The sequence below is a fragment of the Pirellulales bacterium genome (assembly GCA_035499655.1).
GTDB lineage: Bacteria > Planctomycetota > Planctomycetia > Pirellulales > JADZDJ01 > DATJYL01.
This window is the reverse complement of record DATJYL010000214.1, coordinates 1-94119: the sequence shown is the minus strand read 5'-3', so window position 1 is coordinate 94119 and position 94119 is coordinate 1. Positions and strand designations below refer to the sequence as shown.

Below are 94119 nucleotides of genomic sequence, written 5' to 3'. Positions count from 1 at the left end.
CCTCGAAAAGCGCATTGTCAGCGTGGAGGACGTGCGCGCCAAATTTGGGCTGACGCCGCAATGAAAGTTTTTTGGACCGAGGCCGCGCTGCGCCATCTTGCACAAATTCACGATTACATTGCGCAGGATTCTCTACGCTATGCCGTGGCCATGATTGACCGAATTACGCGCCGATCGCAACAGTGCGGAACGTTCCCCATGATGGCAGGCAAAGTGCCGGAGTACGACCGGGACGATGTTCGCGAAGTGCTCGAATATCCGTACCGGATTATTTATCGAGTCTTGCCGGAGCGAGTTGATATTTTAACCGTGATTCATGGTGCGCGGCGGCTGCCGGATATACCAACGGCTTAGAAGTGGAACTCCACTAACTGCGGACAGCTTCACGTGACGAACAAACTACCGTCGGCGTTAAAGTCGAAAGCGCCCCAGGCGACTTCCCACAGGTAACCGTCAGGATCGGAAAAGTATCCGCTGTAGCCGCCCCAAAAAGTGTCAGCCGCCGGTTTTTCGATTTTCGCGCCCGCCTGTTGGGCGAGCTGGAGCACTTTGTCCACTTCGTGCTTCTCACGCACGTTGTGGGCCAGTGTGATGCCGGGGAATTTTTTGGGGGTGGCAGCGAGAGAAGTTTTGTGCGCTGCGGCGACAAATTCCGGCGAGACATCCTCGGCCAATTTTTCGTATGGATATAGCGCCAAGCAAACGCCGCCGGTTTGGAAAAACACAATCCCTTCCTCGGCCTTTCGCGTGGTGGGAAAGCCCAACCCATCGCGATAAAACCGCAGCGACGCTTCCAAATTTTTCACACCCAGCGTGATGATGCTAATCCGCGGCTGCATGTGTGGTTCTGGAGCGACTAGTTTCTTGAACTGCCCGACGACAAGCTGAGATTCCTTACGAGCCGTTAGCTATTGCGCCTCGATGTTTACGCTCACTACTGAACAAGCCAGTAGTGAAAATCGGCCAAAGTCATTTGCGATTTTTGGGTCTGCCTCTTTTTTTCCTCTTCGGTCGGCCCCGCTTGTATTGCCGTTCATAGAAGTGTGTTCCTGCCTCAAAATCTTTTACATTGCCCGGCTGAATATCATCTCGTTTCTTTCGTTCGTTGAAATGGAGATGGGGGCCGCCAGCACGAATAAGGAGCGTCTCGATCTCTCGCTCATGTTTCTTATCTGCCACGATGTAAAACGAGAAATATTGCAATTCAAGATTATGTGCTGTCTTGCGAGATTTTAATCGTGTGAATACATCCCCGCGGCCTATATACCGTGCATATCCCATCGAGTCGTGTGCGACATAAACCCCATTATGTGATTTGTCGTTCTTTTTCAAGTCCTTCGAAACTGCATCGATTGCTTCGAACGGAATTTTTTCAGCCATGATTTCGAATAAATTATTTGTTGGTCGTCCACGACCTCGTCTCAATTCTCCTTCGCACACATTCCACGTATTGTTATTCCAAACGGTTTTATGCAATTTTTTAATAGAGTCTCGTTTTTTGCTTCGCTTTTTGCCCATTTTGTCTTTACCCATTTCTAGACTTGCGGTTCGCGTTTTTCCGACCGGGACGGTAACCAACACTGTGATTTTTCTGTTTTGCTTTCTTTGCGTCCTTCGCGCCCTCCGCGGTTAATTTCCGTTTTTTCCCCTCACCCCGGCCCTCTCCCACAAGGGGCGAGGGAGATTTAGCGGATGACCGCTTGCTGACGCGCGCGGCTCCAGGATGTGAGCCGCGAATGTGGTCGCCGGAGACATCGTTCAAACTTTCGTTTGCTTTGCGGCGGCGGCGGGAGAGCGCTTCTTTCGGCGGGCGGACGGGAATCAAGCAATCGCAGCCGGAGCCGATTAAATCTTGCCGGCCGGCCTGCTCCAGCGCTTTGCGGACTTCGAAATAATTCTCCGGCTTGAAAAATTGCAACAACGCCCGTTGCAGGCGGCGGTCACGCAGGTGCTTGGCAATGTACACCGGCTTCATCGTGAATGGGTCGTAGCCGGTGTGGTACATGCAAGCGGCGATGTCGAACGGGCTGGGGATAAAATCTTGCACCTGGTCGGGCCGGTAATGGTTCCGCTTGAGGAACAGGGCCAGTTCGATCATGGCGCTTAAGTCGCTGCCGGGGTGGCTGGAAATGTAATACGGAATGAGATACTGCTGCTTGCCGGCGGCTTTCGATTGGCGGCGGAACTGTTCTCCGAACTTTTCGAAATCATCGTTGCTGGGTTTTTTCATCAGATCGAGCACGCCGGGGTCGGTATGCTCGGGAGCGACTTTGAGATGCCCGCCCACGTGGTGCTGCGCCAGTTCGCGCATGTATTTGGGATCGCGGCGGGCTAAATCCATGCGGATGCCGGAAGCGACGAGCACTTTTTTCACGCCGGGAAGTTGGCGCGATTGTTGCATCAGGTCGATGAGCGGGCCGTGATCGGTGCCGAGCAGTTTGCAAATGGTGGGATGCACGCAGCTCAGCCGGCGGCAGACGGCTTCCACTTCGTGCCGGCTGCACTTCATTTGATACATGTTGGCCGTCGGGCCGCCGATGTCGCTGACGACGCCGGTGAAGTCGGGCTGCGTTTGCCGCATGCGCTGGATTTCGGCCAGGACCGATTCCTGGCTGCGGCTTTGAATGATGCGCCCTTCGTGGGCGGTGATGCTGCAAAACGTGCAGCCGCCGAAGCAGCCGCGCATGATTTGCACGGAATGCTTCACCACGTCGTAGGCGGGAATTTTTTCGCCGCCGTAACTGGGGTGCGGCAAGCGCGTGAACGGCAGGCCGTAAACGCGGTCCATTTCGGCCTGCGTGAGCGGCAGCGCGCCGGGATTGACGACAACGGCTTCCGGGCCGTGAAATTGCACCAACCGCTTGGCGTTGTGCGGATTGGTTTCCTGATGCGAAATTTTGGTGAGCGTGCAGAAGGCGCGCTTCGATTTTTCGTCGACGCCGGAAATCTGTTCGTACGGCGGCAGTGTGATGGTGGGAGCAGAGAATGGGGAATGGGGAGTGGGGAGTGGGGAATCAGGGAGCGGGGAATGGGGGACGAGGGGTGAGGGACGAGGGGCGAGGGTCGAAGATTCGGAAATAGACAATGCTTCTCTCGCGCCGAGGCGGTAGGCGACGCCGCGGAGGTGGCGGAGATCTTTCACGGTGGCGCCGGCGGCAAGCTGGTGGGCGATTTCGATAATCGGCCGCTCACCCATGCCGTACACGAGCAGATCGCACTTGGCGTCCAGCACGATTGAGCGGCGGACTTTGTCGCTCCAATAATCGTAATGCGCCAAACGCCGCAAACTGGCTTCGACGCCGCCGGCAATTATCGGCACGCCTTTGTACGCCTCGCGGGCGCGCTGGCAGTAGGCGAGTGTGGCGCGGTCGGGGCGACGGCCAATGCGACCGCCGGGGCTGTAGGCATCGTCGTTGCGGACTTTGCGGTTGGCGGTGTAGTGGTTGATCATCGAATCCATGTTGCCGGCGCTGATGGCGAAAAAGAGCCGCGGCCGGCCGAAGGTGCGCCAGGGTTCGCAGGAATGCCAATCGGGCTGGCTGAGCATGGCGACGCGAAAGCCTTCGTCTTCGAGCAAGCGGCCGAGTAGAGCCATGGCGAAACTGGGGTGATCGACGTAGGCATCGCCTGTGACGAAGACGATGTCGACGGAGGACCAGTTGCGGCGGTCCATTTCCTGCCGCGACATGGGAAGCGGCGTGAATGGGGAATGGGGAGTGGGGAATGGGGAACGAGCGGGTGAGGAGGTGAGGGGGTGAGGAGGTGATTGAGAGTGGGAGTCTTGCCGGCGCTGCGCCAGTGAGCCGACGTGGTCGATGTAGGGTCCGCGGGGCGGGATGTAGCCGGCGGGGGGCGAATCGAGAATCGGCAGCGCGGCCGAGAGATACGCGTTTTGCGGCGCGGCGGGCCGCTCGACAATGGGCAACAGGTTTGCGGAGTTCGAATTGGATGGGGGCGCAGGCATGGCGAAAGTTATTCTACCAGCCGCCGCCGGCTCCGCCGCCACCTGAACTTCCTCCACCGCCGGAAAATCCACCACCACCGGAAAAGCCGCCACCGGAAAATCCTCCGCCGGAGAAGCCACCGCCGGAAAACCCGCCGCCGGAACCATAAATCCAGTACGGCCCAATCCAATGATTGCGGTAGCGTCGGAAGCGAACGTGGGAAACCAACACGATGATGAAGAAGATCATCCAGAACAGCACAAAGCCGGGCTCAATATGCACGGCAGAGGGAGCTTGGCGCTGTGCATTGCTTCCCTTGTATTCCCCATGAATCACTTTGTCGATGGCCGTGACGCTGACCCAAAATCCATCGGCGTAATTACCGGTTTTGAATCTGGGTACGATTTCATTGCGATAAATTTGCGACGTGATGGCATCGGTCAAAACACCTTCGAGTCCGAAGCCAACTTCGATCCACATTTTCCGATCTTTGATGGCTGCCACCAGAAGAACGCCATTATCTTTGCCTTTTTGGCCGAGTTTCCAATCGCGGAAAACTTTGTTGGCGAAATCTTCGATGTCATCGCCATCCAGCGAGGGAATCGTAAGGATCACCATTTGATTGCTGGTTTGATGTTCCTCGTTTGCCAGGAATTCATCCAAGCGCTGGATGTCGGCGGGGGAAAGGACATGGGCATAATCATTGACGCGGCCTTCGAGCTTGGGAATTGCCGGCGCGGCGCGAGCGGCTGACGCCGTCAGCAGTGCGGCGCACAGGGCAAGGCAGCGAAGTGATTGTGCAGCGACAGGGTGTTTCAAAATTTGACTTCCGGCGCTTTTTGGGCTTCGGGCGCGGCCTCGAAATACTCGGCCGGCTTGAAGCCGTAGGAGTTGGCGATGAAACGGGCGAAAAAGCCGTTCACCTTGACGTTGTAATTTCGGGCATCTTCGTTGTAGCGCTCGCGGGCCACATTGATGCGGTTTTCGGTTCCTTCGAGCTGGCTTTGCAAATCGAGAAAGCTTTGGTCGGCTTTAAGGTTGGGATACTGCTCGGCCACGGCGATTAAATGCGAGAGCGCACCGGCCATTTGCGACTGAGCTTCCTGAAGCTGCTTCATGGCTGCGGGGTCGGTGTTGTCCGTATTGATAATGACCGAGCCAAGTTTGGCGCGGGCTTCGGTCACTTCGGTGAGTGTTTTTTCTTCGTGCGTGGCATAGCCCTTCACCGTGTTTACGAGATTGGGAATGAGATCGGCGCGGCGCTGGAGCGTGGATTGGACGTTGCTCCAGCTTTCTTTCACAGCCTGATTGCCGGTGTTAAGGGCGCCGTAGGTGGAAATCCAGCCGCCGATTCCCACCACCACCACCAGCGCCAGGATTCCCAGCACGACATACATGGGTTTCATGAAAATGCTCTCCGTTATGGTTTCCGCCTGATTTTTTGCCCTAACAGTGGTTCGGAGCCGGCCGACAATTCTTGAAATATATGTTTGCCAACCGCTGGGGCAGTTTTACCCGCTGGCCACTGTTTGCGGAACGGCGAAAGTGTTGCAGCGGCGGGATTTGAGGCAACCGTCGGCAATAAATCCAGCGGCCAGTCGGCGGCATGATCGGCACAATCGGACAAACACAAGCGGCGAACATGGAAACGCCCTGGGCATTCTATACGTGTGGGCGGTCCATGTAATTGACCGCGCGGCGTAAGCCGTTTACGCTAAAGGTGTTGTCACTTTTCCGTACTCGCGCAGTCCAATCGGGGACGAGTTTTCCGTGTCGAAAAAAGCTTGGTCGGGCGTCTTCAGTCAGGCGACGGACCGCCGGGTGGAGCAATTTACTGAAAGCATCAGCTTCGACCAGCGATTGTACGCGCACGATGTGGCCGCTTCGATTGCGCATGCTCAAATGTTAGCCACTGTTGGACTGATCACAATCGAAGAATGCCGACAGATTGAGCAAGGCTTGTCGGCAATTCGCCAACAGATTGAGCAAGGCAAGTTTCCATTTTTCACCGAGCTGGAAGATATTCATCTGCACATCGAACGGGCACTCATTGAGCAGATTGGCGACACCGGACGCAAGCTGCACATGGCCCGAAGCAGGAACGACCAAATCTCGACCGACCTGAGAATGTGGTGCAGGGAGACTATCGATCGGCTTGATGCCGCGCTTCATAGCTTGCAGTGCGCATTTGTTGAACGTTGCACGGCCGACGAAGGGATCATCGTTCCCGGGTATACGCACACGCAGCGCGCGCAGCCGGTGTTGGCGGCGCACTATTGGTTGGCGTATTGCGAAAAAATTGAGCGGGACCGGCAACGGCTGGCTGATTGCCTGGATCGGGTGAATGTGTTGCCACTGGGGGCGGCCGCCCTGGCGGGGACAAGCTTGCCGATCGATCGGCACGAGGCGGCCCGGCGATTGGGATTTATCGACGCGGCAGGGCAACCGCAAGTGATGGCAAACAGTTTGGACGCATCGAGCGATCGTGACTTTGTGATCGAGTTGGCGTTTGTATTGGCGATGATCGCCGAGCATTTGAGCGGCTGGGCCGAGGAATGGATTTTATGGAGCACGGCCGAGTTCAATTTTTTGAAATTGCCCGAGGCGTTTTGCACGGGCAGTTCCATCATGCCGCAAAAAATCAATCCTGACGTGCTGGAATTGATCCGCGGCAAAACAGCGCGGGTGATCGGCAATTTGCAGGCATTGTTGGTGCTGGTGAAGGGTTTGCCGCTGGCCTACAACCGCGACCTGCAGGAGGACAAAGAGCGACTATTTGACTCGGTCGATACGGTGTTGGCTTGCATAGGAGTGGCAATGCCGCTGGTGGCGGGGACGGAATTGAACCGGGGGGCGATTGCGGAGAAGCTGGACCGAGGTTATCTCGACGCCACGACGCTGATGGAAGAATTGATTCGCCGGGGCGTGCCGCAACGAAGCGCACATGAAACAGTGGGGAAGTTGGTGCGCACGGCGATGGATCGTGGCGTGCGGTTAGCGGATTTGAGTGCGGACGATTTCAAGCAAGTGGATCCCGCGCTGGACGACAGTGTGCGGCAAGCGCTGGGCGTGGAGAATTCCGTGGCGCGGTTTGTTAGTTACGGCTCTACCTCACCAGCGGAAGTGAAGAAACAAGTTCAAGTGTGGCAGAAAAAACAGAAGGCGGAAGGCACAGAGCAAAAGGCAGAACAACGATGATTCGGCAACTTCGATTTCCGATTGCGTGCGTAGTCATCAGCGCAGCGTTTCCGCTTGTCGGCTTATCGCAAAATGCTGGGCCTGCAGCGGGCTCTGCGCCAGCGGCAGGCGGCGGGCAGCCGGCGGCAGGCGGAGCGGCACCCAAGGATGAAGCGGCGGCGAAAGCCGATGCCGCCTTGCAGGCTGCCCAAACCATTAACACGGCCAAGCTCGACCCGGCGGTGGAGACGATAATCGATTCCAATCCGCACACGCCGGGGCAATTGTTGCAGGCAGCCGCAGTGTTGGCGGATTTGGATCGAGTCGATCTGGCGAAGAAATATTTGCAGCAGTTGGCCGATTCCAAGCCGGACGAAACGGCGCTGGCCGAAGCGGCCGGGCAAGTTGATCCCGCCATGCTGTTGCGGCTGTCCGATAACGCCGATTTGCAGCCGGCAGGCCGGCAATGGGCCGATGCGGCGTTGGCGGCGGCTGCACATTTAGCGCGCGATCCGCAGCGACTACAGGGCGAAATCGACAAGTTGGCCGATCCTTCTGCTGACGTGCAGCGCACAGCGCTGAAGAACATTTTGGCCGCGCATGAAGATGCCGTGCCGGCGCTGGTGTTGGCGTTGGCCGACGCCAATCGGCGGGCTGTGCATCCCTTGGCACGGATGGCGCTGACGAAGATCGGCGAGCAGGCGGCGCCGCCGCTGGTGGCCGCACTGCAATCGGACGATCCACAGTTGAAGTGTCAAATCATGACGGTGCTGTCGCAAATCGGCTCGCGGGAGGCGGTGATTTATTTAGTCGCGCCTGCCACGGCCGTGAGCAATCATCCCGAGGTAAGCGCTGCTGCACGGGAAACTTTGGAAGACATTCAAGGCATAAAAAACGCGACGCCCGAAGAGGCTGCCCAATTGCTGACGACGGAAATCGGACGGTATTTGAAGCATGACCGGCCGCTGAATTTGGACGGGGCTGGCAACGTGGACGTGTGGCGGTGGGATGCGGCCAGCGGCGTGCCGGTGCGCGAAAATTTGCCGCCTGAGTTGGCGACGGCAGTGATGGCTTCGCGGTTGGCAGACGATTTGATGGAACTGACTCCGCACGATCCACAGTCGCAACGGTTGTTTTTGATCAGCACGTTGCAAGCGGCGAAGTTACGGGCGGGGCTGGATCAACCCTTGGCGGATTCATCCGGCCCCCTCACCCCTGCCCTCTCCCCAAGGGAGAGGGAGCAAGTAGCGCAACTTGGAACGGCAGCGGTGGAAGATGCGCTAACTTTCGCCATGTCGACGGGAAAGTTGCCGGCGGCCACTGCGGCGGCGGAAATTTTGGGGACAATTAGCGATCGCTCGCTGCTGGACGCCCGGGATGGGAAATTGAGTCCGCTGGTACTGGCGGTGCAGCAGGGAGATCGGCGGCTGTGCTTTGCGGCCGTGGAGGCGATCATGAAATTCAAGCCAGCGGCGGCCTTTGCCGGATCGAGCCAGGTCATGGAGGCGCTGGCTTTTTTTGCCGATTCGCCGGGGACGAAGCGGGCGCTGGTGGCGTTTCCGAATGTGGAGGTCGCCGGGCAGTTGGCGGCGATGCTGGGCGGAATGGGTTACGACGTCGATATCGCCACGAACGGGCGGCAGGCGTATTTGCAGGCGATTTCGTCGGGCGATTATGAACTGCTGATGCTGAGCAGCCGGCTGGACCGGCCGCCGGTGTGGGTCACGCTGGATTTGTTGCGGGATGATCCGCGCACGGCCCATGTGCCGGTGGCGCTGTTAGCGGAAGATGCGGATGGGGACATTGAGCGGATGCAAATTCTGGCGAAGGAGCGTTCGTTGGCGGCAGCGTTTCAGCGGCCGGTGACGCCGGAGGGTATGAAGTATTTTGTCGGGCGGTTGGTCGAGCAGTTTGGCGGCGCGGTAACGCCGGAAGACGTGCGCTTAAAGCAAGCGCTGGCGGCGCTGGGTTGGCTGGAGCAGTTGCGCGAAGTTGCGCCGCGGGATTTTGATTTGCTGCCGTTCGAAGTGCCGCTGACACGGGCACTGCATCGGCCGGCCACGAGTGTGACAGCGGCAAAATTATTGGGGGACATGGGGAAGCAGACGGCGCAGGAATCGTTGGTATCGGTGGCCAATTCTGCGATTGAGCCGCTGGAGACGCGGCGGGCAGCGGCCGCGGCGTTCAGCCAGGCGGTGCGGGAGCATGGAATTCAACTGACGACGAGCGAAATTCAGCATCAATACGACCGCTACAACCAAAGCGCGACGGAAGGCAAGAATTCGCAACAGTTGTTGGGATTGATTCTGGATGCGATTGAACTGCCAACTAAGAAGTAAATGGGGAATGCTGAGTGGGGAATGGGGAATTACGGAAGAATCAAGCGGCTGATCTTTATTTGCGGAGAAGAAATCTAAATGAGAAATTCAGAACTCGAGCAAAGAACAAAACAATTTGCACTGCGTGTCATTCGCATGTTTACCAAACTCCCCAAGACTATAGAAGCGCAAATCATGGGGAAGCAACTCCTGCGCTCGGGGACGGGCGTGGCGGCGAATTATCGGGAAGCCAGTCGTGGCCGCTCCAACGCCGAAATGCGATCGAAATTGGGCATTGTCGAAGGAGAGTTGGATGAGTCGTTGCTGTGGTTCGAACTGCTAATTGAATCAGGAATTGTACCAGCGGCGCGGTTATCATCGTTGCGTCAGGAAACAGAGGAACTGCTGAAGATCATCGTTGCCTCCATACGAACTCTTAAAAGACGTGGCGGCTAAACTATCCGTATTCCCCCCTCCCCATTCCACATTCCCCATTTATGCGCCGACTGACTTTTTTAATTTTATTGATAGTAAGCACAACAGCCATTGCTCGGGCCGCGGATTTGGCGTGGCCGACGGCAACGGCGGAAACCAAGCCCTGGAGCCGGTGGTGGTGGCTGGGGAACATCACGACCGAAGACGGTTTGAAAACGGCGATGGAACAATACGCGGCGGCGGGGTTGGGCGGCCTGGAAATTACGCCCATTTACGGCGTCAAAGGCGAAGAAGACAAATTCATTCGCTACTTATCGCCCGAGTGGGTTAGCCGCTTCGAATACGTGCTGAAGGAAGGCAAACGGTTGGGCCTGGTGATCGACATGACCACAGGCACGGGCTGGCCATTCGGCGGACCCTGGGTCACGCCCGACGACACTTGCAAATATCTGGCTCACAAAACGTTCACGGTGAAAGCCGGCGAGAAGTTGAGCGAGCCGGTCACGATGATCGAAAAAGCAATGATCAGCCCGCGGAGCGTGAACATTTCGCAAATCAAGGAACCGTTCGGCGACACGCCCGATTTGCAAAAGTTGGCGATCGAAAACTTAAAAATGCCTGATCCGCTCAAGCTGAACCTGTTGATGGCGTTTTCCGACCAAGGGGGCGAGCCGTTGAATCTGACGGACAAAGTTGCCGCAGATGGGAAGTTGGATTGGACCGCCCCGGCCGATTCCGGCACGTGGACGTTGTACGCCGTGTTCAACGGCCTGCACAGCCGGATGGTCAAACGGGCGGCTCCCGGCGGCGAGGGCCACACCCCCGATCATTTTAGCACCGAAGCGATCAGCCATTATTTGGCAAAGCTCGACGAAGCGCTGAAAGACCAGAAGCTGGACAACTTCCGGGCTTTTTTTTGCGATTCGTTCGAAATCGATAACGGCACCTCGGGCGAGGCGAACTTCACGCCGCATTTTTTTGACGAATTTCAGCATCGCCGCGGTTACGATTTGCGGCCGCACTTGCCGACGCTGTTGGGCGCAAAAAGCGGCGACGAATACACGCGGCTGTTGTGCGATTATCGCGAAACCATTTCCGATTTATTGCTCGACAATTTCACCTCGACATGGCGGCAATGGGCCGCCGGACACGGCAAAATTATCCGCAACCAAGCGCATGGCTCGCCAGGCAACGTGCTTGATTTGTACGGCGCGGCCGATATTCCCGAGACCGAGGGCTTCGGCAATCCGGGAGGCGCGGAAGGCGAATTGAACATGCAAGTGGCGATGATGTACGCCTCGTCGGCGGCCCATGTGCTGGGCAAGCGGTTGGCGTCGAGCGAAACGTGCACCTGGCTGGACGACCATTTTCTGACGACGCTGGCCCACGCCCAAGAGCGGATCAACACGACGCTGCTGGCGGGCATCAACCACATTTTGTATCACGGCACGCCGTACTCGCCGCCGGATGAGGCCTGGCCTGGATTTTTGTTTTACGCGGCCGTGGAGTTTTGTCCGGCAAATTCGTGGTGGGATGATTTTGCGGCGCTGAACAAATACGTGGAGCGCTGCCAGTCTTTTTTGCAGGCCGGCCAGCCCGACAACGATGTGCTGGTGTACGCGCCGTTTTACGATCGCTGGATGCAGCCTGGCGATGGGACGCTGCCCCACTTTCCGATTGGCGGAAACTTTCCGGCCCAAGGCACTGGTCGCGTTTTGCTGAAAGCCGGTTACAGCTTCGATTTTGTTTCCGACCGACAGTTGAATAGCGTGACGTTTGCTGATGGCGCGCTGCGCACCGGCGGAGTGAGTTACCGAGCGATTGTGCTGCCGGAGACGAAATACCTGCCTTTGGCGACGCTGGAGAAGTTGTTTTACCTTGCGCAGCAAGGAGCGACGATCATTGTGGAGAAAGCTTTGCCGACCGACGTACCTGGCTGGAACGATTTGGACAAGCGGCGGGCGGCATTTCAAACACTGCTGAAATCGCTGCCGGCGGCGGAAGCCAAAGCCGGCGATGTCAACGATTTCCATTTTGGTTCAGGCCAGATTTTGATTGGACCGAAGCTGCCCGACTTGCTGGCGCAGGCGGCAATTCTTCCGGAAACGATGGTGAAACAGGGTTTGCAATACGTTCGCCGCCAAGGGGACGGCAGCCGGGTTTATTTCGTGGTGAATCAGGGAGACAAACCGATCGACGGTTGGGCGCCGCTGACGGCGGAAGCAAAATTTGCTGCGCTTTTCGATCCGATGACCGGCGCCATTGGCCTGGGCGCGGTGCGGCCAGGCCCAGCGCATGGATCGGAAGTTTATTTGCAGTTGGCGGCCGGGCAATCGTGCCTGATTAAAACTTTTCAATTGTCGCCGGGCGGTGCGCAGTGGCAGTACGTTCGCCCGCACGATGAAGCACAGCCGCTGACGGGGAAATGGGACATTACTTTTATCAAAGGCGGGCCGGAGCTGCCGGCGGCGGTGCAGATTGACACCGCGCAGAGCGACGCCGCGCAGAGCGACAAATTGCAATCGTGGACCCAGTGGAACGGAGACGCGGGAAAGGCGTTTTCGGGCACGGCGAAATACACGCTGAAGTTCGCCAAGCCAACCGCTTCGGATGCTGCCGTGACGAGTTGGCGGCTGGATTTGGGAAAAGTGGCCGATAGCGCGCGGGTGACGTTGAATGGAAAGGAGTTGGCCACGCTGATTGGCGCGCCGTTTTGCGTCGACATTCCCGCCGATCAATTGCAGGGTGACAACACGCTGGAGATTTCGGTCTCGAACTTAATGGCCAACCGGATTGCCGACATGGACCAGCACGACGTGCAGTGGAAACGGTTCTACAACGCCAATGTGGCGGCCCGAGATCCGGCGAATCGTGGATCGAACAACGTGTTTTCCGCCGCCAAATGGGAGCCACGCGCGTCGGGATTGATGGGACCGGTGACCATGACGCCGCTGGAGAAATTTGAACCGAGTGCGCGGTGATGAGCGCTCGCCTAACGGGTCGCGGCTAAACCGCAAGCGGATGGTGATAAGAAAAGCATTTTGAACTCGATCCTCGACGCCCGCTCTTGAACCCTGAACCCCGATTCCTGAACCCTTTCGCTCATGCCGCCACTCGATCCACAATCTGGCCCGCCGATTAAAGGCATCATCGGTTCCGGCAAAGCGATGCAGGACGTGTATCGTCTTACGCGCCAAGTGGCGCGCTCGCAGGCTTCGGTATTGCTATTGGGAGAAACCGGCACGGGAAAGGAATTGATCGCCAAGGCGGTGCATCAGAACAGCACGCGCGGAACGGGGCCGTTTGTGCGCGTGAATTGCGGCGGGTTGGTGGAAAGCCTGCTGGAAAGCGAACTGTTCGGCCACGTGCGGGGATCGTTTACCGGAGCGGTGGCCAATCGAACGGGGCGGTTTGAAGCGGCGCACACGGGGACGATTTTTTTGGACGAAATCAACTCCACCACGCCCAAGCTGCAAGTGAAGCTGCTGCGGGTGTTGCAGGAGCGCGAGTTCGAACGGGTGGGCGATACGCAAACCATCCGGGTCGACGTGCGGGTCATTGCGGCCAGCAACCGTGATTTGCAGGAATTGGTCGACAAAGACGAATTCCGTGAGGATTTGTATTACCGGCTGAACGTGGTGCCGATACATCTACCGCCCTTGCGGCAACGGCGTGAAGACATACCGGAATTGGTGGGCCATTTTCTCACGTACTACAACGAAGAGAACGACCGCTACGTGGCGCACGTGGAAAAGCGGGCCTTGGAGGCGCTGCAGGATTATCATTGGCCGGGCAACGTGCGCGAATTGCAAAACGTGATCGAGCGGGCCGTGGTGATGGCTACGGGGGACGAATTGGTTTGTGATTTACTGCCGGCCACGCTGTTGGGCGAAAAGCAACCGCGGACCAGCCGGGTTCGTGGGGCCGACGTGGAAACCTTGACCTACGAATTGGTGCAGCAGGGTTTGAACGGGGCCGGTCCGAACGAAGACAGCCTGTATACGAAAATTGTAAATCGCCTGGAGCGGGAACTGATTGCGCAAGTGATGACCTCGTGCGACAACATTCAAACCAAAGCGGCCAGCCGGCTGGGCATTAACCGCAACACATTGCACAAAAAACTTAAGGAATATGGTCTGGAAGAGGAAGGGGCGGAGGGATGAAGGGTGAATACCGAAAATGTCTAATGACGAATGATGAATGATGAATGAATCACCAATGACCAAATCCCAATGACCAATTATTCGTCGTGTCATTGGTCATTGGGGCTTCGTCGTTGGTCATTCTGCAATTGCCGGCTCCGTGTCTCGGTGTCTCCGTGGTAGAATTATTTCATGCGAAAAACATTGACTGCGTTACCGTCGCTGGAAAAAGTGCGGCAGCGGCTGCGCGCATCGGGGTTGCGCTGTACGGCCGCACGACTATGGGTGATGCAGCATTTGATCCATGCCACACGGCCGCTGACCCATGCCCAGGTGGCCGAGGTGCTGCGGCCCCAGGGCTTCGATCGGGCGACCATTTATCGGAATTTAATCGAACTGACTGAGGCCGGGCTGGTAACGCGGGTGGAATTGGGCGACCATGTGTGGCGGTTCGAGCTGCGGCGAGCCGGGGGCGGCCATGAGCGTGACCATCCGCATTTTGTGTGCGTCGATTGCGGCGACGTGACGTGCCTGTCGAGCGTGAGCGTGAACATCAAACCGGCGCCGGGGAGCAAGCAATCGCCCATCGGTAAAATTACCGAGGTGTTGCTAAAAGGGCGCTGCGAGCAGTGTTCCTAGTCCAGCAGAATGCTGCCTTTCCTTCCGAGAAAGGCTGGGGTGAAAGTGCCTTGGACAAGCCGCATTCGGTTTTAGCTGTTGGCGGCCACCGGTTGCGAGGGGGCTTCAACGGTCAGACCGTTGTGGCAGCGAATTTTGTTTCCGCCGCCGCGGCAGGCAGCGGTTTTGGCGGCTTCGGTCCGAGTGATGAATGACACCAAATCTTCGCCTGGTTGAGCCTCGGCGACGCCGGCGCTGACGGTAAAGCGAATGTTTTTATCGGCCAGCAACACCGGGCAACATTCGATGGCCACGCGGAGTCGATCGCCGGCGCCGGCGGCCTGCGCCAGCGTTGTGCCCGGCAAAATGATTCCAAACACATCGGTTTGGTAGCGGGCGACAAAATCCATTTCGCGCATGACGGAGCTTAGGAACTGAACGCACGTACGCAGGATTAAATCAGCGGCCGCAGCGCCGTGGCGTGACGCCAAGGCGTCGAAACTGTCGATGCGGACAAACATTAGCGATAGGCGGTTGCCATGCCTTTGCGCTTCGGACAAGCGGCGTCGAATGTCTTCGCAAAAGGCGGTTCGATTGGGCAGCCCGGTCTGGTTGTCGGTGCGTCCATCGTTCGTGATGAGTGCGGATAATGGAGTGTTTGCCGACGTTATAGCGGCTCCAGCTTCTACCGCAAACCGTAATGCCTGGGAATTGGGGGCAGGAGTAGCTGGAGGCGGTGATTTGCGATGGCGTTGCGCCTGATTCCGGCCAGCCTGCTTGGCGGCATATAGCGCTTCGTCGGCGCATTGCACGAACGTGGAAGGGTCTTGGCCGGCGGAAATTTCCGCCACGCCGATGCTAATCGTCACATTCAGCTGACAGCCTTCGTGATTGTAAACGGCCTGTTCGACTCCGGACCGCAGGCGCTGGGCCCCTTCGGCCGCCTCGGAAAGCGTCGTATGCGGCATGACGACGGCGAACTCCTCGCCACCGTAACGGGCCACGAAATCCGAGGCGCGAATGGTGGTTTTCAAGGTGTGCGCAATCAGACGGAGCACTTCGTCACCGGCCAAGTGTCCGTGGAGATCGTTGAGTTTTTTGAAGTGATCGACGTCGATCATCAGCAGGGAATAAGGGGTGCCGTGCCGCTGGAATTCGGCGGTGCGGCGGAGCAGCTCGGCATCGAGGGCGCGGCGGTTTCCCAAAGTCGTGAGAACATCGGTCAGGGCATGAGCGGCGTACAGTTGAATTTGCTCGGCTTGCTGCTCGAGCTTCAATTCGGCCGTAAGGAGCCGCTCCTTCAGGTGTTGATGAGCGGACAGGGTTCTCGTGGCCTCCAGTACGTCTGCTTCCTGTGATGAGCCGAGACTTTGCTGGGCATTGAGTTCGGGGGTGATGTCTTCGACTTTCGAGGAATGCGCGCCGACCTCGGCTTTGACGCACTGGGCCAATTCTTGCAAATTCGACGAAGCGTGTTCGGCCTCCTCGAAATCGGTCTGGGGAAGTTCGCCGTCGGTTTGGGGGATAGTTTTCGCGGGCATTGCGGCGCGCCGGGATCTGCCGCGAAGCCACCAGCCGAGGGCAAGGCCCATCAGCAAAGCGGACAGGGACATCAGCAACCCCATGGCCAAAAGGGTGCTGGAACCGGACAGAAACGAAGCAAGACCGAAAAGAGTATCCATGCTGGGTTGGGCAAAGCTCAGTGGAAATTAGGGGAGTTCGAACGTCGCGGCACCTTCAGGGAGAGTGCTTTTCCGCGGGGGTTCAAGTGGAACCGGTTTGAAGACGCTAAAAACTTATTCGTTTTTGTTTATATTTGAATGTACAATGATAGGGCGTGGAGTCAAAAACCGATGTCTTTTATGGCAAATAAATTAAAGCAGCATCGCCGTTAGATTGCACATAATCACCCCCTGCCATAAGTGGGGTACAGCGCCAAGATCCTAGTTCGAACGATTGGATGGACAACGGCCTGGAGATTCGTCGCCTGGAGCCAGGTCTTTCTCGCATTGATCCGCACCGCCATTGCCTGGGCCGGCAGGCTAAATTTTGGCCTCTCCCCAAACGAAATTCTACGGAAATTACGGAGTGATGGCAAAATAGTATTTGCATTGGCCGGGGCGAACTTGGTACATTACAAGGTAGACTCCCGCCGTGGCCGCATTCGTTGGCCGATTGGAGCGGCAGGAGAAGAGGAGTAAGTAAGCACGGCTGAGGGGCGTCAGCAGTGTGCAACGCGGTCGTTGCGAAGTGGGTGAAGTTTGGGAACGGAGAGTCTTGTTCGTGGCAGGGGCTGTAGCTTTCAACACGCGCCATCGCGCGAGGGTAATCAATATGTCTCGCTCTAGGATGTTTCGTCCTGGTTTCACGTTGGTCGAATTGTTGGTTGTCATTTCCATCATCGGCGTGTTGATGTCGCTGTTGCTGCCGGCCATTAACGCAGCGCGTGAACAAGGGCGCAATACGCAATGCAAAAGTAACTTGAAGAATTTGGGATACGCGAACATCGAGTGTGTATCTAAAACTAACCATTACGTAACGGGGGGATGGGGACAGTACTGGGTCGGCTTTGCAGATGCTGGTAACAGCGTTAAGCAACCCGGCGGCTGGGTTTATAACTTACTTCCCTATTTAGAAGGGGGCAACCTCCACGATTTAGGTCAAGGCTCGTCAGGCCTTACTGACCAACAAATCCAAACTGACATCGCGCGCCAGGTCTCGACCACCCAGTCGATTATGACTTGCCCTACCCGTCGCTCCGTACAAACCTGGCCTAACCAACTGGGTGCATATATCCGCGATCCGTTCCAAACTGGTACCGTTGATCTTACTAGTGCTGGCGGAGGGTTGGCCAACAACAAAGTGGCGCGTGGCGATTACGCGGCCAACGCCGGCGTGAGGTATGTATCGAGCACTCAATCGGCGTCAGCCAATACTGGCACCGTGACACAAGACAACGCCGCTCAATACGGCTGCTTTATGACGTCGGGAACTGACTATCCGACTGCTTACAAAGACAACAATGGAAATGTGAGCACCACGCCATTCAGTGCTGATACTTGGTCCGGCGTCGTGTTTCAGCGTAGCAACATTACGCCTGGTGTCGTGAAAGATGGCGAAAGCAAAACCTATTTGTTTGGGGAAAAATTCGTCGATCGCAAGCATATTGAGGACGGTAATTATTTATCGGACGATGGCAACATGTACGGCGGCATGGGGCCAGATAATTACCGTAACACCGTAGTGTTTCCGGCCAGCTACACGGTGAGCAGCAATGGCGTCGATCCAACCGACCCCAACCAAGCGACTCTCGCTGGCACTGCGCAAGTGCCTAATATTGCCATGCTCAACGACCAGGCAGACCCAGGCGCTCCCGCCAGCGGTTTGTACGGTTGTTTGTTTGGCAGCCCACATAGCGGGATTGTGAATTTCGTGTTCTGCGACGGGGCAGTTCGCAGCATTTCGGTATCGATTGACCCGCTGACTCACCGCTACTTGGGCGAGCGCAACGACAGCAAAATTTTGGACGACGCAGTGATCGGCTTTTAGTTGAACTTAGGTCGCGATTCATTTGGTGGTACCATTTTTCAGTCCTGTCCAAGCCGACGACTTTGTCGTCGGGACCGACGGCCGAGCCGTCGGCTTGGAAAATGGCTGCACGAACATGCGTTTCACTTCGTCCGGACGGCCTTGAGCACGCGGACGGTGGCCGGGGATTTGTTGAGCACGTAAAAGTGAATGCCCGGCACGCCGGCTGCCAGCAGTTCCTGCACTTGGGCCGTGGCATGTTCTACGCCGACTTCGAACTGAGCGGCTTCATCATCGCCGGCGGCGGTTAATCGCTCTAGCAGTTGGATAGGCAAGCGGGCTTTGCACAACGACGTAATCCGCTGCACTTGGGCCAAATTCGTGATCGGCAAAATGCCCGGCACAATCGGCGCGGTGATGTTCAGCGCCAGGCACTCGCGGCGGAAACGAAAGAAATCGGCATTATCATAGAATACTTGCGTGATGACCACTTCGCCGCCGGCGGCTACTTTGCGGTGCAGATTTTGCAAATCGGCCTGGGAGCTGGGCGCTTCTTGATGTGTTTCGGGGTAGCCGGCCACGGCGATGCCAAACTGCGGAAATTCGCGGCGGATGAGGGCCACCAGCTCGTTGGCGTAGCGTAATCCGCCGGCAATGGGTTGGAACGCGGTTTCTCCGTGCGGCGGATCGCCCCGCAGGGCCACGATGTTTTCGATTCCGCGCTCGGCGGCCGCTTTCAAATACGACCGCAATTGATCGACCGTGGCGCCCACGCAGGTTAAGTGCGCGGCGACTGAGCAACCGTGCCGGCGACGCACTTCCGCGACAATTTCCAGGGTTTTATCGCGCGTGCTGCCCCCGGCCCCGTAGGTGCACGTGACCAAATTGGGAGCGAACGCCATCAACTCGTCCAGATGCCGCCACAACGATTCCTCGCCGGCCAGAGTCTTCGGCGGAGACAACTCGAACGACAGGCCAAATTTTCCCGGGCCGTAGGCTTGGGCGAATTTCATGGCTTTAGTTTAACCACGGAGGCACAGAGACACGGAGCAGCAGTTTTGTAGTTTAATCGCAAAGGATGCAGAGTCTAGAAACCACAGTTGAACACGGATGAAAAGGATGAACACAGATGAAGGCAGGCAAGATGGTTAATGATTTGTCCACCTTCACTGATCCTTTCATAGCAATTGTAAATCAGCATGACTCCGTTTCTTTTCGTTTTGTAATCTGCGTTTATCTCGTTTATCTGTGTTCATCTGTGGCTTATAGATTCTCCATCTTTATCTCGACGACTCTGCGGTTTCATCGGGTCATTGCTGCTCTGTGCCTTTGTGTCTTTGCGGTGAATTTGCTTCGTCGATGTTCACAGCGCGGGCAGTTCGTGCGGCAGTGTGCGCTGCTGCTGGGCTTGGGTGTACAGGTCGCGGATCAATTGGACATCGCAGTCGCGCTGCGGGGTTTGGCGGCGGGAAAACATGCGGCGCTGGATGGAAATCATGACTTCGGCGGGTAAATCGGTTATGCCCGAATCTGCGGCGGCCCCAGGATGCGCCAACGAGCGGGCGTAATTGCAAAAGCTGGGCACGTTGGTGGTCACAAATCCATACACCAGGCTGCAGACACCGATGGTTTTGCCCGTGAAAATGCTGGTGTTGATGGCGGTTTTGGCATAATCGCCGATGAAGCAACCGACGAACTGCAGGCCGGTGGACATTTTTTGAATTTGCCCCGCGGTGTCCGGATATTCCATGTTCACGGTGCCGTAGGTGTTTTTCAAATCGCTGTTGCAAGTGCCGGCGCCGATGTTCACCCAACTGCCGACGTAACTGTGGCCTAAAAAGCCATGATGCTGCTTGTTGCTGAAAGGTTCGATGATGCAGCCTTCGACCTCGCCGCCGACTTTTGTGTGGTGCCCCAGAGAAACGCAATCTTTGAGGGCGGCATGTTCGTTCACCCGGGCGCAAGGCCCAATGTAAACCGGGCCGCGCAGAAAGCAGAACGGGCCGACGGCGGCTTCGTGATCGATGACGATGGGTCCGTTTTTGGTGTCGGTAACAAGATGCTCGCCCAGCGTAACTTTTTCGGCCACGAACACGCCGTCGCGGACTTCACGATAGCCGGGATGCGCGGTTGCCGGATGGCTGCCCGCGGGACCGCCGGCCGTGGGATAACTTTGCGGCGGGCCAGTGCGAACACGATGTTCCAAATCTTCACGGCAACAAGCCAGGTGATGGCGGAGCACATCGTGCGGGTATTCAAACAACGGCAAATCGACGGCCATCGACGGAAGGTTGAACGATTTAATGAGCGGAACAACTCGCTCTAAGCCCAGGGGTTGTATTCCCAGGGCTTTCGGGCGTGAATCGCAATTGACGAGTGCGGCAGCAACGGCATCTTTTTGCTCGCCGGCCAAAACCACGCCTTCGCGGCCGGTTTCGGCCAGAGCTTTTAGCCGCTGAAAGACAGCGATCGACGGGACCAGCCGTGCGTTGACAAATAACACGGGTCCAATCAGTGGATTTTGCAGTAGCACACGCTGGGGAAAAGTTTCCGCCTCGACGCGGGCTAAATGGTTGCGAACCAGGGTGAATTCTTGGCCCAGGCTGCTGATGAGCTGGATGAGTTTGTACCCGCCGCAGGTGATGGCGAAGGCCGGCTCGGCGCAGGCCAGCGGGGCAAGGCGAGCGGTTAGTTCGTCTTCAAACAACACGATTTGCATCGATGGCCTCCGATCCGGGAAATTATTTCCCGGCTCACGGTAGATCATCATAACTTACCGTCCGGAACCAACAGATGGTATTGGGCGCGTGAAACCTGATTTTATCGCGAAACCGACTGTTTGTCGGGTTTTGCGGCCTGGCTGGTGGCGGGCTTGGAGTCGGTGAATTCCACGCTTTCCAAAATGGGCAGATCCTGATCGTGGAATTGATCGGCCAGCGGGGTTTCCATGGTAAAGATGATGTTTAACGCCCGGCCGTGCTCATTATTCACCAGATAATAGCGCCATTGGATGGGCAAATCTTCGGCGGTTCCTTCAGCGCTAGATTGCAGAATGCGTAGGCCCGAGGAAGTGGAGCTTTCCTTGGCGCGAAGGAATTTGGTGAACATTTTGCCCAGGGCCTGTTGTACATCGGTTTGGAATTCGGCCAGTTCCAACGGCTTTTGCGTATCGATGGTGGTGGCCGCGATGTTGCATTGGGCGAGTAGGTCGCCGCGATCGATGAGCCGCATGACGGCCAGATCGGGGTCGTCACGGGTGAGATGCCAGCGGCGGTCGTACACGAAGCGAAAGCTTTTGTCGTCGGCAATGTATTCCAGCGGCGGTGCGACATCGGAATCGGGGAGCTTGGCCGCTTGCACGACGTCGGGGGTGAGCAATTTGGAATCGGGCTGTGGGGCGACGGTCAGCTTCATCTTCGCCACGACATCGAGCCCGGTGCCGACGTGGCCAATGCCGCGCTGTTCCTTAATCGCCAACAAGAGCGTCTTGGGCAGTTGATGCTCCATGTCGTACAGCAGCTTGCCTTTCAGTTCGATGTCGGTGGCCACGCCATCGATGGCGCCGCCCAAAGGACCCTCGAACGTGATTTCGGCCACGCCATCTTTTACGCCGGCGAGCACGCACTCCACTTCGGTGTGACCGACGGCATCGAGGCAGAGGAAGCGGGCCAGCACATCGTCGGACGGCTTCCAGCGGTGGCCCACTTCAACTTCGGCCTGCGGCAGCAGCTCGTCCAGGATGAGCGTGTTGGCAGGCACGTCGATGAGTTCCAGTTCGTCCCGTGTGAGCGGCCCGGCCGGCGCGGAAAGAAATGCCGTATGCTCGTTGGCGACAGCGGCGATGAGTTTGCGATTATCGCGTAATTGCGGCTTGGTGATTTTGCTGGCGATTTTGATGACCGCTTGGGCATCGTCGTAACGGCGAATGGCCAGGCGGTGGGTTTGGCTGCTGCCGTCGTCGAGGCGCTGTTCGTCGTAAGCGAACTGCGCCACCACGCTCATGGGGACGGATTGGATTTTGTTGTCGTCGCTCAATGACGTGGTACTGGCGCCGGCGGCGAGTTTCAGTTGGCCGCCCACTTCCAGCTTGGCTGCGACCTGAATGGGAACGCCATCGGGCTTGGGCGACTTCAGGGAACATGATTCGTCGGCCGCGATGGCTTGGCCGACAGTCAACCCGCTTGTGCCAAAACTAACCAGGACAAGGCCCATGATCAGGGATGAGCGAATGCTCGAAAGCACAAATTTATGACGGGGAACCACTTTCATGAGAACCTCCGGCCCATGGGCGGCATCTAAGGACGTACGGTCGATCGATCGAAAGGAAACCCCTAACGGGGCACATCGAACATGTAAAAGGAGCCAAGGGCATGACGTTTGCTCCTTTTGGCAAATCCGCCCACGATGTGCAGAGCTGGCAGCTAGACTGCCAACAAAGTTTGCCAAGGAGAGACAGTATTTCGGTTAAATCGACCGTTTTAGGCAGCGTGGTTCAGTGAGTTCACGGGTGGAATTCAAGGCAACAGAGCCTAAATCGGCTCGAAAGAGCTTGGACTTATGATTTCCAAACCTGATCTTTGAAAATGATGTAAACTTTTAATTGGACAAAGGATACATTCGAAAAACCCATTGAAAATGAACCGACTTTGATGGTTGGTGTCTTAGATATCACATCGCACGGCGAAGTTTCGGATAGACCATCGGACAGTTGGTTTCGTAAAACTAGGAGACGCAAGACAGGGTATTGCCGGTTAGTTCAATTGATTTGTAACAAAGGCCAATTAGAAGTCACTTTTCCGTTAGATTTCAGAACGTAAAAAGCTGCCTCAAATTGCGACAAATGCTGGATAGAGTGTCGCACAATGCGACAAAAATGGCAGTTGGCGGACGGAGGCGGCTTAAACGATTCCTTGATTTTCAGCGAACAGGAGAGATTTGACGATTTGCCAATGCAGATTGTCCCAATAGCCTTTGCAGTAAAGATTTACGGAAATAAATCCGCCGGGCTAACACAGCAGGGATTTCCGGCAGGGTCAAATTGAAAGGGGCCCAGCCATGAATGCAAATTACATCAATCCGATTCTTCGACAGTTGCGTGATCAGCAAGTGCGCTTTGCTCCGCGCGATCAGCAAATGGAACAGGCGAATCGTGCCGAGCGGTTGCTGGCGGAGATCGATGCCAGCAAAGTCTATCCGTACGACTATTTGTGCTTCCGCATTACCGACTTCCGGCCGACTTCGTTTGCCAATTCCAAATTGACCGGCGATCAGGCTAGTCACGATTTGCGTTTACTGGTGGAAGACCTGACCGAAGCCGCTTCGGTGAAGGCTGATGCGGCGGGCGAAGAAGTGCTCACGGTGGAAGAGTTGGCGCAGAAATTTAATGTTTCGACCAAAACCATTTCGCGCTGGCGACAACAGGGCTTGGTAAGCCGGCGATTTGTGTTCGACGGCCGGAAGCGCGTGGGCTTTTTGCGCAGCAGTGTCGAACGGTTTGTGGGAGAGAATACGGACCGCGTGCGGCGGGGCTCCAACTTCAGCCAGATGTCGGATACGGAGCGTGATGAAATTATCAGCCGTGCCCGTCGGTTGGCGGCCGCCGGGGGTTGCCCTTCGGACATTGCCCGCCGGATTGCGCTGAAGATGAACCGCAGCGCGGAGACCATTCGGTACACGCTGAAGCAGTTTGATCAGGAGCATCCGGAGTTGGCGATTTTTCCGACCAACGTGGGGCCGCTGACAGACGAAACCAAGCAAAAAATTTACGAGCAATATCGCCGCGACGTGCCGGTGGAAGAATTGGCCAAGCGCTATTGCCGCACGAAAACCAGCATTTACCGCATCGTAAACGAGATGCGGGCCCAGCGGATTTTGGAATTGCCGCTGGATTACATGCCCAATCCATACTTTGGCCGGGAAGGCGCCGAGAAAACCATTCTCGGCCCGATGCCGCAGCTTGATCAACCGGCTGCGAAAAAGGTGCGGTTACCTTCTGGCCTGCCGCCGTATTTGGCCAGCCTGTACGAAGTGCCGCTGTTGACCCGGGAACAGGAAGGTTACTTGTTCCGCAAGTTTAATTACTTGAAATACAAAGCCAGCAAGTTGCGCCAACGATTGGACCCCGCCCATGCGCGCAGCAGCGACATGGACGAAATTGAGCGGCTGTACGACCAAGCGGTGGGTGTGAAGAATCAAATTGTGCGGGCGAACCTGCGGTTGGTGGTTTCGATCGCTAAGCGCCATGTGGGCCCGACCGATAATTTCTTCGAGCTGGTCAGCGACGGAAATATGTCGCTGATTCGAGCGGCGGAGAAGTTCGATTACGCCCGGGGCAACAAATTCAGCACGTACGCCAGTTGGGCGATCATGAAGAATTTTGCCCGAACGATTCCGGACGAGCATCGTCGGCTGGACCGGTTCCGGACCAGCCAGAGCGAAATGTTCGGTGCGACGGCCGACGCGCGGAGCGACCAATACGGGCAGGAATCGGCGCAATCGACACGAGAGCACCAAATTGGCCGCATTTTGGAAAAGCTGGATGATCGAGAGCAGAAAATCATCATCAGCCGTTTCGGCTTAGATCACACTCTGGAACCGCTGACTTTGAAAGAAGTGGGCCAGGAAATGGGCGTCACGAAAGAGCGCGTGCGGCAGATCGAAGCCCGGGCCTTGGCAAAATTGCGTCAAGCGGCCACCGAGGAAAAGATTGAAGTGCCGGGCGAATAATTGCGGCATCCCGCAGCGCCCATTTTCGCTAACTTCTTCCAAAACTTTGGCGTGGCTGGCCAGTGGAGTTGTAGGGGGCAGCCGCTGAGGAATTGGGCGGCGACTTCAAACTTTACAGGCTGTTGGCACGATTGAGTTTAACGGTTTTTGACGTGCTGGCATAAAGGCGTGCAAAAATCGCGCCTAGCCGTATTGCAACCGACGGCCAGACTGTTATATTTAGTGGTTTTCGTAGCCCTCCTCGCAGGCTAGCGTAGCTCAACCGGCAGAGCAGCGGTTTTGTAAACCGCAGGTTGTGGGTTCGAGTCCCTCCGCTAGCTCGTCGTCAGTTGGCGGCTGGCCAGCGAGACGGAAGTCGTGACAAATCGAGGGGGGTTTCCCGAGCGGTCAAAGGGGCCAGACTGTAAATCTGGTGGCACTGCCTTCAAAGGTTCGAATCCTTTACCCCCCATTGTTTGAAATGACGAACGACGAAGCACGAATGACGAAGGAATGACGAATGACCAAATCTCAATGACCAAAACGGCAATCCTTGCTAAGCGTCATTAAACAGGACAATGCTGCTTGGTGACTCATGCATCACTGGTCATTTAGATTTCGTCATTCGTCATGAACTCACGCGGGTGTAGCTTAATGGTAAAGCCCCAGCCTTCCAAGCTGGCCACGTGGGTTCGATTCCCATCACCCGCTTGTGGATTGGAAAATTGGGTGAAGAGAATTTTGAATACGAACGGGGAACAAATTTTATTGCTAACCAACCATCGCCGAGACCACATTCAACTACAGCAGTTTAGTCCGTGACAAATCGGGAAATGAGCCGCACGTGCGCGGGAACGCCGCAGCGCAGTGTTGCCGTAACAGGGTGTTGCCGAAACATTGTCGCAAGGGAGTGTCACCCGCTGCTGTAGCTCAGTTGGTAGAGCGCGTCCTTGGTAAGGACGAGGTCAAGGGTTCAAGTCCCTTCAGCAGCTCTGACGCCGAATCGTTGGAATTGTGTATTAACCACGGAACTATTGCCCATCGATTCAGCACCAGATTTATTTTTGAATGGAGCCCACAAGGGGGCCAGATGTTTGCAAGACAGATTGTGATTTTGACAATTTTTTAATCGCTGGTTTTTCATCGTAGGGAGAAAGAATGGCCAAGGACACATTTCAACGGACCAAGCCGCACGTCAATGTTGGCACGATCGGCCACATTGACCACGGCAAAACGACCCTGACCGCCTCCATTTTGGCGGTGCAAGCGACCAAAGGCAAAGCGAGCATTAAGTCGTACTCCGACATTGCCAAAGGTGGTACGGTGCGCGATGAAACGAAAACCGTGACCATCGCCGTCAGCCACGTTGAGTACGAAACCGACAAGCGGCACTATGCCCATATTGATTGTCCGGGCCACGCCGACTTCATCAAAAATATGATCACCGGCGCCGCGCAAATGGACGGGGCGATTTTGGTGGTTTCGGCCGCCGACGGCCCCATGCCGCAAACCCGTGAACACATTTTGCTCGCGCGCCAAGTGGGTGTGCCGGCGTTGGTGGTGTTTTTGAACAAGGTCGACCTGGTGGACGATCCGGAATTGCTGGAGTTGGTGGAATTGGAAATTCGCGAACTGCTGACCAAGTACGGTTTCCCGGGCGACGAAATTCCGATTATTCGCGGCGCGGCCAAGCCGGCGCTGGATAATCCTAAGGACGAAAAGGCCAACAAATGCATTGGCGAACTGATGGACGCCATCGACAAATACATTCCCGAGCCGGTGCGCGAAATCGACAAGCCGTTTTTGATGGCCGTGGAAGACGTGTTCTCGATCGAAGGCCGCGGCACCGTGGCCACCGGTCGTGTGGAACGCGGCGTGGTGAAAGTCGGTGAGGAAGTGGAAATTGTCGGCCTTAGCCCCGACAAGCGCAAGGTCGTGGTGACCGGCGTGGAAATGTTCAACAAAACCCTGGACACGGGCCAGGCGGGCGACAACGTGGGTTGCCTGCTCCGCGGCATCAAGCGCGAGGAAATTGAGCGCGGCCAAGTGCTGGCCAAGCCCGGCTCCATTACGCCGCACACCAAGTTTGAGTGCGAAGTATACGTGCTGAGCAAAGAAGAAGGCGGGCGTCACACTCCGTTTTTCTCCGGTTACAAACCGCAGTTTTATTTCCGCACCACGGACGTGACCGGCAGTGCACAGTTGGTGGGCGGGGCGGAAATGTGCATGCCCGGCGATAACGCCCGGTTGAGCGTGGAATTAGGATATCCCATCGCCATGGACGATGGCGTGCGGTTTGCCATCCGCGAGGGTGGTCGCACGGTCGGGTCGGGCGTGGTGACCAAAATATTGGCATGAAGTCAATCGGATTTGGAGCTTCGGATTTAACCTAGGGGTGTAGCTCAATTGGCAGAGCACTGGTCTCCAAAACCAGCGGTTGGGGGTTCAAGTCCCTTCGCCCCTGCCAGTCGGTGTGTGGTGAATCGGTGAGTGGTGAGTTCGGGCGGTGGATGTACTCACCACTGGCGGAACTCACCACTTACCACGTTCGGTGGTGCAGGATGCACGAGGTAACCATTATGTCCAAACAACACGTCACGGCAGACCACGAAGAACATACGGAAGAAGATAAACAAAACGGAGCCGAGAGTTCGGCCCGGTCGGTCAGCAATCGGAGCGAAGTCGCAAAACGAAAGAAGGATCGCCGCATGACCGCGGGCACGCATTGGTTATTTCAGTTGGGGGTGTACAAGCGCAGCCAAGGACGCGTCATCCGACAAATTACGTTTTTTGCGTTGCTGGCAGCGATTGCTCTGGGCGCATGGCGGTTGAGCGAATTTGCGCATCGTTCGGGTTTGAAGTATGGCGTCCCGTTTGCCATTTTGGTTGTGGGCGGGTGGCTTGTTTATCGGTTGGTGAACTTGCCGCGGTTTGCGGATTTTTTGATTGCCGTGGAGGCGGAAATGACCAAGGTTTCCTGGCCGACGCGGCACGAACTGATTCGCAGTTCGATGGTGGTCATTTTCACCATTATCGGATTTGCCGTGCTGTTGTGGTTTTACGACACGTTTTGGAGCTTTTTGTTGGGTCTGCTGCACATGTAACAGGGCAGTAAATAACGTGAATGATGTTTGGGAAAACACGGAGAATGTTTCAAACCCGTCTGCGGGCGGCGCGGGTAGCGTTGCGCCCGGGCAGTTGCCGCCGGATGATGCCGCGCCACGGGATGTTGTCACCGCGGCCGCGCCCACGGGTCCCGCCAGCCATGCGCCGGATGCAACCGGGGGTGATGATATTGAAGCGGCCGAATCTGTTCAGTCCCCGGAGCCCGAGCCGGAGCTCGAGCCGGAACATGAGCCCAAGGGCATTGCCGTAGCCGTGGAAGATGACGACCGGCCGGTCAAAATGGAGTGGTACATCCTCAAGGTGCAAAGCAACCGGGAAGATTCCATTCGAGAAGGATTGAAACGCAACGTGGAACGGGCCGGACTGGGTAAGTACTTCGGCGACATTATTGTGCCGATTGAAACGGTCACCGAATTCAAAGGCGGAAAAAAGAAGGTCGTCAAACGAAAGCTGTATCCGGGGTACCTGGTCGTGCAGATGGAGATCAACGACGACACGTGGTACCTGGTGCGCGACACGGCGGGCATTGGTGATTTCACCGGCTCGATTGGCCGGCCCTCGCCCATGGCCCCCCAGGACATTGCGAAAATTATCTCCAAGACTGAGGAAAAAACGGACGACGCGCCGCGGCTGAATATTCGCGTGAAAAAGGGAGATCGGGTCAAAATCAACGAAGGCACGTTCGAGAATTTTGAAGGAGAAGTGGACGCCATCAACGAAGCCAGCGGCCGCGTGAGCGTGATTATCAACATTTTCGGTCGACCCACGCCAGTGGAATTGGAGCATTGGCAAATCGAGCCGCTGTAATTGAAGTTTGCATTTGAAACAATCCGTTTAGCCGCCGCCTCCAGGCGGCGCAACCTAATACAAAAACATGGCCAAGCAACTTGTTGGAACGACGAAATTTCAAGTGCCCGGCGGGCAGGCCACGCCTGCGCCACCGGTCGGCACCTCGCTGGGTAAATTCGGCATCAACTTGGGTCAGTTCGTACAGCAATTTAACGAACGGACGCGCGATGCCGGCGGCATGGCCATTCCCGTAGTGGTGAATGTGTACAACGACCGCAGCTTCGACTTTGTTTGCAAAAGCCCACCAGCGGCCGCCCTGCTCAAGCAAGCGGCCGGCATTGCCAAAGGCTCGGGCGTGCCGAACAAGGAAAAAGTCGGCAAGGTGAAGAAAGAACAGTTGGACAAAATTGTGAAACTGAAGGCTGCCGATCTGAACGCCACCGATCCCGATCATGCCCGGCGGATGATCGAAGGGACGGCCCGCAGCATGGGAATTGAGGTTGAGGGATGAGGGCGCAGAGATAGGGATTGGACACGGGTCGGCAAACCGCTTGCGGTTTAGTAGCAGAATCAAGCAAAAAACTTAAAACACAGTTGGTGACACGCAAATCTCAGTTGGTGAACACGATGGTCAAAGTTGCGAAGCGCATGAAAACGATGATGGAGAAGCTGCCGAAATCGGAAGCTGCCATGTCGGTGGATGAAGCGGTGAAAATTCTCAAGCAATTTCCGCCGCGAAAGTTCGATCAAACGGTGGAACTTTCCATACGTTTGGGCATCGATCCGAAACAGGCCGATCAGTTGGTGCGCGGCTCGATCGTGCTACCGCACGGCATCGGCAAATCGAAAAAAGTAGTGGTGTTCGCCAAGGGAGATAAAGCCGAGGAAGCCAAAGCCGCCGGCGCCGACGAAGTGGGCGCCGAAGACTTAGCCGCCAAAATTAAGGGCGGTTGGACCGATTTCGAAGCCTGTATTGCCGCGCCGGACATGATGGGTTTGGTCGGTCCGCTCGGTAAAGCGTTGGGCCCCAAGGGGTTGATGCCGTCGCCGCGGGCCGGCACGGTGACTCCGGACATTGGCAAAACCGTGAAGGAATACAAGGCGGGCAAGGTGGAGTTCCGCAACGACCCAACGGGCATTGTTCATGCGGTGGTGGGCAAGTTGAGCTTCGATGAAAAGAAGCTGGCCGAAAACATCCGCGCTTTCATCGACCAAATTTTGCACATGAAGCCGCACAGCGTTAAAGGCGTGTACGTGAAAAGCATTACCGTCAGCGGCGCGATGACGCCGGGATTAAAAATCGCCGCGTAAGAAGGAAGTTTAAGTCATTCAGTTAGCCCCCGGTCAATGACCGGGAGCTAAATACACGAAACTTGAAGCCATGAGTAAATTTGTCAAAGACTTGCTGACTCGCGATTTGCGAAATCAACTAACCGGCGTGAATGACGCGCTGTTGGTCAATGTCGTGGGGCTGGATGCCATTCGCACGACGAAGCTGCGTGGCGAGTTGCGCAAAAAAAACATCAAACTGGAAGTCATCAAAAACAGCATGGCCCGGCGGGCGACCGAGGGCACTCCGCTGGCGCCGGCGTTTGAAGGCGTGGAAGGGACGCTGGCCATTGTGTGGGGCGCGGATGATTTCGTGTCTCTGACCAAAGAAATCGTCAAACTTTCCGAAGCGAAAGAGTTCGAAGGGTTCGCCACTCGCGGCGGGACCATGGACGGCGGCAAGCTAACGCCGGCACAAATCAAAGAAGTCAGCAAGTGGCCCTCGCGCACTGAGCAATTATCGATGCTGGTGGGACAGATTCTGGGGCCGGGCGCGCGGCTTGCCGGACAACTCAAGGGGGCCGGCGGGACACTGGTCAATCAAGTGAAAACCCATGCGGAGAATTTGGAGAAGGCCGGCGGCGGCGAAGCGGCTCCGGCAGCGGAAACACCTGCGGCAGGTTAATTTCACCGCACAGACGCGGAGACACAGAGAAGATCAAATGTAGCGAAGATCAAATTTAGATACTCGATCGGAAATTTTGAAATCCAGCGGTTCCGGCGAGCCGCGAATCGATAAACAGTTTTTTACACGACTAGAAAGGAAGTTTGTAGCCATGGCCACTGCTGAAGCAACGCGTGAGTTTACCGGAAAAACGAAAGAACTGGGGGACAAGATTGTCGCCCTGACCTTGAAACAAGCTAAGGAACTGAGCGATTACTTAGAAGACGTGCACGGCATCAAAGCGGCTGCCGGCGGAGCCGTGATGATGGCCGCCCCAGGCGGCGCCGCAGCCGCTCCGGCGGCGGAAGCCAAAACCGAATTCGACGTGGTCCTGGAAGGCTTTGACGCCGCCAAGAAAATCGGCGTCATTAAGGTCATCCGGGCACTGACTAACCTGGGCTTGAAAGAAGCCAAAGATTTGGTGGAGGGCGCCCCCAGCAAGGTGAAGGAAGGCGTTTCCAAAGAAGATGCGGAGAAGGCAAAGAAGGAATTGGAGGAAGCCGGCGCGAAAGTGTCGGTCAAGTAACGGATGCCCGGAACCGGCAGCCTGCGATGGGCGTCAATTTTTTGGCGGCCAGTGTCAGACAGTCGGCATCGACGGTGGATCGGGTCAACTTTAGCTCGCTCAGTTGGTCTTGGCTGGTATGACACGCGATAGGCGGTCAAGCTGGCGGGCCATCTCTTAATGGATTGATTCAGGCAATTGCATTGGCAATCCCTTGCATTGACGCTGTGGCGCGGCGCTGGTTGCGGCTCGCGCGCTGGTAATTTTGCCTCATTCGACCGCGGCAACGAATTCACATTGCGGCGGCCACGATTTTTTCAGGAGCGATTTGTCCTATGGCGACTTCGGCTCAACGACGTATTACCCCGCAAGAAATTCGCAAGTTTGGCAGCGGCCGCGAGCTGTTTGCGATTCCCGATTTGACGCAAATCCAAACCCGCAGCTACGAAAATTTTCTGCAGTACGACGTGCCCAGCAACAAACGCAAGGACCAGGGCATTGAATCGGTGCTGCGCGAGATTTTCCCGATCGAAAGCTACGATAAAAATCTGAAGCTGGAATACATTCGCTACGAGTTGGGCAAGCCGCGGTATGAACCGCACGAGTGCCGGCAGTTGCGGCTGACTTACGGGCGGCCGTTCCGCGTGTGGCTGCGACTGACGAAGGCCGAGCCGATCGAAGAAGAAGTGTACCTGGGCGATATTCCCATCATGCTGGGCGGCGGCGAGTTCATTATCAACGGCGCCGAGCGCGTGGTGGTCAGCCAATTGCACCGCAGTCCCGGCGTGGATTTTGTCACCGAAACTGACACCGGCGAACGGAAAATATTCAGCGCCCGCATCATTCCGGAGCGCGGCAGTTGGATTGAGCTGAACGTGTCGAAAAAGGACACGCTGCAAGTGCGCATCGACCAAAGCGGCAAGTTCTCGGCGATGATGCTGTTGCGGGCGATGGATCCCAAATATGGCCAAGACGCCGACTTGTTGCGGACGTTTTACGAATCGCACATGGAAAAAGTGGTCGACGGCCGGAGCGTGGGAAAAATCGAGGGCAAAATTGCCGTCACCGACATTGTGTACCCGGCCAGCAGCGAACGCGCCGGCGAAATCATCGTGGAAGCGGGGCACAAAATCACGAAGAATTTGGCCGAAACCATTTGCACTTCGGGCTTGTCGAGCGTGGAAGTGATGGCGGACGTGAAAATCCCGCTCATTCTTAACAGCCTGGAAGAAGACACGACCGGCAGCCACGAGGAAGCGCTATTGCGGATTTACCAGCGGCTGCGGCCTGGCAATCCGGCGCAGTTGGAAAAGGCCAAAGCGCTGTTTCACGAGAAGTTTTACGACACCAACCGTTACCGTTTGGGGCGTGTCGGGCGATTCCGCATTAACCGCAAGCTGCGGTTGAATGTACCGGAAAGCGAAATGACGCTGCGACCGGAGGATTTAATCAGCGCCATTAAATACGTCATCAAGCTGAATGAAGGGGGCGGCGAAGGTTACGAGGTGGACGACATTGACCACTTGGGCAATCGCCGTTTGCGGACCATCGACGAGTTGGCTTCTGACGAATTGCGCAAGGGCTTTCTCAAGCTGCGTCGCACCGTGCAGGAGCGGATGAGCTTGAAAGAAGTGGAAGACATGACCCCGCGCACGCTGATCAATCCCAAGAGCATTTCGGCGGCGATTGAATACTTTTTTGGCCGCGGCGAGTTGTCGCAAGTGGTGGATCAAACCAATCCGCTGTCGATGCTCACGCACGAGCGGCGGCTTTCGGCATTGGGTCCCGGCGGCTTGAACCGTAAACGGGCCGGGTTTGAAGTGCGCGACGTGCACATTTCGCACTATGGGCGCATTTGTCCCATTGAAACGCCTGAAGGCACAAACATCGGCTTGATTTCCAGCCTGGGAATTTACGCGGCTGTGGATGAATACGGCTTTTTGGTTACGCCCTACCGCAAAATCAATAAAGGCAAGTTGACCGATCAGGTGGAGTGGTTACGGGCAGATCAGGAAATGGACGCGTACTTGGCTCCGGCCGATGCGCCGGTGGTGAACGGCCATTTGTCGGGCGAAAACATTATTGCGCGTTACCGGTCCGACTTTGAATTGGTGCCGGTCGACAAGGTTGACTACATCGACGTGGCGCCGAGCCAAATGGTGGGTGTTTCGGCGGGCCTGATTCCTTTCTTGGAACACGACGACGCCAACCGCGCGCTGATGGGTTCCAACATGCAACGGCAGGCGGTGCCGCTGTTGGTTACGGAACCGCCGCTGGTGGGCACGGGCATGGAAGTCGACGTGGCGATCAACTCCAGCATGCTGCTGCGGTCGCCCAAGAAGGGAACCGTCACGTATGTCGACGCCGACAAAGTGGTGATCAACAACGAGGAAATTCCACTGACCAAGTTCAAAGGATTGAACGAGCGGACCTGCCAGAACCAGCGGCCGGTCGTCGGCGTGGGTGATAAGGTGGAAAAAGGAACTGTTATTGCCGACGGGGCCGCGACCTACCACGGCGAGCTGTCGCTGGGTCGCAACGTGCTGGTCGGCTTCATGGCGTGGGACGGATTCAACTTTGAGGATGCCATTATCATCAGCGAAGAGCTGGTGCAGAACGACGTGTACACGTCGATTCACATCGAAGAGTTCGACATTGAAATTCGCGAAACCAAGCTGGGCCGCGAGGAATTCACGCGCGACATTCCCAACGTCAGCGAAAAGGCACTGCGTAATTTAGACGAGACGGGCATCGTGCGGGTGGGTACTTACGTGCAGCCGGGCGACATTTTAGTGGGCAAGGTTTCGCCGAAGAGTAAAACCGAGCTGACGCCTGAGGAAAAACTGCTGCACGCGATTTTTGGCCGGGCGGGCGAAGACGTGAAGAACGATTCGCTGGAAGTGCCATCGGGCGTAGAAGGCATTGTCATCCACACGGAAAAATTCTCACGCCGGATGAGTTTGTCCGAGGACGACCGCAAGAAATTCGAGAAAGATTTAAAAACGGCCGAAACCGAAGGCAACGCCAAAATTGCCGAAGCGTTTGGCGCGATGATCGGCGAAATTGAATCGATTCTCCACAAAACGTTGACCGACGCGGAAGGCGCGCCTTTGGTGCGCGACCAGGAGCATAAATTCGTGGCCGAGCAGGCGGCGAATTTCAAACTGGATGCAATCGACATTCGCAGTCCGGAACGTCGGGCCGATGTGGAAAAGGCTTACAAAACGCTGTGGCCGGCAGTGGAAGCGGCCATCGATGACCGTGATCGCAAGCTGAACAGCATGAAGCGCGGCGACGAACTGCGCAGCGGCGTGCTGCAAATGGTCAAAGTGTACATTGCCGCCAAGCGCGTGATTTCGGTGGGCGATAAAATGGCCGGCCGACATGGCAACAAGGGCGTGGTCTCCAAAATTTTGCCCAAGGAAGACATGCCCTTTTTGGCCGACGGCACGCCGGTGCAAATTCTGCTCAATCCACTGGGCGTTCCCAGCCGTATGAACGTGGGCCAAATTTTGGAAACCCACTTGGGCTGGGCGGCGGCGGCGCTGGGCTTTCGAGCTGTCACGCCGGTGTTCGACGGCGCCAGCGAGGAAGAAATTAACGCCGCCTTGGATAAAGCCGGTCTGCCCAGGCACGGCAAAGCACAACTGTTCGATGGCCGCACCGGCGAGCCCATGGAGCAGGAAACCACCGTGGGCTACATCTACATGCTCAAGCTGCATCATTTGGTGGACGACAAGGTGCATGCCCGCAGCACGGGCCCGTATTCGCTCATTACGCAGCAGCCGTTGGGGGGCAAGGCGCGGTTCGGCGGACAGCGATTCGGCGAAATGGAAGTGTGGGCCTTGGAAGCGTACGGCGCCGCTTACATTTTGCAGGAGTTGCTCACCGTAAAGAGCGACGACGTGGAAGGCCGCACCAAAATTTACGAGGCCATGGTCAAGGGCGAAAACACGTTGGAAGCCGGCACCCCGGCCAGCTTCGACGTGCTGACGAACGAAATCCGCGGCCTGGCTCTGAACATGCAATTGGAAAAACGCCGGATTTGACCGAATCGGCATAATTGAAACCGGCAGTCACATTTCGACAGATCACGAACTTAATGATAAACGCGAAAGCGCCTAGTTTTTTATAAGGAGGATTTCTGTGAGCATTGGCGAAACCTCTTACGACCGGATTAACGATTACTCGGCGGTGAAAATTTCTCTGGCCCGGCCGCACGACATTCGCAGTTGGTCGTTCGGCGAAGTGAAAAAGCCGGAAACCATTAATTACCGCACTTATCGGCCGGAACGCGACGGGTTGTTCTGCGAGCGCATTTTCGGACCGGAAAAAGATTGGGAATGCGCCTGCGGCAAATACCGCGGCATGAAATACAAAGGCATGATCTGCGATCGCTGCGGCGTCAAAGTCACTCACAGCCGCGTGCGACGCAAGCGGATGGGACATATTGAGCTGGCCGCGCCCGTCGTGCACATTTGGTTCTTCAAGGCCATGCCCAGCCGCTTGGGCAACTTGCTGGACATGAAAACTACGAGCCTGGAAAAGGTGATTTACTTTCAGGATTACGTGGTCACCGATCCGAAAGATACGCCGCTAAAAAAACAGCAATTGCTCACCGAGGAAGAATATCGCCAGGCCCGCGAGCAATATGGCGAAGGAACCTTCGATGCGGAAATGGGGGCCGAAGCGGCCCGCAAGCTGCTGCTCAACATGGATTTGGTGGCGCTCTCCAAGCAATTGCGCGAAGAGCTGAACACCACGAACTCCAAGCAAAAGAAAAAGGATCTGATCAACCGGCTGAAAATTGTGGAAAGCATCCGCGATTCGGACAACAAGCCGGAGTGGATGGTGCTGGACGTGATTCCGGTCATTCCGCCCGATTTGCGGCCGCTGGTGCTCTTGGACAGCGGCAACTTCGCCACGAGCGATTTGAACGACCTGTATCGCCGCATTATCAACCGCAACAACCGGTTGAAAAAGTTGGTCGATTTGAACGCGCCGGAAGTGATTATCCGTAATGAAAAGCGGATGCTGCAACAATCGGTGGACGCGCTGTTCGATAACAACCGCTGCAAGCGCCCCGTGTTGGGCAGCAGCAATCGGCCGCTGAAATCGCTGACCGACATGATCAAGGGCAAGCAAGGCCGGTTCCGCGAAAACCTGCTGGGCAAGCGCGTGGATTATTCGGCCCGCAGCGTGATCGTGGTGGGTCCGAACTTGCGGCTGCATCAATGCGGTCTGCCGAAGAAGATTGCCCTCGAACTGTTCCAGCCGTTCATCATTCGACGGCTTAAAGAGTTGGGCCACGCCGATACGATCAAGTCGGCCAAAAAGATGCTGGAGCGCAAGGACGCGGAAGTCTGGGACATTTTGGAAGAAGTGATCCGCAATCATCCGGTGTTGTTGAATCGCGCGCCGACACTGCACCGCATGGGCATTCAAGCCTTTGAGCCGGTGCTGGTGGAAGGCAACGCCATTAAGTTACATCCGCTGGTGTGCAAGGGCTTTAACGCCGACTTCGACGGCGACCAAATGGCGGTGCACTTGCCGCTTTCGATTGAAGCGCAGGTGGAAGCGCACACGCTGATGATGTCGGTGCACAACATTTTCAGCCCGGCCAACGGCAATCCGATTATCAGCCCGTCGCAGGACGTGGTGATGGGTTGCTATTACCTGAGCGTGTCGCTGCCCGACCGCAAGGGGCAGGGGATGGTGTTTTCGTCGATAGAAGAAGTGCAGTTGGCGTGGTCGCTGGGAAAAATCGACACCCATGCGCGGATCAAGGTGAAACTGCCGCCGCACCGACGTTTGAAGACCGACGCGGATACGCAAGCCAAGGCCGGCGCGATTATCGATACCACCGTGGGCCGGGTGCGCTTCAACACTATTTTGCCGACCGGGATGCCGTTTTACAACCATCCGCTGCGTTCCAGCGATTTGGCGAAGGTGATTTCCGATTGCTACCAAATGTTGGGCCGGCGTGCCACGATTGATTTGCTGGACGACCTGAATATGCTGGGCTTCCGCGAAAGCACCCGCAGCGGTTTGTCATTCGGCACCGACGATTTGATTACGCCGGCGATGAAATCGCGGATTATCGGCGAGGCGGAACGTGAAGTGCAGAAGCGCAACAAACTGTATCAACGCGGCATCATTACTGAAGGGGAACGCTACAACCAGGTGCTGGACGTGTGGACTCATGCCCGGGAACGCATCACCACGGAAATGATGGAGGCCCTGGAAAGCGACTTCCGCCGGCCGGGTTACGTGAATCCCATTTACTTGATGGCGCACTCCGGCGCCCGCGGCGGCGTGGAGCAAATTCGCCAGTTGGCCGGCATGCGCGGTTTGATGGCCAAGCCTTCGGGCAAGATCATCGAAACGCCCATCAAAGCCAACTTCCGCGAAGGGCTAACCGTGTTGGAATACTTCAGCTCCACGCACGGGGCCCGCAAAGGCTTGGCCGATACGGCGTTGAAGACGGCGGATTCCGGCTATCTGACCCGAAAACTGGCCGACGTGGCGCAAAACGTGGTCATTACGACGCAAGATTGCGGCACCACGCAAGGCATTACCAAGGGGGTAATTTACCGCGGCGAGAAAGTGGAAGTGAGCCTGGCTGATTCCATTCGAGGCCGCGTAAGCCGCCAGAACATCGTCAATCCGATCACCGACGAAATTGTCGTGAAGGAAAACGAATTGATTACGCCGACCGTAGCGCGGCGGATCGAGCAGTTAGGACTGGAGCGCATTCAGGTGCGCAGCCCGCTCACCTGCGATGCCTCGCTGGGCGTGTGCCGGTTGTGCTACGGCATGGATTTATCCACCGGTTCGATGGTGGAAGAAGGCATGGCCGTGGGCATTATTGCCGCTCAGTCGATCGGAGAACCTGGCACGCAGTTAACCATGCGTACGTTCCACATTGGCGGCGTGGGTCAACGGGCCATCGAAGAGAAAGATTATAAAGCCAAGAAGGCGGGCACGGTGCAATTCGTGCGGCTGAAAGTGGTGCGCACCGAATCCGGCGAACAGGTGGTGCTGACCCGCAACGGCGAATTGGTCATTTTGGATCCTAAAGGCCGGGAATTAGAAAAGTACGAAATTCCCGCCGGCGCCAATTTGCGCGTCGAGGAAAATGCGGAAGTGAAGCCCGGCCAAGTACTGTGCGAATGGGACCCGCACAGCATTCCCATTTTGGCGGAAGTGACCGGCAAGGTGCGCTACGAAGATGTCATCGAAGGCGAAACCATGCGGATCGAAAAAGACCCCAGCGGCCACGTTCGCCGCATGGTGATGGAGCACAAGGGCGATTTGCACCCGCAGGTGGTGCTGGAAGACGAGGCAGGGAAGATCTTGGACTTCTACTACTTGCCCGAAAAGGCGTACATCGAAGTGAACGAAGGCCAAGCGGCATCGGCCGGCACGCTGCTGGCAAAAACGCCGCGAGAAGTATCGGGCACGCAAGACATCACCGGCGGTTTGCCCCGCGTGACGGAAATTTTTGAAGCCCGGAAACCGAAAGATCCGGCGGTGATTGCCGAGATCGACGGCACCGTGGAAATTTTAGGGGAAAAGCGCCGCGGCAAGAGGACGATTATTGTCCGCAGCGAAAGCGGCATCGAACGGGAGCATTTGGTCAGCCACGGAAAGCACTTGCGAGTCCACTCCAGCGACTTTGTGCGGGCCGGCGAGGCGCTGGTGGACGGTCCGCTGGTGCCGCACGACATTTTGCGCATCTCCGGTGAAGAAGCCGTACAGCAATACTTGACGCGCGAAATTCAGAACGTGTATCGCAGCCAGCGCGTCGATATTGACGACAAGCACATCGAAATTATCGTCTCACAAATGCTCCGCAAGGTGCGCATTGAAAGCGTGGGCGATACCGGGCTGCTGCCGGGCAGCGTAATGGACAAATTCGAGTTCCGCAAAGTGAACCAGAATTTGTCGGGCTGCTTGAAGATTACCGAAAAGGGAGACAGCGAGTTTGAAGCCGGCACGATTGTGCCCAAGGACGCGCTGGAAGCGGCCAATAGTCAGACCGAAGGCTTGGGCGGCGCGCCCGCCAAGGGCACCAAGCCCAAAAGTGCCACCGCCAGCACGCAACTGTTGGGCATTACCAAAGCGGCGGTGCAATCGAGCAGCTTTATTTCGGCGGCCAGCTTCCAGGAAACCACCAAGGTGCTGACCGAAGCGGCCTTGGCCGGCAAGATCGATCGACTGGTCGGACTGAAGGAGAATGTGATTCTTGGTCACTTAATTCCGGCGGGCACGGGATTCAAAACGTTCCAGGAATCGGACGTTCGCATCCGGCGCGAGGCGTTGGAAGCGTTGGCCGCGCAAAAGGAGCAAGTGCTCACGCGCGCCTTCCCGCTGCTGGAAACCGCCGAAGATACCAATGGTTCGGCCGCCCAAACCAGCGGCGGCGCCACGGCAACCGCCACCGCCGAAGCACCCTCCGAATCTGTTCCCAGTGGGCTCGATGCTTTGCTGGGCGACGGCGGCAATGGCGACAACGCCGAATCGTCGGAATAAACCTGGTCCGAAATAGCGCCTCACCGGCTCTGTTATCCGTGGTAGAATAGCACTAGCGGATGATTTCAGTCAGTCTGTTATGCAAAGGGTGCGGCCATGCGACAGGTCGTTATTTATCCCGGCGAAGATGGATATTGGGTGGCGGAGTGTCCGAGTTTGCCCGGTTGCGTTTCGCAAGGCAAAACTCGTGAGGAAACCATCGCTAATATCCGCGAAGCAATCGATGTCTACATCGAAGCTCTCAAAGATGATAGTCTTGCGGTTCCTGAAGACAAATTCGAGGCTTTGCTGGTGGCGGTATGACCAAGCTGCCACGGATTTCCGGCTCCGAGGCAATGGCAGCATTGAAGAAAGCCGGCTTCTACGTGAAGCGGCAAAAAGGCAGTCACATCGTCATGCGTCGCGATCAGCCGTTTGCGCAGACCGTCGTGCCAGACCATCGGGAATTGGATTCAGGCACCCTAAGAGCAATCATTCGTCAAATCGGAATGTCGGTCGATGAATTTCAAGCACTCCTGTAAGCCTCTTCTGAGTCAAACGGTATAGTATGATCAGGAGAAACGGAGAAACCTGATCATGCGTTATCTTGTCCGCGCTCGGCTCAAACCGGGCTGCCAGCAGGCGTTGTTGGACGCCGTCGAAAACGGAACTTTGGGAAAAGGTTCCGTTGCGGAAACGGAATATCTGCGCAACATGCACGAGGCGCGGCAATTTCCCGACGGCACTGCGCGTTGGGTCGAAGTATGCTACTGCCCTACCCCGCTGCAAGAAGAACGGCCGTACTGGGAGCAGTATTTCGATCTGGTGAAAGTGCAGGACGCCCATTTGCGGGCTAACTGTCGCGACGAAAACGGCACGGAGCCCTGGGCTTGCGAAAACTGCGATTGCACGCGGCGGCTGGAAGAACGGTTAGCATGCAGTGCCCGCCCGTTCTTGGCAGGCCTTGTCCAGTCTTCTAAGTCCACACAGTAACCCATGTTGTGCAGCGACAAAGGGAGACGGTACCGATCTCCCGAAAATAAGGTGCCGCGCTTCGGCCGTACCTTTTCTTAATGGGATATGTTAAGGGTATTGTAATTATGACGTGCTTCGAGGCAGTCGATGCCGCGCAGTCTCTAGTGCTTAACTACGGATCGCATTTCGGCGCGTTGTTGTTTTGCAATCCAAGATGGACCGATAAATCGAGTAAAATCTCTGACTTATGGATCGTTGGCCTTGAGGCGACAACCCTTCCCTGGGGATGGATTTGGCTTTGCGTTCTTTGCGATGATAGCCTTCCTGTAATTGCCGCCCAAAAGCAGAAAAACCGGAAATTCACAGGATTAGACTGATTCATAACTGTATTTCCCGCCTGCAATTGACACCCGGCCTGAATCGGGTATCCTGATGGATTCCAATTCACACGCCGTTCATCCACACCGTAGCCCTCTCCCTCGCGGGAAAGGGAACTTGTATGCCGACGATCAGTCAACTTGTAAAAAGCCGCCGCCGGCCGAAGCGGAAGTTCAGCAAGTCGCCCGTGTTGGATAAATGTCCGCAAAAGCGGGGCGTGTGCCTCATTGTGAAAACGATGACGCCCAAAAAGCCGAACTCGGCACTGCGGAAAATTGCCCGCGTGCGATTGAGCAACGGCAAAGAAGTGACCGTGTACATTCCGGGCGAAGGCCACACGCTGCAGGAGCACTCGATTGTGCTGATTCGCGGCGGCCGTGTGCGCGATCTGCCTGGCGTGCGCTATCACATCATCCGAGGCACGTTGGATTGCTTGGGCGTGGAAGGCCGCAAGGGAAGCCGCAGTTTGTACGGAGCGAAAAAGGGCTAAGCGAGTGGCCGGTGATCAGTGGTCAGTGGTCAGAACAGATCACGCCGCAAATTCATTGGCCGTAACTGACCACTGACCACTGACCACTGAAACATGGGAAGAATTACTGCCAGCGGCACGACACTCAAGCCCGATCCGCGCTTCGGCGACGTGATGGCCAGCAAGTTCATCAATTGCCTGATGCACGACGGCAAAAAAAGCACGGCCCAAGGGGTGTTCTATCGGGCGCTCGATATCGTCAAGGAAAAAATGCCCGACAAAGAGCCCATCGAAGTGTTCAAGCAGGCGTTGGAAAACGTGAAGCCCAGCATCGAAGTGCGCTCCAAGCGCGTCGGCGGGGCGGCCTATCAAGTGCCGATGCAAGTGAGCCGCAAGCGGCAGGAATCGCTGGGCATCCGCTGGATTTTGGAATCGGTCCGCGAGAAAAAAGGCCGGGCCACGCACGAAAAATTGGCCGATGAGCTGCTGGCCGCCTTCAACCGGGAAGGGGCCGCCATGACCAAGCGCGAAAACGTCCACCGTATGGCCGATGCCAACAAGGCCTTCGCCCACTTCGCCTGGTAAATGTCCAATCGTACAATGGCCGCCACTGCCTCCCCCGGCAGTGCGGCCTTTTTTATGCGCACAAACATCAACCGCAGAGACGCGGAGAGGAGAATCCATTCAGGATTTAGAACGCATGATGAGTTTGTCTGGCACAAGTGGTTACCTCCCAAATCCTAAGTTCCGTTACTGCATTGTTTCTTCTCTGTGCCTCTGTGTCTCTGCGGTTTTTTGAGTTTGAATTTCCATGCAACGTGATCTGCATAAACTTCGCAATATCGGCATTATTGCCCACATCGATGCCGGCAAGACCACCGTCACCGAGCGGATGCTGTTTCTGTCCGGCGCCAAGCACCGGGTGGGGGAAGTCGACAAAGGCACGACCGACACCGACAGCGACCCCGAGGAGCAAGAACGGGGCATCACCATTTACGCCGCCTGCGTCACGTTTCCGTGGAAGGATGTGACGGTCAATTTGCTGGACACGCCAGGGCACGTCGATTTCACCGCCGAGGTGGAGCGCTGCTTGCGGGTGCTGGACGGCGCAGTGGTGGTGTTCAGCGCCCGGGAAGGGGTCGAGGCCCAGAGCGAAACAGTGTGGCGGCAGGCCGACAAGTACAAAGTGCCGCGGGTGGCGTTCATCAATAAATTGGATCGCGAAGGGGCTGATTTTGAGGCGGTTTACACCGAGATTTCCAAGCGGTTGGCGGCCCATCCGGTGGCGATTCAAATTCCCGTTGGCCAAGGCCCGCCGCATGTGAAACACCCGTTTCGCGGCATTATCGACCTTATCGAAATGAAGTTGCTCACCTTCGGCGGCGACCGGCAAAGCCGAGAGCAAACCGCGGCAGAAATTCCCGACGATCTACGCCCTCGGGCTGAAGAGTGGCGCACCGCCATGTTGGAAAAGCTGTACGACTACAGCAACGAGTTGATGGAATTGGCCCTGCAAGAAGAGCCGATTCCGCCGGAGCTCATCCGCCAAGTGTTGCGCAAAGCTACGGTAAGTTTGCAAGTGCAGCCGGTGTTGTGTGGCTCGGCTTTGCACGGCATCGGCGTGCAGCCGGTACTTGATGCGGTGCAATATTATTTGCCCAGTCCGCTGGATGTGCCGCCGGTGGAAGGCCGGGCTGTGGAATCGGGTAAAGATGGGGGCGAAAAAATCGAGCGGCGGAAACCTTCGCCGGATGAGCCATTTTGCGGCCTGGTGTTCAAAGTGTTGCCGGCCAAAACGGGCGACATGTACTGGATTCGCGTTTATTCCGGGTCGCTCAAACAAAACAGCCGGGTACTGAATTCGGGAAAAAACTTCAAGGAAAACGTGTCGCAGTTGTGGATCATTCATGCTACGAAACGCGAAGAGCAAATTGACAGCGTGCAGGCCGGCGACATCGTGGGAGCGATCGGGCCGCGGCAGTCAATCACCGGCGATACGCTGTGCGATCCGAAAGCACCGCTGCTCCTGGAAACGATTCAATTTCCCGAGACCGTGATTTCAGCCGCCGTGGAACCGGAAAGCACGGCTGATCGCAAAAAACTGGGCGAAGTGCTGGAAATGCTCAAGCGGCAAGATCCCACCTTCCGCGCCCACGAAAACGAGGAAACCGGCCAAACACTGATCAGCGGCATGGGCGAATTGCACCTGGAAGTAATTCAACATCGGCTGCAGCGCGATTTCAATTTGAATGTGCGCGTACACAAGCCGCGGGTCAGTTACAAAGAAACCGTGAACGCGACGGCGGAAGCATTGGGCAAGTGCAATCGGCAAATTGGCGGACAAACGTTGTTCGCCGAAGTGAAGGTCCGCGTGACGCCGCTGCATAAGGATGAGCCGGCGCGCGTTTTTACAAATTGGTTCACCGAAGACAGCGCCAAGCAAAATCTTATCCAGTTAGTGCTGGCGGCGCTGAAAGAGGCGGCCGAGGGGGGCGGACTGAAAGGCTGTCCGCTGTGGAGTTGTTCGCTGGAGTTGCTACAAACGCCGTTGCCCGAGCCGTTGCCCGGTGAAGTGGCGCTGCGGATTGCGGCTGCCGACGCCTTTACCAAAGTGCTGCAAGCCGCGGGCGTAACCGTGCTGGAACCGATCATGCGGGTGGAAGTGACCACTCCAGAAGAACACTTGGGGGACGTCATCAACGATTTGCAGCAGCGGCGGGCAATTATTAGCAGCACGGAAAACCGCGGCGGGGCGACGGTACTGGAAGCCGAAGCGCCGCTGTCGGCCATGTTCGGTTATTCAGCGGCAGTTCGCAGCTTAAGCCAAGGCCGGGCGAGTTTTTCGATGGAACCGTTAAAATACGGCCCTGCCCCGCCGGAAGTGCAGGAAGGGTTTATTTAGGCACCCAGGGGTCTGGTAGTCTTGTGCATGGTGGACTGGTGGTCTGGTCATCTGGGGTCTATTCCCAAAAACCAGGCACCAACCCAAAGACACCCAGATCACCAGACACAAGGCACCAACACCAAAATCTCGCCTAACACCCCATTGACCCGTTTTTGCTGATGTTCTATGTTGGAGGGCTTGCCCCATGGACAGGGGTATGACGGGAAGTGTTGGAAGCAGAAGTTAGCTTGATACACCGGATGAAAAATCCGGCGGGAGCAGCAGCGTGGCCGGTCATTCGCACGAAATTATTCGCATCCGGATGGAGGCATACGACCATACGGTGTTGGATCAAAGCGCGGCGGAAATTGTCGATACCGCCAAGCGTACCAATTCCGAGGTGCATGGCCCCATTCCGTTGCCCACGCGAATTGAACGCTATACGGTGCTGTCTAGTCCGCATATCGACAAGAAGGCCCGGCAGCAATACGAAATTCGCACGCACAAGCGGGTGATCGACATTGTGCAGGCGACGGCAAAAACGATTGAAGCCTTGAACAAGTTAAGTTTGCCCGCTGGCGTGGATATTAAAATCAAAGCCAGCAGCAGCAGATAACGGTTAAAGATTGGCAGCGGCAGAATTGTCGTTGCGAAACATCACTTAGGTACTTGAGAAAAACCTGCATGCTACGGAAGTTCAGTGGGTAATGCGCAGCGAGGTCGGCGGCGATCTGGCTGCAACTCGGCGAAATGCCGGGTGCGGGTCGTACGCCTGACCGGTGAGTCCACACTTAGCGGACCGCTTGTCTACGGCAAACCCAATGAACAACGCACGGGGATATTACGATGGCCATCGGATTACTCGGCCGCAAGGTCGGGATGACACAAGTGTTTGACGAAGCTGGGACGGCAATCCCGGTAACGGTCATCGAGGCCGGCCCTTGCCCCGTGCTCCAATTACGCACTGCCGACCGCGATGGTTATGAGGCGGTGCAAATCGGCTTCTCTGATATGCCGCGGCGTTTGGCCATTCGCAGCCGACGCGGCCACGTGGCCAAGTTAGACAGCGCTCGTTCCAAGGCCAGAGCGAAAGCTGGCGTGGAACTGCCGCCCAAGGCCGATTGCGAACCGCAACGTTTTGTGCGGGAATTTCGCGGGACGTCGGACGAGTTGGCCGTAGGTCAAAAGCTGACGGTGGAGATTTTTGAGAAGGTGGCTGCCGTCGACGTCACCGCCACAAGCAAAGGCAAGGGCTTTCAAGGCGCGATGAAGCGGCACAACTTCAAAGGGCAACGTGCCACCCACGGCGTGAAAAAAGTGCATCGCCATATTGGGGGCACCAGCGGCAACACTTTTCCAGGCCGCACGTTCAAAGGCAAAAAGATGGCCGGCCAGATGGGAAACGTCCGCCAAACCAGCCGCAATTTGAAAGTGGTGCGCGTCGACAAAGAAAACAATTTGCTGCTGGTGCGCGGCGCCGTGCCGGGCCCGAATGGCGGTTTTGTCATGGTACGCCAAACGAACAAGCTGTGAAATTTTAACGGCGACATTATGCCAAAGCTAACCATCTACGATGCGAAGGGGGCCAGCGTGGGCTCGGTGGAAATCGAGCCGACCGATCTGGCTCCGCGCATCAACAAGCAATTGTTGCACGATGCCGTTGTGATGTACGAAGCCAACCTGCGGCAAGGCACATTCGCCACGAAAAGTCGGGCTTTGGTGGCGGGCTCGACGAAGAAAATGTATCGCCAAAAAGGGACCGGCAACGCCCGGGCCGGTTCGCGGCGGAGCGGTATTCGTCGTGGCGGCGGCCACATTTTTGCCAAAAAGCCGCGCGATTTCGGCTACCGCATGCCACGCAAGGCGTTGCAATTGGCCACGCGGATGGCCGTGGCGGCGAAAATTCGGGACGATCAAATCACCCTGATCGACGATTTGAAATTCAGCGCTCCCAAAACCCGCGACATGGCGGCCATTTTGAAAGCGTTGAAGTGCCACGAACATAAAAGCCTGCTGGTGGCCACCACCGCATATGACGCCAACTTGTACAAATCGGTTCGTAATATCGCCGGCGTCAGTTTGTCGCCGGTGGCGGAATTAAACGCCCTGACGGTGTTGCGGCCCCAGCGATTGCTGTTCACCAAAGCAGCGCTGGAATGGATTAAAGAGCAGGCCGGAAAATCGTCCGCCGAAAAATCGGCCGAAGCCAAGGGGAAGCCGTCCTCGGATAAGCCGGGCGCGGCCAAGCGACCCAGGAAGAAATCGCCATGACCGCTGAAGCCACATCACCGGAAGCAGCTTGGCTGCAAAATCGCGGGCTACTGGCGTCGCACCAAATTATTGTGCGCCCGCTGGTGACGGAAAAAGGGATGCACCGCTCCAGCCGTTATAACGCCTACGCTTTTGAAGTGAACAAGCTGGCCACCAAAGCCGAGGTGCGGAAGGCGGTGGAAGAATTATTCAACGTGAAAGTGTTGCGCGTGCACATTCAAAACCGTAAGGGAAAGCCACGGCGGGCGCGTTTTCGCAGCGGCCGCACCCAAGATTGGAAAAAGGCGATTGTGAAGTTGGACCCCGAACACCGAATTAATTTCTTTTAGTAAAATAACCGCGCTAGTTTGATAACGACTCCCGGCCAGAGGCCGGGGACTAACTGACCACTGACAACGATCACCGACCACTAGCACATGGGCATTCGCCGTTACAAACCGACTTCGCCTGGCCGCCGCGGCGCCACCGTCAGCGATTTTGCTGAACTCACGCCGGGCGCTATGCTGCCCCGCGCGCTCAGCATCCCGAAAAAGCAGCATGGCGGACGCAACAATCAGGGTTTGATTACCGCCCGGCATCGTGGCGGCGGCCACAAACGGCGCTACCGACTGATTGATTTCCGGCGCGAAAAAGACGGCGTGCCCGCCAAGGTGCATTCCATTCAATACGACCCCAATCGCAGCGCCCGCATTGCCCTGCTGCATTTTGTCGATGGCGAAAAACGATTCATCCTGGCGCCCGATGGTTTGCAAGTGGGCCAGGATATTATGAACGGGCCCGACGCTCCGCCCAAAGTCGGCAATTGCCTGCCGATGCGAAACATTCCGCTGGGGTTGTCGATTCACAACATTGAGCTGCAGCCGGGCCGCGGGGCGCGTTTGTGCCGCTCGGCCGGGTCCAGCGCCGTGCTGATGGCCCGCGAGGCGGATTGGGCGCAAATTACGCTGCCCAGCGGCGAAATTCGCCGGGTGCCGTCTGCGGGTCGGGCGACGATTGGCGCCATTGGCAACGCCGACCACATGAACATTCAAATTGGCAAGGCTGGACGTAACCGCTGGAAAGGCTGGCGGCCGTTTGTGCGCGGCACGGCCATGAACCCCATCGATCATCCCCACGGCGGTGGCGAAGGCCGCACCAAGGGAGGCCGGCATCCGGTTAGTCCCACGGGCAAAAGCGCCAAGGGGGGCGGCACTCGCAAGCGGCGTAAGCCTTCCAATTCCGCGCTCATTCGCCGGCGGCGTTCGCGGCGATACGGTCAAATCAAAATTCCATTGTAAGAAGTATTCGTAGGCAGTACGCGGTATGCGGTATGCGGTTTATGGAAGCAATCTATCCGCTGGCGGTTTAGCAACAAAATAAATTATGGGACGCTCCAAAAAGAAAGGGCCGTTTGTCGATCCCAACGTCTTCCGCAAGGTGGAGATGATGGACTCGGTGAACAAAAAGGAGCCCATCAAAACCTGGGCCCGGGCTTGCACCATTGTGCCAGAGTTCGTGGGCCACACGTTCATGGTTCACAACGGCAAGTTGCACGTGAAGGTGTTTATTACCGAAGACATGGTCGGGCATCGACTCGGAGAATTTTCTCCCACGCGGACGTTCCGCGGCCACGGCGGCCGGATCAAGAAGGAAGCCGAGGCCGCAGCAGCAGCCGGCGGAGCGCCTGCCGTCGCGCCGGTGGGGAAAGGCTAAAGCAGCATGGGATACAAAGCCACCTACCGATTTGCCCGCATCAGTGCCCGCAAGGTGCGCCCTTTGGCGAATTTGGTGCGGGGCAAGTTTGCCGACGATGCTTTGGACATTTTGAAGTACATGCCGCATCGCGGAGCCCGAATGTTGGAGAAGGTGATTAAAAGCGCACTGGGTAATGCGGAAGATCAGCGGGCCAGCAATGTCGGCAGTTTGGTCGTGAAAGATTGCCGCATCGATGGGGGGCCGATGTTCAAGCGCATTCGTCCCCGGGCGCGCGGCATGGCGTTTATGATTCGCAAGCGAATGGCGCACATTTCGGTGGAATTGGAATAACCAGCAACCAATAACTTCGTACCGTCTTCGGCCCGCTGCCTGCGGCCCGCTGCTAAAACATCATGGGTCAAAAAGTTAATCCTGTTGCGTTTCGCACCGGCATTATGGAAGGCTGGAAAAGCCGCTGGTACGCCTCCAAGCAGGAATTTCGCGACCTGCTGTTGGAAGATTTCAAAGTTCGTAAGTTTGTCAAGGAAAAATACAATTTCGCCGCCATACCGAAGGTGGAAATTGAACGGACCCGGGACGAAGTCAAAATTGTGTTGCACACGGCGCGGCCGGGTGTGATTATCGGCCGCAAAGGGCAGGAAGTGGAAAAGCTGCAGGAAGAATTACAAAACCTGATCGGCCGCCGCGTGAACATCAAAATCGAGGAAATTACCCGTCCGGAAATTTTCGCACAGTTGGTGGCCGAAGATATTTCCGAGCAATTAGCCAAGCGGGCCAGCTTCCGTCGCACGATGAAACGGGCGATTGACACTTCGATGGAAGCCGGCGCCAAGGGAATCAAAGTGCAGTTGGCCGGTCGGTTGGGCGGCGCTGAAATGGCCCGCCGCGAAAAGGCCATTGCCGGCAGCATGCCGCTGTCGACGTTGCGTGCGAAAATTGATTACGGCTTCACCGAAGCTAAAACGCCGCAAGGCCACATCGGTGTGCAAGTGTGGATTAACCAAGGAATGTACGAGGACCAAGTTCATGGCGATGATGCCCAAGAGGGTCAAGTTCCGAAAAAGCCAAAGAGGGCGTATAAAAGGTGAAGCCACGCGGGGCAACCGCGTGAGTTTCGGCGAATACGCTTTGCAAGCGGCCCAAGGGGGTTGGCTCAGTGCGCAAACCATCGAGGCCGGTCGTGTCGCTGCGCAGCAGTACATGCGCAACGAAGGACGGTTGTACGTACGCGTGTTTCCGCACAAATCGGTCACCAGCATTCCCTTGGAAACCCGCATGGGCAAAGGCAAGGGCGAACCGGAATTTTGGGCAGCGGTGGTGAAGCCGGGCACCATTTTGTACGAAGTGGGCGGATTGTCGGAGGAAGCAGCCCGGATGTGCTTTGCCCGGCTGGCCCACAAAATGCCGGTTAAGGTTCGATTTTTGAAGCGTCGGGCAATGTGAGGAATTAGTTGTCAGGTGTCTGGGTGTTTTGTACCCTGGGTATCTGAAAGATAACGACCAAAGTAAACACCCAAGGCGCCAGACACTTAGAAACCAGACTACCAGACACTACCCATGGCCAAAGCCAAAGAACTTCGCGACATGAGCGACGAACAGATTCACCTGACTTGGAAGGAAGCTTCCGAGAATTTGTTCCGGCTGCGCATTCAGGCCCAGACTGAAAAGTTGGATGCGCCCACCGAATTGAAAAAACACCGGCGGCTGATCGCCCGGTGCCAAACCATCCTCAACGAGCGGACTCGGGCCACCAAGCAAAAATCGTAGTTCAACGACACCGAACACGCGGGCCGGCTTCGGCCTGAAAATGAGATCCATAACAATTCAAGCTGGCGAAACAAGGTTTATGCCCAAGCGATTAGAAATTGGCGTCGTAGTAAAAGATAAAGCGGCGAAGACGCGGCGCGTGGAAATTCCTCGTCTGGTGCGTCACGCCAAGTACGGCAAAATTTTGCATCGCAAAACCGTGTGCCACGTGCATGACGAAAACAACGAATCGCACGAGGGCGACACGGTGGAAATTCGCGAGTGCCCGCCAAAATCGCGACTGAAGCGTTGGGAACTGGTGCGGGTGGTGGCCAAGAGCCAGGCGGTTGATTTGGCGGCCATGCGAGCAGCGGCCAAAATGGATGAAGAAGCAGGAATCAAGTGAAACATGCCCAGGGTTTGCCACTCTGGGGCTTATGGAAGATGCGATAGTAACCATGATCCAAATGCAAACCAGGCTGAACGTCGCCGATAACACCGGCGCCCGCGAAGTCATGTGCTTCAAGGTGCTTGGCGGCAGTCGACGGCGCTATGCCGGGCTGGGCGATGTAGTGGTCTGCAGCGTGAAAAGCGTGATCGCCGGCAGCGAAATCAAGAAAAAAGCGGTGGTGCAAGGCGTGGTGGTGCGTTGCAAAAGGCCGACTCGTCGCACCGACGGCAGTTACGTGAAGTTCGACAGCAACGCCGTGGTGCTGATCGATGCGGAAAAAAATCCCCGGGGCACGCGCATTTTCGGCGCCGTGGCCCGAGAGTTGCGCGATCGGAATTTCATGAAGATTGTAAGCTTAGCCAGCGAAGTGGTGTAAGGACTGAAAGGGTCTAAAAGTCGAAGAGTCAAAAAAGCAAAAAAGGGTGACCTATCGACTCTTGGATTTTTAGACTCTTGGACTTTTAGACCCAGTTGAACTGCCATGCACATCCGACAAGACGATATCGTACAAGTCATCGCCGGCGAAGAACGGGGCGTGCGCGGCAAAGTGCTGCTGGTCTCGCCCAAACTGGGCAAAATAACGATCGAAGGGGTGAATCGGGTTTACAAGCACATGAAGCGCAGCCAAAAGAATCCGCAAGGAGGCCGGCTGTCGAAGGAAATGCCGGTCGATATTTCCAACGTGATGCTCGTCGACCCGAATACCGACAAACCCACCCGCGTGGGCGTGCGTGTGGCGAAAGACGGTAGCCGCGAACGTTATTCCAAGCGGAGCGGGGCCTCGCTGGGAGCCATTAGCGCCATTCGGAAAGAAAGCGGAAAGAAACGGAAATAACCAAAAAACAAAAACAATTTCATCGCTGATTGCCCGACGATCGCGATCAATTCATATCGGAAATTTACAGGTTCATTCACGAGTTTTGTCGACCACTGCCATGGCCAAGAAAGATAAAAAAGCGGCCGCCGAGGAAACCGCTCCCAGTGGGCCGCCTCCCACGCCGCGCCTATTGGAAAAGTACGAAAAGGAAGTGCTGCCGGGGCTGGGTGGCAAATTGGGCCGCAAAAATCCCATGTCGCTGCCACGGTTGAAAAAAATTGTGGTGAACATGGGCGTGGGAAGCGCTGTCGCGGAAAAAAAGAACTTGGAAGACGCTGTGGCCGCCATGACGCAAATCACCGGTCAAAAGCCGTTGGTCACCAAGGCCCGCAAGGCAATTTCGGGTTTCAAACTGCGTGAAGGACTGCAAATTGGCTGCAAAGTAACGCTGCGGGGCGCGCGGATGTACGAATTTTTGGACCGGCTCGTGTCGCTGGCCTTGCCCCGGGTGCGCGACTTTCGCGGCCTGGATCCGAACTCGTTCGACGGCCAAGGCAATTACAGTTTGGGCTTGTCGGAACAGTTGGTGTTCCCCGAGCTCAATCCCGACAAATTTACGCGCGTGCAGGGCATGAACGTAACCATCGTGATTTCCGGCCACCGCAATGACGAATCTCGCGAGTTGTTGCGGGCGTTGGGCTTCCCGTTCAAAGTTGAAGAAAAGGCCACCAAGGACAAAAAAGGCGCGGCGTGAAGTACTCGCGGATTGCAAACAAGCGTCACTAAAAATAACTCACCACGGACCACTGACCAACGGCTACGCACATGGCAAGCACTTCCAAAATCGCAAAAGCGAAACAGAAGCCCAAGTTTTCCACCAAGCTACGGCGGCGCTGCCAGTTGTGCGGCCGTCCCCGGGCGGTGTATCGGAAGTTCGGCCTGTGCCGGATTTGTTTCCGGAAGCTGGCCGATCAAGGCATGATTCCCGGCGTGAGAAAGGCAAGCTGGTAACAGGACCCCCCACGTATGATGACCGACCCCATTGCCGATATGCTTACCCGCATCCGTAACGCCATCCGCGTGGAGCGCCTCACGGTCGATATGCCCACTTCCAAAGTGAAGCGGGGCGTGGCCGAGGTGCTGAAGCGCGAAGGTTACATTTGGGACTGGAAGGAAGTCGAGACGCAGCCGGCCAATCAGTTGCGCATTGAATTGAAATATGGACCCAACGGAGAGCGCGTGATCCGGCACATGAAGCGCGTCAGCAAACCCGGCCGGCGAATTTATTCCGGCGCCGCCAAGCTGAAACCGGTGCTCAGCGGACTGGGCATTTCGATCATTAGCACCAGCCGCGGCGTGGTCAGCGATCGAGAAGCCCGGCAACGGAAACTCGGCGGTGAAGTGTTATGCGAATTGTGGTAAATCAAGCGACTAGCAGCTAGCGATTAGCAATTAGCAAAACGAACGACAAACTATTAAAAAAACCGAATAAGAATTGCGATGTAGTGATAAACAATCGAGCGGGCGCCTCTCCGGCTAATCGCTAATTGCTAATTGCTAGTCGCTCCCTAAATCATGTCCCGTATTGGAAAAATTCCCGTGCCCGTGCCCGATAAGGTGAAAGTCGCCGTCAGCGCAGGCGAAGTCGCCGTGGAAGGGCCATTGGGCAAACTCAAGCAGTCGTTTTTGCCGCTGGTCGACGTCAAATTTGACGATGCGGCCAAGCGGCTGGTGGTGAGCCGCAAAAACGACGGCCATCAGGCCAAAGCCGTGCATGGCCTCACTCGGGCTTTGCTGCGGAACATGGTCGAGGGTGTCACCAAAGGCTACGAAAAAAAGCTGGAAATTGTCGGGGTGGGTTACTTGGCTACGGTGCAAAAAAATCAGTTGCAACTTCGCGTGGGATTTGCCAACGAAGTGAATTTGCCAATTCCCACCGGCTTAACCGTCACTTGCCCGGACCAAACGCACATCGTCATTAAAGGGGTCGACAAGCAGGCCTTGGGGCAATTTGCCGCCGAAGTGCGGGCGGTGCGCAAGCCGGAACCGTACAAGGGCAAGGGCATTCGTTATGACGGCGAACAAGTGCGGCGCAAGGCGGGCAAGGCGGTTACGAAATAGTAAACAGTAAGCGGTTTGCGGTGACAAAGCAATCAATCCGGTGATGTTATGAATCACGAAAAACAAATTGGCCTGCAGCGGAAGCGGCGCTTGTGGCGCGTGCGGAAACACATTCGCGGCACGAAAGATCGACCTCGCCTGTGCGTCGTTCGAAGTTTGAAGCACACCTACGCGCAAGTCATCGACGATACCAAGGGCAGCACGTTAGCCTCGGCGGCCACGACAGAAAAAGCCCTGCAAGGGCAAGTCAAATACGGCGGCAACAAGGCGGCCGCCGAAGCTATTGGCCGCGTGATTGCGGAACGGGCCATTGCGGCGGGAATTAAGCAAGTGTGCTTCGACCGGGGCGGCGCCAAGTATCATGGCCGCGTCGCCGCCTTGGCCGAATCGGCACGCAAAGCAGGATTGAGTTTTTGAATGCAAGTTTCTAGGTGCCTGGGTGTCCGGGTGCCTAGGGATTACGGGGACCAAACCAGACACCAGACCCTCAGACACCGAGAACACATGTCCAACGATACTTCCCGTTCCGGCGAATTGGTCGAAAAAGTGATTCGGATTCGGCGTTGTGCGGCCGTGGTCAAAGGCGGTCGCCGCTTTAGCTTCAACGGCATGGTTGTGGTGGGCAACGGCCGGGGCAAAGTTGGCTGCGGCTACGGCAAAGCCAACGAAGTTCCTCCCGCCGTTGAAAAAGCCATTAAAGACGGCTCGCGCGCCATGATGGAAGTGCCCTTGGAAGGCAGCACGATTGCACATCCGGTGCTGGGGCACTTCGGCGCTTCGGATGTCATTTTGCTGCCGGCCAGCCCCGGTACCGGCGTCATCGCCGGCGCGGCGGTGCGTGCGGTTTGCGAAGCGGCCGGTATTCACGACGTATTGACGAAAACCTACGGCTCGACCAATCCCATCAACGTGGTCAAAGCCACGCTGGATGCGTTAAGTAAATTACGCACTCCCGTGGAAGTGCAACGCTTGCGCGGAGTCACCCTGCCATGAACATTAGCGACGTACACCGCAGCATTCACAAACACACCAAGCGATTGCGCGTGGGGCGCGGCATCGGCTCCGGCCGGGGCAAAACCGCCGGCCGCGGCCACAAGGGACAAGGCCAGCTTGCCGGCTGGGCGGCGCCGGTTATTTTCGAAGGGGCGCGCATGCCGCTGATTCGTCGCATTCCCAAGCGCGGTTTTCACAACCAGTGGGGACCACGCGTGGGCATTGTAAACCTGGACGAATTGCAAGCAGCGTTCAAATCGGGCGATGAAGTCAATTTAGAAACTCTCCGGGCAGCCGGTTTGTGTAAGCGTCCCTGTGACGAATTGAAAGTACTCGGCCAGGGCGAAATTAAGAAAAAATTGAAAGTCACGGCCCACAAGTTCAGCGCATCGGCCCAGGAAAAAATTAAAGCGGCCGGCGGCGAAGCGATTGTGCTGACGAGGCCTAAGCCAGTGATTCGCAAAAAGACGAAGAAGTCCGCTTCGACGCAGTAAAAGCACCGTTTGACTTCCGCTGAGACATGGAGACGCAGAACCGAAGCGAACTTAGGTCGAAATCATCAGGAATCGGGGAAAACAGGAAAGATTTGGGCTTGCCTTGATCAACTTTCCTGCTTTGCCAATAAAATCTCCTCTCCGCGCCCCAGCGTATCAGCGGTTAAAATAATCTAGTCGCAAATCATTTCTGCCGACGGAGCAAGCCATGTGGGAAAAAATTCGGGTCATCTTCACCATTCCGGAGCTACGGCAGAAAATTCTGCTGACCATGCTGTTTTTGGCAATCTACCGAGTCGGGTTTCAAATACCGCTGCCCATTGCCGACGTGGCGGCAATGAAACATGCCTTTCAATCGCAACAAAGCTCCGGTTTGGGCACGTTCTTCTCGCAAGCAGCCATTTTTAGCGCCAGCCAACTGACGCAGGCCACGATCTTCGGCCTTGGCATTATGCCCTACATTTCGGCCTCGATCATTTTCCAACTATTGGGCAGCGTATGGTCACCGCTGGAACAATTGCAGAAGGAAGGGGAAAGCGGCCGCAAAAAAATCAACGAATACACCCGTTACGCCACGGTGGTGATTTGCATTGGCCAAAGCTGGGCTTATTTGGCTTGGGTGACCAGCCAGCACTTCATTTCCGCGGAGTTTTTGGTGAACGGCCACTTGCCGTTTTATTGGCAATTTGTGGCCGTCATGACGATGACCACGGGAACCGTGTTTTTGATGTGGCTGGGAGAACAAATTGATGAGTTTGGCATCGGCAATGGCATCAGCTTGTTAATTATGGCGGGGATTTTGGCGCGGATGCCCAACGCCTTCATGGATATGATTCAAAACAGTTCGCTGGAATTGGGCGGCAGCGTCGGCAAGTTCGGCCCGGAAAAATGGTTGGTGATGGGCATTTTATTTGTCAGCGTTGTGGCCGGCGTGGTGTACATGGATCAGGGGCAGCGGCGCATTCCGACGCAAAGCGCCAAGCACGTACGTGGCCGGCGCGTATTTGGCGGAACCCGCCAATACCTGCCGCTGAAGGTGAATCACTCGGGCGTAATGCCGATTATTTTCGCCAGCAGCCTATTGCTGTTCCCGAATTTGTTGTTCCGGCAAATGGCTGCCAGTTATGGCGGAATTTGGGACAATTTGAACGACGCTTTCACCCGCGGCACCTCGTACATTTACAACATCTCGTACGTCATTTTAATTTACTTTTTCTGCTACTTTTGGACGGCCATCATGTTCAATCCGAAAGACGTTTCGGATAATTTGAAGAACTTCGGCACGTTCATTCCAGGCTATCGGCCGGGCAAGCGAACAGAAGATTATCTGGAAAAGGTAATGGTACGAATTACGTATGTGGGCGCGGCGTTCCTATCGGTGGTGGCGATCGTGCCCACGCTCGTATCGGGATCGTTGGATATTAACTATGCCATTGCCCAGTTTTACGGCGGCACGACGCTGTTGATTGCCGTCAGCGTGGCCTTCGATTTAGTGCAAAAGATCGACAGTCACCTGGTGATGCGAAATTACAAGGGCTTGCTGACATGAAACGCGAAACACGAACAAGGAAGTTCGAATGGCACACCGTGACAAAGCAAAGTGCGAGGCCTAAAGCTCGAACTTCACAATCCGATTTCGAACTTGTTAAGTGACCGGTGTTTTCATGCGACTCGTTCTTATCGGGCCACCCGGCGCCGGCAAAGGGACCCAGGCACAGCGATTGGTTGAATTTCTGTGCGTGCCGCATTTATCCACGGGCGAAATGCTCCGTGAAGCCATCGACAAGGGCACGCCGGTCGGCACGCAGGCCAAACAATTCATCGATGCCGGAAAGCTGGTCCCCGACGAAACCGTGCTGGAACTTGTGCAACAGCGGATTGTCCAGCCAGATTGCGCAAGCGGATATTTGCTGGACGGCTTTCCGCGCAGTTTGCCGCAGGCCACGGCTCTAGACAAATTTCTGACTGGCCGCAGCCAACCGCTGGACGGCGTGTTTGAATTGGAAGTGGACAAGGATGCAGTCATCCAGCGAATGATTGCCCGCGGCCGGGGTGACGACAAACCGGAGGTCATTCGGCAACGGATGGCCACCTACGAGGAGCAGACGAAGCCGTTGTCGGAGTATTACGCCGGACGAAAGCTGCTGCACGCGATCGATGCAATGGGCACGGTGGATGAAGTGTTTTCACGCTTGCGCCAAGCGGTGGAACAAATGAAATCGCGCTAGCGGTAGCCGCCGCAGCCGCTTCGATGTAGGATAATTTGAAAGACAACCATGTTTTTTTCAGCCGTGCGGACCCGTGTCGGGCCGTCGCTGGATGGCCCTCGAATTTGACTCCGTCCGCCGAAAGCAGTTTCAGCCGTGGTAAATTCTCCCAAATGCATCAATTTGCGTTCGCCCCGCGAATTGGCGCTGATGCGAAAAGCGGGACTGGCGGTGTGGGCGGCACATCAGGCGGCGAAAGCAGCGGTCCGGCCAGGAATTACGACGGCCGAAATAGACGCTGTCATTGACGAGTATTTCACTCGTCTGCATGCGGTGCCGCTGTTTAAGGGCGTGCCGGGCAAGGTCCCCTTCCCTGCCGCTACGTGTATCAGCGTGAACGATGAAGTGGTGCATGGCATTCCGGGAGCGCGCAGATTGAAAGAAGGTGATGTTGTCAGCCTGGATACAGGCTGCAAGCTCAATGGCTGGTGCGGCGATTCGGCTTATACACATCCGGTGGGAATTATTTTGCCAGAGGTGCAGCGGCTATTGGATGTGACCCGGGGCGTGCTTGATCTGGCGATTGAACTGATGGCCGTGAAAACCCGCTGGAGCGACGTGGCCCGGGAAATGGGTTCTTTCGTGCGCGACCATGGTTTTTCCGTGGTGGAGAACTTTGTGGGGCACGGCATTGGCCGCGAGATGCACGAAGAGCCGCAGGTGCCCAATTTCGTCAGCCCGCAACTGCGGCGGAGCCACGATTTCAAGCTGGAACCGGGCTTGGTCATTGCCGTAGAGCCGATGGTGAACATGGGGACGAAAAAAACCAAAACACTGGCCGATCATTGGACGCAGGTAACCAGCGATGGTCGCTATAGCGCCCATTTTGAACATACTGTGGCGATGACCACCGAAGGTCCGTGGGTTCTAACGGCTCCGCCCCAACCTGGGGAAGAATTCGACGATGCGGTATTGCGCGATCTTTTAAGCCGGGTGTCGCCAGCAAGAGGCTCGGCTTTTTCCGCCGTAGGCAGCGAAAAATAGGCATTTTGAGGCCTTGAACAAATCGCGTGCCAAACCGTATATTGAAAGGCTTTCAGTCCGGGCCGAATTGCCATCAAAGTGCAGTCTCGCCGAGGGATTTTTGGATTATGAAAATCCGAGCTAGTGTCAAGCGCTTGTGCGATCATTGCAAAATTGTGCGCCGCCGAGGCGTGGTGTATGTGGTGTGCAGTAATCCGCGCCACAAACAGCGGCAAGGTTAAGAATAAGGCGTCTGCGTGCCTAGGTTTCTTTGTGTCTGAAACCTATATGTCGTGGCAGCTGACGTAGACCAGACAGATAGAAACCAGACATTTAGACACTCAAAAACAACATGCCACGTTTATTGGGCGTTGATATTCCGCCAGACAAGCCAACGTTTATCTCGTTGCAGTATTTGTACGGCGTGGGCCCGCGCATTGCGCTGGAGTTGTGCCACAAAGCGGGCGTCGATTCGCAGGCGCGAGCCCGTGATTTGCACGAAGACGAAGTGGCCCGCATGGCGGCACTGTTGGATAAAGATTACACGGTGGAAGGTCAGTTGCGCCGGCAACTGACGCAGAATGTAGCCCGGCTAAAAGATATTGGGTGCTATCGCGGCGTGCGGCATCGGCGCGGTCTGCCGGTTCGCGGACAAAGGACACGCACCAACGCCCGAACTCGCAAAGGCCCCAAGAAAACGGTGGCCGGCAAAAAAGGCGTGAAGGACATGAAGTAGATCATGACGAATGACGATCCCGGCGCGCCGGGACGAATGACGAATGAATTTTCAAATTGCATTAGTCATTTGACTTTTGTCATGCGGCTCAAGCGCCGATGGGGACAGAATTCGTGACAGTTCAATTCGGTCAATTTAATTCCGGAGCGGAAAGCACGTGGCTGTAGCCAAAACCAAACGCAAAGCGCGGCGGAACGTGACCGTGGGCATCGCCTACATTAAGGCCACGTTTAATAACACCACCGTTACCATTACTGATTCCAAAGGCGACGCGTTGTGTTGGGCCAGCGCCGGCACTACGGGTTTCAAAGGTTCTCGCAAAAGCACGCCGTTTGCCGGGCAAATGGCTGCACAGCAGGCCGCTGAAAAAGCCTCCAAGTTTGGCGTGAAAGAAGTGGAGGTGAAAGTAAAGGGGCCAGGTAGCGGACGAGAAAGCGCCATTACCGCCCTGCAGGCCGCGGGACTGACCATTAAATCGATCGAAGATATCACGCCATTGCCGCACAATGGCTGTCGCCCGCCGAAGCGTCGTCGAGTGTAAGAACGCATTTTTTTCCGGACCATCCTCCACAGACCATTTTCAATCGCCTTAGCTTTATTTTTTCGAAATTATGGCTCGCACCACAGGACCCGTTTGTCGTTTATGCCGCCGCGATGGATTAAAGCTCTTTTTGAAGGGCACCCGCTGCGACACGCCCAAGTGTGCCATTGAACGGCGCGAAACTCCGCCGGGGATGGCCGTTCGCCGCGGCAAACTTACTGATTACGGAATCCATCTGCGCGAAAAGCAAAAAGTGAAGCATTATTACGGCGTCCTGGAACGGCAATTCCGCGGATATTACAAACGGGCCGTCAAAGGCAAGGGAAACACTGGCGAAGCGCTGATGAGTTTGCTGGAGCGGCGCCTGGACAACATTGTATGCCGGCTGGGGTTTGGCTTGTCGCGGGCCCAGGCACGGCAACTCATCCGTCACGGACATATTACTGTAAATGGCCATCGTTGCGATATTCCCAGCTATTTAGTGCACGTGGGAGACGTAATTCGCGCCAAGAATCGCGGCAAAAGTTTGCAAGCCATCCAATCCTGCGTTGCGGAGTACCATCGCGATATTCCCGATTTCCTGTCGCGCATGGAAGGCGGCGTTCCCGAGGGCCGCGTCAACCGTTTGCCGACGGCGGAAGATTGCTCGCTGGGCGGAATTCAAGCGAATTTGATTGTGGAGTTGTGTTCGAAGTAACAGTGTCTATGTGCCTGAATGTCTGAGCGTCGGATGCCAAGCGGGCGAATTACTCTGCCCGTTGCCACCTCGACCGCGGACACCCAGACACCAGGCACATCCGGAGGTAACTATGCACATTCGCTGGCGTGGATTAGAGCTGCCTAGCCAAGTGGTTTGCGACGTAAAAACGTTGTCCGCCACGTACGGGAAATTTGTGGCCGAGCCGTTTGAACGCGGCTTTGGCGTCACCATCGGCAATTCATTGCGTCGCATTTTGCTTTCCAGCCTGGAAGGCAGCGCCGTCACCCAGATCAAAATTCACGGGGCCCAGCACGAGTTCACGACTTTGCCCGGCGTCGTGGAAGACATGACCGACGTGGTGTTGAATGTCAAATCGTTGGTCGTGAAAAACTATACCGACCAAACCAAAGTGCTGCGGATCGAAAAGAACTCGCGCGGCGTGGTGACCGGCGCCGATGTCCAAACTGATGACACGGTAGAAGTGATCAACAAGCACCATATTTTGGCCACCCTCACCGACGATGTGCCGTTTGTGATGGAAATGGTCATCGAAAACGGCCGCGGATACGTCCCTGCCAGCGAGCACAGCCCCAACGTGCAGGAAATTGGCATCATTCCCGTCGACGCGGTATTCAGCCCGATTTTGCGGGTTCGCTACGAAATTGAAGAAACTCGCGTGGGCCAGAAAACCAACTACGACAAACTGACGACTGAAATTTGGACGAACGGCTCCATCGGCCCGGAAATGGCGCTGGTGGAAGCGGCGAAGATTTTGCGCAAGCACCTTAACCCGTTTGTGCAATACACCGAGTTGGGTGCACGGGTCGGCGGCTCAGGCCGAAGCGCCGGCATCAGCGGACCCCTGGATGGCGCCGCAGAACAAAAGTTGGGTATGCCGCTGGCCGATTTGAAGCTTTCGGTGCGGGCCTCTAACTGTCTGGAAAGCGAAAACATTCAAACCGTGCGCGATTTGGTGCAACGCTCCGAAGATCAATTGCTGGAGGTCCGTAACTTCGGCGAAACCACGCTGCGCGAAGTCAAGGAAAAACTCGCGGAGTTGGGCCTGCGCTTGGGTATGCGTGTGCCGGCCGCCGTTAGTTAATGCATTAGAGCCTGTTTCAAATCCTGGGAGGGCGAGGCTTCTGCCGAGCCAAAACCTCAGTTTTGAAATAGCCTCTCAGGAATCGACAAAACAAGAAAGATGCCACCGTCATGCGACACCGTAAATTAGGCCGTGTTTTGGGCCGTTCGCCAACGCATCGCAAAGCGCTCATGCGGAATTTGGCCAGCGCGCTGTTTTTGACCGAGCTGGATAAGGACGAATTCCTAGACGAGAAGCAAGCCCCCAAAGTTAAAGGCCGCATCATTACCACCGTGCAAAAAGCCAAGGAAGTGCGTCCGCTGGTAGAGCGTTGCATTAGCATTGCCTGCCGTGCCCAAGCAGCCTTGGAAGAAGCCGACAAATTGGGCACTACCGCCGACCGCAACAGCGACGAATGGCGCAAATGGCGGAAAAGCAAGCAGTGGCAAAAATGGGCCGCCGCCATGGCTCCGGTCGTTTCGGCTCGGCGACGTTTGGTCACGCTGCTGGGACGGAAGCGCGCAGCCGCCGTCTGCTTTGAAGTGGTAGCCCCGCGGTTTGTTGATCGCTCCGGCGGATACACGCGAATTATGCGGCTGGCCAAGCCACGCTTGGGCGATGCCGGCACGCGGGCCATTTTGGAATTTGTCGGCGTGCGCGATCGAGGCTCCAAACCGGCGGTGGCGCCAAAGTTCGAAAGCGAGCCGACCGGAGCGAAGTCGTAATTGAAAGTGCTAGCACGGGCGATTCGCATTGACGCCGCTGGCGGGTCGGTCTAATCTACGCGGCCCTGCATGGGCTCTTTTCCGACCGTTCTTTTCGTTGATTCCCTTCCACCGATGTAGCCTTTTTCTAGCGATGCTGCGCGCGATTTCCCGTTTTGTGTGTTGGTGCCTGACGCTGACAGCCGCGGCCGGCATTTCCGGCTGCAGTTGGGCGCCCCCTGCCGCGCCGCACGGAGAAACGCTCTTGAAACCCGTGGAAATGGCCGACGACGGCGTGCAGTTGGAAATTGTTTCGGTTCGGTTTCCCCTGCACGACGACGAGTTGAATGGCTCCATGTGGGATCAAATCGACGAACAGCAAATCCCGCTGGCCGTCCGGCGGGCGCTGGGCGAAAACGGCTTCCGCGCCGGCATTGTCAGCGGAGAATTGCCGGCTCCGCTGGCCCACATTTTGGCGACAGCGGACAAAAAGCCCGCGAGCGTTACCGAAGCGGCGGCGCGGTTGGAAAAAGCCTCGCCGGTTAGTCGTCAACAAATGCAATTGCATTCCGGTTGGCGAGGAGAGATCATCGCCTCTAACATTTATCCTGAAGTGCCCCTGTTGATGAGCGAGGACGGTTGCGTTAGCGGTCACACGTACGAACAGGCTCAAGGCATTTTGGCCGCCAAAACCCAGGCGCTCGGCGATCGACGAATCAGGCTGCATTTGACGCCGGAATTACACTACGGCGAGCCCAAGCAGCAGTGGGTGTCCGAAGATGGCCGCATTCTGCCGCAATCGGGCAAGCCCAAGCGTGTATTCCAGCGGCTGGCATTTGAGGCGACCTTGGAAGCCAATCAAATGTTGCTGCTGACCACCCTGCCCGACCGTCCGGGCACGCTGGGTCATTACTTTTTTACCGAACCGCAAGCCGACGCCGACGAATTGCAGCAAAAAATGCTGATCATCCGTCTGGCGCAAAGCCGCTACGACGATTTATTCCCGCCGGCAACAGGGGCCAGCGTGAAAATCGGCACGCCCGAAGAACAAGTCAGCCAGGCAAAATGACGCTTGTTTGAGAGAACGTTCTTTTATCGGCGACAGGCCCCAGGCTCTCTATGGGCAATCTGTGATATATTGCAGCAATGACTGTAAAATCCAGAAAACGGGCCACGGTGGTGGTAAGGTGCATGCGGTTGCCGCATTTGCTCCAGGTCAGTGCGCCAATGATTGGGTTATTCATGCGGGCGGCGTTGATTCCGACACTGCTCGTTCTTGGCTGTTACAATGCGGCACCCGGTGACGAAACGCCGACCGCGCGCGAGCAATTTCTCGCCGAGTGGCCCAAAGCCTATGGCGAAGCGGAAAAAATCAATCGGGACGTCGATGTCGAAGTGAATTCCACGCATGAAAACTACACCGAAGACGGCAGCCGCTGGACTGAGAAGCAACAAATGATTGTCAAATCCCGTGGCGACATGCTGATGCAGCAAATTACTCGCTGGCCGCCCGAAGGTAATTTACCCCCGTCATTTGTGCGTCCCAAAGCCGTTGAAATCGGAATTGACGCCCTCAATGATCAATGCTCCTTTAGCTTGCGCCGCCAGGAAGACGCACCGTGGAAAATCATTTTTGTACGGTCGGCCAATGACGTGAGTACGCGCCGCGCCCTGGAAATGCAAGGGCGAGCCAATATTTTTTCTCCCTGGCATTCGCTGGCCACTTTGTATCCCAGGCTAGGCTTTCATTTGGATAGCGTCGAAGCGGCCGATGAGGGAGATACAAAATTAGTGAAAGTGTCATTTACGTTCAGCCCGCAAAAAGGAGACGAATTCATTGCCGTACGGCATGGTTGGATGTTGCTTGACCCCAAGCGACGTTGGGCCATACGTCGTTCGCAATTGCATCTGGAAAGCCCCAGCGGCGAGGCCGCCACCGCGGAAGATGTGATCGAATATCGTGGCGCCGACGATACCATCCCTGTACGGGAAACCTCCACACTGCAACACGAAGGAAAAAACAGGGGCGTAAAATCGACCATCGAATTTACAAAGTACGAACGTCGCGTGGTTCCTGTCGTGAATTCACTCTGGCAGCTTACGGGTTGGAAGTGCCAGCAGATAGCGCTGTCGACCGCTTTGGCTTTATCAAAAAATACTACAGCAAGGAACCGCCGCCGCTGCAAATTTCCGACGCCCGCGGCGTGTCCAAGGACATGAAACTGGCGGACTTTCGAGGCAAATGGGTGCTGCTAGAGTTTTGGGGGCCGAATTGCTTGCCGTGCCTCCAGCGAAGTTTGCCTGCACTCACCAAGTTTTACGAAGAACACGCCAACCAGCGCGATCAATATGAGATTTTGGCCGTGTGCGTGGTGACCGAAGAAGATGGTCCCAAAACCATGGAACAGTTGGACAGCGTAATGGCGCCGATTGTCGAAAAAACCTGGGCGGGCAAACCGCTGCCATTTCCCGTCGTCTTGGACGGCGAAGGTAAAACATTCGAGGCTTACAACATTCTCAGCGTGCCCTGTAGTGTGCTGATTGATCCCCACGGCCACGTCGTCAAAGATGGCGACGAAACTATGATGGCCGAACAGCTCAAAAAATAGCGGCTTGCAGGAGCAATCGTCTTACCAGCTGATATGACACCCGCCGTGCTAGCAGCCTGTTTTGCGTTGTGACAAACTGCTGAGGGCGGTACAATTTCCGGCCCGAGGCAAGCCAACGGATTGCGCCTGCTGAGGGGGCGTTAAAGGCCCTCTGATTGACTCCGCACTTTGTCATGGATGACGCTCGCCATGAGCACCAATTCACCTGCGGGTTTTGTGCCGCATTCTTTCCCGCCCGCACTATCCGACAAAGCGTCGCTTTCGAGTGCGGCTCAAACTGCCCGGCCGGCAAAAAATACAAACAACGCGAACGATCAGTTACAGTACGCCCGGCAAATTATCGAAATGGAAGCCCGGGCGTTGGAGGCGGTTTCGCGGCGGCTGGATGATTCGTTTACCCGCGCGGTCGATTTGATTTATCGATGCACCGGCAGCGTAATTGTCAGCGGCATCGGCAAGGCGGGGTTGATCGGCCAAAAAATCGCCGCCACGCTGGCATCGACGGGTTCGAGGAGCCATTTTTTGCATCCGACCGAGGCCATTCATGGCGATTTGGGTCGGATCCACCACGACGACGTGGTGCTCATGCTATCGCAAAGCGGCGACACGGAAGAAGTGGTGCGGCTGTTGCCGTCGATTCGGCAAATCGGCACGCCACTGGTGGCGATCACCGGACGTGTTGGAAGCAAATTAGGGCAATCGGCGCTGATCGTCATTGACATCGGCCCGCTGCAAGAAGCGTGCTCGCTGGGTCTGGCGCCCAGCACCAGCACGACGGCCATGCTGGCGGTGGGAGATGCGCTGGCGCTGGTGACCAGCCGCATGCGCGGCTTCAGCCGTGACGATTTTGCCCGCTTTCATCCCGGCGGCAGCCTGGGCCGACAATTGGCGCGCGTCGACGATTGCATGCGGCGTTTGTCGGATTGCCGCTTAGCGGTATGCACCCGAACTGTGCGCGAAGTACTGATCGAAGCACGTCTGCCGGCGCGCCGCACCGGAGCGATTATGATTGTCGACCATGCCGGCAAGCTGCGCGGCATTTTCACCGACAGCGACTTGGCGCGCCTGTTTGAAAGCCGCCGCGACGCACTGCTGGACGGACCCATTCGCAACGTGATGACTTCGCACCCCACCAGCGTGCCACAAGGTTCCATGATGAACGATGCGGTGGCCATCATGGCCGAGCGGCGAATCAGCGAATTACCGGTCGTCGACACTGAAGGCAAGCCCGTGGGTTTGCTCGATATCACCGACATCGTGGCGCTGTATCCCGAAGGCTTGGCGGTGGTGCTGGCTGCCCAATCGGAAAACTCCAGCGGCGTGCCGCGACCCAAGAATGCTGCGTTGTTAAAACCGCCGTCAAGCGGCGGCAAAGTTGGCCCATGATTTGCAAAAAATGGCGAAATGGGTGAAATGTCGTGCTAAACCGCTAGCGGACACGCAACCCTTCACTTCTCGAGCCTTTGTTCTGAACCCTGACCCCTGAACCCTTCCATGGATCTTGTCAGCCGCTGCCGCTCGATCGAATTGATTTTGTCCGATGTCGACGGCGTGCTGACCGATGGCGGCGTGATTTTCGATAACCAGGGGATCGAAATCAAACGCTTCCACATCCGCGACGGGCTGGGCATTAAACTGTGGCAACGCGCGGGGCATCATTTTGGCTTGGTGACCGGCCGCGCTTCGCACATTGTGCAATTGCGGGCCGTCGAATTGGGCGTCGACATTGTGCGGCAAGGCATTGACGATAAGTTACCCGCTGTAAAACAAATACTTTCACAACGGCAATTGCAGGCCGAAAAGGTGTGCTACGTCGGGGACGATTTGCCCGATCTTCCCGTACTGCGCCACGTAGGCTTTGCCGTGGTCGTGGGAGATGGCTGCCAAGAATTGCAAGCCGCAGCCCATTACGTAACACAGGCCCAGGGAGGCCGTGGCGCTGTCCGCGAAGTCATTGAGTTGATTTTGAAAGCCCAAGGCCGCTGGGACGACGTACTACAGAAATACGGCACAGGTTAAGCGAAAAATGCCGCGGCTAGGTGTTCGCGGAAAAATTCGCCCATTGAGGCCAAATTTCGCTCGAGCTTCGATTGATTCCATTTGATAAATCCAGATCAGAGCCTCATTTGCATTGAAAAATTTGTTGCCCTATGTTTGCCCGACTAAAACGCACCACCGTCAGCTTTTTGGTTGTGGTGGGGGCGTATTGCGTGTATCGGGTGGCAGCCGTGCCCTGGATGGAACCGCAGCGAGTGTCCAAGCGGGTGGCCGCGGTATCCTTAGAAAAACGCCAGGCGGCCCGAGAATCGCAAAACCGCCTGGGAGGCTATGCCCGGTTTTTTCCAGAAGGCTCCTGGGAGCTTGATAATCCCATTGTGCTCGATAGCGCCACGGCCAAATACTTGGTCAAAGAATACCAATCGACGCCGGATCACCGCGTGCTGCTGAACCCATGCACGGTAATTTATTTTCTCGACGGCGACGCGGAAGCCGTCGACAGCCACCGGCGCGTCATCATTTTGCAAGCACCACATGGGGCCGAGCTGCAATTCGACGACCAGGAAGATTTAGACAGCGGCAAGATGGGACAATTGTTGAGCGGCGTCATGCACGGACCGGTCACCATTCAAAGCGGGCCCACGCGACCGGAAGGAGGCGACGATTTTCTGGTCACCACCCACGACGTGCAAATGAAAGACAATTTGATTTTCACGCCGAATGAGGTCAATTTTCGCTTCGGCGCCAGCTTTGGGCATGGCCGAGATATGCGGATCGAATTGCTCCCGGGTCCGGGTGGAAACGGCAACCACGGCACCAATTTCAGCGGTGTGCAATCGTTTCAATTGCTGACCGACGTGCGCATGCACTTGCAGCCAAGCTCGGGCGGTTTTCTGCCCGGCGACCGCAACGCGGCGACTAGTCGCACGGTGGATTTGTCTGCACCCATGAGCCAGTCTACGGTCGATCTGTCTGCCCCCGCAGGCCACGCTGCGACGGGCCCAATCACACCCGGTCGTTCCACCGACGGTCAAGCCAACAATTCGCCAGTCGATATTCAGTGCCAAGGCCCATTTGAATTCGATTTGGTGGAGAATGTCGCCACCTTTCACGATCGTGTGGACGTGGTGCGCCCGCATCCCAACGGTCCCAGCGATCAAATGAACTGCGAGCTATTGAATTTATACTTCGCGCCGCGACAACCACAACCGGGGCAGGCTACTTCCATAGCGGCGGCTGCCGGTACTTCTTCTTCGCAGACGGCCACGCCGATATCCGCGCAAAGCGCCGGCGAGCAACAGCAAGCCCCCGCCGGTCACGCAATGCCGCAATTGGAACCAAAGCGATTGGTGGCGCGCGGCAACCCCGTGGTGGTCCGGGCGGAATCGATGGGGGGCGAAGTCCGCGGGGAACGCTTGGATTACGACATTGTCGATCGTCACTTGTTGATGGAAGCGTCCGGAAATATCGTGCGGATTGATTCGCCCCAACTCAGCGGCGAGGTGTCGCGGCTGGAAGCATGGATGCGCGACGAGGTGCCAGGTGACAATCTATCTTCGTCGACAGTCCAAAGCAGCCTCGCCAACCGCGGTTCCACCCCGCGGAACGGGTCAACCAATTCGTCGGGCAACCAAAATCCCAATTTGCCACGGCCACACTACGAAATTTACGGCGGCATTTTGAAAGTCTGGTCGGTCAATCACGCCTCGCAAAACGAGGTGGAACGCGTCAGCGTGGAGGGGAATGTGCAATTCGCACAATCTTCGACTCAAACAGACGAAAAGCCGCTGGAAACACGCGGCGATTATTTGGAAGTCTTGCGGGCCAACACCACCCAGGCGGAAGTCGCCGTCACCGGCCGGCCGGCCGAAATTAGCGCCCAGGGATTAACCATGTTTGGCCAAACGGTGCATTTGCATCGCGGGCAAAATCGCTTGTGGATTGATGGGCCAGGCCGCATGATCGTGACGAATGATCCGCCGCCGCTAAACAATCAGACGCTCGCGGCAACCGATCAGCAGGGTCTTCTTGCTGCCAATCATGGCACGACCACCATCGATTGGCAGAGAGGCATGGTCTTCGATGGACGCACGGTGAAATTCGATCGGGACGTGGTGGGACAGCGAATCGATCACGAAACGACACAAACCATTCGCGCTCCGCAACTGGAAGCCATCTTGCACGAACGGGTCGATTTCAACGCAGTCAGCCCGCAGCAACAGCAACGTTCGCAAGTGGAATGGGTTACCTGCCGAGGTAACGTGTGGTTGGAAAATCGTCAAACGCTGCAGGGAAAGATGGCCGTGTTGGATCAGTTGCAACATCTGTCGACGTTGACGGTCAACCAAATTACCGGCGATTTAACCGGGCAAGCAACGGACGATCAGCCCGGACGATTGTTCAGTTGGCGGTTGGGTTCGGCTGGATCGTTGGGGGGCGGATTGGGTGGATTGTTGGGGCCGTCTGCAAATGTAAATCCCGATGCAGGCTCCAACCCCGCGAGCAGTCCAAATACAAGCGCGAATTCCAATGCCGCGAGCAACCCGCTTTCAGGCATGGGCTCCAGCACAACAGGAAATCCAAGCGATGGCAACAGCCAGCAAATCAATTTTCTTGACGTGCAATTCGAGCGCGGCATTTCCGGGAATGTGCTACGCAGGGAACTTGTATTCCAGGACCACGTGCGAACCGTGTATGGGCCAGTGCCTGCGTGGGATGCTAAGCTGGATGCCGACAGTCCTGCTGGTCTACCGCCGCGCAGCTTGGTGTTGACCTGCGATCAATTGGCGACCAATCAAAGTCCTCCAGTTCAAGGGCGGAGCATGATGGAAATGCAAGCCACCGGCAACACACGAGTCGAGGGGCAGCAATTGGAAGGCGATACTTTCACTGCCCTGGCGCAACAGCTAACTTATTCCGAGGCGAAAGATATGCTCGTGCTGCTTGGCGATGGGCGCAGCGATGCTCAATTGCTCCGCCAGATGAAGCCCGGCGCACCACAAACCAAAACAGCCGCGGCCTCGATCTACTACTGGCCCTCAACACGCCAAGTGAAAATGGGAGGTCTGCAATATCTCGATTCCACTCAATTCAGCACCGATCCGCAGCCGCACACCGCGCATCCAATGACGCCATCGGCAGCGCAACAGCCCGTCTCGTCGCCACGGCGATAATTCTTGCTTCAGCGGCTTTCTTTGCGAGAATAGTGCCCGTAGAGCCGAGCGCGGGCACGGTATGATTCAGGGCACGACTTTTGTGTGCTTTTCCAAAGAATCGCCGACTGAGTCGACAATCATTTTTTTATTATGAGGTGATCTATGCCAGCACAAACCGCCGATCAACTCGTCACCAAGAAATGCGCTTCCTGCGAAGAAGGCAAGCCCAAGTACAATCGTGCAGACGCCGAAACGCAACTGAAAAACCTCTCTGGTTGGCGATTGACCCACGACGCCCAACGAATTCGCAAAAGCTGGATTGTCAAAGATTTTTTGGCCGGAATCGATTTCTTCCAGGCGGTGGCCCAACTGGCCGAAGCGGAAAATCACCATCCCGATTTGCACCTGGAAGGCTATCGTAACGTGTGGATCGAGATTTGGACCCACGCCATCGGCGGCCTGTCCGAGAACGATTTTATTCTGGCCGCCAAGATTGACCGCTTGCCGGTGAGGTTGAAGAAGAGTATGTAATGACTGCCCCCCCGAAATCGGCGGTCGACATTATTTCTTCTGTCTTTGGTATCGATCGGTATGAACGATGGCGCGTGTTTTGGTTACCGGAGCAAGCGGATTCATTGGGCAGCAATTGGTCGGCGCGCTGTTAGCCCGCGGCGATGGCGTGCGATGCCTGGTGCGCAGCACCTCTCCAGCCGGACCCTTGCAGCAGTTGGGCGCGGAATTGATTCCAGGCGACGTCACCCAACCCGACACGCTATCGGCGGCCATGAACGGCCTCGACGTGGTTTACCACTTGGCCGGACTGACCAAGGCCATCGGCTTAGCGGCATATTGTCGCGTCAATGAGTCGGGCGTTCGTCACGTGGTCGAAGCCTGTGCCCGCCGTACTACGCCGCCGGTGATCGTGCAGGTATCGTCGTTGGCGGCCGCGGGGCCGATGACCGATCGGGAGCGGTTGCGCACGGAAGACGATCTGCCGCGACCGGTTTCGCATTATGGGTTGAGCAAACGAGCCGGCGAATTGGCAGCGGAGAAATTAGCCAATAGGGCGCCCATCACCGTGGTCCGCCCACCCATTGTGCTTGGTCCCGGCGACCGGACAGGCCTGGCGCTGTTTCGCAGCATTCGGCGATTCCGCTCGTTTCTTGTTCTCGGAGTGGGACGGCGCGTGTCGGTTGTTCATGTGACCGATCTTGTCAACGGTTTGATTGCGGCGGCTGAACGTGGAGAACGATTGCGGGCGCCCAGCCCAACGAACGATGTCGAGGAGATTGCGCATCCCAGCGGCACGGCATTATCCAACAGCGGCCGAGGATATTATTTCCTGGCGGCCGACGAGCATCCCCTATTTGCGGAATTGGGCCGCATGATTGCCCGAACCGTGAATCGTCCCTACGCCTGGGCCATTCACTTACCGATGCCCAGCATTTGGCTGGTCGCCGGCGGCGGAGAGTTGCTTGGTCGTATCACTCGCCGACCCCGTTACTTGAATCTGGACCGGGGCCGAGAATTATCGGCGGGACATTGGATTTGTTCGCCCGAAAAAGCGCGCCGCGATTTGGGCTTTGTGCCCGGCGCTTCGCTCACTGCTCGAATTGAACAGACGACGCAATGGTACCGAGAGCACGGATGGCTATCGTAAGAAGATTACGCCGATTCAGCCTCGGCCGATGGGTTTTGCGGCAATCCGTCGGGCAGGTGATCGACAAAGCTCGCCAGGGCCCGGCTTTTGGAGGGCTGCTGCAGTTTGCGAACCGCTTTGGCTTCGATCTGCCGGACGCGCTCCCGGGTGACGGAGAAAATTTGGCCGACTTCCTCCAACGTGTAAGCGTAACCATCGACCAGTCCGTAGCGGAGCCTCAAAATTTCGCGCTCCCGATGGCTCAATTCTTCAAGCACTTGCTTGATGCGATCTTTGAGCGACTGCTGGTTGACATCATACAAGGGATCGTCTTCCCGATGGTCTTCGATAAACTCGCCAAAGAAACTGTCGTCGTGGTCTCCCATCGGCTGATCGAGCGACAATGGCTGCCGCGTGATTTTCATGATGCAGCGCGTGTCTTCGATGGAAAGGCCGGCGGCATCGGCCGCTTCTTCCACACTGGGTTCCCGGCCGGTTTGCTGCACCAGGTCCCGGGTGGCCGTGCGAATTTTGCCCATCGTGTCGATCATGTGCACGGGCAAACGAATGGTCCGGCTTTGATCGGCAATCGCCCGCGTGATGGCCTGACGGATCCACCACGTAGCGTAGGTGGAAAATTTATACCCGCGAGCATGCTCGAATTTATCGACGGCCCGCATCAGTCCGGTATTGCCCTCTTGAATTAAATCGAGAAAGCTCAAACCGCGATTGCGATATTTTTTGGCAATGGACACGACCAGCCGCAAATTGCCGGCGGAAAGCACTCGCTTGGCTTCGTCGTATTGATGCTGCAAGTTGATGGTGCGAATTCGGCGGCGGCTGAGCGAGCTGGGGCTTTCCAAGGTAATTCGCATCAGGTAATGCAATTCCCTACGCAGTTCTTCCTGCGAGCCAAGCTGCCCGCCTCCGTCGGAGGCCAATTGATCGCGGATGATGACCATTCGGCGGGAGATTTCCCCCAATTTATCGAGCAGCGGTTGCAAACGGCCGGTGCGTAAATTGAGTTCTTCGATTAGCCGCACGGCCTTGTGGCGGCGGATTACCAGTCGATGCCAGGCGGTGCGACGTTTGGAAAGCGGGGTGCTGCGACTGATGGCCACGCGAAAATCGGCGCGGTTGCGGCGAAGCAAATTCATCAACGTGTTCAGATTGGGGCCCAGGCGAGCCATAATCCTTTTTTTCCCGGCGGTATTGGTCACGGAAACTTCGATGGTGCGATCCAGCCGTAATTGTCCGTCGCGCACTTTTTCCAGCAGTGCCACGGCGCCTTGCAGCAGATAATCGCTGGCCAACATGCAGTGACGAAAACGGCGACGGGTGCCTTCGATCCGCTTGGCCGATTCGATTTCCTGATCGCGCGAAAGCAGCGGAATTTCGCCCATTTGCATCAGATAAATTCGCACCGGATCGTCGATTTGGCTGTCGGAGCCGCTCTCTTCGCCCGGTTCAGCCGAAGTCTCCACTTCTTGATCTTCGAGTTCGACAAAGTCGGCATCGAACATGGGGCCATCTTCGTAGCCGGAACCGGGACGATCGACGCTCTCATTGCTGTGCGCAGTGCGCGGGGAACCATTTTTGTTGGAGGCCAGCGCTTGGCCAGAGCGCGAAAAGCGCCCTCGGCCACGTGTCGGAGTAGGGGCTCGCAAAGCAGGCTTACGACCGGCGGTTTTGTGTGTTTTTGCCAAAAGCTGCTCCTGATCGGGAGGTGGTGAGCCAGCGGTTGGGTCCGCGGTAAACTGAACGCCCGCTTTGCCTTCCACCTGAAGCACGCCTAATGCCGCAACAGTTTTGGTCCCCGTCAACGGCGGCTTAACCTTCGACAAAGGAATGGCTTGCGGCGAAAAGCCGCCTCCCACAATTCGATTTACAGGCATGTTGAATGTTGTGTTTTCGCCGCAAGTTTTGTCCCCCGTGCTGTCTTGCGGCAACGTGAGTGGGGGTCTGGCCACCCCTGTAACCTCTAAATTCGTTACGGTATGTACATCTGCCTTGGTTCGACCCGCTTGTAAGTTTTTTCGAGGGAATTTTGTTGGAAAATGCTTTGTGCGGCGAGCATCGCTGGACGACGAGATGTTGCCGCCAAAGTCGGGCGACCGCCTAATATCTTCCATCACATGGGCGACTGCTGGTTCCATTTCTTGCCGGAGTTCGGGCCGATCCGGCGAATCGATGGGAAACTTTGGCTCCCGTATTTCTGGTTTCGATCTGGAGACATCATTGCTCTTGCTGTGTTGACGATCGGTTGGAGCGTTTGTTGGGGTGCCCGGAATTTGATTGATCATCGGTTTGACTCCCCTGTGCGATCATTTGTTCGCTGTGAATACGACACCTGACATCGACTTTCATGACCAAAACTTGGCCTTCATGACCAAAAAGAACGGGTGCGCAAAGAATGTATATTCGTAGACAGTCGTAGACAGAACGACGAGAAGAATGCGGCGTAAAAATATCGGGGGCGGTCCCGGCTGGCACCGAGGCCGCCCCCTGGAAAGCCAGGACGCGAAGGCTGTATCAGGAGCTGTACGTCACTGAGCTGCGAAAACCTTCCACGCCCGGGTCAAGCCTCTTCTCGTGTTCGCCTCATTCTGTTCCCGGTTACCACGTTTTTTCGCAGTCATCATTCCGTTAAAACAGTGGCCGTTTCGGCTCTGCAACCGTTCGCAAATCCGGCGGTTAATCGATTTGTATTTCGGCGACTTGCACGGTTGGTAGTCCTAATCCAATGCTCGCGAGAACACCTCCCATGGATATTTAGAAATTGCTGAGTTGTATCTCTATGAACGCAAGCGCTATACCAAATCAACAGCCCAAAACTCGAGAGGTGATGTAACCTTTGGCCATGATTGCAGATGCTGTATTTCTTCATGCTTGCGCTTCCGAATCACAAGCGGTGAAATGTTACCCAAATTGAAGCCGTCGTCTCGAAATGAGAGATTGCTGATTCGCTTTTGAGACGCGAAAACTCCAAAATCTTCTGAAAGCAAAACACTGGCCGCAAACTCACGACAATTGTTTCCACATGAACTTAAAACGGTGGAAATCTGCGGGATGCCCCATCGGAGGCACGAAAAATTATTGACACTTTGGACTCATTTTTGATACCAAGAACCGTGGCGTGCACGCCGTTTCCAAAATCGCCCATGGTTCAATCGTTGATTATCACTTGCACAGGAGGGCAATCATGACAGATCCACCGGGTCGACTAGCCTGAGAGGTTGCTGTGTGGGCAACTCCTCAGCAAAATTCCTCTAATTTCCTACTCCTCGTACTTGGCCGTGACAAATACGGCGGCCCGCCAAGCGCTTTGATCTTGGCGGGTTTTTTTGCGCCCGCCCAATGGAAGCCAGCCTACAAGAGGCATTTGCTTAATCCCATTGGTCAGGACTAGCCATATTGGTCGTTCATTTGTTCAGGTCATATAATGCGGATATGGCTCTTCCCACTTCCATCGACCCGCAATCACGGCCAAAGCTGCCGCAATTTACGTTGCGGTCCATGTTTTTGGCGACGGGCTGCTTGGCTATGGTCTTTGCTGTGTGCCAGGCAATTGGCCCGCTGGCATCATGCGGATTGATGGTGGGATTAGCCCTCGTCGGACTGCATGTGATCGGAAACGTGTTAGGCACCCGTTTACGAAACGAGGCTTACAGGACGCCAGCCAACGGCAGAAACGGCGAGGCTTCGCCCGGGCCCGGGCAATATCCAGCCATCGTTCCGGCGCGTTTCGACCAGCCACACTCGGTTTCACGCCTTTCCCAACGAACACCGCTGGGCTGGATGATTCTAGCCACGACTGTCATTGGCGGGGTAATGGGCAGCGTTGCCGGTCAGTGGGTGCTCGTGAATTCTGCCGAGGTTTCGCTGCGAGGGCTGCTGTTAGGATCGGCTTCCTCAGGAGTGCTGGGGGCATTCGTGGGATTTCTGTTTGGCTGCCTCGCGAAAACCTGGTTAAGCGCCTGGTGGCAGGCATCTTCGGAATCCGACCGCTTCGACAAGCGGCTGTCTGTACCGAGATTTTCTTCGACCTCGCCACCCTGTAACGTGCCTTCAGCATTGATTACAGACATTGATGCCGGTTGAGGGATGATGCCGGTCACGGAACGATCAACCATCCTTATTGCCGGTTGTTTGTCGCGCTCTTTTTCAGCTCGGCAAGTTAACCGATCTGCCGACTCCGCTTGACATTCGCCGCAAATAAACGCAAATAGACGCGAATTGCAATTCGGAGATACCTTCCAACTTACTTCTAACTTGCGCGGCCAGCGGGAGAGTTTGATGAAACATTTGCGACCGTTCGCATTCGTTGGCCGCCCGGTGTGGCTCGTTTTGATCGGCATCGTTTTGATTCTCAATACCCGCGCCTCCGCCGCCGATGCGCTGGAAAAAATTCACCAGCGCGGCACGCTGATTTGGGGCGCCGATCAGGAAGGGGGCGGACCGTACGTCTTTCCTGATCCGAAAAATCCGGAGCATTTGATCGGCTTCGAAGTCGAGCTGGCCGACATGCTGGCCGCCGAATTGGGTGTGAAAGCCAAGTTCTATCAAGGGCAATGGGAAGATTTGCCCCAAATGCTCGACAACCAAATCGACCTGGCGCTCAACGGCTTTGAGCGCACGCCTGCTCGTTTGGCCAATTATTTATGTACGCGCCCCTACTATGCTTTCGGCCTGCAACTCATGGCCAAAGGCGAGGGCCCGCTCAAATCGTGGAAGCAACTGAAGACCGCCAAACCCGACGGCGGCCCCTGGAAAATTGGCATCCTGGGCGGATCAGAAGCGGAGGAATACCTGACCGAGCTGCGCGATCACGAGGGCTATCAAATCGATGTGATTTCCTATTCCGGCAATACGGATCCCATGGAGCACGTGCAAACCGGCGTGCTGGATGCGACGGTGGCTGACGACTGCGTGGCCAATTTTTACATCGACCGTTTTCCCGAATTGAACTTGATCGAATGGCCGGCCCAAGGCGGATACTACGTGGGCTTGGTGGGCCGTGACGATCCCCAATTGCTGGCCGCCCTGGACGAAGCCTTGAAGAAAATCATCGCCGATGGCCGCCTAAAAGCCCTGTACGACCGCTGGGATTTGGACGGCCGCTACCAAATGCTCATGCTCCGTGGAGCAGGCGAAGGCGTGCCCGCCGAACCCATTTCCTTCTGGCAGGTGCTCGGCCGCAACTTGCCGATGCTGCTGGAAGCCGCCGGCATGACCGTGTTCCTGTCGGTCGTGTCGTTTCCACTGGCGATTGCCATTGGCATTGGCGTCGCCATCGGCCGGCTGTACGGGCCAAAAATCATTGCCAAGCCGCTGGGTCTGTACGTCGAAGTGCTGCGCGGCACGCCGCTGATGTTGCAGCTCTTCGTGATTTTCTTTTTGCTCCCTAAAATCGGCCTGGCATTGCCGGCGCTGGTGGCGGGCATCGCGGGCCTGGCCATCAATTATTCGGCCTACGAATCGGAAATCTACCGAGCGGGACTGCAAGCCATTCCGCGCGGACAAATGGAAGCCGCCTTGGCGCTAGGGTTGACGCAAGCACAAGCCATCAACCGCATCATCTTGCCGCAGGCGTTTCGAATTGTCATTCCGCCGGTGACGAACGATTTTATCGCCCTGTTCAAAGACACTTCGGTCTGCTCAGTCATCACCATTGTCGAATTGACCAAGCGTTACTCAATTCTAGCCCAAAGCACCGGCTCCATTGTCCAGCTGGCCGCAATTACCGCCGTGCTGTACATGCTGATGAGCTTCCCCCTTTCCGTCTTCGCCCGCTGGAGCGAACGCCGCCTGGCTGGGGAGGTGAAGTAATGATCGAAACCATTGATTTGCACAAATCGCACGGGTCGCTCCAGGTGCTGCGCGGTATATCCCTGGCCGTGGCCGAGGGAGAAGTGGCCGCCATTATCGGCCCCTCCGGCGGCGGAAAAAGCACGTTTTTGCGCTGCCTGAACGGTCTCGATTCGTTTGAAGCCGGCCAGGTGCTCGTCGGCGATCGCAATTTATCCTGTGGTCCGCAACAACGCTGCGATCGAGAAAACATCCGAGCTGTCCGCCGGCAGTTAGGCATGGTGTTTCAGCAGTTCAATCTGTTTCCGCATTTGACGGTGTTGGGAAACGTGATCGAAGCGCCGCTGCGAGTGCTGAACATGCCTCGTGACGAGGCTGTCGATCGCGCCAAAAAATTGCTCGCGCGCGTCGGCTTGGTCGAAAAAATCGACGTGCGGCCCGACAAGCTTTCCGGCGGCCAGCAGCAGCGCGTGGCCATTGCCCGTGCTTTGGCGATGCAGCCCAAGGCAATGCTGTTCGACGAGCCGACCAGTGCACTCGACCCGCGCATGACCGCCGAAGTGCTGGCCGTCATGGCCGATTTAGCCGCCAGCGGTCAAACCATGATCGTCGTCACGCACGCCATGAGCTTCGCCCGCCGGGCTGCCAAAACCGTGCATGTATTCCACGAAGGACGTGTGGCCGAAAGTGGTCCACCACAGCAAATTTTCGAGGCCCCGCAAAATCCCGTCACCCGCGAATTGTTGCACGAATGCGACATGTAAAGCGGCCGATGGCATCGGCGCGGACTCTCAAATCGCTTTCTGCCATTGCTCCGTTTTCATCCTTCTGCATTCTGCCTTCTGCGTTCTGCCTTTCTATTCATCGCCATTTCACTTCCAGCGGCAGCGATTTCAGCCCTCGCAAAATCAGCCCGCGATTCCAGCGTAATTTTTCTCGCGGCACAGCCAAGCGAATGTCGGCGGTGCGCTGCAAGAGCGCCCCAATCGCAATTTGCGCTTCCAATCGCGCCAACGGCGCTCCCAGGCAATAATGCGGCCCCAGGCCAAACGCCAAATGCTTGTTCGGCTCGCGGCCCAAATCCAACTCGTCGGGATTGGCAAAATGCTGTTCGTCCCGATTCGCCGACGCAATCGCCGCCAGCACTAAATTCCCACGCGGAATCGTCACGCCGGCAATCGTCACATTTTCCTTCGTATACCGTTCAGTTGCCGTTTCCACCGGACTGGTGAAACGCAGCAGTTCTTCCACGGCTGACTTCATCAACTCGGGTTCCCGCCGCAGCCGGAAAAGTTGATCCGGATGTTCCAACAGCGCCGCCACGCCGTTGCCGATCAAATTCACGGTCGTCTCATGCCCGGCAACCAGCAGCACAAATCCCATGGATACCAGTTCGTCTTCGGTCAGTTTTTGGCCATTCTCTTGGGCCGCGATCAGCGCGCTCAGCAAATCATCTTGCGGCGCGGCGCGCTTCATGGTCACCAGCCGACGCAAATAATTGCTAAACCGCCAAATGACCGGCAGGCTACGCAACATGCGGAAGCGCTTACCGCCGCTGGCGATCATCGATTCCGTCCAGCGATGAAATTTATGGCGGTCGCGCGGTGGCACTCCCAGCATTTCCGCAATCACAATGGCGGGAATCGGCAGCGCAAATTGGCTGACTAAATCGAACGAACGCTGTTTGCTCGCCGCCGTCAGCAATTCGCCGGCCAATTCCGCAATTCGCGGCCGCAGCCCTTCCACGAAGCTCGGTTTGAACGCTTGCTGCACCAACGCCCGCAACCGGGTGTGGTCGGGCGGGTCGGTATGCAACAAGTGCCGCACCAGCGGCAGCAAACTTTTTGGAATCCACGGCGGTTTTACATTCGGATTGTTTTCGAACAGCGTGCGAAATTCTTTCGAAAACCGCTCGTCCTTCAGCACCATGGCCACGTCGTCATAGCGCGAAACAATCCACGCCGGCATTTTGTCCGGCAGCACCGTCCGATACACCGGCGCTTCCCGCCGCAGCCGGGCGTAAAACTCAAACGCCTGCGCTTTGAACTCGGGCGTAGTGATGTTGACCGGCCGCTGTGCGGTCAACGGCGTGTCGGGCGCCGACAAAACAGACTGAACCATAACTTCCTTCGTGATTGCTCAACCGCGTCTATTAAAATACTCCCAACGTTAGGCAATGCTGGCAGACTTTCTTAGCGCTGTGCCCCGAAGGGGCAACCTAATATAGCCCAGGGCAAGTCCCGGCGCGCCGGGACGTCGCCCTGGGATACCGTTACTGGATAAACAAAAAGCCCCAACGGGGCGGTGTTAAACTCGCCGTGGCGAGGTGAGGGTAATCTTCTTTTTATCGCTGTTAACATAACTCGCGCACAGACAGGCACGGCGACATCACCGACAGATTATTTCGCCTGCTCTTTCGGCGGAGCGCCCGTCGACCACTTGATCACGTAGTAAGTAGCCGGGGCATCGCTGGTGTTGCGCACGCCGTACAGATCGTTGGCAGCCACAAAAATCGCGGAACCGGCTTCCACCTTTCGCGGCTGATCGTTGATGATTGCTTCGATCGTCCCTTCTTTCACAATCACCAGTTCCTCATCCGGCTGACGGCGCGGCGGATGCGTGCTTTGGCCCGGATTGATCGTGCTGGCGTGACATTCCAAATGATCCAGCGCCCCCGTCCGCCCATCAAAAATCTGCCGTCTTTCCCCATAGCTCTGAGGATCCACTTTGACCTGATTCCAATCGAACACCGTCGATTCCATCGCCGGCTTCACAGCGGCCGGCTTCCCTGGAGTTTGCGCACACGTGACGGCGGCAAAAACAGCTAAAATTGCGCTGCTTCCCAAAACAAAACGCCGTTGAATATTCATGGTCTTGTTTTCCTGTTTGCTTGGAACCGGGCGTTCAAATGCCCGCCTTGGTAAATTCCGGTCACACTGATTCTACGTGCCTGGCCTGCAGGACGCATTTTAGCAGCGAATTAAATGTCCCATCAATTGTTTTCCACGATTCGCACGGAATAACGATCCTCAAAATTGTCTTCCACACGCCTAATCACATCGACAAAGTCAAGGTCGTCATTGGCACACGCAATGTTATCCTCCGGGCGAAGTGCACCGAGATTAATCCCGAGCAAGTCCTCCAGGATCATTCGGAGCCGGATTGGCAATTGCTCGGGAATACCCGTATCAGCGAAGAAAGTTTGATAGAACTCTGCGTCGCTTAATTTTGGCCGCTCTCGAAGATTCCGATGAAAGCGACGTTGTTCTGGACTGGGAGCCAGCGGCGCAAATGACAATTCTGGCGGTTTACCAGTTCGCAACCACGGTATCAAAACGTAAATACAGGCAGGCAAATCGAACACCAAAATTGCACCTGCAATTCCGAATGGAATCGCATTGGAAAAACTTCGAGGTTCGTGTGGCCAAAAACAAAACACGACCGCCAATATTAAACATGGAATAGCGATGACGAACGGGACCAGCGCAATATAAAATCTGCGCTTCTCATCCGCCAAATCTTCAACTTCAGTCATTGCACGCCCCCTGTCGGGAGACAAATCGGCCGTAAATTATCCGGCCGCCGCGCCCGCTGGTTCCAGCACCCGGCTAAAATGCTTGGCAGGCCGGTTTTTCCAGCCGCCTTTGTGCCAGGCGTAGCCGGCGATGAGCGGCAGGGCCAGCGTGGCTTCGCTGAACACCATTTGCTCGTAGGCCGTGTCGACTTTCCCCCAACTGCTGGCTTCTTTCAGCGTGCTGCTGGACAGGGCGCCGTCGCGGACATCGGCCACAGTAATTTGCACGGCGTATTTGTGCATCGGCGGCTCCTCGCCCAAAATGTCGGCCGCCACCACAATGTCTTGCGTAAAGTTCTTAGGCACGCCACCGCCGAGCATGAAAATGCCGGTCGTCGGATTTTTGATTTTAAGCTGCGTCAACTCGTAAAAATCTTTCACGCTGTCGATGGAAACTTTCGGCTGATCGCCCCGCGCATGCTGATGGGCCACCAAGCCAAAGCCTGCCGAGCAATCGGAAAAGGCCGGGCAGAAAATCGGCAGATCGTTTTCGTAGGCCGTGCGGACAATCGAGCCTTCCCCCTTGCCTTCTTCCACCAGCCACGCCCCCATGGCCTGAATGAATTCCCGCGAACTGTGCGGCCGCGGCGGCAGTTGATCGGCAATGATGCGCGTGGTGTCATCGCACACCCGCAATTCGTCTTCGTCGATCAGCGTGTCGTAAATGCGGTCGATGTGAGCGTCGCGGAGCTTGTCATCATCCAGGCCCGCCTTCAGCCGATCTTCCGCCAGGTAGTGGCGATAGCCCAGGGCTTCGAAAAAATCTTGATCGACAATGTTGGCGCCGGTGCTGACAATGCAATCGATCATTCGGCTGCGGATCATTTCCACGAACACGCCCTTCAGCCCGGCGCTGATGAGCGAACCGGCCAGGCACAAAATAATGCCACACTCTTTGTCGCGGAGCATGCGGTCGTAAATATCGGCCGCCCGAGCCAAATCGCGGGCTGTAAACGCCATGTGCTGCATGGCCTCGACCAGGCTGACGACGTTGTGCTTGGTGATATCGACGTGCTCAATGGTTTGGGAAAGCAATTGCTTTTTGCTGGGCATGCTGACGCTCCTAAACGGAAACAAAAAATGACGAAGCTCCAAATTGTACCAAAAACACGACGGCGACACAGCCGCTTTGCACGGTTAGAAGTCGATGAGATCAACCACCTACCGCACGGTCATGTCGGAACTTAGATCGCCGGCGGCGCTTCGCTGGGAAAGGCTTCCCGCCAAATCTCGGCGAATTCGCCGTGCAAAGCCAGGCGGCGGATCCAGTGGGTCAAATAATTCAGATCGATTTCGGGGCGATTTTCCCGCAGCAGCATGGCGGCATCGGCCCGGTCGATCACGCGGCCGGCGATCAGCTTCAGCAGAATCAAATCTTCCGCCCGGAGCACATCGGCGGGATGGCCCAATCCTGGAATTGATTGTTTGGTTCGACGAGTCAGCGCCGTTTTTTGATATTCTGAACCGGCGAACAATAAATCCAATTGAAACGGATAAATTCCGTCGGGCGGTTTGTACTTTAATTGAATCAGCTGTTGGTCGTCGATTTGCAAAATCGGCGGCGAATGCCGGGGATAGAAACCCGCACCACAAATTGCTTGTAATACCTCATTCACCTTTGATTCATCCATGCCGATTAGAATGTCGGCATCGCGCGTGAACCGAGCATGATTCCAAGCCGAAAGTGCCAAACCGCCGATCACAGCCATTGGCAATTCTAAAGGTTCCAATGCCAACCACGCCTGCCGCAAGGTTGTCAACACGCCTTCACTGGCCATATTCGCGCTCCCGGCGGCGCAAATTGCTGATCATTTGGAAAACAGCGCGATCGTGTTCTTCGGTGCGGCGATCCAACCATTTCAGAAAGGCGACCTCATAATCTCCGTCGGGTCCTAGGCGCCGGCGGATGCCGGCCAAAACCAATTGATCTCCCTCGTCGACCATTTGCGCCCACAGCGCAATTTTTTGCGCTGCCGACAAATGACGAATGCTAGGCGGGGCGAGTTCCGGCGGGGGAATGAGTTGGTTTTTCATACTGAAATTCTACCACGCCACCGGCGCATGTCGCCAACAACGATAATATTCGATGCAAAATCGATCGTGCCGGTCAAACTCAACAGGGCCGAAAAGTCGATGTGGCGGCGGCGAAAACTTACCGCACGGTCATGTCGGAGCTTAAGCCGCCGGCGGCGGGCAGGTAGCAGTGGGTCACGTAATCAGCCACCATGCGGTGCGAGCTGAATCGCCACGCCAGCGAGCTAATACTGTTCATCATCCGTTGAATCCAATGATGTGGCAAACCGTCGGCATCGCGGTCGTAAAACAGCGGAATCACTTCCTGCTCTAGCACCCGCATCAGGTCTTGACCATCGCGGCGGTCGCCAATTTCATCGGAGACGTGCGTCGTGCCATGCCCAATGGCAAAGCCGTTTTTGCCGTCGTAAGCTTCCGCCCACCAACCGTCGAGAATCGACAAGTTGAGCGCCCCGTTCAACACCGCCTTTTGGCCGCTGGTGCCGGACGCTTCCAACGGGCGGCGCGGATTGTTTAGCCACACGTCGACCCCTTGCACCAGGTGCCGAGCCACGTTGATATCGTAATCTTCCACATACACTATCCGGCCGGCGAAGCGCGGATCGTGCCGAATGTTGGCGATGCTGCGAATCAGCCGCTTGCCGGGCTCATCGGCCGGATGAGCCTTGCCGGCGAAAATCAATTGGATCGGCCGGTGCGGATCGTTGATCAGCGCTGCCAGTCGATCCACATCTTGCATGATCAAATCGGCCCGCTTATACGTGGCGAAGCGGCGGGCAAACCCAATGGTGAGAATGTTGGGGTCCAACAAATTCCGAGCCTGCTCCACGGCCTCGTCACTTTCGCCCCGGCGACGGCACTGTCGGCTCACGCGGCGGCGGACAAATTGCAGCAACAAGTTTTTCAGGGCGTAATGGGTTTCCCACAGTTCGCCGGGATCACAACGGTAAATTTCTTGCCAGATTTCCGGCTTGCCCATGTGCCTCATCCAATCGGCCACGAACATCCGGTCGTAAAGCTGTTGCATTTGCCAGGCCAGCCAACTGGGAATATGCACGCCGTTGGTAATGTGACCGATAGGAATTTCTTCCTCCACTCGCCACGGCCACAGGTGCGCCCACATGCGGCGCGATACGTGCCCGTGCAAGGCGCTAACGGCGTTGGCCCGGCGCGACATTTTCAGCCCCAGCACCGTCATGCAAAAACTTTCCCCTTCGTTGTGCGGTTCCACGCGTCCCAGGCCCATCAATTGCTGCAAAGAAATTCCCAACATATCGCGCGTGGGACCCAAGTGTTCTTCCATCAAACCCCCATCGAAGCGGTCGTGCCCGGCCGGCACCGGCGTGTGCGTCGTGAATACAGTGTGCTGGGCGACTTCACGCAACGCATCGTCAAAGCTTTGGCCATCGTCGTGCATCCGCTCCCGAATGGCTTCCAACGTGGCGAACACGCTATGGCCTTCGTTCAAATGATACACGCCGGGATAAATGCCCAGGGCCCGCAACGCTTTCACACCGCCGACGCCCAAAATCAGTTCTTGGCGAATGCGCGTGCGATGATCGCCGCCATACAGCCGGCTGGTCAATTGCTGATCTTCCGGTTTGTTGCCATCTACGTCGCAATCGAGCAAATACAAATCGACCCGGCCCACGCGCATCAACCACAGCTTGGCAAATAACGGTCCGGTCCGCGTATCGACCCGCACGGTAATCGGCCGGCCATCGACACCCAGCGCGGGCTCCATGGGCACGTTTTCCACCTTGGTGTCGAGGTATTCTTCCTGCTGATACCCCTCGATATCCAAATGCTGTTTGAAATATCCCTGGTCGTAGAACAATCCGATCGCAATCAGCGGCACACCCAGCCCGCTGGCACTTTTGATATGGTCGCCCGAGAGCACCCCCAAGCCGCCGGAGTAAATCGGCACCGATTCGTGAATGCCGAACTCGGCGGAGAAATACGCCACCGGTTTGGATCCCAACACGCCGGCGTGTGTTGTTCCCCACATGGTGCGCGGGCCAATATATTCCTTCAACCGGCGATAAGATTGATTGATGCGGCTATACAATACCAACTCGGCCGCGCGCATTTCCAAGCGTTCGGGCGTGAACTCTGCCAGCAGTGCAATGGGGTTGTGATCTAGCTGCCGCCAACGAATCGGATCTAAATCGCGAAACAGATTGATGACATCCGGGTGCCAGGTCCACCACAAATTGCGCGCAATCGCCAGGCACTTATCGTAAATTGATTGCGGAGAGAATTCCGCCAGGCTGGGCTTTTTGGCAGGCACCGAAGCGGAGACCGATTCTACCTCAGTTTGACTCATGCGATTCCTTTTGCTTCCGCCACGAAAGCTAGGCCACGATGTTGATTTTTCACATTTGGGCAGAACCGGCAATTATATCGCTCTTCAGCCCGTATTGCGACCCCTGCTCGCACGCTGGGTAGTGTCCTAATTTGAAAAAGTTGCAATGAGCGAGCCGGATTATGCTCACCTCAAGGCCGCAGAACTGGACGCGCTCCTGCCGTGCGATGGCGGCTTATAAACAGCCTTTAATTTGTACCGATTATCGCTGTTATTTCCGATCAGAAATCATTCATCTAGTCGCAAATACGATATGTGAGATAATGCCAATATGAGGGATTTAGACATACGTCAAGCGCTAATCTCGGACTTGCGCAAGCGCCACAATGGTGAGGCCGAAACCCGCATTGTTGAGGAACTGGGGCTTGCCCAGGGTATTTCGCGAGTCGATGTTGCGGTTATCAATGGCGCTTTTAATGGCTTTGAGATCAAAAGCAACAGAGATCGACTTGACCGCCTCCCGCATCAACGGGATGTGTATTGCCGTTTTTTCGACACCATGACAATAGTGGTCGGCGACAAGCACATCCAGCGTGCTAGGATAGAAATTCCAAAATGGTGGGGGATTGTAGAGGCTCGCGACTTAAGTGGTCTCATCCATCTCCGGCCGGTGCGCAAAGCTAGGCTAAACAAACGAATTGATCCCCACGCTGTTGTCCAGCTCCTCTGGAAATCAGAAGCCATATCCATTTTGGCGGAGTTTGGCATCATGGAAAAACACTCTCGCGCCAGCGCCTGGATCGCGCTCACTAAAATCTTTGGGTGTGGCGAGCTATGTCAGCGTGTCAGATCGGCAATTAAGGCTAGGGGAGATTGGCGATCTGGTCCAACACCATTTCGATGTGGTGATTTGTCCCGATCCGCCGCCACCGTTCAGCGTTCCCAGGCGAACCTCCATTGGTTGCTTTCTCGTAAATTTCAGCATCTCCCGCGCTAAATTCAGCGCCGCTAAATTCCTCCATTTCTACCAAGCTTCGACATATACCAAGAAATTGGTCAAAGCCATCTTCGTGTGTAAAAACGTTGTGGCCCTTCCAAATCAGGAATTTATCCGGGCAAGTATATCTTAGTTGCGCTAAGATTGTCGCGCGGCCTGTTGGGGGCAGCTGCGGATGCGCAATTGCATAATCGCCATACGTCGGCAGCCATGTTAGTCTTCTTGGTGTCCTAATAACTGAGCGCCATCCCAGCCAATCGCTTCTGCTTCGCTCATTCCAGCCGCGTTCCAACGGGGCCAAGCTCAGTGGGAAAGCGCCCGCAATCACTGTCACAGTGCGCCAATCGTCAAGTGCGGGAACAACTTCAAGGCGCGCCCGATGCAATTGCGCAATCGTGGCGGCTGGATGGTCGGCAACTGTATCCGCATCTACGATTATGTCGATTTGATCCTTCTCCAAATCGACATAATCAAGCAATGCATCAAGCGCTTCGGCGAGCTGGTCTTCATCCTCAAAATCGCTTGACACCAAGCGAATTCACAACACGGGACGTACACAGCAAGGTGAAAGAATTGAAGCCGGATGAGCAGGTCCGCCGATCGGCTGTTTCTCATGCACTGCGCCGCATGGCTGAGGCCCCGGACGGCGACATTGAGTTGGTAGAACTCGGAAAAGGCAAACGCCCATCGCGATTCCGAAGGCGGAAACCGCTGCCGCGTTAAAATTAAAACTCAGGGACGAAAGAAGAGGTTTGGATGCCCGAAAAAGTCAACAAAAAGCCCGACAGGGGCGGTCCCTGCCGGGTCTTTTCGTTTTCATCCGCCCAACCAAAGGTCGCAGCCCAGCAGGATCAGCGTTGGCAAACGGTTCCTGACGGCACGACCAGCGGTGTAGCAGATTGGAGCTGTAAGATGTGGCGAACCTATAGGGTCTTAATACTCTAAATGCGGCCGGCGGGGTAACACCCAATGGTCACGCGCCCCTACAGGCCGAAGAAACTGTGGGGGTATTTTTTTGATTTCCAGTCCCCACCGTCAACCCCAAATTATAACGCGCCACTGACCCTATGACAGCCACCCCTTTGCTTTTCTGCTTTGCCGCTAGCTGCGGCGTTTCGCGGCCTTTAATAGCAGTTTTCTGGCCCAATTAGAGGCATTGCCATCGGCTGCTTTGTCGATGGCTTCTCGCTCCTCGACCGACAGGCGAATTCGGAGAGGCTTACTGCGGCGAACATCGGCGGGTAGCTTCTTGCGTCCCATAATCCGTAAGTGTAGCCACGAATTTATTTTCGTCAATCTGATAATAAATGTGGCTACAACTATTGACAGCCAATATAAACGTGGCTACATTTATATTAGATGAAAAACCCCGGTGCAGCCGGCAAGCCGCAACGGGGCAAACACAACCAGGCTTTCGCTAGGCTGCGTCCTCTAAGCCCATTCTAGCGAACGCCGCAACCAAAGTGGAGTTCGCAATGGCAAATGTTCTAAAGTCCGACAAAAGGCTGCAAATTATCCATCTTTTGTGCGAGGGCAATTCAATCCGTTCGACCGAGCGATTGACAGGTGTACACAGGGACACCATTATGCGAGTATTGGTGGACTTTGGGGAAAAGTGCCGAGTCATGCTGGACAACTGGATGCGCGACCTCAAGCTTCGTCATATCCAGGCCGATGAAATTTGGACCTTTGTTCAAAAAAAAGAAGGCCGGATTCACGTTGACGAAAAAGAAAGAAAGCCGTTTATTGGCGATCAATTCCTCTTCATCGCATTGGATCAAAAAACGAAGTTGATTCCAAGCTTCATCATTGGTAAGCGGACGGCTAATACGACCTATCGGTTTATCGAAGATTTGTCAAAACGAATTGTGCTGCCAGGGCCGCACGACAGCGACTCGCACGCCTTTCATCCAGAAGGCTTTCGGAACCCAGTGCAAATTTCAACCGATGGCTTCAAACACTACAAATACTCAATCGATAGGTTTATGGGTGCAAGAGTGTTGCACGGCGTACTTATAAAAAACTACCGCAATGCCGACATGCCTGGGAGGTATGCAGCCCCGGAAATGGTCAACACCCAAAGGATTGGGATTACTCAGGGAATAAATCTTCAGTCGATTTGCACGAGCCATGTTGAAAGGAAAAATTTGTCGATCCGCACTTTTATGAAACGGTTCGCGCGACTCAGCCTGGGCTTTAGCAAAAAGCTGGAAAACCTAGAGGCCGCAGTGGCCATCCACGTAGCCCACTACAATTTTTGCCGACGACACAGTACGCTACGGATGACACCGGCAATGGCAGCGGGAGTGACCGACACACTATGGTCACTCGAAACGCTGATTGAAAGGAGTCAATCATGAGGAAAAGACGAGAAGTAGTGAACGGGTCTTCTACGACCAGCGCAGTTTTAAGCGCACACGTTGGGGGGAATGGTTATGCGTTCCCGCAAATAATCAGGTTGCATGTGCCAGAGGGGGGTGTAATTGCCGACGTTACTTATGGCAAGGGTGTTTTTTGGAAGCACGTAGACTTGTCAAAATACACGTTAAAAGCGACGGATATTCAAACAGGTGTCGATTGCCGAAAACTGCCTTATGATGCCAACAGTTTAGATTGCGTTGTGCTCGACCCTCCCTATATGGAAGGTCTGTTTCGGCGAAAAAAATCGCACATGGCTGGCGCTGGAACGCATGCAGCGTTCCGCGCTCATTATTCAAACGGTGAAGCGACTAACGATGGAGGCCCAAAATGGCACAAGGCTGTGGTTGATCTGTATTTTCGCGCCGGAAAAGAGGCTTTCCGCGTTTTGAAACCAAACGGCGTTTTGATTGTGAAATGTCAGGACGAAGTCAGTGCAAATCGTCAAAACTTAACCCATGTCGAAATTATCCAAGAATACGAACGGCTTGGTTTTTACACCAAGGACCTATTCGTTATTGTCCGAGAAAACAGGCCTGTCGTCAGTCGAATGGTCAAGCAGGCGCACGCCCGGAAGAATCACTCTTACTTTTTGGTTTTCGTGAAGATACCGGCTGGAAAGAAACGCTCTTCGATGCGTTTTTAGGCTTCTTCAGCATTTCTTCCATCAAGCTAAACGGTTCATTTCTGAATGGCGGTTGAGGTGGCCAGAATGTAGGGATTAAACTTGGCAATAGATATTTCTGTTGGGCGGCCGTGTATTTCCTATAAGTATTTTTAGGCAAGTCTTGATTCTTGCAGAATACGAATTTCCATTTATTTTGAAAGGCATAAATGTTGATCGCCAGAATATCGAACTCGCCTCGAAGTAGGCAGGTGGTTTCTAGCGTTGATCCATCTGGAAACTTTACCCGCCGCCTATCGCTTGCATCGCATTGTGCTTTGCCAAAATAAGTTCCAGCGGCTGTTTGGATTACCGAATTCGTTTGCAGCGATTTGCTTTCGATCCGAAATGGGCGACCTTTATAGGTAACAACTAGGTCGCCTTTATTCTCGCGGTCATGGTCGTCATCTTTGACTACTTCCCCGGTGACGCCTTTGCGTTTAGTGAACCACATTTCCCTAAGCTTGTATTCCGCAATATACCCGAAGAGCATTCCACGGCAGCTTGGGTTTTCATCCATTGCCTTTGTTAACTGTTCAGCGGTGATCTCCCAGCGATCTAAAATCGTGGGCGTGCTAACAGGCGGGGCAATTTCTGCGTTTGACATGTGGCCATCTTGCCAAACTCCCATGCCAAAGTCAAAAAAATCTTTTTCAAATTAGGACATTACCCGCACGCTGGATGGGAATAAAATTGCAGCTTCCAGGAGTCTTCTTTCACCATCCTTCGAACCCACTGGACGACCCAACTGGCTTGCCCAATTTGGCAATCCTGAATGCAAGTGCGAACCAATGTTGATTGCAGCGGGAGGGGGTCTGCCATCGGGCTTGGGCGAACCGTTACACTAGAATTGCCGCCGTGAAAATGCTTTTGTAATTTATTGGGTCTTGGTATTTTTCTGCCACTCACTTTTCGATTCGACGTCCAATGGCCACGCTCAAACACATCACTCGGCCTGAGGGTAGGGAAATCGAACTGCTTTGTCACGAGCTTGCTTCCCGAGCAGGCAACCTAGACACAACCGGCGATTGGCCGGAGGAACAGCTTAATCTGCTCGGCAAAACGGGCGTATATCGTTGGTTCCAGCCGCAATATTGGGGAGGAGTCGACTGGAGCGAAGCAGACCTTGCCCGGGGATATGTCACACTCGCGGCGGCCTGCCTGACCACCACGTTTATTCTCACGCAGCGTAGTGCCGCCGTAAAACGCATCATCGAAAGCGATAACGAAGCGGCCAAGCAACAATTATTGCCGCGGCTGGCCGAGGGAAGTATGTTCACCACCGTCGGCATTTCGCATCTCACCACTAGCCGGCGCCACTTGGCCAAGCCCGTTTTGCAGGCTCAGGAAACTGCCGATGGCTTCGTGCTCAACGGCTACAGTCCCTGGGTCACCGGGGCTGATCACGCTGACAGCGTGGTCTTGGGCGCTACCTTGAACGATGGGCGGCAAATTCTACTCGCCTTGCCCACTTCGCTTCCCGGAGTCGTCACGCCGCCGCATGCACAACTGTTGGGCCTAACCGCTAGCCATACCGGGCCGCTGGAATGTCACGACGTGCACGTCGGCCGCGAATGGTTGCTCGATGGTCCGCTGGAAAACGTCATGGCCGCCCACAGCGGCGCAAAAACCGGCGGCTTGCAAACTTCCGCCTTGGCCATCGGTTTGTCGACAGCGGCCATAGCATATCTCGCCCGTGAATCTCAACAACGCGCCGATCTCGCGGGCCCCACCGAAAATCTGCAGCGCGAACTTTCCACCTGGGAGAACAATCTATTGTCGTTGGCTTCTGGCACAGAAGCTTGTACGTCGGAATCGCTCCGCGCCCATGCCAACAGCCTGGCACTGCGGGCGACCCAAGCTGCCTTGGCCGCGGCCAAAGGCGCCGGTTACGTTTCCGGACACCCGGCCGGCCGCTGGTGCCGTGAGGCGTTGTTCTTCCTAGTGTGGAGTTGCCCGCAACCGGTGATGAACGCCAATTTATGTGAATTAGCCGGGCTGGGTTGAATTCACTCTCCCATTGTGGAAGAGGGTTGGAGTAAGGGGATAAAACAAGGATCATCTATGCCAACTGCTGTTAATTCCATTCGACATCGATTGGTTTATCTCTTCATCGCATTATTGCTTCTTATGCTGTCTGATCCACTAACCCGCGCCGATGATCCCACACCATCATCCGCAGCACCGCTGATCTATCCGCAAGCCCGTCGTGGCGATCAAGTCGACGATTACCACGGTGTCAAAATTGCCGATCCCTATCGCTGGCTGGAAGATGTCGACAGTGCCGAAACCCGCGCTTGGGTCACCGCCGAAAACCGCCTGACTTTCGGCTTTCTGGAAAAAATCCCCCAGCGCGAAGCCATTCGCAAGCGGCTGACCGCGCTGCAAAACTACACCCGCTACGGCGTGCCCATGCAGCATGCAGGGCGCTACTTTTTCATCAAAAACGACGGCTTGCAAAACCAAAGCGTGTTGTATTGGGCCAGCTCGCTCACGGCGGAACCCCAAGTTCTGCTCGATCCCAACACGCTCTCCGCGAATGGGACGATTGCGCTGGCCCGCTTCAATGTCAGCTTTGACGGCAAGCTGTTGGATTACGGTCTGTCGTCGGCCGGCTCCGATTGGCAAACGCTGCACGTCCGCGATGTCGCCTCCGGCAAAGACCTGCCCGACGATCTCCGCTGGATCAAATTTTCCGCCACGGCTTGGACCCCCGACAATAAGGGTTTTTTCTACAGCCGTTACGACGAACCGAACGAAGCCACCAAGTTGCTTGACACCAATTACTATCAAAAACTGTTCTATCACCGCATCGGTACGCCGCAATCCGACGACCGCCTGATTTACCAGCGGCAGGACCAAAAAGAATGGGAATTCTACGGCATTGCCAGCGAAGACGGCCGCTATTTAATCATTGATGTCGAACATGGCACCGGACCGCAAAACGCCGTGTTTTATAAACGACTGGATCAGCCCGATGCCAAAGTGATTGAGCTCTTGCCTAACTTCGATGCCGAGTATCGCTTCCTGGGCAACGACGGCAGCGTGTTCTACTTCCGCACCGATTTAAATGCCCCGCTGGGCCGCATCATTGCCATCGATGTCGATCATCCCGAAAAAACAAACTGGCGGCAACTCATTCCTGAATCGTCCGACGCCATCGATTTCGCCGCGCTCATTGGTAATTCCTTTCTCATCTCATATCTTCACGATGCCCATGCTGTGATGAAAGTGTTCGACCTGGCGGGTCATCCGCAGGGAACGGTCGAATTGCCCGGCCTCGGCTCCGTCAGCGCTTTCGAAGGCCTGCGCACCGACCGCGAAACGTTTTTCGGCTTTACCAGTTTTACCACGCCGCAAATCATTTACCGCTATACGCTCGATGACGGCAAACTATCACTGTTCCGCCGGCCGCAGGCCGATTTTAACCCCGACGATTATGAAACCCGGCAAGTGTTTTACACCAGCCGCGACGGCACCCACGTGCCAATGTTCATTAGCGCCAAGAAAGGGCTGGAGCTGAACGGCGGAAATCCCACGCTGCTGTACGGCTACGGCGGCTTCAACATTTCGCTGACGCCGGTGTTTTCCGTCGCCGATATTTTGTGGATGGAAATGGGAGGTGTGTGTGCCCAGCCGAATTTGCGCGGCGGCGGAGAGTACGGCCGCGTCTGGCACGAAGCCGGCATCAAATTGAAAAAGCAGAACGTGTTCGACGATTTTATTGCCGCCGCCCAGTGGCTCATCGATCAAAAATATACGTCCACGCCCAAACTGGCTATTTCCGGCCGCTCCAACGGCGGCCTGCTGGTCGGCGCCTGTCTGACGCAGCGGCCCGATTTGTTCGGCGCCGCCCTGCCCGGCGTCGGCGTCATGGACATGTTGCGGTTTCACAAATTCACCATCGGCTGGGGCTGGGTCAGCGATTATGGCTCCGCCGACAATGCCGAAGAATTCGCCGCCCTGTGGGCTTACTCGCCGCTGCACAACATCAAGCCCGGCACTTATTATCCGCCGACGCTAATCACCACTGCCGATCACGATGACCGCGTGGTGCCAGGTCACAGCTTCAAATTCGCCGCAGCGCTGCAAGCCGCCCAGGCGGGCCCCGCGCCGATCCTCATTCGCATCGAAACGGAAGCCGGCCACGGTGCCGGCAAGCCAACCGCAAAAATTATCGACGAACAATCCGATGAGTTCGCTTTCTTAATCGATGTGTTGAAGATGAAATCTCCGCCGACGCACTAATTGCAACGGTCGAAGAAAGCATCAACCATGTCGCGTTCTACGGATTCTCGGCACTTTGATTGCTGTGATGAGCTTACAGGAATAAGCTTAAGTGCCCCTAAATTCATCAGTTAGCAAAAGCCTTAACTAAATCCAAATGGTCGGCTAACCGAATGCGCACATTCAGTCCTTACATTCTCCATTTCACTGCTAATGGAAAGAAGTGCATTGAAATCGTTAGATTTTGTGTGCTTAAGGATGGGAGAATTGATGCATGCATTTTGGGCGGGGTCTCTGCTCAAAAGAAACACGTCGTTGGCTGCGTCCGTGTTCGCCGTGATCGCGGCGGGCGCCAGCCGCGCTTCGGCTGTTTCTTTCACACCGGGTGATTTGATCGTAAGCACCTACGGAGATACCGGGAATCTCGCGCAAGGGGCGCCGTCGCCGATCACGCTGATCGAGTTTTCGACCGTGGCCAATTCATCGCCGATCCTGACCGATACACTGCCGACGACCAACGGCGTGGGTGGAAGCAGCAATCTGGGCATTGTTGGCCAGTACGGTTCCAACTCGGAGGGAAACATCCAGCTTTCCGGAAACGACCGTTATTT

90 protein-coding genes and 5 tRNA genes are annotated in these 94119 nt (G+C 56.0%); 74 read left to right on the top strand and 21 right to left on the bottom strand.

What is annotated here, in order from left to right; translation table 11 throughout:
• Window positions 1-354, top strand: a 354-nt coding sequence (locus VMJ32_16535; GenBank protein HTQ40631.1) for a type II toxin-antitoxin system RelE/ParE family toxin, incomplete at its 5' end; no start/stop codon positions are given.
• 29 nt (window positions 355-383) lie between these two features.
• On the opposite strand, the gene VMJ32_16530 is transcribed toward VMJ32_16535, so the two are convergent.
• From VMJ32_16530 to VMJ32_16510, 5 genes are all read right to left on the bottom strand, one after another.
• A complete protein-coding gene (locus tag VMJ32_16530) occupies window positions 384-839 on the bottom strand; it encodes a VOC family protein (protein ID HTQ40630.1) in 456 nt (151 codons plus the stop codon).
• 130 nt (window positions 840-969) lie between these two features.
• Entirely contained in the window at window positions 970-1533 is a 564-nt protein-coding gene (locus VMJ32_16525; protein HTQ40629.1) for a hypothetical protein, read from the bottom strand.
• Window positions 1526-4057, bottom strand: a complete 2532-nt coding sequence (locus VMJ32_16520; protein ID HTQ40628.1) for a YgiQ family radical SAM protein — start codon at window positions 4055-4057, stop codon at window positions 1526-1528. Before VMJ32_16520 ends, VMJ32_16525 begins: the two co-directional genes overlap by 8 nt.
• Window positions 3978-4763, bottom strand: coding sequence for a TPM domain-containing protein (locus VMJ32_16515; GenBank protein HTQ40627.1), 786 nt, complete (start codon window positions 4761-4763; stop codon window positions 3978-3980). The genes VMJ32_16520 and VMJ32_16515 overlap by 80 nt, the downstream gene beginning before the upstream one ends.
• A complete protein-coding gene (locus tag VMJ32_16510; protein ID HTQ40626.1) occupies window positions 4760-5350 on the bottom strand; it encodes a LemA family protein in 591 nt (196 codons plus the stop codon). Before VMJ32_16510 ends, VMJ32_16515 begins: the two co-directional genes overlap by 4 nt.
• Before the next feature lie 364 nt (window positions 5351-5714).
• Between VMJ32_16510 and argH the strand changes: the two genes are divergently transcribed.
• The 6 genes from argH (at window position 5715) to VMJ32_16480 (ending at window position 14655) form a co-directional block, all read left to right on the top strand.
• Window positions 5715-7142, top strand: coding sequence for an argininosuccinate lyase (argH, locus tag VMJ32_16505; protein ID HTQ40625.1), 1428 nt, complete (start codon window positions 5715-5717; stop codon window positions 7140-7142).
• Complete coding sequence (locus VMJ32_16500; GenBank protein ID HTQ40624.1) at window positions 7139-9460, top strand: hypothetical protein; 2322 nt, start codon at window positions 7139-7141, stop codon at window positions 9458-9460. Before argH ends, VMJ32_16500 begins: the two co-directional genes overlap by 4 nt.
• A gap of 78 nt (window positions 9461-9538) precedes the next feature.
• On the top strand, window positions 9539-9895 hold the full coding sequence (locus VMJ32_16495) for a four helix bundle protein (protein ID HTQ40623.1): 357 nt from the start codon (window positions 9539-9541) through the stop codon (window positions 9893-9895).
• 41 nt (window positions 9896-9936) lie between these two features.
• On the top strand, window positions 9937-12855 hold the full coding sequence (locus VMJ32_16490; GenBank protein ID HTQ40622.1) for a glycosyl hydrolase: 2919 nt from the start codon (window positions 9937-9939) through the stop codon (window positions 12853-12855).
• 123 nt (window positions 12856-12978) lie between these two features.
• Window positions 12979-14037 carry a sigma-54 dependent transcriptional regulator gene (locus VMJ32_16485; protein ID HTQ40621.1) on the top strand — a complete coding sequence of 353 codons (1059 nt, stop codon included), beginning with the start codon at window positions 12979-12981 and terminating at the stop codon, window positions 14035-14037.
• Window positions 14038-14208: 171 nt separating this feature from the next.
• Window positions 14209-14655, top strand: a complete 447-nt coding sequence (locus VMJ32_16480) for a transcriptional repressor (protein ID HTQ40620.1) — start codon at window positions 14209-14211, stop codon at window positions 14653-14655.
• 71 nt (window positions 14656-14726) lie between these two features.
• Here VMJ32_16480 and VMJ32_16475 read toward each other — a convergent pair whose 3' ends face one another.
• Window positions 14727-16175 (bottom strand): GGDEF domain-containing protein, encoded by a 1449-nt coding sequence (locus VMJ32_16475; GenBank protein HTQ40619.1) that lies wholly within the window; start codon window positions 16173-16175, stop codon window positions 14727-14729.
• Between the two features lie 793 nt (window positions 16176-16968).
• Here VMJ32_16475 and VMJ32_16470 point away from each other — a divergent pair.
• Window positions 16969-18183, top strand: coding sequence for a DUF1559 domain-containing protein (locus VMJ32_16470; protein ID HTQ40618.1), 1215 nt, complete (start codon window positions 16969-16971; stop codon window positions 18181-18183).
• 122 nt (window positions 18184-18305) lie between these two features.
• On the opposite strand, the gene metF is transcribed toward VMJ32_16470, so the two are convergent.
• From metF to VMJ32_16455, 3 genes are all read right to left on the bottom strand, one after another.
• Window positions 18306-19175, bottom strand: coding sequence for a methylenetetrahydrofolate reductase [NAD(P)H] (gene metF, locus VMJ32_16465; GenBank protein HTQ40617.1), 870 nt, complete (start codon window positions 19173-19175; stop codon window positions 18306-18308).
• A gap of 350 nt (window positions 19176-19525) precedes the next feature.
• Window positions 19526-20881, bottom strand: a complete 1356-nt coding sequence (locus VMJ32_16460) for a putative sugar nucleotidyl transferase (protein HTQ40616.1) — start codon at window positions 20879-20881, stop codon at window positions 19526-19528.
• 101 nt (window positions 20882-20982) lie between these two features.
• A complete protein-coding gene (locus tag VMJ32_16455) occupies window positions 20983-22431 on the bottom strand; it encodes a hypothetical protein (protein ID HTQ40615.1) in 1449 nt (482 codons plus the stop codon).
• A gap of 786 nt (window positions 22432-23217) precedes the next feature.
• On the opposite strand from VMJ32_16455, the gene VMJ32_16450 reads away from it, so the two are divergent.
• From VMJ32_16450 to VMJ32_16165, 58 genes are all read left to right on the top strand, one after another.
• Window positions 23218-24888, top strand: coding sequence for a sigma-70 family RNA polymerase sigma factor (locus VMJ32_16450; protein HTQ40614.1), 1671 nt, complete (start codon window positions 23218-23220; stop codon window positions 24886-24888).
• A gap of 247 nt (window positions 24889-25135) precedes the next feature.
• Window positions 25136-25208: transfer RNA gene (locus VMJ32_16445), tRNA-Thr, on the top strand.
• A gap of 49 nt (window positions 25209-25257) precedes the next feature.
• Window positions 25258-25339 (top strand) — tRNA-Tyr (locus tag VMJ32_16440).
• Window positions 25340-25507: 168 nt separating this feature from the next.
• Window positions 25508-25578: transfer RNA gene (locus VMJ32_16435), tRNA-Gly, on the top strand.
• A 208-nt stretch (window positions 25579-25786) separates the two neighbouring features.
• Window positions 25787-25859 (top strand) — tRNA-Thr (locus tag VMJ32_16430).
• 166 nt (window positions 25860-26025) lie between these two features.
• A complete protein-coding gene (tuf, locus tag VMJ32_16425; protein ID HTQ40613.1) occupies window positions 26026-27225 on the top strand; it encodes an elongation factor Tu in 1200 nt (399 codons plus the stop codon).
• 33 nt (window positions 27226-27258) lie between these two features.
• Window positions 27259-27334: transfer RNA gene (locus tag VMJ32_16420), tRNA-Trp, on the top strand.
• Between the two features lie 112 nt (window positions 27335-27446).
• Window positions 27447-27971 carry a preprotein translocase subunit SecE gene (gene secE, locus VMJ32_16415; GenBank protein ID HTQ40612.1) on the top strand — a complete coding sequence of 175 codons (525 nt, stop codon included), beginning with the start codon at window positions 27447-27449 and terminating at the stop codon, window positions 27969-27971.
• 16 nt (window positions 27972-27987) lie between these two features.
• Window positions 27988-28800 (top strand): transcription termination/antitermination protein NusG, encoded by an 813-nt coding sequence (gene nusG / locus VMJ32_16410; GenBank protein HTQ40611.1) that lies wholly within the window; start codon window positions 27988-27990, stop codon window positions 28798-28800.
• Window positions 28801-28867: 67 nt separating this feature from the next.
• On the top strand, window positions 28868-29293 hold the full coding sequence (gene rplK, locus VMJ32_16405; GenBank protein ID HTQ40610.1) for a 50S ribosomal protein L11: 426 nt from the start codon (window positions 28868-28870) through the stop codon (window positions 29291-29293).
• A gap of 116 nt (window positions 29294-29409) precedes the next feature.
• On the top strand, window positions 29410-30093 hold the full coding sequence (gene rplA / locus VMJ32_16400) for a 50S ribosomal protein L1 (protein ID HTQ40609.1): 684 nt from the start codon (window positions 29410-29412) through the stop codon (window positions 30091-30093).
• Window positions 30094-30163: 70 nt separating this feature from the next.
• A complete protein-coding gene (gene rplJ, locus VMJ32_16395; GenBank protein ID HTQ40608.1) occupies window positions 30164-30736 on the top strand; it encodes a 50S ribosomal protein L10 in 573 nt (190 codons plus the stop codon).
• A gap of 151 nt (window positions 30737-30887) precedes the next feature.
• Window positions 30888-31301 (top strand): 50S ribosomal protein L7/L12, encoded by a 414-nt coding sequence (rplL, locus tag VMJ32_16390; GenBank protein ID HTQ40607.1) that lies wholly within the window; start codon window positions 30888-30890, stop codon window positions 31299-31301.
• Window positions 31302-31615: 314 nt separating this feature from the next.
• Entirely contained in the window at window positions 31616-35329 is a 3714-nt protein-coding gene (gene rpoB / locus VMJ32_16385) for a DNA-directed RNA polymerase subunit beta (protein HTQ40606.1), read from the top strand.
• A 97-nt stretch (window positions 35330-35426) separates the two neighbouring features.
• The gene (rpoC, locus tag VMJ32_16380; GenBank protein HTQ40605.1) at window positions 35427-39815 is read left to right on the top strand and encodes a DNA-directed RNA polymerase subunit beta'; all 4389 of its coding nucleotides are present in this window, start codon (window positions 35427-35429) and stop codon (window positions 39813-39815) included.
• 96 nt (window positions 39816-39911) lie between these two features.
• Window positions 39912-40118 carry a type II toxin-antitoxin system HicB family antitoxin gene (locus VMJ32_16375; GenBank protein HTQ40604.1) on the top strand — a complete coding sequence of 69 codons (207 nt, stop codon included), beginning with the start codon at window positions 39912-39914 and terminating at the stop codon, window positions 40116-40118.
• A complete protein-coding gene (locus VMJ32_16370; GenBank protein ID HTQ40603.1) occupies window positions 40115-40336 on the top strand; it encodes a type II toxin-antitoxin system HicA family toxin in 222 nt (73 codons plus the stop codon). The genes VMJ32_16375 and VMJ32_16370 overlap by 4 nt, the downstream gene beginning before the upstream one ends.
• Before the next feature lie 55 nt (window positions 40337-40391).
• Window positions 40392-40787 carry a hypothetical protein gene (locus VMJ32_16365; protein HTQ40602.1) on the top strand — a complete coding sequence of 132 codons (396 nt, stop codon included), beginning with the start codon at window positions 40392-40394 and terminating at the stop codon, window positions 40785-40787.
• A gap of 481 nt (window positions 40788-41268) precedes the next feature.
• Window positions 41269-41637: a 30S ribosomal protein S12 gene (rpsL, locus tag VMJ32_16360; GenBank protein ID HTQ40601.1), complete on the top strand. Its 369-nt coding sequence runs from the start codon at window positions 41269-41271 to the stop codon at window positions 41635-41637.
• Window positions 41638-41730: 93 nt separating this feature from the next.
• Window positions 41731-42201 (top strand): 30S ribosomal protein S7, encoded by a 471-nt coding sequence (rpsG, locus tag VMJ32_16355; protein ID HTQ40600.1) that lies wholly within the window; start codon window positions 41731-41733, stop codon window positions 42199-42201.
• A 226-nt stretch (window positions 42202-42427) separates the two neighbouring features.
• Window positions 42428-44518 carry an elongation factor G gene (gene fusA / locus VMJ32_16350; protein HTQ40599.1) on the top strand — a complete coding sequence of 697 codons (2091 nt, stop codon included), beginning with the start codon at window positions 42428-42430 and terminating at the stop codon, window positions 44516-44518.
• Between the two features lie 268 nt (window positions 44519-44786).
• Complete coding sequence (rpsJ, locus tag VMJ32_16345; GenBank protein ID HTQ40598.1) at window positions 44787-45116, top strand: 30S ribosomal protein S10; 330 nt, start codon at window positions 44787-44789, stop codon at window positions 45114-45116.
• A 230-nt stretch (window positions 45117-45346) separates the two neighbouring features.
• Window positions 45347-46033, top strand: coding sequence for a 50S ribosomal protein L3 (gene rplC / locus VMJ32_16340; GenBank protein HTQ40597.1), 687 nt, complete (start codon window positions 45347-45349; stop codon window positions 46031-46033).
• 18 nt (window positions 46034-46051) lie between these two features.
• Window positions 46052-46771, top strand: coding sequence for a 50S ribosomal protein L4 (rplD, locus tag VMJ32_16335; GenBank protein ID HTQ40596.1), 720 nt, complete (start codon window positions 46052-46054; stop codon window positions 46769-46771).
• The gene (gene rplW, locus VMJ32_16330) at window positions 46768-47100 is read left to right on the top strand and encodes a 50S ribosomal protein L23 (GenBank protein HTQ40595.1); all 333 of its coding nucleotides are present in this window, start codon (window positions 46768-46770) and stop codon (window positions 47098-47100) included. Before rplD ends, rplW begins: the two co-directional genes overlap by 4 nt.
• An 87-nt stretch (window positions 47101-47187) precedes the next feature.
• Entirely contained in the window at window positions 47188-48048 is an 861-nt protein-coding gene (gene rplB, locus VMJ32_16325) for a 50S ribosomal protein L2 (protein HTQ40594.1), read from the top strand.
• A gap of 85 nt (window positions 48049-48133) precedes the next feature.
• Window positions 48134-48463 (top strand): 30S ribosomal protein S19, encoded by a 330-nt coding sequence (gene rpsS, locus VMJ32_16320; protein ID HTQ40593.1) that lies wholly within the window; start codon window positions 48134-48136, stop codon window positions 48461-48463.
• 6 nt (window positions 48464-48469) lie between these two features.
• On the top strand, window positions 48470-48796 hold the full coding sequence (rplV, locus tag VMJ32_16315) for a 50S ribosomal protein L22 (GenBank protein ID HTQ40592.1): 327 nt from the start codon (window positions 48470-48472) through the stop codon (window positions 48794-48796).
• 62 nt (window positions 48797-48858) lie between these two features.
• Entirely contained in the window at window positions 48859-49554 is a 696-nt protein-coding gene (rpsC, locus tag VMJ32_16310; protein HTQ40591.1) for a 30S ribosomal protein S3, read from the top strand.
• Window positions 49493-49909 carry a 50S ribosomal protein L16 gene (rplP, locus tag VMJ32_16305; GenBank protein HTQ40590.1) on the top strand — a complete coding sequence of 139 codons (417 nt, stop codon included), beginning with the start codon at window positions 49493-49495 and terminating at the stop codon, window positions 49907-49909. The genes rpsC and rplP overlap by 62 nt, the downstream gene beginning before the upstream one ends.
• A gap of 114 nt (window positions 49910-50023) precedes the next feature.
• Complete coding sequence (gene rpmC / locus VMJ32_16300) at window positions 50024-50233, top strand: 50S ribosomal protein L29 (protein HTQ40589.1); 210 nt, start codon at window positions 50024-50026, stop codon at window positions 50231-50233.
• Between the two features lie 79 nt (window positions 50234-50312).
• Entirely contained in the window at window positions 50313-50618 is a 306-nt protein-coding gene (rpsQ, locus tag VMJ32_16295; protein HTQ40588.1) for a 30S ribosomal protein S17, read from the top strand.
• Between the two features lie 52 nt (window positions 50619-50670).
• Window positions 50671-51039 (top strand): 50S ribosomal protein L14, encoded by a 369-nt coding sequence (gene rplN, locus VMJ32_16290; protein HTQ40587.1) that lies wholly within the window; start codon window positions 50671-50673, stop codon window positions 51037-51039.
• A gap of 105 nt (window positions 51040-51144) precedes the next feature.
• The gene (gene rplX / locus VMJ32_16285; protein ID HTQ40586.1) at window positions 51145-51498 is read left to right on the top strand and encodes a 50S ribosomal protein L24; all 354 of its coding nucleotides are present in this window, start codon (window positions 51145-51147) and stop codon (window positions 51496-51498) included.
• 100 nt (window positions 51499-51598) lie between these two features.
• On the top strand, window positions 51599-52234 hold the full coding sequence (rplE, locus tag VMJ32_16280; GenBank protein HTQ40585.1) for a 50S ribosomal protein L5: 636 nt from the start codon (window positions 51599-51601) through the stop codon (window positions 52232-52234).
• Between the two features lie 71 nt (window positions 52235-52305).
• Window positions 52306-52491, top strand: a complete 186-nt coding sequence (locus VMJ32_16275) for a type Z 30S ribosomal protein S14 (protein HTQ40584.1) — start codon at window positions 52306-52308, stop codon at window positions 52489-52491.
• 15 nt (window positions 52492-52506) lie between these two features.
• A complete protein-coding gene (gene rpsH / locus VMJ32_16270) occupies window positions 52507-52902 on the top strand; it encodes a 30S ribosomal protein S8 (GenBank protein HTQ40583.1) in 396 nt (131 codons plus the stop codon).
• Window positions 52903-53055: 153 nt separating this feature from the next.
• Entirely contained in the window at window positions 53056-53601 is a 546-nt protein-coding gene (rplF, locus tag VMJ32_16265; GenBank protein HTQ40582.1) for a 50S ribosomal protein L6, read from the top strand.
• Between the two features lie 48 nt (window positions 53602-53649).
• Complete coding sequence (gene rplR, locus VMJ32_16260; protein ID HTQ40581.1) at window positions 53650-54018, top strand: 50S ribosomal protein L18; 369 nt, start codon at window positions 53650-53652, stop codon at window positions 54016-54018.
• Between the two features lie 87 nt (window positions 54019-54105).
• On the top strand, window positions 54106-54594 hold the full coding sequence (gene rpsE / locus VMJ32_16255; GenBank protein ID HTQ40580.1) for a 30S ribosomal protein S5: 489 nt from the start codon (window positions 54106-54108) through the stop codon (window positions 54592-54594).
• Window positions 54591-55088: a 50S ribosomal protein L15 gene (gene rplO / locus VMJ32_16250; protein HTQ40579.1), complete on the top strand. Its 498-nt coding sequence runs from the start codon at window positions 54591-54593 to the stop codon at window positions 55086-55088. Before rpsE ends, rplO begins: the two co-directional genes overlap by 4 nt.
• A 208-nt stretch (window positions 55089-55296) precedes the next feature.
• Complete coding sequence (secY, locus tag VMJ32_16245; protein ID HTQ40578.1) at window positions 55297-56637, top strand: preprotein translocase subunit SecY; 1341 nt, start codon at window positions 55297-55299, stop codon at window positions 56635-56637.
• 115 nt (window positions 56638-56752) lie between these two features.
• The gene (locus VMJ32_16240; protein ID HTQ40577.1) at window positions 56753-57316 is read left to right on the top strand and encodes an adenylate kinase; all 564 of its coding nucleotides are present in this window, start codon (window positions 56753-56755) and stop codon (window positions 57314-57316) included.
• Window positions 57317-57451: 135 nt separating this feature from the next.
• Window positions 57452-58339, top strand: a complete 888-nt coding sequence (gene map / locus VMJ32_16235; protein ID HTQ40576.1) for a type I methionyl aminopeptidase — start codon at window positions 57452-57454, stop codon at window positions 58337-58339.
• A 107-nt stretch (window positions 58340-58446) separates the two neighbouring features.
• The gene (gene rpmJ, locus VMJ32_16230) at window positions 58447-58560 is read left to right on the top strand and encodes a 50S ribosomal protein L36 (protein ID HTQ40575.1); all 114 of its coding nucleotides are present in this window, start codon (window positions 58447-58449) and stop codon (window positions 58558-58560) included.
• A 110-nt stretch (window positions 58561-58670) separates the two neighbouring features.
• Entirely contained in the window at window positions 58671-59054 is a 384-nt protein-coding gene (rpsM, locus tag VMJ32_16225) for a 30S ribosomal protein S13 (GenBank protein HTQ40574.1), read from the top strand.
• Window positions 59055-59211: 157 nt separating this feature from the next.
• On the top strand, window positions 59212-59595 hold the full coding sequence (gene rpsK / locus VMJ32_16220) for a 30S ribosomal protein S11 (protein HTQ40573.1): 384 nt from the start codon (window positions 59212-59214) through the stop codon (window positions 59593-59595).
• 70 nt (window positions 59596-59665) lie between these two features.
• Entirely contained in the window at window positions 59666-60292 is a 627-nt protein-coding gene (gene rpsD, locus VMJ32_16215) for a 30S ribosomal protein S4 (GenBank protein ID HTQ40572.1), read from the top strand.
• 112 nt (window positions 60293-60404) lie between these two features.
• Window positions 60405-61397 (top strand): DNA-directed RNA polymerase subunit alpha, encoded by a 993-nt coding sequence (locus VMJ32_16210; protein HTQ40571.1) that lies wholly within the window; start codon window positions 60405-60407, stop codon window positions 61395-61397.
• A 110-nt stretch (window positions 61398-61507) separates the two neighbouring features.
• Window positions 61508-62101: a L17 family ribosomal protein gene (locus tag VMJ32_16205; protein ID HTQ40570.1), complete on the top strand. Its 594-nt coding sequence runs from the start codon at window positions 61508-61510 to the stop codon at window positions 62099-62101.
• A gap of 157 nt (window positions 62102-62258) precedes the next feature.
• Window positions 62259-63149 carry a hypothetical protein gene (locus VMJ32_16200; GenBank protein ID HTQ40569.1) on the top strand — a complete coding sequence of 297 codons (891 nt, stop codon included), beginning with the start codon at window positions 62259-62261 and terminating at the stop codon, window positions 63147-63149.
• 77 nt (window positions 63150-63226) lie between these two features.
• Window positions 63227-64300 carry a hypothetical protein gene (locus VMJ32_16195; GenBank protein HTQ40568.1) on the top strand — a complete coding sequence of 358 codons (1074 nt, stop codon included), beginning with the start codon at window positions 63227-63229 and terminating at the stop codon, window positions 64298-64300.
• Window positions 64285-64689, top strand: a complete 405-nt coding sequence (locus VMJ32_16190) for a TlpA disulfide reductase family protein (protein HTQ40567.1) — start codon at window positions 64285-64287, stop codon at window positions 64687-64689. Before VMJ32_16195 ends, VMJ32_16190 begins: the two co-directional genes overlap by 16 nt.
• A gap of 189 nt (window positions 64690-64878) precedes the next feature.
• Window positions 64879-66075 (top strand): KpsF/GutQ family sugar-phosphate isomerase, encoded by a 1197-nt coding sequence (locus tag VMJ32_16185; protein HTQ40566.1) that lies wholly within the window; start codon window positions 64879-64881, stop codon window positions 66073-66075.
• A gap of 108 nt (window positions 66076-66183) precedes the next feature.
• Complete coding sequence (locus VMJ32_16180; GenBank protein HTQ40565.1) at window positions 66184-66708, top strand: HAD hydrolase family protein; 525 nt, start codon at window positions 66184-66186, stop codon at window positions 66706-66708.
• A gap of 131 nt (window positions 66709-66839) precedes the next feature.
• Complete coding sequence (locus VMJ32_16175; GenBank protein HTQ40564.1) at window positions 66840-69860, top strand: hypothetical protein; 3021 nt, start codon at window positions 66840-66842, stop codon at window positions 69858-69860.
• 144 nt (window positions 69861-70004) lie between these two features.
• Window positions 70005-70373 carry a 4a-hydroxytetrahydrobiopterin dehydratase gene (locus VMJ32_16170; GenBank protein HTQ40563.1) on the top strand — a complete coding sequence of 123 codons (369 nt, stop codon included), beginning with the start codon at window positions 70005-70007 and terminating at the stop codon, window positions 70371-70373.
• Between the two features lie 67 nt (window positions 70374-70440).
• A complete protein-coding gene (locus VMJ32_16165; protein HTQ40562.1) occupies window positions 70441-71502 on the top strand; it encodes an NAD-dependent epimerase/dehydratase family protein in 1062 nt (353 codons plus the stop codon).
• A gap of 5 nt (window positions 71503-71507) precedes the next feature.
• Here VMJ32_16165 and VMJ32_16160 read toward each other — a convergent pair whose 3' ends face one another.
• A complete protein-coding gene (locus VMJ32_16160) occupies window positions 71508-73004 on the bottom strand; it encodes a sigma-70 family RNA polymerase sigma factor (protein HTQ40561.1) in 1497 nt (498 codons plus the stop codon).
• Between the two features lie 1891 nt (window positions 73005-74895).
• On the opposite strand from VMJ32_16160, the gene VMJ32_16155 reads away from it, so the two are divergent.
• The 3 genes from VMJ32_16155 (at window position 74896) to VMJ32_16145 (ending at window position 78053) form a co-directional block, all read left to right on the top strand.
• Window positions 74896-75582 carry a hypothetical protein gene (locus VMJ32_16155; protein HTQ40560.1) on the top strand — a complete coding sequence of 229 codons (687 nt, stop codon included), beginning with the start codon at window positions 74896-74898 and terminating at the stop codon, window positions 75580-75582.
• Between the two features lie 195 nt (window positions 75583-75777).
• Window positions 75778-77310 carry an ABC transporter permease subunit gene (locus VMJ32_16150; protein ID HTQ40559.1) on the top strand — a complete coding sequence of 511 codons (1533 nt, stop codon included), beginning with the start codon at window positions 75778-75780 and terminating at the stop codon, window positions 77308-77310.
• On the top strand, window positions 77310-78053 hold the full coding sequence (locus tag VMJ32_16145; GenBank protein ID HTQ40558.1) for an amino acid ABC transporter ATP-binding protein: 744 nt from the start codon (window positions 77310-77312) through the stop codon (window positions 78051-78053). Before VMJ32_16150 ends, VMJ32_16145 begins: the two co-directional genes overlap by 1 nt.
• Before the next feature lie 97 nt (window positions 78054-78150).
• On the opposite strand, the gene VMJ32_16140 is transcribed toward VMJ32_16145, so the two are convergent.
• The 10 genes from VMJ32_16140 to VMJ32_16095 all read right to left on the bottom strand — a co-directional run bounded on the left by VMJ32_16140 (window position 78151) and on the right by VMJ32_16095 (window position 87459).
• On the bottom strand, window positions 78151-79410 hold the full coding sequence (locus VMJ32_16140; GenBank protein HTQ40557.1) for a cytochrome P450: 1260 nt from the start codon (window positions 79408-79410) through the stop codon (window positions 78151-78153).
• A gap of 278 nt (window positions 79411-79688) precedes the next feature.
• Window positions 79689-80159 carry a cupin domain-containing protein gene (locus VMJ32_16135; protein ID HTQ40556.1) on the bottom strand — a complete coding sequence of 157 codons (471 nt, stop codon included), beginning with the start codon at window positions 80157-80159 and terminating at the stop codon, window positions 79689-79691.
• Between the two features lie 122 nt (window positions 80160-80281).
• Window positions 80282-80824 carry a hypothetical protein gene (locus VMJ32_16130; protein HTQ40555.1) on the bottom strand — a complete coding sequence of 181 codons (543 nt, stop codon included), beginning with the start codon at window positions 80822-80824 and terminating at the stop codon, window positions 80282-80284.
• Between the two features lie 36 nt (window positions 80825-80860).
• Window positions 80861-81916, bottom strand: a complete 1056-nt coding sequence (locus VMJ32_16125; GenBank protein HTQ40554.1) for a deoxyhypusine synthase — start codon at window positions 81914-81916, stop codon at window positions 80861-80863.
• Window positions 81917-82047: 131 nt separating this feature from the next.
• Window positions 82048-82641, bottom strand: coding sequence for a nucleotidyl transferase AbiEii/AbiGii toxin family protein (locus tag VMJ32_16120; GenBank protein ID HTQ40553.1), 594 nt, complete (start codon window positions 82639-82641; stop codon window positions 82048-82050).
• The gene (locus VMJ32_16115) at window positions 82631-82897 is read right to left on the bottom strand and encodes a hypothetical protein (GenBank protein ID HTQ40552.1); all 267 of its coding nucleotides are present in this window, start codon (window positions 82895-82897) and stop codon (window positions 82631-82633) included. Before VMJ32_16115 ends, VMJ32_16120 begins: the two co-directional genes overlap by 11 nt.
• A gap of 118 nt (window positions 82898-83015) precedes the next feature.
• The gene (gene glgP / locus VMJ32_16110) at window positions 83016-85223 is read right to left on the bottom strand and encodes an alpha-glucan family phosphorylase (protein HTQ40551.1); all 2208 of its coding nucleotides are present in this window, start codon (window positions 85221-85223) and stop codon (window positions 83016-83018) included.
• Window positions 85224-85560: 337 nt separating this feature from the next.
• Window positions 85561-85788 carry a hypothetical protein gene (locus VMJ32_16105; GenBank protein ID HTQ40550.1) on the bottom strand — a complete coding sequence of 76 codons (228 nt, stop codon included), beginning with the start codon at window positions 85786-85788 and terminating at the stop codon, window positions 85561-85563.
• Between the two features lie 277 nt (window positions 85789-86065).
• A complete protein-coding gene (locus VMJ32_16100) occupies window positions 86066-86728 on the bottom strand; it encodes a hypothetical protein (protein HTQ40549.1) in 663 nt (220 codons plus the stop codon).
• 572 nt (window positions 86729-87300) lie between these two features.
• Entirely contained in the window at window positions 87301-87459 is a 159-nt protein-coding gene (locus tag VMJ32_16095) for a hypothetical protein (protein HTQ40548.1), read from the bottom strand.
• Window positions 87460-87674: 215 nt separating this feature from the next.
• Here VMJ32_16095 and VMJ32_16090 point away from each other — a divergent pair, with 215 nt between their 5' ends.
• Window positions 87675-88559 carry a hypothetical protein gene (locus VMJ32_16090; GenBank protein ID HTQ40547.1) on the top strand — a complete coding sequence of 295 codons (885 nt, stop codon included), beginning with the start codon at window positions 87675-87677 and terminating at the stop codon, window positions 88557-88559.
• Entirely contained in the window at window positions 88556-89263 is a 708-nt protein-coding gene (locus VMJ32_16085; GenBank protein ID HTQ40546.1) for a DNA methyltransferase, read from the top strand. Before VMJ32_16090 ends, VMJ32_16085 begins: the two co-directional genes overlap by 4 nt.
• On the opposite strand, the gene VMJ32_16080 is transcribed toward VMJ32_16085, so the two are convergent.
• Window positions 89172-89888 carry a hypothetical protein gene (locus tag VMJ32_16080; GenBank protein HTQ40545.1) on the bottom strand — a complete coding sequence of 239 codons (717 nt, stop codon included), beginning with the start codon at window positions 89886-89888 and terminating at the stop codon, window positions 89172-89174. The two genes, VMJ32_16085 and VMJ32_16080, sit on opposite strands and share 92 nt — an antisense overlap.
• A 320-nt stretch (window positions 89889-90208) precedes the next feature.
• On the opposite strand from VMJ32_16080, the gene VMJ32_16075 reads away from it, so the two are divergent.
• From VMJ32_16075 to VMJ32_16065, 3 genes are all read left to right on the top strand, one after another.
• Window positions 90209-91288, top strand: a complete 1080-nt coding sequence (locus VMJ32_16075; GenBank protein ID HTQ40544.1) for an acyl-CoA dehydrogenase family protein — start codon at window positions 90209-90211, stop codon at window positions 91286-91288.
• Between the two features lie 57 nt (window positions 91289-91345).
• Window positions 91346-93529 (top strand): prolyl oligopeptidase family serine peptidase, encoded by a 2184-nt coding sequence (locus tag VMJ32_16070; GenBank protein ID HTQ40543.1) that lies wholly within the window; start codon window positions 91346-91348, stop codon window positions 93527-93529.
• 294 nt (window positions 93530-93823) lie between these two features.
• A partial coding sequence (locus tag VMJ32_16065) for a hypothetical protein (GenBank protein ID HTQ40542.1) occupies window positions 93824-94119 on the top strand: 296 nt, incomplete at its 3' end.

Bases quoted from the DNA above. Each gene is read 5' to 3' on its own strand.
- VMJ32_16530 (HTQ40630.1), bottom strand. From the start codon at position 839: ATGCAGCCGCGGATTAGCATCATCACGCTGGGTGTGAAAAATTTGGAA.
- VMJ32_16525 (HTQ40629.1), bottom strand. From the start codon at position 1,533: ATGGGTAAAGACAAAATGGGCAAAAAGCGAAGCAAAAAACGAGACTCT.
- VMJ32_16510 (HTQ40626.1), bottom strand. From the start codon at position 5,350: ATGAAACCCATGTATGTCGTGCTGGGAATCCTGGCGCTGGTGGTGGTG.
- VMJ32_16500 (HTQ40624.1), top strand. From the start codon at position 7,139: ATGATTCGGCAACTTCGATTTCCGATTGCGTGCGTAGTCATCAGCGCA.
- VMJ32_16495 (HTQ40623.1), top strand. From the start codon at position 9,539: ATGAGAAATTCAGAACTCGAGCAAAGAACAAAACAATTTGCACTGCGT.
- VMJ32_16490 (HTQ40622.1), top strand. From the start codon at position 9,937: ATGCGCCGACTGACTTTTTTAATTTTATTGATAGTAAGCACAACAGCC.
- VMJ32_16485 (HTQ40621.1), top strand. From the start codon at position 12,979: ATGCCGCCACTCGATCCACAATCTGGCCCGCCGATTAAAGGCATCATC.
- VMJ32_16480 (HTQ40620.1), top strand. From the start codon at position 14,209: ATGCGAAAAACATTGACTGCGTTACCGTCGCTGGAAAAAGTGCGGCAG.
- VMJ32_16475 (HTQ40619.1), bottom strand. From the start codon at position 16,175: ATGCCCGCGAAAACTATCCCCCAAACCGACGGCGAACTTCCCCAGACC.
- VMJ32_16470 (HTQ40618.1), top strand. From the start codon at position 16,969: ATGTCTCGCTCTAGGATGTTTCGTCCTGGTTTCACGTTGGTCGAATTG.
- metF (HTQ40617.1), bottom strand. From the start codon at position 19,175: ATGAAATTCGCCCAAGCCTACGGCCCGGGAAAATTTGGCCTGTCGTTC.
- VMJ32_16460 (HTQ40616.1), bottom strand. From the start codon at position 20,881: ATGCAAATCGTGTTGTTTGAAGACGAACTAACCGCTCGCCTTGCCCCG.
- VMJ32_16455 (HTQ40615.1), bottom strand. From the start codon at position 22,431: ATGAAAGTGGTTCCCCGTCATAAATTTGTGCTTTCGAGCATTCGCTCA.
- VMJ32_16450 (HTQ40614.1), top strand. From the start codon at position 23,218: ATGAATGCAAATTACATCAATCCGATTCTTCGACAGTTGCGTGATCAG.
- tuf (HTQ40613.1), top strand. From the start codon at position 26,026: ATGGCCAAGGACACATTTCAACGGACCAAGCCGCACGTCAATGTTGGC.
- secE (HTQ40612.1), top strand. From the start codon at position 27,447: ATGTCCAAACAACACGTCACGGCAGACCACGAAGAACATACGGAAGAA.
- rplK (HTQ40610.1), top strand. From the start codon at position 28,868: ATGGCCAAGCAACTTGTTGGAACGACGAAATTTCAAGTGCCCGGCGGG.
- rplA (HTQ40609.1), top strand. From the start codon at position 29,410: ATGGTCAAAGTTGCGAAGCGCATGAAAACGATGATGGAGAAGCTGCCG.
- rplJ (HTQ40608.1), top strand. From the start codon at position 30,164: ATGAGTAAATTTGTCAAAGACTTGCTGACTCGCGATTTGCGAAATCAA.
- rplL (HTQ40607.1), top strand. From the start codon at position 30,888: ATGGCCACTGCTGAAGCAACGCGTGAGTTTACCGGAAAAACGAAAGAA.
- rpoB (HTQ40606.1), top strand. From the start codon at position 31,616: ATGGCGACTTCGGCTCAACGACGTATTACCCCGCAAGAAATTCGCAAG.
- VMJ32_16375 (HTQ40604.1), top strand. From the start codon at position 39,912: ATGCGACAGGTCGTTATTTATCCCGGCGAAGATGGATATTGGGTGGCG.
- VMJ32_16370 (HTQ40603.1), top strand. From the start codon at position 40,115: ATGACCAAGCTGCCACGGATTTCCGGCTCCGAGGCAATGGCAGCATTG.
- VMJ32_16365 (HTQ40602.1), top strand. From the start codon at position 40,392: ATGCGTTATCTTGTCCGCGCTCGGCTCAAACCGGGCTGCCAGCAGGCG.
- rpsL (HTQ40601.1), top strand. From the start codon at position 41,269: ATGCCGACGATCAGTCAACTTGTAAAAAGCCGCCGCCGGCCGAAGCGG.
- rpsG (HTQ40600.1), top strand. From the start codon at position 41,731: ATGGGAAGAATTACTGCCAGCGGCACGACACTCAAGCCCGATCCGCGC.
- fusA (HTQ40599.1), top strand. From the start codon at position 42,428: ATGCAACGTGATCTGCATAAACTTCGCAATATCGGCATTATTGCCCAC.
- rplC (HTQ40597.1), top strand. From the start codon at position 45,347: ATGGCCATCGGATTACTCGGCCGCAAGGTCGGGATGACACAAGTGTTT.
- rplD (HTQ40596.1), top strand. From the start codon at position 46,052: ATGCCAAAGCTAACCATCTACGATGCGAAGGGGGCCAGCGTGGGCTCG.
- rplW (HTQ40595.1), top strand. From the start codon at position 46,768: ATGACCGCTGAAGCCACATCACCGGAAGCAGCTTGGCTGCAAAATCGC.
- rplB (HTQ40594.1), top strand. From the start codon at position 47,188: ATGGGCATTCGCCGTTACAAACCGACTTCGCCTGGCCGCCGCGGCGCC.
- rpsS (HTQ40593.1), top strand. From the start codon at position 48,134: ATGGGACGCTCCAAAAAGAAAGGGCCGTTTGTCGATCCCAACGTCTTC.
- rplV (HTQ40592.1), top strand. From the start codon at position 48,470: ATGGGATACAAAGCCACCTACCGATTTGCCCGCATCAGTGCCCGCAAG.
- rpsC (HTQ40591.1), top strand. From the start codon at position 48,859: ATGGGTCAAAAAGTTAATCCTGTTGCGTTTCGCACCGGCATTATGGAA.
- rplP (HTQ40590.1), top strand. From the start codon at position 49,493: ATGGCGATGATGCCCAAGAGGGTCAAGTTCCGAAAAAGCCAAAGAGGG.
- rpmC (HTQ40589.1), top strand. From the start codon at position 50,024: ATGGCCAAAGCCAAAGAACTTCGCGACATGAGCGACGAACAGATTCAC.
- rpsQ (HTQ40588.1), top strand. From the start codon at position 50,313: ATGCCCAAGCGATTAGAAATTGGCGTCGTAGTAAAAGATAAAGCGGCG.
- rplN (HTQ40587.1), top strand. From the start codon at position 50,671: ATGATCCAAATGCAAACCAGGCTGAACGTCGCCGATAACACCGGCGCC.
- rplX (HTQ40586.1), top strand. From the start codon at position 51,145: ATGCACATCCGACAAGACGATATCGTACAAGTCATCGCCGGCGAAGAA.
- rplE (HTQ40585.1), top strand. From the start codon at position 51,599: ATGGCCAAGAAAGATAAAAAAGCGGCCGCCGAGGAAACCGCTCCCAGT.
- VMJ32_16275 (HTQ40584.1), top strand. From the start codon at position 52,306: ATGGCAAGCACTTCCAAAATCGCAAAAGCGAAACAGAAGCCCAAGTTT.
- rpsH (HTQ40583.1), top strand. From the start codon at position 52,507: ATGATGACCGACCCCATTGCCGATATGCTTACCCGCATCCGTAACGCC.
- rplF (HTQ40582.1), top strand. From the start codon at position 53,056: ATGTCCCGTATTGGAAAAATTCCCGTGCCCGTGCCCGATAAGGTGAAA.
- rplR (HTQ40581.1), top strand. From the start codon at position 53,650: ATGAATCACGAAAAACAAATTGGCCTGCAGCGGAAGCGGCGCTTGTGG.
- rpsE (HTQ40580.1), top strand. From the start codon at position 54,106: ATGTCCAACGATACTTCCCGTTCCGGCGAATTGGTCGAAAAAGTGATT.
- rplO (HTQ40579.1), top strand. From the start codon at position 54,591: ATGAACATTAGCGACGTACACCGCAGCATTCACAAACACACCAAGCGA.
- secY (HTQ40578.1), top strand. From the start codon at position 55,297: ATGTGGGAAAAAATTCGGGTCATCTTCACCATTCCGGAGCTACGGCAG.
- VMJ32_16240 (HTQ40577.1), top strand. From the start codon at position 56,753: ATGCGACTCGTTCTTATCGGGCCACCCGGCGCCGGCAAAGGGACCCAG.
- rpmJ (HTQ40575.1), top strand. From the start codon at position 58,447: ATGAAAATCCGAGCTAGTGTCAAGCGCTTGTGCGATCATTGCAAAATT.
- rpsM (HTQ40574.1), top strand. From the start codon at position 58,671: ATGCCACGTTTATTGGGCGTTGATATTCCGCCAGACAAGCCAACGTTT.
- rpsD (HTQ40572.1), top strand. From the start codon at position 59,666: ATGGCTCGCACCACAGGACCCGTTTGTCGTTTATGCCGCCGCGATGGA.
- VMJ32_16210 (HTQ40571.1), top strand. From the start codon at position 60,405: ATGCACATTCGCTGGCGTGGATTAGAGCTGCCTAGCCAAGTGGTTTGC.
- VMJ32_16205 (HTQ40570.1), top strand. From the start codon at position 61,508: ATGCGACACCGTAAATTAGGCCGTGTTTTGGGCCGTTCGCCAACGCAT.
- VMJ32_16195 (HTQ40568.1), top strand. From the start codon at position 63,227: ATGACTGTAAAATCCAGAAAACGGGCCACGGTGGTGGTAAGGTGCATG.
- VMJ32_16185 (HTQ40566.1), top strand. From the start codon at position 64,879: ATGAGCACCAATTCACCTGCGGGTTTTGTGCCGCATTCTTTCCCGCCC.
- VMJ32_16180 (HTQ40565.1), top strand. From the start codon at position 66,184: ATGGATCTTGTCAGCCGCTGCCGCTCGATCGAATTGATTTTGTCCGAT.
- VMJ32_16175 (HTQ40564.1), top strand. From the start codon at position 66,840: ATGTTTGCCCGACTAAAACGCACCACCGTCAGCTTTTTGGTTGTGGTG.
- VMJ32_16170 (HTQ40563.1), top strand. From the start codon at position 70,005: ATGCCAGCACAAACCGCCGATCAACTCGTCACCAAGAAATGCGCTTCC.
- VMJ32_16165 (HTQ40562.1), top strand. From the start codon at position 70,441: ATGGCGCGTGTTTTGGTTACCGGAGCAAGCGGATTCATTGGGCAGCAA.
- VMJ32_16160 (HTQ40561.1), bottom strand. From the start codon at position 73,004: ATGTTCGATGCCGACTTTGTCGAACTCGAAGATCAAGAAGTGGAGACT.
- VMJ32_16150 (HTQ40559.1), top strand. From the start codon at position 75,778: ATGAAACATTTGCGACCGTTCGCATTCGTTGGCCGCCCGGTGTGGCTC.
- VMJ32_16145 (HTQ40558.1), top strand. From the start codon at position 77,310: ATGATCGAAACCATTGATTTGCACAAATCGCACGGGTCGCTCCAGGTG.
- VMJ32_16140 (HTQ40557.1), bottom strand. From the start codon at position 79,410: ATGGTTCAGTCTGTTTTGTCGGCGCCCGACACGCCGTTGACCGCACAG.
- VMJ32_16135 (HTQ40556.1), bottom strand. From the start codon at position 80,159: ATGAATATTCAACGGCGTTTTGTTTTGGGAAGCAGCGCAATTTTAGCT.
- VMJ32_16130 (HTQ40555.1), bottom strand. From the start codon at position 80,824: ATGACTGAAGTTGAAGATTTGGCGGATGAGAAGCGCAGATTTTATATT.
- VMJ32_16125 (HTQ40554.1), bottom strand. From the start codon at position 81,916: ATGCCCAGCAAAAAGCAATTGCTTTCCCAAACCATTGAGCACGTCGAT.
- VMJ32_16120 (HTQ40553.1), bottom strand. From the start codon at position 82,641: ATGGCCAGTGAAGGCGTGTTGACAACCTTGCGGCAGGCGTGGTTGGCA.
- VMJ32_16115 (HTQ40552.1), bottom strand. From the start codon at position 82,897: ATGAAAAACCAACTCATTCCCCCGCCGGAACTCGCCCCGCCTAGCATT.
- glgP (HTQ40551.1), bottom strand. From the start codon at position 85,223: ATGAGTCAAACTGAGGTAGAATCGGTCTCCGCTTCGGTGCCTGCCAAA.
- VMJ32_16095 (HTQ40548.1), bottom strand. From the start codon at position 87,459: ATGGGACGCAAGAAGCTACCCGCCGATGTTCGCCGCAGTAAGCCTCTC.
- VMJ32_16090 (HTQ40547.1), top strand. From the start codon at position 87,675: ATGGCAAATGTTCTAAAGTCCGACAAAAGGCTGCAAATTATCCATCTT.
- VMJ32_16085 (HTQ40546.1), top strand. From the start codon at position 88,556: ATGAGGAAAAGACGAGAAGTAGTGAACGGGTCTTCTACGACCAGCGCA.
- VMJ32_16080 (HTQ40545.1), bottom strand. From the start codon at position 89,888: ATGTCAAACGCAGAAATTGCCCCGCCTGTTAGCACGCCCACGATTTTA.
- VMJ32_16075 (HTQ40544.1), top strand. From the start codon at position 90,209: ATGGCCACGCTCAAACACATCACTCGGCCTGAGGGTAGGGAAATCGAA.
- VMJ32_16070 (HTQ40543.1), top strand. From the start codon at position 91,346: ATGCCAACTGCTGTTAATTCCATTCGACATCGATTGGTTTATCTCTTC.